We start from the raw sequence: 113,229 nt of genomic DNA on the forward strand, positions 1-113,229 counted from the left end.
GAGACGACACAGGGCATGCACAACCTGTTCCGCATCAGCTCGCGATCGAGCATGGAGGGCTACTACTTCAAGCCGCGCATGGACCGCGAGCTGCTGCAGACCTACGGCAAGGGGCTCATCGCCACCACCGGATGCCCGTCGGGCGAGGTGCAGACCAGACTCCGCCTCGGGCAGTACGACGCGGCTCGGGCCGCTGCGGCGGAGTTCCAGGACATCTTCGGCAAGGAGAACTTCTTCGCGGAGATCATGGACCACGGGCTCTCGATCGAGCGCCGCGTGATGACCGACCTGCTCCGGCTCGCCAAGGACCTGAACATCCCGCTGGTCGCGACCAACGACTCGCACTACACGCACCAGCACGAGGCCGATGCGCATGAGGCACTGCTGTGCGTGCAGTCCGGTTCGACCATGGACGACCCGAACCGGTTCAAGTTCGACGGCGACGGGTACTACATCAAGACCGCGCAGGAGATGCGCCAGCTGTTCCGCGACCACCCCGAGGCGTGTGACAACACGCTGCTGATCGCCGAGCGCTGCGAGGTCGAGTTCGACACCTCGGCGAACTACATGCCGAAGTTCCCGGTTCCCGACGGAGAGACCGAGGACAGCTGGCTGGTCAAGGAGGTCGAGGCGGGACTGCACTACCGATACCCGGGCGGCATCCCCGACAAGGTCCGCAAGCAGGCGGAGTACGAGCTCGGCGTCATCCTGCAGATGGGCTTCCCCGGCTACTTCCTCGTGGTCGCGGACTTCATCAACTGGGCCAAGGACAACGGCATCCGCGTCGGACCCGGCCGAGGCTCGGGAGCCGGCTCGATGGTCGCCTACGCGATGAGGATCACCGATCTCGACCCGCTCGAGCACGGCCTCATCTTCGAGCGCTTCCTCAACCCCGACCGCGTCTCGATGCCCGACTTCGACGTCGACTTCGACGACCGCCGTCGTGGCGAGGTCATCGAGTACGTGACCGAGAAGTACGGTTCCGAGCGCGTCTCGCAGATCGTCACCTACGGCACGATCAAGTCCAAGCAGGCGCTGAAGGACGCCGGCCGTGTGCTCGGCTTCCCGTTCAGCATGGGCGACCGTCTCACCAAGGCGATGCCTCCCGCCGTGATGGGCAAGGACATGCCGCTGAGCGGCATGTTCGACTCCGCGCACCCGCGCTACAAGGAGGCCAGCGAGTTCCGGGCCCTGATCGAGACCGATCCCGAGGCGAAGACGGTCTTCGATCGCGCGCTGGGCCTGGAAGGACTGAAGCGCCAGTGGGGTGTGCACGCGGCGGGCGTGATCATGTCCTCGCACCCGCTGCTCGACATCATCCCGATCATGAAGCGCGAGCAGGACGGCCAGATCGTCACGCAGTTCGACTACCCGTCGTGTGAATCGCTCGGCCTGATCAAGATGGACTTCCTGGGGCTGCGCAACCTCACGATCATCTCCGACGCGCTCGACAACATCCGCACGAACAGGGGAGAGGAGCTCGACCTCGAGCACCTCGCGCTGGAAGACCGCCCCGTGTACGACCTGCTGGCCCGCGGTGACACGCTCGGCGTGTTCCAGCTCGACAGCCCGCCGCTGCGCTCGCTCATGCGTCTGATGAAGCCCGACAACTTCGGCGACATCTCGGCATTGATCGCGCTCTACCGACCGGGCCCCATGGGTGCCAACTCGCACACCAACTATGCGCTGCGCAAGAACGGGCTGCAGGAGATCACGCCGATCCACCCGGAGCTGGAGGAACCGCTCAAGGACATCCTGCAGGAGTCCTACGGCCTGATCATCTATCAGGAGCAGGTCATGGCCATCGCGCAGAAGGTCGCCGGGTTCAGTCTCGGCCAGGCAGACATCCTGCGGCGCGCGATGGGCAAGAAGAAGAAGTCCGAGCTGGACAAGCAGTACGAGGGCTTCTCCGGCGGCATGAAGGAGCGCGGTTACGGCGAAGGCGCCATCAAGGCGCTGTGGGACATCCTGCTCCCCTTCTCGGACTACGCGTTCAACAAAGCCCACTCGGCCGCATACGGGCTCGTCTCGTACTGGACCGCGTACCTCAAGGCGCACTATCCGGCCGAGTACATGGCCGCGCTGTTGACCAGTGTCGGTGACTCGAAGGACAAGATGGCGCTGTACCTCAACGAGTGCCGCCGGATGGGCATCAAGGTGCTCCCGCCGGACGTGTCCGAGTCCATCAACTTCTTCGCCGCCGTCGGCGAGGACATCCGCTTCGGCCTGGGCGCCGTCCGCAACGTGGGCGGGAACGTCGTCGACGGGATCATCCAGGCCCGCAAGGACGAGAAGTTCACGTCCTTCCACGACTTCCTCGGCAAGGTGCCGCTGCACGTGGCGAACAAGCGCACCGTGGAATCGCTGATCAAGGCCGGTGCGTTCGACTCGATGGGGGACACCCGTCGTGCCCTGCTCGAGATCCACGAGGACGCCGTCGAGGCGGCCGTCGACCGCAAGCGCAACGAGGCACAGGGCGCGATCGGCTTCGACTTCGACAGCCTCTACGACGACATGGAGGAGGCGGCGCCCGCGAAGGTTCCGGAGCGGCCGGAGTGGACCAAGAAGGACAAGCTCGCGTTCGAGCGCGAGATGCTGGGCCTGTACGTCTCCGATCACCCGCTCGCCGGGCTCGAGATGCCGCTGGCCAAGCACGCGTCGATCTCCATCCACGACCTGCTCACGTCGGAGGATCTGCAGGACGGCGATCAGGTGACCGTCGCCGGTCTGGTCACGAGCGTGCAGCACCGCGTGGCCAAGGCCAGCGGCAACCCGTACGGCATGATCACCGTCGAGGACTTCAACGGTGAGGTGACGGTCATGTTCATGGGCAAGACCTACACCGAGTACCAGCACGTGCTGCAGCAGGATGCGATCCTCGCGGTGCGTGGACGGGTCTCGCGCCGTGACGACGGTCTGAATCTCCATGCCCAGTCGGCGTTCGCGCCCGATGTCGGCTCCTTCGACGCGGCCGGGCCGCTGTCGCTCCAGGTCGCCGAGCAACGCGCCACCGAGCGGACCATGATCGACCTCGCGGAGGTGCTCCGCCGCCACGCCGGCGAGACCGAGGTGCTCCTCCGCGTGCATCGCGGCGGATCCGCGAAGGTGTTCGAGGTCCCGATGCCGGTGACCGTCTCCGCCGACCTGTTCGGCGACCTGAAGTCGCTGCTCGGCCCGACCTGCCTGGGCTGACAGCGGTCATGCGATGACACCGCTCCCAGCTTCCCCCGGCAGGTCTGGGTAGGATCGTGACTCGCGTGGGGACGCGACCACGACGAAAGGATCGCTCGATGAGCACCGAACACATCGGCACCGGGCCCGAAGGCGTGGCCGGCGGGAGCCTCTCGGACTCCGACGGAGAGCAGCAGTGGCGCACGGACGCCCCGACCGCAGACCGGGATGCGACGGCGGACGAGGCCGCCTCCGAGGACGATGACGCGGTCTACTACGAGGAGCAGGTGGAGCCGGAGTACGGCATCCTCGGCTTCACGCTCCGCGAGCTGATCATCGTGGGCGCCTGGGTCGTGGTCTTCGTGGTGTCCTTCTTCCCGGTGTTCGGCGGCGGTGGATCGGTGTGGACCCGTGGCATCGACTGGATCCTCACGATCGGCCTGCCCACGGTCGCCGTGTTCCTGATCGCTCTTCGCCGTTTCTCGCCGGAGGGGATCCGGCGCGTGGGGTCGCTCGGCATCGACCAGTTCGCCTCCGTCGCATCCTCCGTCGCGGCCGTCGCCTGGGCCCAGCTGCTGTGGCTGCAGTCCGCGGCGAGCGTCGACTCCGGCGCGTTCCTGGTCGGCTGGGTGCCGATCGTGGCGCAGCTGGCCACGCTCGCCCTGGTCGCGGCCACCGTGGCGGCGCCCCTGATCCCGCGGCTGCGCGATGACTTCGAAGGCCGGATGGAGACGCTCGCACACCGCAACGCCAATCCTGTGCGCCCCGTGATCACACGGCCGCGTCCTGCCGCCGTCGTCGCGTCGGGCACGGATGCCGCGGAGCCGGCGGAGCCGATCATCGAGACGGATCTCGTCATCGAGGACGACGCCGATGCGACGCGCGTGATCGAGGTGCTGCCGCCCGCAGCGCCGTCCGTGACGGCGGAGCCCGCGGTCGTCCATGAGGACTCGGACGAGGTGTTCCCACCCGCCGCCGCCGGTGCCGAGCCGGCTCCCGTGGCGTATGCCGAGCCCGCGCCGGTGCCCCCGGTCGACCCGGAGGCGCGCGAGCACGACACCGCGTACACGGACCCGATCGGGGCGCTGCACGAGATCTTCGCCGCGAACGAGCCCGCAGAGGACACGACCGCCGACGACGCCGCCGACGACAGGAGTGCGGCCGGTGATCTCGCGGAGAACACGACCGCGGTGCTGCCCGTGGCGGGCGCATTCGCAGACGAACCGGTTGCCGAGACCGAGGCTCCGCTGCGGCGCACCCGCAACGAGCAGGCGAAGGCCGCAGATCACGAGACGCAGCCGTTCTGGATCCTCGCCCAGTCCGAGCGCGACGTGCTCGACGAGCACGGGCATCCGCTCTTCCGGATCGGACCCGCGGCGTGGACTCTCGTGATCGAGGACCGTGGCGGCGCCTACGTCGTTCGCCATGACGACGGCCGGATCGGATACCTCCACGACCTCGCAGACATCACGAAGGGCTGACATCGTGCGCACCATCGACCTCCGCGGGAAGAGCTTCTCTCCCGCGGAACTTCTCGCCGCCGTCCCGCGCGCCACTCAGGCGCGCGCGGAGGCTCTCGCCGCCGCCACGCAGATCGTCGAGGACGTGCGGTCCGGGGGAGAGGCGGCGCTGCGCGATCAGGCCGAGCGCTTCGATCGCGTGACGGGGCACGCCATCCGTGTTCCCGCCGAGCACCTCGCCGAGGCCCTGGCCTCCGTCGACTCCGAGGTGCGGGCCGCGCTGGAGACCGCGATCGAGCGAGTCCGCCGCGGATCGGCAGCCCAGGTTCCTGCGCCGCAGACCACCGACATCGGGCCGGGTGCGCGCATCACCCAGCGCTGGCAGCCGATCACCCGCGCCGGTGTCTACATCCCCGGCGGCAAGGCGCCTCTCGCCTCCAGCGTCGTCATGAACGTCGTGCCCGCCCAGGTCGCCGGCGTCACGAGCATCGCGCTGGCCTCGCCGCCGCAGGCGGGGCACGACGGCCGCGTGCACCCGACGATCCTGGCTGCCGCCGCGCTGCTGGAGGTCGACGAGGTCTACGCGATCGGCGGCGCCGGTGCGATCGGCGCGCTCGCCTACGGCGTCTCCGAGCTCGGTCTCGACCCCGTGGACGTCGTGACCGGCCCCGGCAACAACTACGTCGCCTCGGCCAAGCGCGCCGTCGCGGGAGTCGTCGGCACGGACTCCGAGGCGGGCGCCACGGAGATCCTCATCGTCGCGGACGAGGGCGCGGATGCCGATCTCGTCGCGGCCGACCTCATCAGCCAGGCCGAGCACGACGAGCAGGCCTCCGCCGTGCTCGTGACGGACTCCGCCGCACTCGCCGAGCGCGTCGCCGAGCGGGTCGCCGCACGTGCGGCGATCACACGCCACGCCGAGCGCGTGGCCGCGGCCCTGGGCGGACCGCAGTCCGCGATCGTCCTGGTCGACGATCGCCGCATGGCGGAGTCGTTCAGCAACGCCTACGCTCCGGAGCACCTCGAGCTGCACCTGGTCGACGCGGCCGAGGCGGCAGGCCGGTTCACCAGTGCCGGCGCCGTCTTCGTCGGGGCGCAGACGCCGGTCAGCCTCGGAGACTACATGGCCGGCAGCAACCACGTCCTGCCGACCGGGGGCCAGGCGCGGTACGCGTCGGGGCTGGGCGCCTACACCTTCCTCCGTCCGCAGCAGGTGATCGAGTACGACCACGATGCGCTCGCACGGGTCCGCTCCGGAGTCGTCGCGCTCGCGGACGCCGAGATCCTGCCCGCGCACGGCGAGGCCGTCGAGGCGCGATTCGCCGGGGCGCCCGGCGCGGAGCGCGCCGAGTAGGCTGGAACATCATGCACTGCCCCTTCTGCCGGCATCCGGATTCCCGCGTCATCGACTCGCGCACGAGCGATGACGGTCTGTCGATCCGTCGTCGGCGGCAGTGCCCGGAGTGCGGAGGCCGCTTCTCGACGACCGAGACCGCCAGCCTCGTGGTGATCAAGCGCTCCGGCGTCATGGAGGCGTTCAGCCGGGACAAGGTGATCTCCGGCGTGCGCAAGGCCTGCCAGGGCCGCCCTGTGACCGAGGCCGACCTCGCCGTTCTCGCGCAGAAGGTCGAGGAGGCCATCCGCCAGACCGGGGTGTCGCAGCTGGAGACGAACGAGATCGGCCTGTCGATCCTCGGGCCGCTGCGCGAGCTCGACGAGGTCGCCTACCTGCGATTCGCCAGCGTGTACCAGGAGTTCGACTCGCTGGAGGATTTCGAGCGCTCCATCAGCGAGCTGCGCGCCGACCACGCCAAGGCGGGGACGGACGCCGCGGACCGGTAATCTGGCAGGGATGTATCCGCTGCTCTTCCGCCACGTCCTGTCGCGCTTCGATCCGGAGTTCGCTCACCACGCCGCCATGGCGGTCATCCGCGTGCTCGGCGTCCCGCCGTTCTCCTGGGCGACCCGCGCGCTGACAGCGCCGTCGCCGGAGCAGAAGGTGCACGCGCTCGGCCTGACCTTCCCCTCGCCCTTCGGCGTGGCAGCAGGCTTCGACAAGAACGTCGTGGGCGTGCGCGGCCTGGACGCGCTGGGCTTCGGCCACATCGAGGTCGGCACGGTGACCGCGATCCCGCAGGAGGGGAACCCGAAGCCGCGGCTGTTCCGCCTCGTGCCGGACCGCGCGGTCGTCAACCGGATGGGCTTCAACAACAACGGCGCCGAGGCGGCGGAAGCGCGGCTGACGAGGCTTCGCCGTCGCGCCCCGCGTGCGGTGATCGGCGTGAACATCGGCAAGAGCCGCGTGGTCGCCGTCGAGGACGCGATCGCCGACTACGTGGCATCCGCCACACGCCTGGCACCGCTCGCCGACTACCTCGCCGTCAACGTCTCCTCTCCGAACACGCCTGGACTGCGCGGGCTGCAGGCCGTGGAGACACTCGCGCCATTGCTGCGCGCGGTCAAGGAGGCCGCGGGCTCGACGCCCCTGCTGGTGAAGATCGCGCCCGACCTGCCCGACGACGAGATCGCCGCCATCGCACGGCTCGCCGTCGACGAGGGACTCGCCGGCATCATCTCGCACAACACCACGATCTCCCGCGAAGGGCTGCGCACCGATCCGGCCGTCGTCGAGGCGGCCGGAGCCGGTGGCCTCTCCGGAGCGCCCCTGAAGGAGCGCTCGCTCGAGGTTCTCGCGGTCGTCAAGGCCGCCGTTCCCGCGGACTTCTGCGTGATCGCGGTCGGCGGCGTGGAGACGGCGGACGACGTGCAGAAGCGGCTGGACGCCGGTGCGACCCTCGTGCAGGGCTACACGGCGTTCCTGTACCGCGGTCCGTTCTGGGCGCGCCAGATCAACAGAGGCCTGCGCCGCTGAGCGGCACTCCGCTCATCGGTTCCTGAGCCCGTCGAAGGGCGCGTCAGGCGGGGTACTGACCGCGCTTGACCTGCGGCTTGGGCAGGCGCATGAAGCGCATCTGCAGGGCGCGCATCGCGGCGTACCAGCCCAGGCCCTTCTCCCGGCGCGCGGCGCCGAACTTGTCGGCCGCCTTCTTCTTCACGCGGATGCTGAGCAGCACCATGTCGCCGATGGCGAGGAGCATGTAGCCCCAGAGCGCGACCATGGCCCACAGCTGCACGTCGGCGATCGGAGTGAGGTTGAGCAGGATGACCACCAGCATGGCCGCCATCAGCCACTCGGAGATGTGCCACCCGGCGTCGACGTAATCGCGCACCCAGCGGCGCTGCGGGCCCTTGTCGCGAGCGGGGAGGTACTTGTCGTCGCCCTGTTCCATCCCGATGCGGGCCTTCTCGCGACGCGCCTGCAGGTCGGCCTTCGCAGCAGCCCTGGCCTCCTTGGTGTTCGCGACGAGGGGGCGGCGGTTGGCCGCCTCGCGCTCGGCGCGCGTCGGCGTGGCGCGGCCCTTGCCCACGGCGGGCGTCTCGGGTGCGTCGTCGTTGGCGGCGGGGGTGGCGTTGGGCACGTTCGACCTCAGTTCGGAATCGGGTTCACCTTAAGATTACTCGCATGACCTCGTCCTCATCGTCGGCTTCGCCGGCACCCGAATCCGCCGTCCTCGAGGCGGTAGCCCTCGGCATCCCCGCCGCACTCTCCGACCTCGGGAACCTCGTGCGCATCCCCGGCATCGCCTGGCCGGCCTTCGACCAGACCCAGCTGGAGCGCAGCGCGGCGGCGATCGCCGAGCTCGCACGCGAGACCGGCGTCTTCGATGAGGTGCGTGTGCTTCGCGCTCATGTCGACGACACCGAGGAGCTCGGCCAGCCCGCCGTGCTGGCCACCCGCGCCGCACGCAACGGCAAGCCCACCATCCTGCTCTACGCCCACCACGACGTGCAGCCCCCCGGAGCGGACGAGCTCTGGGAGACCCCTCCGTTCGAGCCGACCGTGCGCGACGGACGACTGTACGGGCGCGGCGCCGCCGACGACAAGGCCGGAATCATGGCGCACATCGCCTCGCTGCGCGCGGTGGCCGAGGTGCTCGGCGACGACCTGGAGCTGGGCGTCGCGCTGTTCATCGAGGGCGAGGAGGAGTACGGCTCCCGCTCCTTCGCGCGCTTCCTGCGTGACAACGCCGACGCCCTGCGTGCGGACGCCATCGTCGTGGCGGACTCCGGGAACCTGGACTCCGAGACGCCGGGCCTGACGGTCTCACTGCGTGGCAACGCGCGATTCACCCTGCGCGTGCGCACGCTCGAGCACGCCTCGCACTCCGGGATGTTCGGCGGGGCCGTGCCGGATGCCATGATGGCCACCGTCACGCTGCTGTCCACGCTGTGGGATGCCGACGGCGCCGTGGCTGTGGAGGGGATGACCGCCCGGGCGGGGGAGACCCCCGACTACAGCGAGGCGACGCTGCGCGATGAGACGGGCCTGCTCCCCGGCGTCTCGCCGGTCGGGCGCGACGACATCCTCGGGCGGATCTGGAACAAGCCCTCGATCACGATCACCGGCATCGACGCGACGAGCGTCGCTCAGGCGTCGAACACGCTGCTGCCCGAGGTGAGCGTGGTGATCAGCGCCCGCGTCGCCCCCGGACAGGACGCGAAGGACGCCTACGCGGCGATCGAGGCGCATCTGCGCGCGCACGCGCCCTTCGGCGCCGAACTGACCTTCACGGACATCGACCTGGGCGACGGCTTCCTGGTCGACACCTCGGGCTGGGCGGTCGAGCTCACCCGCGGCGCGATGGCCACCGGCTACGGAAAGGACGCCGTCGATCTGGGCGTCGGCGGCTCCATCCCGTTCATCGCCGATCTCGTCCGGGAGTTCCCGGGCGCGCAGATCCTCGTGACGGGCGTCGAGGACCCGCACGCCCGCGCGCACAGCCCGAACGAGTCGCTCCACCTGGAGACGTTCCGCAACGCGGTCCGCTCCGAGGCGCTGCTCCTGACCCGCATGAACGGCCGCTCCTCGGCATCCTGACGGCACCGGCGCGTGCGCGGGACAGGCCCTCCGCGCACGCGCCGGCGGTAGGATCGAGCGTGAGCAGCCGTCCGTGCTGCACGTCTGCAAGGAGTGACATGAGCGACATCACGCTGACCGAAGAGACCACCGCCGCCCACAGCGTCTCGCTGACGGACGCGGCCGCGCAGAAGGTCAAGAGCCTGCTCGAGCAGGAGGGCCGCGACGACCTGCGTCTGCGCGTCGCCGTCCAGCCCGGCGGATGCTCTGGCCTGATCTACCAGCTGTACTTCGACGAGCGGTTCCTCGAGGGCGACGAGACCGTCGACTTCGACGGCGTCGAGGTCATCGTCGACAACATGAGCGTCCCGTACCTCGAGGGCGCCTCGATCGACTTCAAGGACACCATCTCGGAGCAGGGGTTCACGATCGACAACCCCAACGCGGCGGGCTCCTGCGCCTGCGGCGACAGCTTCCACTGAACGGTCGCCAACCTGCGTGGTTGGCGTGAATCGCATGTGAGCTTGCTCTAGACTTGAGAGCGCTCCTGTCCGAGATCTGAAAGGTGCATCGTGCCCTCGAAACGCCGCCTTCGTTGGGCCGCACTCCCCCTGGGAGTAGCGGTTGCCGTGGCCCTGGCAGGATGTTCTGCCGCTGAAACCCACGGATTCCTTCCCGGCTTCGTGGACGGTGCTCCGTCAGCCACCAACCAGACCGATCGGGTCGGCGGACTCTGGGTGACCTCCTGGGTCATCCTGCTGATCGTCGGAATCGTCACGTGGGGCCTGATGGCCTGGGCGCTGGTCATGTACCGCCGCCGCGCAGGCCAGACCGGACTGCCGGTCCAGCTGCGCTACAACATGCCGATCGAGATCCTCTACACGGTGATCCCGCTGATCCTGATCCTGGGCATGTTCTTCTTCACCGCGAAGGACCAGGCCGAGATCGAGCGGCCCTGGGCCAAGCCCGACGTGGAGATCACCGCGATCGCCAAGCAGTGGGCGTGGGACTTCCAGTACGACGGTGAGGAGAAGGACAACTCCGACGCCGTCTGGACCATGGGTGTCCAGGCCGACGCCGACGCGAACGGCGACATCGATCGCTCCAAGCTGCCGACGCTGGTCCTGCCCGTCGACAAGAAGGTGACGATCGACCTCCAGTCGCGCGACGTCATCCACTCCTTCTGGATCATCGACTTCCTCTACAAGAAGGACATGTACATCGGGAAGGACAACAGCTGGTCGTTCATCCCGACGCGCATCGGCGAGTACGACGGAAAGTGCGCCGAGCTCTGCGGCGAGTACCACTCGATGATGCTGTTCAACGTCAAGGTCGTGTCGCAGGCCGACTACGACGCGTATCTGCAGACCCTTCGCGATGAGGGCAACACGGGCGACATCACGGACGCCTACGACCGCCTCGGCAATCTTCCGGGCACCGGTGCTCCGAGCACGGGCGAAGAGGAAGGGAAGTAAGTCATGACCACGACAGCTGAACCCAACATGCTGCAGGGCGTGCGCCCCACGACGATCCCGCCGCGCCAGGCCGCGCTGCTGTCCTCCACGCGCGTGGAGCAGAAGGGCAACATCGTCGTCAAGTGGATCACCTCCACCGACCACAAGACCATCGGGTACATGTACCTGATCGCCTCGGTGCTGTTCTTCCTCCTCGGCGGCGTGATGGCGCTGATCATCCGCGCCGAGCTGTTCGCGCCCGGCATGCAGATCGTGCCGACCAAGGAGCAGTACAACCAGCTGTTCACGATGCACGGCACGATCATGCTGCTGATGTTCGCGACGCCGCTGTTCGCCGGATTCGCCAACGCGGTCCTGCCGCTGCAGCTCGGTGCTCCCGATGTCGCCTTCCCGCGTCTGAACGCCTTCGCGTTCTGGCTCTTCCTGTTCGGCTCGACGATCGCGGTCGCCGGCTTCCTCACCCCGCAGGGTGCGGCCGCCTTCGGCTGGTTCGCCTACCAGCCGCTCGCCAGTGCCACGTTCTCGCCCGGCGCGGGTGGCAACCTGTGGATGCTCGGCCTCGGAATGTCCGGTTTCGGCACGATCCTCGGTGCGGTGAACTTCATCACGACCGTCATCACGATGCGCGCCCCGGGCATGACGATGTGGCGCATGCCGATCTTCTCGTGGAACACCCTGATCACGAGCCTGCTGATCCTGATGGCCTTCCCCGTGCTGGCCGCCGCGATCCTGGCCGCCGGCGCCGACCGCGTGCTGGGCTCCCACGTGTACGACCCCGCCAACGGCGGCGTCCTGCTCTGGCAGCACCTGTTCTGGTTCTTCGGCCACCCCGAGGTGTACATCATCGCGCTGCCGTTCTTCGGCATCGTCTCGGAGATCTTCCCGGTGTTCAGCCGCAAGCCGATCTTCGGATACAAGACCCTGGTCTACGCGACGATCTCGATCGCTGCCCTGTCCGTGGCCGTGTGGGCGCACCACATGTACGTCACCGGCGGCGTGCTCCTGCCGTTCTTCTCGCTGATGACGATGCTCATCGCGGTGCCGACGGGCGTGAAGATCTTCAACTGGATCGGCACGATGTGGCGAGGCTCGATCACCTTCGAGACGCCGATGGTGTTCTCGCTGGGCTTCCTCGTGTCCTTCGTCTTCGGTGGACTCACCGGCGTGATCCTGGCATCGCCGCCGCTGGACTTCCACCTCAGCGACTCGTACTTCGTCGTCGCGCACTTCCACTACGTGGTGTTCGGCACCGTCGTGTTCGCCATGTTCGCCGGTTTCTACTTCTGGTGGCCGAAGTGGACGGGCCGGATGCTGAACGAGCGCCTCGGCTACATCCACTTCTGGATGCTGTTCATCGGCTTCCACATGACCTTCCTCGTGCAGCACTGGCTGGGCGTCGACGGCATGCCGCGCCGTTACGCGGACTACTCCACGTACGACGGCTGGGAGTGGGGCAACCAGGTCTCCACCATCGGTGCGATCATCCTGGGCGCCTCGATGCTGCCGTTCTTCCTGAACGTCTGGATCACCGCGCGCAAGGCGCCGAAGGTCACGGTCGACGACCCCTGGGGCTACGGCGCATCGCTCGAGTGGGCGACGTCCTGCCCGCCGCCGCGCCACAACTTCACGTCGATCCCGCGCATCCGCAGCGAGCGTCCCGCCTTCGACCTGAACCACCCCGAGGCAGCCGAGCACCCGGTCGCCGCCGCAGCCGGAGAGGCGAAGTAACCCATGCGCAGCAACATCATCCTGTGGTGGATCATCGGAGTCTTCTTCCTGGTCGTCGCGGGCGTCTACACGGGCTGGAGCCTGCTCGACGAGTACCACGGCAAGGTGGAGTGGGTCGGAACCGTCGCGCTGCTGTTCACGGCTCTCATGAGCGCCATGATCGCCGTCTACCTTCGCAAGACGTACAAGGCCCAGGGCGGCGAGCTGCCCGAGGACGTCCTGACGGCGGACATCGACGACGGTGACCCCGAGCTCGGCGAGTTCAGCCCGTGGTCCTGGTGGCCGCTGGTGCTCGCAGGCTCCGCCGGGGTCTTCATCGTCGGTCTGGCGGTCGGTCAGTTCCTCCTCCCGATCGGTCTCGCGATCTTCGTCGTGGCCATCGTCGGCTGGGTGTACGAGTACTACCGCGGTCACTTCGCCCGCTGATCCTCCATCACACGCTGAGGGGCCTCCCGGACTTCCGGGAGGCCCCTCAGCGTTTCTGCTCGTGTGGTGCTCAGGCCTGTGTGCGGACACGGGGAACGCCGGTGAGCGGGTCGACCGGGCGGCGATGCACGCCGTCGCGGTCCTCGACGGGGTAGCCCTCCCGCACCCAGTACTCGAATCCGCCGATCATCTCGCGCACCGCGTAGCCGAGCTTCGCGAACTCGAGTGCGCCCTTGGCCCCGGCGTTGCATCCGGGGCTCCAGCAGTACACGACGACCTCCGACCCGGCGGGAATCTCCTGTGGTGCGCGCTCCGCGATCTCCCGGTAGTGCATGTGCACGGCACCGGAGACGCGTCCCTGCGCCCACGCCTCGTCGGAGCGCACGTCGACCACCGTCACCTGCTCTCCGGCCTTCAGCGCGGCGTACAGGTCGCTCGCATCGGTCTCGTGGGCGAGCTTGGCTTCGAAGTAGGCGGTGCGGTCCATGAGGCTCAGACTACGCGGACGTCTGCCTCGGCGATCTCAGATGACGGAGCCTGTGAGTGACGCCGTCATCTGCACGCGGCGGCCGTATTCGAGCAGACCCAGTTGCTCCTCCACAGCCACGAGACTGCGCAGCGCCTCACTGTCGGGCTCGGTCTCGCTGAAGCCGCAGGAGGCGTAGAACGGGGCGTTCCAGGGCACATCGGCGTAGGTGCGGAGCGTCATGTCGTCGTGCCCGCGCCGCGCCGCTTCCTCCATGGCCGCGCGCACCAGGATGCGTCCGATGCCGCGTCGCGCGTACCGGGGGAGGACCGACACCTGCTCCAGGTGGGCATGTCCGTCGAGGTCCAGGACGTGCACGAAGCCCGCCGGCGTGCCCTCGTATTCGGCGAGGAGCAGGTAGCCGGGCAGCGCGAGACGCTCGGCCGCGGCATCCGGTGCCGGCCAGTCCGTCGCCCGAAAGAGGGCGACGAGCAGCTGATCGGCGGCCTCCTCGATCTGCTCGATGCCGGCGGCATCCTCAGCGACAGCGGGACGGATGCGGAGGGACATGTCATCCAGCGTATCGAGGCGCCGACACGACTGAGGCCCCCGTCCATGGGACGAGGGCCTCAGCGGGGGAGTGGCGGTGTTACTCGCCGTTCTCCGACTTCTTCTTGCGCGGTGCGGGATCCTTGGCGATCACGGAGCTCGGCGTGTTCGGCGTCTCGCCGACCGTCTTGTCCGGGGCCTCGATCTGGCTCTCGTCGGTGACACCCGCACGGGTGTGCGCACCGGCGATCTCCTCGGCCTCGATCTCGGCGTCGTGCGCGAGAGCGTGCTGCTGATGCGCGTCGGCCTCCTCGATCTGAGCCTGGGTGAGCGGCTGCAGGCGGTCCTCGTAGAACCAGCGCGACAGGGAGGAGCGCAGGTTCTCGTGCCACGGGATGCGACCCTTGGCGTTGGGGCGCACGACCATCGGCTGGTAGGTCTCGTAGTCCACGAGCTTCCAGCGGTCGTACACGTCCACCGGCTGGTGCACCTCGATGAACTCGCCGCCGGGGAGACGGACGATACGGCCCGACTCGTAGCCGTGCAGGACGATCTCGCGGTCCTTCTTCTGCAGCGCGATGCAGATGCGCTTGGTGATGAAGTACCCGAGCACGGGGCCGACGAACAGCAGCGCCTGGAGCGTGTGGATCACGCCCTCCATGGTCAGCATGAAGTGCGTCGCCATGAGGTCGGACGAGGCCGCAGCCCACAGGACCGAGTAGAAGATCATGCCTGCGACGCCGATCGCGGTGCGGGTGGCGGCGTTGCGCGGGCGGTCGGCGATGTGGTGCTCGCGCTTGTCGCCGGTGACCCACATCTCGATGAAGGGGTAGATGGCGACGACCACGATGAACAGGCCCAGGACCGCGACCGGGATCAGGATGCCCAGCGACAGCGTGAAGTCGCCCAGCGGCACGTCCAGGTGCGGGGGAGCCAGACGCAGCGCACCGTCGGCGAAGCCGATGTACCAGTCGGGCTGGGTGCCGGCGGAGACCGGCGACGGGTCGTACGGGCCGTAGTTCCAGATCGGGTTGATCTGGAAGAACGTCGCGATCAGCACGATCGTGCCGAACACGATGAACAGGAAGCCGCCCATCTTCGACATGTACACCGGCATCATCGGGTAGCCCACGACGTTGTCGTTCGAGCGGCCGGGACCGGCGAACTGGGTGTGCTTGTTGATGACCATGAGCATCAGGTGCAGCGCCACGAAGGCGATGACCAGCAGCGGCAGCAGCAGGATGTGCAGCGTGTACAGGCGGCCGACGATGTCGCTGCCCGGGAACTCGCCGCCGAAGATCAGGAACGAGGTCCAGGTGCCGATCAGCGGGATGCCCTTGATCATGCCGTCGATGATGCGGAGACCGTTGCCCGAGAGCAGGTCGTCGGGGAGCGAGTAGCCCGTGAAGCCCTCGGCCATGGCCAGGACGAACAGCACGAAGCCGATCACCCAGTTGAGCTCGCGGGGCTTGCGGAACGCGCCCGTGAAGAAGACGCGCAGCATGTGGATGCCGATGCCGGCCACGAAGACCAGAGCGGCCCAGTGGTGGATCTGACGGACCAGCAGGCCGCCGCGCAGGTCGAACGAGATGTGCAGGGTCGACTCGAGGGCCGCCGACATCTCGATGCCGCGCATCGGCTCGTAGGCGCCCGTGTAGTGCGTGGGCACCATCGAGGCCTGGAAGAAGAACGTCAGGAACGTCCCCGAGAGGAAGACGACGACGAAGCTCCAGAGCGCGATCTCACCGAGCATGAACGACCAGTGGTCGGGGAAGATCTTGCGACCGAGCTCCTTGACGAAGCCCGACAGGCTGGTGCGCTCATCGAGGTAGTTGGCGGTGCCGGCGAGGAAGCGACCGCCAAGGGGCTTGTCCCGCGACTCGGCGGGCTTGGTGTCCTCGTGAAGAGTTGCGGTGCTCAATGACGCTCCCAGAAGCTCGGGCCGACAGGTTCGTGGAAATCGCTCTGCGCGATGAGGTAGCCCTCATCGTCGACGGCGATCGGCAGCTGAGGCAGCGGACGCGACGCCGGTCCGAAGATGACCTTGGCGTGGTCGGTGACGTCGAACTGCGACTGGTGGCAGGGGCACAGCAGGTGGTGCGTCTGCTGCTCGTACAGGGCCACCGGGCATCCGACGTGCGTGCAGACCTTGGAGTACGCGACGATGCCGTCGTAGGACCAGGTCTTGCGCTCCTCGGACTCGACGAGCTGCTCGGGGCGAAGACGCATGAGCAGGACGATGGCCTTGGCCTTCTCCTCGAGCAGGCCGCCCTCGTGACCCAGCTCGTTGAGTCCCTCGGGGATGACGTGCACGGCCGAGCCGATGGTGATGTCCGCAGCGCGGATCGGGGTGCCGGCGGGGTCGTGGACCAGGCGGGTGCCCTTCTTCCACATGGTGTGCTGCAGCAGCGCCACCGGGTCTCCGGCGATCGGGTCCTCTTCGGTGTTGAACGGCGCGAGCCCGCGGAACAGCGTGACACCGGGGACGATCGAGGCGACCACGGCGGCGATCAGGGAGTTGCGGATCATCACGCGGCGTCCGAAACCGGACTCCTCGTTGGCGTCGGCGAACGCCTGCACGGCCGCTTCGCGGGTCGAGTCACGACCGCGGGTGGGATGACGGTACTCGACGAACTCCTTGTCGCTCATCAGCGACTTGGACCAGTGGATCGCGCCGATGCCGATGCTCAGCAGCGCCAGGGCGATGCCGAGGCCGATGAACATGTTGTTGTAGCGCACGTCGATGAGCGCGCCGGACTCGATCGGGAACAGCATGTACGCGGCGACCGCCCAGATGCTGCCCGCCAGGGACAGGTAGAACAGCGTGTAGACGGTGCGAGCCGCAGTGCGCTCGATCTTCGGGTCCTTGTCCGTCATGCGCTGACGGTGCGGCGGCAGCCCCGGGTTCACTGCGGGGTCGCTGACTGCGACGCCCAGCCCCGGTGAGGGCTGGTAGGCCCTGTCCAGAGCCTGCGTGTCGTCGTCGTGTGCCATGGTGCTCCTCGTACGTGATTCGTCGATGAAAGTTCGTCAGTTGGACTTCGCCGTGATCCACACGGTGAGGGCGACGAGTGCGCCGATGCCGAAGATCCAGATGAACAGGCCCTCGGAGACGGGGCCGAGCGAGCCGAGCGTGAAGCCGCCGACCTGGACCTCGTTCTGCTGGAAGACGAGCGCGGCGATGATGTCGCGCTTGTCCTGGGTGCTCAGGTTCATGTCACCGAACACCGGCATGTTCTGCGGGCCCGTGACCATGGCGGCGTACATGTGCAGCGCGCTGGTCGAGGTCAGAGCCGGGGCGTACTTGCCCTCGGTGAGGGCACCGCCGGCCGCGGCGACGTTGTGGCACATCGCGCAGTTGACGCGGAAGAGCTCGGCGCCCTTGGCGAGGCTGACCTCGTCGGACGAGTCGTCGGGGTTGGGCTTGCCCTCGGTGACCCAGCTGTCCGGGTAGGTGGGCCCGGGGGCGACGGACTGCACGTAGGAGGCCACCGCGCGGATCTGCGCCTCGGTGAACTGCGGGTGCTTCTGGGGGGCCTGCGGGCCCTGCATCTGCAGCGGCATGCGGCCGGTGGACATCTGGAACTCGACGGCGAGCTCGCCCACGCCGACCAGGCTGGGGCCCTCCTTGGTGCCCTGCAGGTCCATGCCGTGGCAGGTCGCGCAGTTCGCCGTGAAGAGCTTCTGGCCGTCGGCCGCGGTCAGCTCCGTGGTGACGCTGGTCTGGGCATCCGTGGTCGACGCCATCGCGGCCGATGCGCCGGCGTACACGCCGCCCGTGAGCAGCAGACCGGCGCCGATGAGCGCGGCGGCTGCGAAGGGGCTGCGACGACCGCGCGAGCGGTGCTTCTTCTCTCGTGCCATTTCGAAAATCGCTCCGCTCTTACTTCAGGAAATAGATGACGAAGAACAGGACCACCCAGACGACGTCGACGAAGTGCCAGTAGTACGACACGACGATCGAGGAGGTCGCCTCCTTGTGGCGGAAGTTCTTCACCGCGTACGCGCGACCGATCACGAGCACGAAGGCGATGAGACCGCCGGTGACGTGCAGGGCGTGGAAACCGGTCGTGAGGTAGAACGCGGAGGCGTACGAGTCGGCCTGGATCGGCATGCCCTCGGCGACGAGGGTCGCGTACTCCCAGACCTGGCCGCTCACGAAGATCGCGCCGAGGATGAAGGTGAGCCAGAACCACTCGACCATGCCCCAGCCGAACAGGCGGCGGCGGCCGGCGGAGTTCACCTTGCCCTTGGCGACGTGGTAGGGCTGCAGGTCCTCCGCGGCGAACACGCCCATCTGGCAGGTGAACGACGAGATCACCAGGATGATCGTGTTCACGAGCGCGTAGGGGACGTTCAGTTCTTCGGTGCGATGAGCCCACAGCTCCGGGGAGGTGCTGCGCAGGGTGAAGTAGATCGCGAAGAGCCCCGCGAAGAACATCACCTCGCTGCCGAGCCAAACGATGGTGCCGACAGCGACCGGGTTGGGCCGCTTGATGGTTCTTGCCGCCGGGGCATGCGTCGCTGAGGTGGTCACAATCCCATTATGGCTGATTCGGCCCGACGATTCTTGCACCGACGGCGGTCGTTTCGCTGTCCCGAGACTTAGGGGAACCTAAGAAACATCTGCGAATGTGCCGGGACATAGATGAATCCCCCAGGTGACCGCGCATGTCCCGGGTCGTCATCTCGAATCGGCATCTCTTCGTGCCCGATTATGATCGCAGACATGCCTGACTCCCTCACCTGGCCCGATCTGCTCACCACGCTGCTCGAGAGGCGCGATCTGAGCGTCTGGGAGTCCACCTGGGCGATGCGTCAGGTCATGCAGGGCAAGGTCAGTCAGGCGCAGCTCGCCGGATTCCTGGTGGCGCTCCGCGCCAAGGGGGAGACGGTCGACGAGGTCGTGGGCTTCCGCGACGCGATCCTCGAGGCGGCCGTCCCGCTCCCGGTCTCCTCCGACGTGCTGGACATCGTCGGCACGGGCGGCGACAGGGTCGGCACCGTGAACGTGTCCACGACCGCCGCCGTGATCATCGGCGCGACCGGCGTCCCGGTCGTCAAGCACGGCAACCGTGCCGCCAGCTCGTCATCCGGCTCCTCCGACGTGCTCGCCGCGCTCGGACTGAACATCTCGCTCGACCCGGAGCAGGTCGCCTCCGTGCTCGACCGCACCGGCATCACCTTCGCGTGGGCCGCGGCGTTCCACCCCGGTTTCAAGCACGCCGGCGCGGTGCGTGCCGAGCTGGCCGTGCCGACCGTCTTCAACGTGCTCGGGCCGCTCTGCAACCCGGCTCGCGCCGAGGCCAACGCGGTGGGCGTCGCCAAGCTCAACCTCGTCCCGCTGATCACGGGGGTGTTCCGCACCCGTGGCGCCACCGCGCTCGTGTTCCGCGGCGATGACGGACTGGACGAGCTCACCACCACGGGCCACAGCAGGATCTGGGAGGTGGCGCGCGGAGACATCCACGAGCACGACCTGGACCCGCGCGATCTCGGCATCCCGCTGGCCGACCTGTCCGACCTGGTCGGCGGCGCTCCCGAGCACAACGCCCGCATCCTGCGGCGCACGCTCGAGGGCGAGAAGGGCGCGGTGCGCGACATCGTGCTCCTCAACGCGGCCGCGGGCATCGTCGCGTACGAGCTGTCCCATGACGCGGCGCTCACGCAGCAGCCGATCGTCGAGCGGCTGCGCGACGCGTTCGCCCGCGCCGCCGAGGCCGTCGACGACGGTCGTGCGGCAGCCAAGCTGGAGACCTGGATCCAGGCCACCCGCGAGACCACGCCCGCCTGACCGGGCGCAGCAGCATGGACGCCGTCGACGCTCTCCTCCAGATCGCCACGCTGCTGGAGCGCGAGCGCGCCTCGCGCTACCGGGCGAAGGCGTTCCGTCAGGCCGCGGCGGTGCTGGATTCGCTGCCGGACGACGTGGTGCACGATCCCGCCCGGCTGCGGGCGCAGAAGGGCATCGGCGATTCCACCTTCGAGGTGATCCGGCAGGCGCAGGAGGGACGCGTTCCCGACTACCTCTCGGAGCTCCGCGGCGAGGTCGAGCCCGAGCAGGTCTCCGCACTGCGATCCCGGCTGCGGGGCGACCTGCACAGTCACACCGACTGGTCGGACGGCACCACGCCCATCGAGACCATGGTCGCCGCCGCCCGGGCGCTCGGTCACGAGTACCTCGCGATCACCGACCACTCGCCGCGTCTGCGCGTGGCCAGGGGGCTGTCCGCCGAGCGGCTGCGTGAGCAGATCCCGCTGGTGCGCGCTCAGTCGGGCGAGGGGCTGACGGTGCTCGCGGGCATAGAGGTGGACATCCTCGAGGACGGCGGCCTGGATCAGTCACCGACGCTGCTGGACGAGCTGGACGTCGTCGTCGCGTCCGTGCACTCCAAGCTGAGGATGGATGCCGCGCCCATGACGCGGCGGATGATCGCCGCGGTGTCCGATCCGCGAGTGAACGTGCTCGGCCACTGCACGGGGCGCCTGGTGCAGGGCGAGCGCGGCACCAGGCCGGCATCCGACTTCGACGCACGGACCGTGTTCGCGGCGTGCGCGGAGAACGGCGTGGCGGTGGAGATCAACTCCCGCCCGGAACGGCAGGACCCGCCGGACGAGCTGATCGCGATCGCGCTGCAGGAGGGATGCCTGTTCTCGATCGACTCGGACGCGCACGCACCCGGTCAGCTCTCGCTGCTCGACCACGGCGCCGCGCGGGCGGAATCCGCGGGCGTTCCCGCCGAGCGCATCGTCACGACCTGGGGACTGGAGCGGCTGCGCGCCTGGACCGGTTGACGCCGGCTCAGCGCGCCAGTGCCGCCAGAGCGCGGGTCATCGAGGTCCCGAGGTTCCACTTCTCGGCCAGGGCGGTCGCGGCATCCGCCTGCGAAGGATCCAGCGCCCGCAGCGGTGTGCCGGGTGCGACCACGTCGAGATCGCGCACGACCTCCACGACGGTCGGCGCGACGTCGAGATAGTCGGATGCCGCGGCGAAGCGCGCCGACGCGGCCGCGCTGAGCAGGCCGCCCTCGGCGGCCTCGCGGATGCCGCGCAGATCGCCGTGCGCCTGAAGCAGCGTGGCGGCGGACTTCTCGCCCACGCCCTTCACGCCCGGCAGCCCGTCGGAGGCGTCGCCGCGCATCGTGGCGAAGTCCGCGTACTGCGAGGGGAGGACCCCGTACTTGGCGACGACGACGGCATCCGTCACGATCTCGAGGTTGCTCATCCCCCTGGCCGTGTAGATCACCCGCACGTCACGGGCGTCGTCGACGAGCTGGAACAGGTCGCGGTCGCCGGTGACGATGTCCACGGGGATGGCCGACCGGGTCGCGAGCGTCCCGATCACGTCGTCGGCCTCGTGCTCGGCCGCACCGATGATCGGGACGCCGATCGCCGCGAGCGTCTCGCGGATCAGCGGAACCTGCTGCAGCAGGGGATCGGGCACCTCCTCGACGTCGGGGCCGGCCGGCACCTCCTCGACCACGCGGTGCGCCTTGTAGCTCGGGATGAGGTCGACGCGCCACTGCGGCCGCCAGTCGTCGTCCCAGCACGCGATCACCTGAGCGGGCTCGTAGAGGGTCACCAGCTTGGCGACGATGTCGAGCAGGCCGCGCACGGCGTTCACCGATGTCCCGTCGGGCGCCTTCACCTTGTCGGGCACGCCGTAGAAGGCGCGGAAGTAGAGACTGGCGGTGTCGAGCAGCATGAGGCGATCGGTCACGGCATCAGCCTAGAGGCTGGCTCCGACAGGGGGAGCGGAAGAGGATCCGCATCTGATAACCTGGAGTGTCACTCGTGGCGAGCATCCGCGTGCCCTCGTGACATCGCAATCCCACATCCATTCGCTTCGGCACCCTTTAGGCATGTCGCCCGTGCCCGAGGCCTGACTCTCCATTCACAAGGACAACCCACTACATGACTAGCGCAACGACCGCCCCGGCCACCAAGCAGGTCGCGATCAACGACATCGGATCTGCCGAGGACTTCCTGGCCGCGGTCGAGAAGACCCTGAAGTTCTTCAACGACGGCGACATCATCGAGGGCACGATCGTCAAGATCGACCGCGATGAGGTTCTGCTCGACGTCGGCTACAAGACCGAGGGTGTCATCCCCTCGCGTGAGCTCTCCATCAAGCACGACGTCGACCCCAACGAGGTCGTCGCCGTCGGCGACAAGGTCGAGGCCCTCGTTCTCCAGAAGGAGGACAAGGAAGGCCGTCTGATCCTCTCCAAGAAGCGTGCGCAGTACGAGCGCGCCTGGGGCGATGTCGAGAAGATCAAGGAGAACGACGGCGTCGTCACCGGCACCGTCATCGAGGTCGTCAAGGGCGGCCTCATCGTCGACATCGGACTGCGCGGCTTCCTGCCGGCGTCGCTGATCGAGCTGCGTCGCGTCCGCGACCTCACCCCGTACCTCGGCCAGGAGCTCGAGGCGAAGATTCTCGAGCTCGACAAGAACCGCAACAACGTGGTTCTGAGCCGTCGCGCGCTGCTGGAGCAGACGCAGTCGGAGTCGCGCACCACGTTCCTGAACAACCTGCACAAGGGTCAGGTCCGCAAGGGTGTCGTGTCCTCGATCGTCAACTTCGGTGCGTTCGTCGACCTGGGCGGCGTGGACGGCCTCGTGCACGTCTCCGAGCTGTCCTGGAAGCACATCGAGCACGCCTCCGAGGTCGTCGAGGTGGGCCAGGAGGTCACCGTCGAGATCCTCGAGGTGGACCTGGACCGCGAGCGCGTCTCTCTGTCGCTGAAGGCGACCCAGGAGGACCCGTGGCAGGTCTTCGCCCGCACCCACGCGATCGGTCAGATCGCACCGGGCAAGGTCACCAAGCTCGTCCCGTTCGGCGCCTTCGTGCGCGTCGCGGACGGCATCGAGGGCCTCGTGCACATCTCCGAGCTCTCCAGCAAGCACGTCGAGCTGGCTGAGCAGGTCGTGTCGGTGGGCGAAGAGGTCTTCGTCAAGGTCATCGACATCGACCTCGAGCGTCGCCGCATCTCGCTGTCGCTGAAGCAGGCCAACGAGTCCGTCGACCCGCACGGCACCGAGTTCGACCCGGCGCTGTACGGCATGCTCGCCGAGTACGACGAGAACGGCGAGTACAAGTACCCGGAGGGCTTCGACGCCGAGACCGGTGCCTGGAAGGACGGCTTCGACGCTCAGCGCGAGGCTTGGGAGCAGGAGTACGCGGCTGCCCAGGCTCGCTGGGAGGCGCACAAGGCTCAGGTCCTCAAGGCCGCCGAGGCCGAGGCCGCCGCAGGCGACGACTTCGGTGCGGCTCAGTCGTTCTCGAGCGACTCCGCCGGTGCCGGCACCCTCGCCGACGACGAGGCTCTCGCGGCTCTGCGCGAGAAGCTCTCGGGCGGCAACGCGTAAGCATCGCCTCGACGACCATCTCGGTCAACGGCAACGGGCCGTCACCTCGCCTTCGGGCGGGTGGCGGCCCGTTCCGCGTCCGCGGTGCGGGTGCGAGGGCATGCCAGGATAAGAGGATGCCTCTCATCGCGCTCACCGGCGGAATCGCGTCGGGGAAGTCGACCATCGCAGCCCGGCTCGCCGAGCACGGCGCCGTCATCGTGGACGCCGATCGCATCGTCCGTGATGTGCAGGCGCCGGGATCGCCGGTGCTGGACGAGCTGGCGGCGGCATTCGGCGATGATGTGATCGCCGAGGACGGGTCCTTGAACCGCGTCGCACTGGGCGCGAAGGTCTTCGGCGATCGGACGCAGCTCGATCGGCTCAACGCCATCGTGCATCCCGCCGTGCGGGACGAGTCCGCGCGGCGGTTCGCGGCGGCCTTCGCGGCAGACGCCGACGCGGTGGTCGTCTACGACGTCCCGCTCCTGGTCGAGGCCCGTGCGGATGACCCCTGGGACCTGATCGTGGTCGCGGACGCTCCGGCAGACCTGCGCGCACGCAGACTGGTCGAGCTGCGAGGTCTGACCGAGGACGAGGCGCGGGCGCGTCTGGCATCCCAGGTCTCCGATGACGACCGACGGGCCCTCGCCGACGTCGTGATCGACACCTCGGTCTCGCTGGACCGCACCCGCGCGCAGACCGACGCGCTGTGGGAGCGGGTCCGGCCACGGTGACGTTCACGGGCCACGCCCCGGGCACGCGCGAGTACCGGCGGCTGATCGCCGGACTGTTCTTCGCGGGCGTCGCGACGTTCGCGCAGCTCTACGCGCCGCAGGCCGTGCTCCCGCAGCTGTCGCGTGCGCTCGACATCACGCCGGCGACCGCCGCGGTGACGGTGTCGGCCGGCACGCTGGGCATCGCCGTCGCGGTGATCCCCTGGTCGATCGTGGCGGACCGGATCGGCAGGGTCCCGGCGATGACCGTCGGTGTGGTCATCGCCACGGCGGTGGGCCTGATCGCGCCGCTCAGCGGTGACGTCTCCATGCTTCTGGCACTGCGCCTGGTCGAGGGGATCGCACTCGGCGCCGTGCCGGCTGTGGCGCTGGCCTACCTGAGCGAGGAGGTCCACGCGCGACACGTCGCGACCGCAGCGGGCAGTTACATCGCGGGCACGACCGTCGGCGGGCTCGCCGGGCGCATCGTGTCGGGGCTGGTGGGGGAGTCCCTGGCCTGGCGGAGCGGGGTGTGGGCCGCGGTCGGGATGTGCGCGGCCTCCGCCGTCCTGTTCGTGTGGCTGACGCCGCGCGCACGGGGCTTCATCGCGGGACGCGGTCGAGCCGGCCGCGGACCGGCGGCGGGGGAGCGCCTGCGCGCGGCGCTGACCTCGACGCCGCTGTGGGCGCTGTACGCCCAGGGGTTCCTGCTGATGGGCGCGTTCGTCGCGGTGTACAACTACCTCGGCTTCCATCTGTCGGCGCCGCCGTTCGCCCTGCCGGCGTGGCTGGTGACGCTGCTGTTCCTCGCGTATCTGGCGGGCACGGCCTCCTCGCCCTGGGCCGGGCTGCTGGCATCCCGCAACGGCAGGCTCCCGGTGCTGCTCTGCTCCATCGGGGTGATGGCGATCGGCACGGCGCTCATGGCGCTGCCGGCGACGGCCGGTGTGCTCGTCGGGCTGGTCCTGTTCACGGCCGGCTTCTTCGGCGCGCACGCCGTGGCTTCGGGCTGGACCCCGGTCGCGGCCGGCGCGGATGCCAGGGCGCAGGCCTCCTCGCTCTACTACTTCGCCTACTACGCCGGCTCGAGCCTGTTCGGCTGGGGGCTGGGGGTGCTGTTCGGAGGTGCGGGCTGGGAGGCGCTGATCATCGCGGTGCTGGCGATGTGCGCGCTGGCGGCCGCGGCGGCGGCGCTCGCCCTGCGCTCTGGGGCGTTCACCTCCGGTTCGTAAGCAGTGCTTACATACTGGTATCCTGGTGGTGGGGAAGTGACAACACACTGGGGATTCCGCTGTGCGGTATCAACTGCAGTTCTTTCCGGGTGCGCGAAGCAGCGCCCGTGACGCAGGTGCTGACACCGTGACGCGACGGGCGCTCGTGCGTGCCTTCATGCACATCACGAGAACAGGAAGACCACACATGGAGACCTCCACGTCGCAGATCTCGCGCCGGACCGTCGTCAAGGGGGCGGCCTGGTCCGTTCCCGTCATCGCAGCCGCGGTCGCGGCCCCGATGGCGGTGGCCAGCGGTGACGGGAACACCGTGACGAATTCGGATGCCAACTACTACTGGGCGTCGGAGTCGCAGAGCACCTGGTCCTCGCTCGATCCCGCGCAGGGGAATCTCGAGGTCCGTTACTCGACCCGGATCGCCTTCAAGCAGGAGCCGTGGACGTCGGGACCGCCCGTAGGCGGCGTACTGCAGGTCACCGTCGTGTTCTCGCAGGATGTGACGCTCAAGGCTCCCATCGGACAGAACTGGGTTCAGTCGTCGCCGGCGGGCCTCGGCCCGGCGAGGACCTTCGTCTTCCAGTTGAGTCCGTCGGGCTTCGGCGGTGACATCAGCATCAACCTCAACGGGACGACGCCCGGTGCCATCACCGCGAGCAGCACGATGAGCCTCATCAACGGCGGCACGACCACCTGGGCGAGCGAGTCCAGCGACGCCACCGCGGTCCTCGTGAGCTGAGTTCCGACTCAGCCGACAGCGGCGGCGCGCTTGCGAGCGCGTCGCCGCTTCGTCATCACCACGGCCGCGATGATCAGGCCGATCAGCAGAACCAGCGCCAGGATCGGCACCACGATCGCCGCCACCGCGAGCATGAAGGACGCGCCGTCCTCCGCCGTGCTGAGGGCGGGTGCGGCGAGGCCGCCGGTCACCGAGTTCGCGGCCACGCGGCCGACGGCCTTGACGACGTGCACGGCGAGGGCGATGCCCACTCCGATCACGATCGGCACCCAGGCGTTGTCCGTGAAGAACGCGGAGGGATCCTCGACCGCGACCGTCTGGGCGCTGGCGCCCGCCCCGAACGCGATGCCGCCGGATGCCGGTCGCAGCACGCTCTGCACGATGTCGTTGAGGGAGTCCAGCGCGGGGATCTTGTCGGCGACGATCTCCAGCACCAGCAGGGCGCCGATCACCCACAGCGCGATGTCGCCGCTGAGCCACGACCATCCGGCCGGCAGCTGTACAGCGGGGATCAGGCGGTCCGCGAGACCGAGCAGGAACAGCGGCATCCAGGCGTTGAGGCCGGCGGACGCCGCCAGGCTGGATCCGATCAGGAACTCGATCACGGCTCCACTCTAGGTGGCGGCGGGCGCGGGCGAGGAGCGCGCCCGGCCCGAGTGTCGGTGACCCCTCGTAGGCTGGAGGGCATGCAACCCACGCGCAGCGTCCGCCCCTTCGAGGTCGTCAGCGAGTACATGCCCGCAGGCGACCAGCCGCAGGCCATCGCCGAGCTCGCGGCGCGCATCAACGCGGGTGAGACCGACATCGTGCTGCTCGGCGCCACGGGCACCGGCAAGTCCGCGACCACGGCGTGGCTCATCGAGCAGGTGCAGCGGCCCACCCTGGTGATGGCGCACAACAAGACCCTGGCCGCGCAGCTGGCCAACGAGTTCCGCGAGCTCATGCCGAACAACGCCGTCGAGTACTTCGTCAGCTACTACGACTACTACCAGCCCGAGGCGTACGTGCCGCAGACGGACACCTTCATCGAGAAGGACTCCTCGGTGAACGCCGAGGTGGAGCGTCTCCGGCACTCCACCACCAACTCGCTGCTCAGTCGGCGCGACGTCGTCGTCGTCAGCACCGTCTCCTGCATCTACGGCCTCGGCGCCCCGGAGGAGTACCTCCGCGCCATGGTGGCCCTGCAGGTGGGAGAGCGCTACGACCGCGACGCCCTCATCCGGCAGTTCATCTCCATGCAGTACAACCGCAACGACGTGGACTTCTCGCGCGGCAACTTCCGCGTGCGCGGCGACACGATCGAGATCATCCCGGTGTACGAGGAGAGCGCGATCCGCATCGAGCTCTTCGGCGACGAGATCGAGGCGCTGTACTCACTGCATCCGCTCACCGGCGAGGTGATCGAGAAGCTCGACGCGGTGCCGATCTTCCCGGCATCGCACTACGTCGCCGGCACGGATGTCGTGCAGCGCGCGATCGGCACGATCGAGGCCGAGCTCGCCGATCGGCTGGCCGAGCTGGAGCGGCAGGGCAAGCTGCTCGAGGCGCAGCGGCTGCGCATGCGGACGACGTTCGACCTCGAGATGCTGCAGCAGCTGGGCTTCTGCTCGGGCATCGAGAACTACTCCCGTCATCTCGACGGGCGTGAGGCGGGCGAGCCGCCGCACACCCTGCTCGACTTCTTCCCCGACGACTTCCTGCTGGTGATCGACGAGTCGCACGTGACCGTGCCGCAGATCGGCGCGATGTACGAGGGCGACGCGTCGCGGAAGCGCACGCTGGTCGAGCACGGGTTCCGGCTGCCCAGCGCGATGGACAACCGCCCGCTGCGCTGGGACGAGTTCAAGAACCGCATCGGCCAGACCGTGTACCTCTCCGCGACGCCGGGCAAGTACGAGATGGGCATCGCTGACGGCGTCGTGGAGCAGATCATCCGCCCGACCGGTCTGATCGACCCGGAGATCATCGTCAAGCCCTCGAAGGGGCAGATCGACGACCTGCTCGAGGAGATCCGCATCCGGGTCGAGCGGGACGAGCGCGTGCTGGTGACCACGCTCACCAAGAAGATGGCCGAGGAGCTGACCGACTTCCTCGGCGAGCACGGCGTGCGCGTGCGGTACCTGCACTCCGACGTCGACACGCTGCGCCGTGTCGAGCTGCTCACCGAGCTGCGCGCCGGCGTGTACGACGTGCTCGTCGGCATCAACCTGCTCCGCGAGGGTCTCGACCTTCCCGAGGTGTCGCTGGTCGCGATCCTGGATGCCGACAAGGAGGGCTTCCTGCGCTCGGGGACCTCGCTGATCCAGACGATCGGCCGCGCGGCGCGAAACGTGTCGGGGCAGGTGCACATGTACGCCGACAACATGACCGACTCGATGGCGAAGGCGATCGAGGAGACCGAGCGGCGGCGCGAGAAGCAGATCGCCTACAACCAGGCCAACGGCATCGACCCGCAGCCCCTGCGCAAGCGCATCGCCGACATCACGGAGGTGCTGGCGCGCGAGGCCGCCGACACGGCCGACATGCGTGCGGGGCGGAACAAGTCCGGCAAGGGCAAGTCGCCCACGCCGAACCTGCGCCGCACGGGGATCGCCGCGGAGGGCGCCACTCAGCTCGAGGACACGATCACCGACCTGTCGGATCAGATGCTCGCTGCGGCCGCCGAACTGAAGTTCGAGCTCGCCGCGCGCCTGCGCGACGAGGTGCAGGATCTGAAGAAGGAGCTGCGGGCCATGGAGAAGGCCGGCCACGCCTGACCCCGATGGCGCTGCTCTCCGACGTCGATGGCGCCGCGCGCCTCAGGGGCAGTGCATGAGCGGCTTGGGCCCCGAGCGGTCGATCTCGTGCAGGTTCATCGGCTTCCCGCACAGCGGGCAGGCGCGTTCCGCGCGCTGGGCGGCGCTCGGCGGCGGCGTGCTCTCATAGGGTCCGACGGCCGCGGGACCGGCCAGGCGGATCAGCCGGGAGTTGAACCATGCGTAGAAGCCGCCGGCTTCGCGGATGCGGGTGCGAAGCGGAGGGCGGTCTCGTTCCTCGGTCATGATGATTAGTGTACTAACTATTCGCGTACGAGTAGCATCGAGGCGTGACCGATGACGACGACCTCCTGCGCCTCGAGAACCAGCTGTGCTTCGCGATGGTCACGGCAGCCCGGAACGTCCTTGCCGTGTATCGGCCGATTCTCGAACCCCTCGGCCTCACGCATCCTCAGTACCTCGTGATGCTCGCGCTCTGGGAGCGGTCTCCGCGCTCCCTCGGCGACATCGCCGACGCGCTCGCGCTCGAGCCGGCGAGCGCGTCCCCGCTCGTGAAGCGGCTCGAGAAGGAGGGACTGATCGAACGGGTGCGCAGCGAGCAGGACGAGCGGCGCCTCGACATCAGCCTGACGGATGCCGGCCGCGCGCTGCGCACGCAGGCGCTGGACGTGCCGCGGCAGGTGATGCAGCGCGTCGGGCTCGATCTGGAGGCCGTGACTGCGCTCCGCGAGGCGCTCGGTCCGTTCAACAGGTCGTTGCGCGGCTGAGCTCCTCGCGTCCGCGCCGGCTGCACCTGCCGACTCGCATAGGGTGAAGGTGTGACGGGGGCGATGCAGCACGACGCGCGGGGGCGGACGCAGCCCGTCGAGCGTGCGTCCGGTGCGGGGCGGGTCCTGTCCTGGCGGAGGATGCTGCTGATCTTCGGCGCGCTCGCGCTCTTCGCCGTCGCCATGCTCGCCTCGGCCATCGCCGGGCATCCCACGATCGACCTCACGCCGGAAGGGGCCGCCGCGTCGCCCCTTCCCGAACAGCGGCCGACGCCCACGATCACGCCTGGCGTGCCGCCCGCCCAGGAGGGCGGCGGATCGGATGCCGCTCTGGTCGGCATCGGCATCGCCCTCGCGCTGATCGTCTCGGCACTGGCCGTCCTCCTGCTGCTCTGGATCGTCCGCCGTGTCATCGACCTCTGGCGCAGTCGCCGGCTGCGGCGGCAACCGGGCGCGGACACGGACGTCGAGGTCGGAGTCGCCGACTCCCCGGCGGAGTCCGAGCCCGACGCACCCACCGTGCGCCGTGGTATCGCCGCCGCGCGGGACGCGATCGAGGCGCATCCTGCCCCGACCGACGCCATCATCGCGGCCTGGGTGGGGCTGGAGGAGACGGCGGCGGACTCCGGGGTCGGTCGCGGCGTCAGTGAGACGCCCGCGGAGTTCACCCTGCGGATCCTGCTGCGCAGGCCGGGCATCGAGCATCCGGCGCAGCAGCTCCTCGCCGTCTACGAGGGCGTGCGCTTCGGCGGACACCGGGGGAGCGAACAGGATCGTGCCCTCGCCTCCCGCGCGCTGGCGCTCATCGAGGAGGGCTGGCGATGAGGTGGCTGCATGCGCTGCTGATGGCCGCCGGGGTCGGCTTCCTCGCCGGCATCGGGCTCGCCGTGCTGCGCGTGCAGGTCGAGTTCGTCTGGGGCTGGTCGGTTCTCGTCGCCGCGGTCGTGCTGCTGATCGGGCTGCGGCTGCCGGACGATCCGCGCGTGGACGCACCGCGCCTCCCGGATCCGCCCGACTACATCGGCTCCGACGTCTCGCGTCTCGCCTGGGCCATCAACATGCACACCGACACCGCCAATGAAGCCGTCACACGTCGGCTCCGCGCCACGCTGCGCCGCCGGCTGCGGCAGCAGGGTGTGGACGTGGACGACCCGCGACAGGCATCCGCCGTCGACCGGATGCTGGGCGACGGACTCTGGGGACGCCTGAACGGGCGTCGCACCACGGTCGCCGATGTCCGTGCCGCGCTCGCGGCCGCGGAGCGGCTGGGCGGCGATCGCGGTGACGACGCGGCCCGGCGGGACGCAGCGCAGGATCCGGAAAGACCATCGCAGAGGGAGAGCACATCATGAACTTCGCGGACATCGCCGAACTCGGGCAGCGCATCCGCGCGTCCGTGGCCACCGCCGTCGTCGGCATGGACGACCCGCTCGAGGTCGCTCTGGCCACGATCCTCGCCGGAGGGCACGTGCTGTTCGAGGACGTCCCCGGCCTCGGCAAGACCCTGGCCGCGCGCAGCCTGGCATCCGCCCTCGGCCTGTCCTTCCGCCGCCTGCAGTGCACGCCGGACATGCTCCCCGGCGACGTGACGGGATCGTACGTGTACGCGCCCGACAGCGGCGAGTTCGTCTTCCGTCCGGGGCCCATCTTCACCGGGCTGCTGCTGGCCGACGAGATCAACCGCACGACCCCGAAGACGCAGTCCGCCATGCTCGAGGCGATGGCCGAGAGGCAGGTGACGGTCGAGGGCAACAGCTTTCCCCTCGAACCGCCCTTCCACGTCATCGCCACGGCCAACCCGATCGAGTACGAGGGCACGTACTCGCTGCCAGAGGCGCAGCTGGACCGGTTCATGGTGCGTCTCTCCGTGGGGTACCTCGACCAGCAGGGCGAGACCGAGATCCTGCTCGGACGTCTGCGGCGGCAGCAGGAGGCGACGCACGTGGACCCCGTCCTGGCACCAGGCCAGCTCGCGCAGCTGCAGCAGGCCGTCGAGCGGATCCATGTGGACCCCGACGTCGCGGCGTACTGCGTCGCGCTGGCCGCGGCGACACGGCAGGCTCAGCACGTCGCGGTCGGCGCATCCCCGCGTGGGTCGCAGTCTCTCGTGCTGCTCGGGCGTGCGCTGGCGGCGCTGGACGGACGCGACTACGTGCGCCCCGACGACATCAAGCGCATCGCCGTGCCGGTGCTCGCGCACCGCCTCACCCTCACTCCGCAGGCGTGGGCGCAGGGCGTCGACCCGACCGAGATCGTCCGCGGACTGGTCTCGTCCGTCGCCGTTCCGCCGAGCATCGCCGCCGTCCGCGGCTGAGTCATGGCCGACGCAGCAGCATCCGGGGGAGCACGGCGTGCCGGCCCGCCACTCTTCCTCGCGGTCTTCGCCGCGGCCGGCGCGCTGATCACGGGCGTCGTGTTCTCGCGGCCCGACGTGATCGCGATCGGAGTCCCCCTCGCCCTCTGGGCAGCCATCGCCGTGACGAACACCGGTCGCGGTGGCGTCGATGTCCGGATCGAGCGCACGCCGGATGCGGAGGAGGGAGTGCTCGCCGACGACATCGTGGTGGACTCGGATGCCGAGATGGTGGAGCTGGCAGTGGCGCAGGTCGGCCGCACCCGCCGACGGCTGTTCGTCCCCGGCCGCACCCGGGTGCGGGCCACCAGCCGGCCGAGGCACTCCGGCCCGGTGACGACGGTTCAGGTGGCTGCGCGCGCCCTCGACGTGGACGCCGCCCTGCTGGGAGTCCCGCGCACGGCGATCTCGCTGGTGCGGACGGTTCAGCCGGTGCTGCGTCGACTGCCGCTGCTGCCGCTGGCACCGCGCCTGACCGGCCTGCACGGCTCGCACGAGGGCGTGCGTCCAGGGCAGGGCGGGGACTTCCGGGACATCCATCCGTTCGCCCCCGGCGACGAGCTGCGACGCGTCGACTGGAAGGCGACGGCGCGCGCGGCGCGCCGACCGGGCGAGCTGCTGATCCGGCGCACGAACACGCTCAGCGATGCATCCGCCGTGATCGTCATGGACACCGCCGACGACCTCGGTGAGGTGGTGGCGACGTGGGGGACCCTCGACCTCGCACGCAGCGGGGTCACGTCACTCGACCATGCGCGCAGCGCGGCGCGGTCGATCGCTGCGGCGACCGTCGAGCAGGGCGATCGGGTCGCGTTCCACACGCTCGCCCACGGCGGACGCTCCGTCCGGTCGGGCAGCGGGCGCCGGCACCTCGCACGCATCGTCGCGGAGATCTCCTCGACCGGGCGCGGTGGTGACGACGCGAGATTCCGCCGGATGCCTCCGGTGCCGCACGGATCGATCATCTACGTGCTCTCCACCTTCTTCGACGGCGCCGCGGCCGAGATCGCCACGCGCTGGCGCGCCGCGGGGCACCGGGTCGTGGCGGCCGACATCCTGCCCGAGCTGGACGAGCACCGCCTCAGCACCGAGCGGACGCTCGCGCTGCGCGTGCTGCTCGCCGAGCGGGAGGACATGATGCACCAGCTGCGGGAGGCGGGAGTCGAGACCATGCGGTGGGCCGATGACCCCGGACCGCAGCTGACCGCACTGACCAGGAGCGGTCGCGTCCGCGCAGCAGGGAGGCCCCGATGAGACGCGATGATCGACTCGCCGTCGGCATCTCCGTGCCCGGGTGGTCTCTGCCGGTCGTGTCCACCGCCGTGGCGGTCGCCGCGGGGTCGATGATCCACGCCGCGGCGGGCTGGATCATCGTGATGGGGGTGCTCTGCCTGCTCAGCGGGGTGGCACGTGTGCTCGGCGGCCCCTGGGTGTCGGCGGTGGTCCTGGTGATCGTGCTGGTCGCGTCGGATGCCGCGCCGGGGCGCACTGCGGTCGTGATCGCGGCCGTGCACCTCCTGCACGTGCTGGGATCGCTGGCGATGGCGGTGCCCGTGGGTGCGCGTGTGGCGGTGCCCGCCCTGCGGTCCACGGCGATACGCTTCGCGATCATGCAGGCGGTAGGGCAGGCGGCCGGGGTCCTGGCGTTCCTGCTCCCGCAGGGACGGGTGCTTCCGGCCGCCGTCGTCCTCGGGGCGCTGGCCGTGCTGGGGTTCGTGCTCGGGGCGCTGCGGATGCTGCGCGCCCAGCGTGCGCACGGCTATGCGGCGTCCTCGGAGCCCAGTGTCGGTGGCCCCTCCTAGACTTGACGGGTGCCCATTGTTCCCGTCGCCTCCTCCGGAAAACTCAGTGTTCGCGGTGCCCGCGTGCACAATCTCAAGAACGTCGACATCGACATCCCGCGCGACTCGCTCGTCGTGTTCACGGGGCTGTCGGGGTCCGGCAAGTCGAGCCTCGCGTTCGACACGATCTTCGCCGAGGGGCAGCGCCGCTACGTCGAATCGCTGAGCGCGTACGCGCGCCAGTTCCTGGGCCAGGTGGACAGGCCCGATGTCGACTTCATCGAGGGCCTCAGCCCCGCGGTCTCGATCGACCAGAAGTCGACCAACCGCAACCCGCGCTCCACCGTCGGCACGATCACCGAGATCCACGACTACATGCGCCTGCTGTGGGCCCGCATCGGCATCCCGCACTGCCCCGAGTGCGGTGAGCGCATCCAGCGGCAGACCGTGCAGCAGATCGCCGATCAGCTCATGGAGCTCCCCGAGCGCACCCGCTACCAGATCGTCGCGCCCGTCGTCACGCAGAAGAAGGGCGAGTTCGTCGACCTCTTCAAGGAGCTCGGCGCCAAGGGCTACTCGCGCGCGATCGTCGACGGCGACCTCATCCAGCTCGCCGAGCCGCCCGCGCTGAAGAAGAGCTACAAGCACGACATCGCCGTCGTCGTCGACCGCCTGGTCGCCTCCGCCGACATCCTCGGACGCGTCACCGACTCCGTCGAGACCGCGCTGGGACTGGCCGGCGGCATCATGCAGGTCAACTTCGTCGACGAGGAGGGCGACGACGCCTGGCAGTCGTTCTCCGAGAAGCTCGCCTGCCCTAACGGGCATCCGATCACCCTCACCGAGATCGAGCCGCGCACGTTCTCGTTCAACGCGCCGTTCGGTGCCTGCCCGGCCTGCTCCGGGCTCGGGACCCGGATGTCCGTGGACGTCGATCTCATGCTCGGCGACGAGGAGCTGTCGATCCGCGAGGGCGTCATCCTGCCCTGGACCACGCAGGGCAAGGGGCTTTTCCAGTACTACGAGCGCCTGCTCGAGGGTCTCGCGCGCGATCTCGACTTCTCGCTGGACACGCCCTGGAACCAGCTGCACTCCGACGTGCGCGAGGCGGTGCTCCGCGGTGACAACTACAAGGTCAGCGTCAAGTGGAAGAACCGCTACGGACGTGAGATGCGGTACACCTCCGGATTCGAGGGCGTCGTGCCCTACATCGAGCGCCAGTACATGCAGGCGGAGTCCGACACGCAGCGCGGACGCTGGGGCGAGTACCTGCGCGAGGTCCCGTGCCCGGTCTGCGACGGCGCTCGCCTCAAGCCCGAGGTGCTGGCCGTCAAGGTGCACGGCCACTCGATCGCCGAGGTCTCGAGCCTGAGCCTGGCCGACGCCAGCCGCTTCATGCACACCCTCGAGCTCACCGAGCGCGAGGCGAAGATCGCAGCCCAGGTGCTGCGCGAGATCCGGCTGCGGCTGGAGTTCCTGCTGCAGGTGGGCCTGTCCTACCTGAACCTCGGCCGCTCCGCTGGCTCGCTGTCGGGCGGTGAGGCGCAGCGCATCCGCCTCGCGACGCAGATCGGCTCCGGGCTGACGGGCGTGCTCTACGTGCTCGACGAGCCGTCGATCGGCCTGCACCAGCGCGACAACCGCCGGCTGATCGAGACCCTCGTCCGCCTGCGCGATCTCGGCAACACCCTGATCGTCGTCGAGCACGACGAGGAGACGATCGAGGCAGCCGACTGGGTGGTCGACATCGGACCGGGCGCCGGCGTCAACGGGGGAGCGGTCGTGCACTCCGGCCCCTACTCGGCGCTGCTCTCCGAGACCGGATCGATGACGGGCGACTACCTCGCCGGCCGCCGCGAGATCGCCACGCCGAAGAAGCGCCGCAAGATCGACCGCAAGCGGATGCTGTCGGTCGTGGGCGCGCGCGCCAACAACCTGAAGAACGTCACCGCCGACTTCCCGCTCGGCGTGCTCACCGCCGTCACGGGCGTGAGCGGCTCCGGCAAGTCGTCGCTGGTGAACGACATCCTGTACCAGGTGCTCGCCGGGCGCCTCAACGGCGCCCGCACCGTGCCGGGCAAGCACACCCGCGTCACCGGACTCGACAACCTCGACAAGGTCGTGCACGTCGACCAGGCGCCGATCGGCCGCACACCGCGCTCGAACCCGGCCACGTACACGGGCGTCTTCGACCGCATCCGCACGCTGTTCAGCGAGACCCCGGAGGCCAAGGTGCGCGGGTACCAGCCCGGCCGGTTCAGCTTCAACGTCAAGGGCGGACGCTGCGACGCCTGCTCGGGCGACGGCACGATCAAGATCGAGATGAACTTCCTGCCCGACGTGTACGTGGACTGCGAGGTCTGCCACGGCAAGCGGTACAACCGCGACACCCTGGCCGTGCACTACAAGGGCAAGAACATCGCCGAGGTGCTCGAGATGCCCATCGCCGAGGCCGCGGAGTTCTTCGAGCCGATCCAGGCGATCCACCGGTACATGAAGACCCTGGTCGACGTCGGCCTGGGATACGTGCGGCTGGGCCAGGCGGCCACGACGCTCTCCGGCGGCGAGGCGCAGCGCGTCAAGCTCGCCACGGAACTGCAGCGGCGCAGCAACGGCCGCAGCATCTATGTGCTCGACGAGCCGACCACCGGTCTGCACTTCGAAGACGTCCGCAAGCTGCTCGAAGTGCTGAACGGGCTCGTCGACAAGGGCAACACGGTGATCGTGATCGAGCACAACCTCGACGTGATCAAGTCGTCGGACTGGGTGATCGACCTCGGCCCCGAGGGCGGTTCCGGCGGAGGGGAGATCCTCGCCACCGGCACGCCCGAGCAGATCGCGGACGTCGAGGAGAGCCACACCGGGCGCTTCCTCGCCGAGATCCTGGGCGAGGGCCGGGCCGCGCGCAAGGCGGGCTGATGGCCGACGTCCTTCCGTACAAGCCGCGGACGGGGGAGATCCCCACGGACCCCGGCGTGTACCGCTTCCGGGATGCCGATGGGCGGGTGCTGTACGTCGGCAAGGCGAAGAACCTCCGGCAGCGGCTGTCGAACTACTTCGCCCCGCTGCGCACCCTGCACGAGCGCACCCGGCGGATGGTCACGACCGCGGCTTCCGTGGAGTGGACGGTGGTCGCCACCGACGTGGACTCCCTGCAGCTGGAGTACATGTGGATCAAGGAGTTCGATCCGCCGTTCAACGTGCGCTACAAGGACGACAAGTCGTACCCGTTCATGGCCATCACGCTCGCCGACGAGGCGCCGCGGGTGATCGTCACGAGGAACAGGAAGATCCCCGGCGCACGCTACTTCGGGCCCTACCCGAAGGTGTGGGCCGTGCACGACACGATCGACCTGATGGTCAAGGCGTTCCCGATCCGCACCTGCAGCGACGCCAGTTACAAGCGCGCCATGCAGACCGGGCGGCCGTGCTTCCCCGGCCAGATCGGCAAGTGCGGCGGACCCTGTTCGATGACCTGCACGATCGAGGAGCACAGGGCCATGGTCGACGACTTCGTCGCCTTCATGGCCGGGGGTGACGAGCGGTTCACGAAGGACCTCACCCGGCGGATGCTCGCCGCGTCCGCCGCGATGGATTACGAGGCGGCGGCGAAGTACCGTGACAAGCTCGCCTCGATCGAGGCGGTGCTCGGCAAGAGCGCGCTCGTGCTCCCCGCCGACGAGGACGCCGATCTGTTCGGCCTGGCGGAGGACGAGCTCTCGGCGGCGGTGCACCACTTCGTGATCCGCGGAGGTCGCGTGCGCGGTGTGCGCTCGCTCGCCATCGACAAGGAGATCGACATCTCCGGAGCCGAGCTCGTCGACCAGGTGCTGCAGCGCGTGTACGGCGACGCCGTCGACATCCCGCGCCGCGTGCTCGTTCCCGTGCTCCCGGACGATGCGGCGGAGCTCGAGCAGTGGCTGCGCGAACGCCGTGGCAAGCGCGTGGAGATCGCGGTCGCGCACAGAGGCCAGCGCGCCGAGCTCATGCGCACCGCCACGCTGAACGCGCAGCAGGCGCTGCTGCGGCACAAGACCCGACGCACCAGCGACTACGTCGCGCGCACGCAGGCCCTCACCGATCTGCAGGAGGCGCTCGGCATGAGCGAGGCCCCGCTGCGGATCGAGTGCTACGACATCTCGCATCTGAGCGGCACGAACGTCGTCGCCTCGATGGTCGTGTTCGAGGACGGGCTGCCCCGCAAGGACCAGTACCGCTCGTTCAACATCGCCGAGACCACGGATGACACCGACTCGATGTACCAGGTGCTGATGCGGAGACTCGCGCGCGTCGACGACCCGGTGCCGACGGACGTCGCGGACGCACAGGCCGACGGCTCGGACGCCGGCGATCCGGAGGGCGACCTGGTGGACCCTTCGTCAGGCTCAGGGACCGGACCGAAGCGCCGGCGCTTCGCCTACAAGCCGCAGCTGCTCCTGGTCGACGGCGGGCAGCCTCAGGTGAACGCCGCAGCACGGGCCCTGCGCGACAGCGGAAGAACCGACATCGCCCTGGCGGGCATCGCGAAGCGCCTCGAGGAGCTGTGGCTCCCGGACGACGACTTCCCGGTGATCCTGCCCCGCACCAGTGAGGCCCTCTACCTCGTGCAGCGACTGCGCGACGAGGCCCACCGCTTCGCGATCACGCATCAGCGGCGCCGGCGGCGGCGCGACATCACCACGATCCTCAGCGAGATCCCCGGGCTCGGCGAGTCGCGCATCAAGGCGCTGCTCAAGCACTTCGGGTCGGTCACGGCGCTGCGCGCGGCGACGCCGGAGCAGATCCGCGAGGTGAACGGCATCGGACCCGCCCTCGCCGACGGCATCCACGAGCATCTCTCCGGTCGTCCGGCCGCCCCGAGTCGATAGGCTGGTCGCAGGGGAAGGGAGACGACGATGACGGCCGCAGATGAGGGCGAGTTCCTGATCGTCACGGGCATGTCGGGCGCAGGGCGCTCGACAGCCGCGAACGCGCTCGAGGATCTCGGCTGGTACGTCGTCGACAACCTGCCGCCGCAGATCCTTCGGCCGCTGCTGGAGCTCACCGACATGGGCGGTGCCAACCTGCCCAAGATCGCCGCGGTGGTGGACGTGCGCGGACGCAACCTGTTCGACGACTTCCCCGGGGTGGCCAGGGCGCTGCGCGATCGCGGCGGCGTCAAGGTGCTCTTCCTGGACGCCTCCGACGACGTGCTGGTGCGCCGGTTCGAGTCGGTCCGGCGGCCGCATCCGCTGCAGGGCGACGGCACGCTGCTGGACGGCATCCGCACCGAACGCAGCCGTCTGGCGCCGATCCGCGAGGCAGCCGACGTGCTCATCGACACCTCGAGCCTGAACATCCACCAGCTGGCCACGCAGGTCTCCGAGATGTTCTCCGAGGAAGGCGCAGCGCGCCACCGCCTGACCTTCCTGAGCTTCGGCTTCAAGTACGGCGTCCCGACGGATGTCGACCTCGTCGCGGACATGCGCTTCCTGCCCAATCCGTTCTGGAACGAGGAGCTGCGCGACCATACCGGTCAGGACGCCGAGGTCCGCGACTACGTGCTGTCCCGGCCCGGCGCAGAGGAGTTCCTCGCCGCCTACGTGCAGGCGCTGCGTCCGGTGCTGGAGGGCTATCAGCGCGAGAACAAGAGCCACTCCACCGTGGCCATCGGATGCACGGGCGGCAAGCACCGCTCGGTCGCCATGGCGGAGGAGCTGGCCCGTCGTATCGCGGATGCGCCCGGGGTGGCCGTCAACGTGCGGCACAGGGATCTCGGGCGCGAATGATGCGCTCCGAGTCGGTGGGAGCGCCCGCGGCCTTGTAGGCTAGTCCCTTGCGTCGCGATCCGACGCCAGGATCGTGAAGGAGTCCCGTGGCACTAACCACCGACGTCAAGGCCGAGCTCGTCAGCATCCGCAATGCGCCCCCGACGGTGCGCGTCGCAGAGGTGACGACGATCCTTCGGTTCGCCGGTGGACTGCACTCGATCGCCGGTCGGGTGGCCGTCGAGGCCGAGGTGGACGCCGAGCTGCTGGCGCGCCGCGTGAGCCGCGACCTCGCTGAGATCTACGGTGTCCGCCCCGAGATCGCCCAGGTGAAGGCCAGCACCGCGCAGAGCGGCGGCGACGGCGCCCGCTGGGCCGTGCGCGTGATCGGCCCGGGGGAGACCCTCGCCCGTCAGACCGGTCTGCTGGATGCCCGTCGTCGTCCCGTGCGCGGTCTTCCCAACCGTCTGACCACCGGATCCCCCGAGGAGCTCGCCGGCATCTGGCGCGGCGCCTTCCTCGCGGCCGGATCCCTCAGCGAGCCGGGCCGCTCCGCGATGCTCGAGGTCGCCTGCCCGACCGGTGAGGCAGCGATGGCACTGGTCGGCGCCGCGCACCGTCTCGGTGTCACGGCGAAGGCTCGCGAGGTGCGGGGTCTGCCGCGTGTCGTCGTCCGCGAGGGCGAGGCCATCCGTGCCATCCTCGCCGCGATGGGTGCGCGTCGCACCGCAGCGGCCTGGGAGGAGATGCGCCAGCGCCGTGAGGTGCGCGCCGGCGTGAACCGTCTCGTGAACTTCGACGACGCCAACCTGCGCCGTTCCGCTCAGGCGGCGGTCGCGGCGTGCGCGCGCGTCGAGCGCGCGCTCGAGATCCTCGGCGACGACGTCCCCGACCACCTGCGGACCGCCGGCAACCTGCGGCTCGCGCATCGCGACGCCAGCCTCGACGAGCTCGGGCACCACGCCGACCCGCCGCTCACCAAGGACGCAGTGGCCGGCCGCATCCGCCGTCTCCTGGCCATGGCCGACAAGCGCGCCCAGCAGGACGGCATCCCCGGCACCGAGGCGGCTGTCCCGGCCGGACTCGAGGACTAGCCGGAACTGACCATGCGGCCCCTGCCGACGCGTTCGACACGCGCGGGCAGGGGCCGTTCTCGTCATCCGGGGAAGGTTCCCTCCGCCATCACGGTTGCCCTCAGTAGGATGTGAAACGTCTGCTTCGCGGCGCACACGGCGCCGTGGAGAACGCAAGCGCCGCGGCGCGGCGCGGATTGGATGAAATCGACATGGCGACTTACACGCTGCCCGACCTTCCCTACGACTTCGCGGCTCTCGAGCCCCACATCAGCGGCAAGATCATGGAGCTCCACCATGACAAGCACCACGCCGCCTACGTCGCCGGCGCCAACGCCGCCCTCGACGCACTCGCCGAGGCTCGCGACTCCGGCAACCTGGCCAACGTGAACAAGCTCGAGAAGGACCTGGCGTTCAACCTCGGCGGTCACGTCAACCACTCCATCTTCTGGACGAACCTGTCGCCGAACGGTGGCGGTCAGCCCGAGGGCGAGCTGAAGGCCGCCATCGACGAGTTCTTCGGCTCGTTCGAGAAGTTCCAGGCCCACTTCGCGGCTGCGGCCGCCGGCATCCAGGGCTCCGGCTGGGCCGTGCTGAGCTGGGACCCGATCGGCGCGCGCCTGATCATCCAGCAGCTGTTCGACCAGCAGGCCAACACCGCTCAGGGCACGGTGCCGCTGTTCCAGCTCGACATGTGGGAGCACGCCTTCTACCTGGACTACCTGAACGTCAAGGCGGACTACATCAAGGCGGCGTGGAACATCGCCAACTGGGAGAACGTCGCGCAGCGGTTTGAAACAGCGCGTGAGAAGACCTCCGGTCTGCTGGTACTGTCGTAAAAGATGGGCGTCCTGATGGGCGATTTGCCCATCAGGACGCCGTTGTCCGCGCAATCCGCGAAAATTACGCAATTCCCTTGTTAAGAACCAGGAGACTTTCGTGTCTGTCAAGATCGGTATCAACGGCTTCGGTCGTATCGGAAGAAACTTCCTCCGCGCAGCTCTCGCGCAGAACGCTGACCTCGAGGTCGTCGCTGTCAACGACCTCACCGACAACGCGGCACTCGCCCATCTCCTGAAGTACGACTCGGTCGGCGGCCCCCTGGGCGTCGAGGTCTCGCACGAGGGCGATGTCATCACCGTCGGCGGCAAGGCCATCAAGGTCTTCGAAGAGCGCGACCCCGCCAACCTCCCGTGGGGCGAGCTGGGCGTGGACATCGTCATCGAGTCGACCGGACGCTTCACCAAGGCCGCTGACGCAGCCAAGCACATCGCCGGTGGCGCCAAAAAGGTCATCATCTCCGCGCCGGGCACCGACGTCGACGGCACCTTCGTCATGGGCGTGAACGAGGACACCTACGACGCGGCGAACCACAACATCATCTCCAACGCGTCCTGCACCACGAACTGCCTCGCGCCGCTCGCGAAGGTGTTCAACGACACCTTCGGCATCGAGCGCGGCTTCATGATGACCGCACACGCGTACACGGCCGACCAGAACCTGCAGGACGGCCCGCACAGCGACCTGCGTCGCGCCCGCGCCGCCGCTATCAACATCGTCCCGGCCTCGACCGGCGCCGCCAAGGCCATCGGCCTCGTGCTCCCGGAGCTGAACGGCAAGCTCAGCGGCTCCTCCTACCGCGTTCCGGTTCCCACCGGCTCGATCGTGGACCTGACGATCATCGCCGACCGCGACGACCTGACCGTCGACGAGATCAACGCCGCGTACCGCGAGGCCGCTGCGGAGGGTCGCCTGAACGGCATCCTGGAGTACACCTCGGACGAGATCGTGTCGAGCGACATCCAGCTCAACGCGCACTCCTCGATCTTCGACTCCGGGCTGACCAACGTCAGCGGCAACCTGGTCAAGGTCTCCGCCTGGTACGACAACGAGTGGGGCTACTCCAACCGCCTGGTCGACCTGACCGAGTACGTGGCAGAGCGCCTCTAAGCTCGTACACATGACTCTGCGCACCCTGGAATCTCTGGGTTCCCTCGAGGGCAGGCGCGTCATCGTCCGTTGTGACCTCAACGTCCCCCTGCGGGACGGGGTCATAACGGACGATGGTCGTGTTCGGGCCTCGTTGCCGACCCTCAACGCCCTCATCAACGCCGGCGCACGCGTCATCGTGTGCTCGCACCTGGGCCGTCCCGACGGGGCGCCCGACCCGCAGTACAGCCTGGAGCCGGTGGCCCAGCGGCTGTCGGAGCTGCTCGGCAAGCCCGTGGCCTTCGCCCGCGACACCGTGGGCGAGTCCGCACGTGAGGCGGTCTCCTCGCTGGAGGACGGCGGGGTCGTCGTCCTCGAGAACCTGCGTTTCAACGCGGGGGAGACGGCGAAGGACGACGCGACGCGTCAGGCCTTCGCCCGTGAGCTCGCGGAGCTCGGCGACGCACTCGTCTCGGACGGATTCGGCGTCGTGCACCGCAAGCAGGCCAGCGTGTACGACCTCGCGCAGATCCTGCCGTCGGCCGCCGGTCTGCTCATCGCGACCGAGCTCGATGTGCTCGACCGTCTGACCGAGAACCCTGAGCGCCCGTACACGGTGGTGCTCGGCGGCTCGAAGGTCAGCGACAAGCTGGGCGTCATCTCGCACCTGCTGCCGCGCGTGGACCGGCTGCTGGTCGGCGGTGGGATGCTGTTCACCTTCCTGGCGGCGGAGGGCCACGGCGTGGCATCCAGCCTTCTCGAGAAGGATCAGCTCGACACGGTCCGCGGGTACATCGCCGAGGCCAAGGAGCGCGGGGTGGAGCTGGTGCTCCCGACCGACGTGGTCGTCGCGTCCGGCTTCGCGGCGGATGCCGAGCACGAGACGGTCGCCGCGGACGCCATCGAGCAGAGCTCGTTCGGCGCATCCGGCATCGGCCTGGACATCGGCCCGGACACCGCGGCGCGCTTCGCCGACGCGATCCGCGACTCGAAGACGGTGTTCTGGAACGGCCCGATGGGCGTGTTCGAGTTCCCCGCCTTCGCCGCGGGTACGAAGGCGGTCGCCTCGGCGCTGACCGAGGTCGACGGTCTCGGCGTCGTCGGCGGCGGCGACTCCGCCGCGGCCGTCCGTCAGCTCGGGTTCTCCGACGATCAGTTCGGACACATCTCGACAGGCGGCGGTGCAAGCCTCGAGTTCCTCGAGGGCAAGAAGCTACCCGGACTGGAGGTCCTCGGATGGCAATGACGAGCCGGACCCCGCTGATCGCGGGGAACTGGAAGATGAACCTCGACCACCTGCAGGCGGTCGCCACCGTGCAGAAGCTGCACTGGACGCTGAAGGACGCCGGGCACGAGAACGGGTCCGTCGAGGTGGCGGTGTTCCCGCCGTTCACCGACATCCGATCGGTGCAGACCCTGATCGACGCGGACAAGATTCCGTTCGGTCTCGGCGCGCAGGACCTCTCCGCGCACGACTCGGGCGCATACACCGGCGAGATCTCGGGTGCTTTCCTGTCGAAGCTGGGTGTGGGCTCGGTGATCATCGGGCACTCCGAGCGTCGCGAGTACCACCAGGAGAGCGACGAGCTCGTGAACGCCAAGGTGAAGGCCGCGCTGAAGCACGGCCTGGTGCCGGTGATCTGCGTCGGCGAGACCGCCGAGGACCTGGAGAGGTTCGGCAGCAGCGCCGTCCCCGTCGGCCAGCTGGAGAAGGCGCTCGAGGGTGTGCAGGCATCCGCCGACATCGTCGTCGCCTACGAGCCGGTCTGGGCGATCGGCTCCGGGCAGGCGGCCACTCCCGCTCAGGCGCAGGAGGTCTGCGCGGCATTGCGTGCGGTCATCGCGCGCGTCCTGGACGATGAGGCGGCCGCGCGCACCCGCATCCTGTACGGCGGATCGGTCAAGTCCGGCAACATCGCCAGCTTCATGCGCGAGCCGGACGTGGACGGCGCGCTGGTGGGCGGTGCGAGCCTGGTCGTCGACGAGTTCGCGGCCATCGTGCGCTTCCAGAAGCACGTCGGAGTGTGAGTCGGTGGGGCGCCGGCGGCGCCCCACCGTATAATCGACAGCTAGGCGGGTCGTTTCCGACCCTGGCGAAAGGCTTCAATCTCGTGCTTGTTCTCGAGTTCGTGCTGCAGGTCCTGCTGGGTATCAGCAGCGTTCTGCTGACGCTCCTCATCCTCCTCCACAAGGGCCGCGGCGGCGGTCTGTCCGACATGTTCGGCGGCGGCATGTCCGCGGCCGTCGGCTCGTCCGGCCTCGCGGAGCGGAACCTCAACCGGTTCACCGTGATCCTCGCGCTGGTGTGGTTCGTCTCCATCGTCGCGCTCGGCCTCATCACGAAGTTCTCGGTGATCTGATGGCCACCGGAGGAAACGCGATCCGCGGCACGCGGGTCGGATCGGGCCCCATGGGGGAGCAGGACCACGGCTACCACGCGGACCGCATCGCGGTGTCGTACTGGGACGGCCTGGGCAACGAGACCGTCCGCTACTTCGCCGCGGGCCTGCCCGAGGAGGAGATCCCCGACACGATCGACCACCCGCACACGGGGCTTCCGGCCGGTCGCGACCGTCAGAACCCGCCGGCTCTGGCCAAGGCCGAGCCGTACAAGACGCACCTCGCCTACGTGAAGGAGCGTCGCACGGACGAAGAGGCCGAGCAGCTGCTCGAGGACGCGCTCACGCAGCTCCGCGAGCGTCGCGGCCAGCGCTGACGCGCACCACGCAGTTCGCACAGGACCCCCGGGACTCGGTTCCGGGGGTCCTCTGCGTTCGGAGCGGATCCCGCCGTCGACGGGATCGCGCGCTCAGCTGCAGGTGCTGCCGAGGCCGAGGAGGATCACGTTGAGCGTGAAGGTCCTGGGAGGCGCGTACCAGGTCGTGTTCGGGTAGCCGGTCTGGATGCTGATGCCGTACGTTCCGCCGAGAAGATCGGTGAGGTTCAGCAGCCCGAGCAGCTTCGCGGTGTCGTACGTGGCGGCGTAGGAGTACACGCCGCCCGTCTGACCCGTCAGGGTGATCTGGCTGGTGTCGCGCGCGGTGGCGGAGTTCTTGGTGATGTCCACGCGCTGATCAGCCAGCGGCAGCGTCGACGACCAGGCGAGGTCGACCTTCTGCAGTCCGACCACGAGGGCGCTCGTGGGTTTGCAGGTCGCCCCCGTCGCCGTGGTGGGGGTGGAGACCGCGGTGACGGTTGTGTTCGTCACCGCGCCGGCCGTCCAGGCGGCCTCCGTCGTGCGGAGACCGGGCAGCAGCACGCCCGTCAGGCAGAGAAGCCCGAGCCCGACCGCAGCGGCACGCGCACGCCGTGTCATCGCTCTCGCCTCCGCTGCCTGGCGATCAGTGCGACGCCCAGGCCGACGAGCACGGCCGCCGGTGCGGCGAACAGCGCGGGTGACGGACCCCCGGTCGCGGGCAGGACCGTCGTTCCGACGGTCTGCTCCACGCTGGTCTGCTCGGCCGCGGCGCGCAGGATGAGCGTCGCGGCGCCCGAGGGGTCACCGCCACCGGTGACGGAGATGCGCAGGTGCACGACGCTCGGGGTCGCCTGCCGGAGGAGCGGCTTCTCGGGGCTGTCGAGCGTCAGTTGCGCGGCGGCGCTGAGGGTCGTCGCCGTGCCGGGGCATCCGGACCGCTCCCACCGGGTCGTGCACGACTGCACGATCGTGGACAGCTGCACGCCGTGGCCCTCACCGCGCAGGGTGACGGTCAGCTCACCGTCCGCAGGTGCGGACGCGGCGTCGATGTCGAGGTCCCAGTCGTAAGGGCGCACCGCGTCGAGGACGTGGGTACCACCGCCGTTCGAGGTGATCGAGATCAGCTCCGCCGCGCCGGCGGGCGGGGCCGACGTGAGGGACGGCAGCGCGACGAGCATCCCGATCGCGACGCAGGAGGCGACGTGCTGACCCAGGCGACGCTCGCGACGCGACGCGAACTCGGGGGAGCGCAGGGCGTCGTCCTCGGCGCCGAGGGGGTCGTCCTCGGCATCCGCGGGCGCCGGTCTCCGCACGCGTGGCCAGAAGGCCCAGGTGACCAGCAGCGCGGCGCCGACGGTGATGGTCCCGAGCACCCAGGGGCTGCCGAACCAGACGATGACGTAGGCGAGTCCCGGCAGCGAGCCGCGCACGATCCTGGCCTCCGAGATCGTGTACGGCGCGGGGTCGGCGCTCTGGTTCGCGTCGCCTTTCATCGTGATCACGCGCTGCGTCGAGGTGGGACCGGGGGAGACGCCGGTGATCCGATGCGTGATCGGCAGCTCGCCTGCACGGTCGACGGTCGTCACGTCGCCGACGGCGAGATCGGATGCCGGGACCCTCTGCACGAGCGCGACCGAGCCGGCCGGGATGGTCGGTGACATCGATCCGGTCTTGAACATGATCAGCGAGTAGCCGCCGGTGAACGCGAGGATCGTCAGCACGACGCAGGCGACCCCGCCGACGGCGGCGAGCGTGAGCAGCGTCTCGCGGAGCGCGCGGCCCACGCGACCGGCGATCCGGACGGCTGCGTTCATCGGGTCACCCGGTCGTCCCGGTGAACGTCCACGTCGGCGCGACTGTCCCGCCCTGGGCTGCCGTCGTGGCTGTGGAGGGCAGGGTGAGCACGACGCAGTAGGTCACGGTGTTCGCGCCACCGCCCTGCAGAGCCGCAGGCGGCAGCTGAGTGCCGGTGGGCACCGTCGTCAGCGGCGAGGGCTGCATCGTCGCGCTGGTGGTCGTCGGCGTGCATGCCGACGGCTGGGCCACCTGCACGACGACGGCTGTGAGCGCGTTCATCAGGGCCTGATCGGCAGCACCCGGCGCGCTCGCGCTCACGTTCGTGAGCGTGACGGTGCCGCCCAGCGATCCGGACGTCTGGACCTGGATCCACGCCGCCCTGCTGACACCCGGGTACAGGCCGGTGGCGTTGAGCTGCAGCGTGGCCGGGTTCCCCGCGCCGTGCGACGCGAACGGGTCGGTCTGGACCGTCCTGGACGAGACCGAGAACGTCCCCGCCTGGACGGTCGACGAGGCGAGCTCCTGGTCCGTCCAGGCGGCGAGTGTCATCGTGAAGCCGACGCCCAGCACCAGCCCGCCGGCGAGAACGGCGCGGATGCGCCGCGATCGCAGATGTCGCGCCCGGGCACGGTTCTCACGGCGGGTGGCGCGGAGGGCGGCTACTGGGATACTGCTTCCCACTTCCATGTCACCGTTCCCGTGTGGCCCTGCACGAGGTCCTCGGTCGCAGAGACCTTCAGGCAGAGGTTCACCGTCTGGCCGGCGGTGATCGAGGCGGGGATCGCCGTGCCGGCGTTGAACGCCGTCGCGTCGCAGCCGAAGGCGGTGGTGGCCACGGCGTCGAAGACCAGGTCGGCGGCGACGAGCGTTCCGCCCGACGCGATCGCGACGGTCTGCGTGAGATCGGCGGCCGAGCTCCCGGTGAGCTTCACGGCGTACGGGGCGTACACCGTGTCGCCGGGGGACAGGTTGGTCGGATTCACGACGAAGGTCAGGTCGGCGGCGCCCGCCTCGGATGCATGGTCGGCGAACGCGGTGCCGTCCGTGGATCCCTGGAACACGAACGAGCCCGCGGTGAAGGTGCTCTTCGCGAACTCGGAGTCGTTCCAGGCGGCCAGGGTGACCGCCGTGCCCACGCCGAGCACGAGGCCACCGGCGAGCACGGCGTAGATCCTGCGCCGGCGCAGGCCCTTCGCGGCAGATGAAGTGTCCATGAGTTTCCCTTCTCATCAGGACCACGTGTGGGGGAGCACGCTTTCGCGTCAGCGTAGTGACATATCGGAATATCGGAAAGGGATTCCGCAACCGATGCAGAACGGTGACCATCGCCTGGGACAGAAGAAGGCCCTCGCCGATACGGCGAGGGCCTTGCTGGAGGGGATGACGGGAATCGAACCCGCGTCATTAGTTTGGAAGACTAAGGCTTTACCATTAAGCTACATCCCCGCTCGGCGGCCCGCTGAGCGGTGCGCCTCGTAAAGCATAGCGGACGTCGAGAGTGCTCTCGTCCGTTAGACTCGTCAAGGCCGTTCCCGTGCGCGCGGGTTCAAGCCGGGGCGTAGCTCAGCTTGGTAGAGCGCCCGCTTTGGGAGCGGGAGGTCGCAGGTTCAAATCCTGTCGCCCCGACCACGGCTACAGACTTCATGCCCGCGCCATCCCGCGCGGAAACCACAAGGAGAACACACCAGTATGGCCAACAGCACCGTCGAGAAGCTGTCCCCGACCCGGGTCAAGCTCACCATCACGGTCACCCCTGAGGACCTCAAGCCGAGCATCGAGCACGCCTACGAGCACATCGCCCAGGACGTGCAGATCCCCGGCTTCCGCAAGGGCAAGGTCCCGGCTCCGATCATCGACCAGCGCATCGGCCGCGGTGCGGTCATCGAGCACGCCGTCAACGAGGGCCTCGACAAGTTCTTCCGCGAGGCCGCCAGCGAGCACAACGTGCGCATCGTCGGCCGCCCGTCCGCCGACATCACCCAGTGGCCGAACGAGAAGGACTTCTCCGGCGACCTGCTGGTCGACGTCGAGGTCGACGTGCGTCCCGAGATCGAGATCCCGGCCTACGACGACATCACCCTCACGGTCGACGCCGTCGAGACCGACGACGCCGCCATCGACGCCGAGCTCGACGGCCTGCGCGCCCGTTTCGGCACGCTGATCCCCGTCGACCGTCCGGCCGCCAAGGGCGACTTCGTCGAGCTGGACCTGGTCGCCACCATCGACGAGAACGAGATCGACCGCGCCGACGGCGTGTCCTACGAGGTCGGCTCCGGCGAGCTGCTCGAGGGCATCGACGAGGCGATCGACTCGCTGACCGCCGGTGAGCAGACCACCTTCCGCTCCAAGCTCGTCGGCGGCGACCACGCCGGCGAGGAGGCCGAGGTCTCCGTGACCGTCAAGGCCGTCAAGGAGCGCGAGCTTCCCGAGGCCGACGACGACTTCGCTCAGATGGCATCCGAGTTCGACACGATCGCCGAGCTGCGCGACAGCCTCGCCGAGCGCGTCGGCCAGCAGGGTGTCTTCACGCAGGGCGCCGCCGCTCGCGACCAGCTCATCGACGCTCTGCTCGAGAAGGTCGAGATCCCGGTCCCCGCGCAGCTCATCGAGGACGAGGTGCACAACCACCTCGAGAACGAGAACCGTCTCGAGGACGACGTGCACCGCGCCGAGGTCGCCGAGGCCAGCGAGAAGCAGTTCCGCACGCAGGTGCTGCTGGACACGATCGCCGAGGGTGCGAACGTGCAGGTCTCGCAGGAGGAGCTGAGCCAGTACATCGTCCAGTCCGCTGCGCAGTACGGCATGGCTCCGCAGGAGTTCGTCGAGGCTCTTCAGGGCGCCGGCCAGCTTCCCGCCCTCGTCGGCGAGATCGCGCGCAACAAGGCGCTCGCCTCGGTGCTCGGCAAGGTCAAGGTCGTCGACAGCAACGGCAAGCCGGTCGACCTGTCCGAGTTCATCGGTGACGTCGACGAGGCAGAGGCCGAGGAGGCCCCCGCCGAGGAGAAGCCCGCCAAGAAGCCGGCTGCCAAGAAGGCTCCCGCGAAGAAGGCCGCCGACAAGGCCGATGACGCCGAGAAGAAGCCGGCTGCCAAGAAGGCTCCGGCCAAGAAGGCCGCCGCGAAGAAGGACGAGGCCGAGAAGGCCGAGTGATCGCGGATCGGCTCTGAGGGCCGATCAGATCTGAGAGAGGGCGGGTGCTGCGGCATCCGCCCTCTCCGTATCCGGAGGAATCATGACTGCAGTGAGCGACGACTGGCAGAGCCGGGTGGATGCCGTATGGCAGGACGCCGACCTCACCGACGACGCGCGCATCGACGCGATCGACGACCTGGCTCAGGAGCTCGGCCCCGATCACCCGGTCGCGCTGTTCGAGCGCGCCGGTGCCCGGGACAGCGCCGGCCGGGAGCTGGAGGCCGAGCCGCTCTACCGGGCCGCGCTCGAGGCCGGCCTCGACCCGGTGCGGCGCACCCGGACGGTGATCCAGCTCGCCAGCACGATCCGCAACCTCGGCAAGGTCGACGAGGCGCTCGCGATGCTCAGGGCGGAATACGACGCGACGCGCGGTGGCGCCATGGCAGACGAGGCCGCGGCGTTCTACGCACTGGCGCTGACCTCGTCGGGCGAACCCGTGCGTGCGGCATCCGTCGCGCTGACCGCGCTCGCGCCGCACCTGAGCCGGTACACGCGCTCGGTCACCGGATACGCCGCGGAGCTGCTGGACCCGCGCGGCGAGTGACACGCTCTGTGCTCAGGGCGAACACGGCCGGGCGCCTGCGTTGTCGCCGGTAGATTCGAATCACCGAAACACGGAAACAGGAGCTGACATGGCTGAACCCCTGATGGCGACGAGCGTCTTCGACAGACTGCTGAAGGATCGCATCATCTGGCTGGGCTCTGAGGTGCGCGATGAGAACGCGAACGAGATCTGCGCGAAGATCCTCCTTCTCGCCGCCGAGGATCCCGAGAAGGACATCTACCTCTACATCAACTCGCCCGGCGGCTCGATCACCGCGGGCATGGCCATCTACGACACCATGCAGTTCGTGCCGAACGACATCGTCACCGTCGGCATCGGCATGGCGGCGTCGATGGGCCAGCTGCTGCTGACCAGCGGCACCAAGGGCAAGCGCTACATCACGCCGAACGCGCGCGTGCTGCTGCACCAGCCGCACGGCGGTTTCGGAGGCACGGCCAGCGACATCCAGACGCAGGCGCAGCTGATCCTCTCGATGAAGCAGCGTCTCGCTGAGATCACCGCGGGTCAGACCGGCAAGACCGTCGAGCAGATCAACGAGGACGGTGACCGCGACCGCTGGTTCACCGCCGACGAGGCACTCGAGTACGGATTCGTCGACCACATCCGCGAGCACGCCAGTGACGTGCACGGCGGTGGCGGAACCGGCGCGGACAAGTAAGGCAGGACGACACACATGTACACCCCCACCTTCCGCGCCGCGGGCAACCTCCCGTCCAGCCGCTACGTGCTGCCCCAGTTCGAGGAGCGCACCGCCTACGGCTTCAAGCGCCAGGACCCGTACAACAAGCTGTTCGAGGACCGCGTGATCTTCCTCGGCGTGCAGGTCGATGACGCGTCGGCCGACGACGTGATGGCCCAGCTGCTGGTCCTGGAGAGCCAGGACTCCGAGCGGGACATCACGATGTACATCAACTCGCCCGGTGGCTCGTTCACGGCCATGACGGCGATCTACGACACCATGCAGTACGTGGCGCCGCAGATCCAGACCGTCGTGCTGGGTCAGGCGGCATCCGCGGCTTCCGTGCTGCTGGCCGCCGGCGCCCCCGGCAAGCGCCTCGCTCTGCCCAACGCCCGTGTGCTCATGCACCAGCCGGCGATGGGCGAGGCGGGTCAGGGTCAGGCCTCCGACATCGAGATCCAGGCCGCGGAGATCCTCCGCATGCGCACCTGGCTCGAGGAGACCATGGCCAAGCACACCGGCCAGGACGTCGCCAAGGTGAACCGCGACATCGATCGCGACAACATCCTCTCAGCCGAGCAGGCCAAGGAGTACGGCATCGTCGATCAGGTGCTCACCTCGCGCAAGCGCGCCTGAGCGCATTATCGCCGAAGGGCGGTCCGGCATCATGCCGGGCCGCCCTTCCTCGTATCCCCACGGATGCGCAGCTGCGCGGGGCGTGCGTGCTCATCTGAGCAGAGCGATGCGCGTGCGTCGGTCAGCTCCTAAGCTGGGACACGGAAGGAGGGCGCCGTGGACGAAGAACTGCTCATGGTGCGAGTCGCCGAGCTCTCGTACGACGAGAACAAGACGCAGGACGAGATCGGCGCCCTCCTGGGGATCTCGCGCTGGAAGGTCGGGCGGCTGCTCGTGCAGGCCCGCGAGCGGGGGATCGTGCGCATCGAGATCGTGCATCCGCGTGCCCGCAGGCTCGGTGCCGAGCGTGCCCTCGTCGAGCGGTTCGGGCTGAAGGATGCGGTGGTCGTGCCCGCGCCGGATGATCAGGGTGCCGTCCTCGAGCGCGTCGCCCGCGCCGCCGCCGACATGCTCACCGCTCTCCGTCCCGTTCCCCGGACACTCGCCGTCAGCTGGGGTCGCACTCTCACGGCGATCGCCGACGCGCTGCCCGAGGGATGGACGCGCGGAGTCACAGTCGTCCAGGCGAACGGCGGCGTGAGCTTGAACCGGCGCTCGGGAGGTGCGGCATCCGTCGCCGTCACCATCGCCCAGCGCGGCGCCGGACAGGCGGTGCTGCTGCCCAGCCCGGCGATCCTGGAGCGCGTCGAGACCAAGCAGGCCATCGAGGCCGACCGCACCGTCGCGGCGATCCTCGACCAGGCCGCTCACGCCAACACGTTCCTGTTCACCGCGGGGCCGTGCGATCCGGCATCCGCTCATGTCGAGAACGGCTACCTGTCGGCGGAGGACATCGCCGAGCTCGCCCGCCGCGGGGCGGTGGGCGATCTGCTCGGCCGCTACATCGACGCGGACGGCAACATCGTCGACCCGCAGCTCGACGCCCGCACCGTGGGCGTCGGCCTCGACCAGGTGCGAAACGCACCCCGATCCATCTTCGTCACTGCAGGCGCCGCCAAGCACGACATCGCGCGTACAGTCGTCAGCAACGGCCTCTGCAGCGTTCTGGTGACCGACGAATCCACTGCCCTTGCACTCTTGGAGGAGATATGACGACCACAGAGATCGCCCGCCGCACGGCGGTCGACGTACTGGGCGGTGAGCCCGACGACGCCACCCTGCGCCGGTTCCTGCACGGACTTCCCGGCGTGGATGCCGTGGGCCTGGAGCAGCGCGCCGCCGGCCTCGGCACCCGCTCGATCAAGACCACCTCGAAGGCGTGGGCGCTGGACAAGATCATCTCGCTGATCGACCTCACGACCCTCGAGGGCGCCGACACCGCGGGCAAGGTGCGCTCGCTGGTCGCGAAGGCGAAGACCCCGGATGCGTCCGACCCGACGACCCCGCGTGTGGCCGCCGTCTGCGTGTACGGCGACATGGTCGGTCACGCCGTCGAGGCGCTCGGATCCCTGCACGGCGACCCCGACGAGGGGCGCATCTCCGTCGCGGCCGTCGCGACCGCGTTCCCCTCCGGGCGCGCCTCCATCGAGGTCAAGCTGGCCGACACGGCGGATGCTGTGGCTGCGGGAGCCGACGAGATCGACATGGTGATCGATCGCGGCGCGTTCCTGGAGGGGCGCTACGGGCTCGTGTTCGACCAGATCGCCCGCGTGAAGGAGGCCTGCCGCCGCGAGGACGGCAGCTACGCCTCGCTCAAGGTCATCATGGAGACCGGCGAGCTGAACACCTATGACAACATCAAGCGCGCGTCGTGGCTGTCGATCCTCGCCGGAGGCGACTTCATCAAGACGTCCACGGGCAAGGTGCAGCCCGCGGCGACCCTGCCGACCACGCTGCTCATGCTCGAGACCGTCCGCGACTGGCATCGGGCGACGGGGGAGAAGATCGGCGTGAAGCCCGCCGGCGGCATCCGCTCGTCGAAGGACGCCATCAAGTACCTCGTCACGGTCGCCGAGACCGCGGGCGAGCAGTGGCTGCAGCCGCACCTGTTCCGCTTCGGCGCGTCGAGCCTGCTCAATGACGTGCTGCTGCAGCGTCAGAAGATCACCACCGGACACTACTCCGGTGCCGACTACGTCACCATCGACTGAGGAGCCTCATATGTCTTTCCTGGAATACGCTCCCGCCCCGGAGTCCAAGGCGATCCTGAAGCTCAAGGACAGCTACGGACTGTTCATCGACGGCGAGTTCGTCGACGGCTCGGGCCCGTCCTTCCACACCATCTCGCCCGCCGACGAGAGCCGCATCGCCGAGATCGCCTCGGCATCCGATGAGGATGTCGACCGCGCCGTCGTCGCCGCCCGCCGTGCGTACGACAGGGTGTGGTCGAAGATGAGCGGCCGCGACCGCGGCAAGTACCTGTTCCGCATCGCGCGCCTCGTCCAGGAGCGTGCTCGCGAGCTGGCCGTCGCGGAGAGCCTGGACAACGGCAAGCCGATCAAGGAGAGCCGTGACGTCGACGTGCCCCTCGTCGCCGCCTGGTTCTTCTACTACGCGGGCTGGGCGGACAAGCTCGACTACGCCGGCCTGGGCGCCGACCCCAAGGCGCTCGGCGTCGCCGGCCAGATCATCCCGTGGAACTTCCCGCTGCTCATGCTGGCGTGGAAGCTCGCACCGGCACTCGCAGCCGGCAACACGGTGGTGCTGAAGCCCGCCGAGACCACGCCGCTGACCGCGCTGATCTTCGCCGAGATCCTGCAGCAGGCCGACCTGCCCGCGGGCGTCGTGAACATCATCACGGGTGCGGGTGCTCCCGGCGCCACGCTCGTTCGCCACCCCGACGTGGACAAGGTCGCGTTCACCGGTTCGACCGGCGTCGGCCGCGACATCGCGAGGGCGATCGCCGGCACCGACAAGCGCGTCACGCTCGAGCTGGGCGGCAAGGCCGCCAACATCGTGTTCGACGACGCGCCCATCGACCAGGCCGTCGAGGGCATCGTGAACGGCATCTTCTTCAACCAGGGTCACGTGTGCTGCGCCGGGAGCCGGCTGCTGGTGCAGGAATCGATCCATGACGAGGTCGTCGACCGGCTGAAGCACCGCCTGTCGACGCTGCGCCTGGGCGATCCGCTCGACAAGAACACCGACATCGGCGCCATCAACTCGGCCGCCCAGCTGGCCCGCATCCGCGAGCTCAGCGACATCGGCGAGGCGGAGGGCGCGGAGCGCTGGACGGCGGACTGCGCCATTCCGGAGAAGGGTTTCTGGTTCGCGCCGACGATCTTCACCGGCGTCGAGGCGTCCAGCCGCATCGCCCGCGACGAGATCTTCGGGCCGGTGCTGTCGGTGCTCACCTTCCGCACGCCCGCCGAGGCGATCGCCAAGGCGAACAACACGCCTTACGGTCTGTCGGCCGGCATCTGGAGCGACAAGGGATCCCGCATCCTCGCCGTCGCCGACCGGTTGCGCGCCGGCGTGGTCTGGGCGAACACCTTCAACCGCTTCGACCCGTCGAGCCCGTTCGGCGGCTACAAGGAATCCGGCTACGGCCGCGAGGGCGGCCGTCACGGCCTGACCGCGTACCTGAAGTCCGCAGGGTCCGCCGAGACCCGCGCGGTCACCGGCGGCGCAACGAAGAAGGGAGCATCGGCATGAGCAAGCGACTGACCGTACCGAAGACCTACAAGCTCGCGATCGGCGGGGCGTTCCCGCGCTCCGAGTCGGGCCGCACCTACGAGGTGGTCTCCGCGAAGGGCGCCTTCCTCGCCAACGCCGCCAAGGCTTCGCGCAAGGATGCCAGGGATGCCGTCGTCGCCGCGCGCGGCGCGGTGAAGGGGTGGTCGGGTGCGACCGCGTACAACCGCGGGCAGGTGCTGTACCGGGTGGCCGAGATCCTGGAGGGGCGCCGCGCCCAGTTCGTCGACGAGATCGTCGATCAGGAGGGCATCTCCGCGGCTGCGGCGGGCGCCCAGGTGGATGCCGCCGTCGACCTGTGGGTCTGGTACGCCGGCTGGTGCGACAAGTACGCGCAGGTGGGCGGCAACGCCAACCCGGTCGCGGGCCCGTACTTCAACATCTCGGTGCCCGAGCCCACCGGCGTGGTCGCGATCGTCGCCCCGCAGGACTCCGCCCTGCTCGGGCTGGTGTCGGTCATCGCGCCGGCGCTGGTCACCGGCAACACGGTGGTCGCGATCGCGAGCGAGCGCTTCCCGCTCTCGGCGATCAGCCTGGCCGAGGTGCTCGCCACCAGCGACGTGCCCGGGGGAGTCGTCAACGTGCTGACCGGATCGCCGGCGGAGATCACGCCGTGGCTCGCCTCGCACGCCGATGTCAACGCCATCGATCTGGCGGGTGCGGGAGACCTGGACTGGGTCGACCTGGAGATCGCCGCCGCCGACACGCTCAAGCGCGCGCTGCGCCCCGGCGTGGTCGAGCAGAGCCTGGACCGCATCACGGCGTTCACCGAGACCAAGACGGTGTGGCACACCAAGAGCATGGTCTGACCTCCGATCGGATGCTCGAAGGGTCCGGTTCCGCTCACGGCGGACCGGGCCCTTCGCATGCGTGGCAATACGCCCTGGTGTCGGTGCGGGCGGTTAGGCTCGATTGACGGGATCAGAGCCCCCGCCTGATCCACAGCTTCGAGGAGGACGCGCATGGCACGCATCGGTGAGAGCGCCGACCTGTTCAAATGCTCATTCTGCGGAAAGAGCCAGAAGCAGGTGCAGCAGCTGATCGCCGGCCCCGGCGTGTACATCTGCGACGAGTGCGTCGAGCTGTGCAACGAGATCATCGAGGAGCGCATGGCCGAGGCCGGCAGCGGTCCGGTCGCCGACTTCGAGCTGCCCAAGCCCCGTGAGATCTTCGCCTTCCTCGAGGAGTACGTCGTCGGCCAGGAGCTCGCGAAGCGCTCCCTCGCCGTCGCCGTCTACAACCACTACAAGCGCGTGCGCGCCCGCGGCACGCTGCAGACCGCCGAGCAGAAGGCCGAGGAGGTCGAGGTCGCCAAGAGCAACATCCTCATGCTCGGCCCGACAGGCTGCGGCAAGACCTACCTCGCGCAGACCCTCGCCAAGCGGCTGAACGTGCCGTTCGCCGTCGCCGACGCCACCGCGCTCACCGAGGCGGGCTACGTCGGTGAGGACGTCGAGAACATCCTGCTCAAGCTGCTGCAGGCCGCCGACTACGACGTCAAGCGCGCCGAGACCGGCATCATCTACATCGACGAGATCGACAAGATCGCGCGCAAGGCCGAGAACCCGTCGATCACCCGTGACGTCTCGGGCGAGGGGGTGCAGCAGGCGCTGCTGAAGATCCTCGAGGGGACAGTCGCATCCGTGCCGCCGCAGGGCGGACGCAAGCACCCGCATCAGGAGTTCCTGCAGATCGACACGACGAACGTGCTGTTCATCGTCGCGGGCGCCTTCGCGGGGCTCGAGGACATCATCTCCGCGCGCGTCGGCAAGCACGGCGTCGGCTTCGGCGCCCCGCTGCACGACAAGGGCAAGGACCTCGACCTCTTCGGCGAGGTGCTCCCCGAGGACCTGCACAAGTTCGGGTTGATCCCGGAGTTCATCGGCCGCCTGCCGGTCGTCACCTCCGTGTCGCCGCTCGACCAGGATGCGCTGATCGACATCCTCACCGGCCCGCGCAACGCCCTGGTCAAGCAGTATCAGCGGATGTTCGAGATCGACGGCGTGCAGCTCGAGTTCGAAGAGGACGCGCTGCGCTCGATCGCCGATCTGGCCGTGCTGCGCAAGACCGGCGCCCGTGGTCTGCGGGCCATCCTCGAGGATGTGCTCGGCCCGATCATGTTCGAGATCCCCTCTGCTGAGGACGTCACCAAGGTGATCGTCACCAAGGCCGCCGTCGAGGAGGGCGCTGCTCCGACCGTGGTGCTCTCCCGCAAGCGCAAGAGCGCCTGACCTTCGCTGCGCAACCTCGCAGAAACGCACGACTCCGCAGATCCTGACCGGATTTCCTGCGGAGTCGTGCGTTTCTGCCGAGCTACACCCCGGCTGCGCCGTCAGCATCCAGGCCGCGTCGCTTCAGCAGCGGGGCGATCTCGGCATCCCGGCCGCGGAAGTCGCGGTAGGCCTCCAGCGGGTCCTTCGAGCCGCCCACGCCGAGCAGGCGCTGCCGGAACCTGTCGCCGTTGGCCCGGGTGAGCCCGCCGTTCGAGCGGAACCACTCGACCGTGTCCGCGTCGAGCACCTCGCTCCAGATGTACGAGTAGTAGCCGGCGCTGTAGCCGCCCGAGAACACGTGCGCGAAGTAGGTCGAGGAATACCGGGTCGGCACCAGCGGATTCAGCAGCCCGATGTCGGACAGGGCGGCCGCCTCGAAGGCGGCGACGTCATCGACCTCGGCGCCGGCGGCGATGCTGTGCCAGGCCTGGTCCAGCCAGGCCGCCGCCAGGTACTCGCTGGTCGCGTGACCCTGATCGAAGGCCTCGGTGGCGCGCAGACGCTCGACGATCGCGGCATCCAGCGGCTCGCCGGTCTCGAAGTGCCTGGCGTAGTTGTCCAGCACCTCGCTCCACAGGATCCACATCTCGTTGACCTGGCTGGGGAACTCCACGAAGTCGCGGAAGACGTTGGTGCCCGCGAAGTGCGGGTACGTCACGCGCGCGAACAGCCCATGCAGCGCGTGCCCGAACTCGTGGAACAGTGTTGTGACCTCGTCGAGCGTCAGCAGCGTCGGGTCGCCGTCGCCGGGCCGGGCGACGTTGAGGTTGTTGACCACCACGGGGAGCGTGCCGCGCAGGGCGGACTGGCTCACGATCGGGTTCATCCAGGCGCCGCCGCGCTTGGAGTCGCGCGTGTAGAGGTCGAGCACGTACAGGCCCACGGCAGACCCGTCGGCGTCGTGCACCTCGAACACCCGGGCACCGGGGTGGTAGGCGCCCAGGTCCTCGCGCTCGGTGAAGCCGACTCCGTACAGCTGCCCGGCAGCGAAGAACACGCCATCGCGCAGCACGCGCTCCGCCTCGAACCACGGACGCAGGGCCGCGGTGTCGATGTCATAGCGAGCCTGGCGCACCTTCTCGGTGTAGAACGCCCAGTCGTGGGCCTCCAGGGCGAACGGGTCGGGCTCGGTGGCGTCGATGATCTCCTGCAGCGCCTCGGCCTCTCGAGAGGCGTTGCGTGCCGCAGGCGCGGCCAGATCGCGCAGCATCCGCTCCACGGCGTCCGGTGAGCCGGCGGTCTCGTCGGCGGTGATGTAGGCGGCGTGCGAGGGGTACCCGAGCAGTGCGGCGCGTTCGGCGCGCAGTCGCACGATCTCGGTGAGCACTGCGCCGTTGTCGTTCGCGTTCCCGCGTGATCCGCGGGAGAGGGATGCCTCGAGGATGCGCCGTCGGCTCTCGCGCACGGTCAGGGATGACAGGTACGGGTGGCCGCTGAACAGCGGCAGGCCCACGAGGAACCTTCCGTCCTCGCCGCGATCGGATGCCGCCCGGGCGGTCGCGCTCAGTTCGCCGGAGGTCAGTCCGTCGAGCTCCGACGCGTCATCGAAGAGCACCGCGAGATCGTTGGTGTCGTTCAGCAGGTTCTTCTCGAAAGCCGTGCTGAGAGTGGACAGGCGCTTGTTGAGTTCTGTGAGCCGCGTCTTGGCCTCGTCATCGAGCGCGGCGCCGGCGTGCGTCATCTCGCGGAAGTGACGCTGCACGAGGTAGCGCTGCTCGGCATCCAGCTCCAGCTCGTCGAGCTGCGCGTGCACCTGCGAAACGCGCCAGTAGAGCTGCGAGTCCAGGCGGATGGCGTCCTCGTGCGCGGCCATCAGCGGAGCCAGTTCCTCGTCGATCGCCTGGATCTCGGGCGTCGCGTCGGCGGAGCTCACGGTGTAGAAGGCGTGCGCGACGCGGTCGAGCAGCTCGCCGGACCGCTCCAGCGCGACCAGCGTGTTCTCGAAGGTCGGCATCGAGCGCACCGCCGTGATCGCCCGGACCTCGCGCAGCTGCTCCTCGAACGCCCGACGGAACGCCGGCAGGTAGTGCTCCGGGCGGATGGCCGCGTAGTCGGGCAGTCCGTAGGGGAGCGCGGAGGGGGACAGCAGCGGGTTCGTGGCCTCGGTCATCCCTCGAGCCTAGGGGTTGGCCCGCGGGGTTTGACAGTCGGCGGTCGGGGCCTCACAATGATGAAAGCACTTTCGTAAGCGGTTATGAAAGTCGCTTAGAAAGTGTCTTTCAAAGGAGAAGAGTCCGCCGATGTCCGCGATCGACGTGAAGCTCATCGCGCAGTGCCTTGCCAGCCTGCGCGATCTGGAACTCGCCACCATCTCCGACCTCGCCGAGAGCACCGGCCTCTCCCGGCCGACCGTCACCGCGGCCCTCACCGCCATGACCGACTCCGGACTCGCGATCGAGCACGAGGCGCGTGCCGCCGCCGGGCGGCCCGCCCGGACGTTCTCGCCGGTCGCAGGGTCACCCGTCATCGTCGGGATCGACCTGACGCGCAGCGTCGTGCGCCTGATCGTCGCGGACCGCACCGGCCGTGTGCTGGGACGCCAGGAGGCGGAAGTCGCCTCGCCCACCACCGACCAGCCCTCGCTCGCCCCCGTGCGCGCGCTGCTGCAGCAGACCCTGGAGCGGATCGGGCGGCGGCAGTCGGACGTCGCGGCCATCGGCATCGCCGCTGCGGGGCTCATCGACGAGAACGGCATCCTGGTCTCCGCCCCCCAGGTCTCGAGCTGGAACGGACGCGACCTCGCGTCGATGTTCAGCGACCACTTCGGCGCCCCCGTCGTCGTCGACAACGACCTGTCCCTCGCTGCCGAGGCCGAGTCCCGCGGCGGCGCCCTGACCGACGCGGAGACCGGCGTGTACGCCCTGACCTGGCACCACGTGTCCGCTCGGGTCACCGCCTCGGGCCATGTGCTGCGTGGCCGGCGCGGCCGCGCCGGCGAGGTGGGCCTGCTCCGTGCGTTCAGCGACGTCGCCGTGCCCGAGGGGGCGCTCCTCGATGCGGTTCCGCGCGTGGCGGCCGAGCTGCGTCTGCTGCGCGACGATCCGGCCGACCTGCGCGGTCTGGCCGCGCTCGAGTCCCTCAGCGCCGCGATGACCCCGGCGATGGCAGCGCTGCTGCTCACGGCCGACCCCGACGTCATCGTGCTCGGCGGAGAGCTCGGTGAGTTCGCCGACCTCATCGCGGGTCCGCTCGCCGAGGGCATCCGTGCGGCGGTGACCGGCATCGACACCGGCACGCGCATCATCCGCGGTGGCGAGCTGGGAGCGGATGCCGCGGCGCTCGGAGCCCTCGGCCTCGCCTTCGAGAAGCACTCCTCCCGCATCTACGGGGTTCCGGACGTTCCGGCGCCCGTCATCGCAATCGAACCGGAGAACGAAAAGATGACCACCGACATCGCCTCGGAGCAGGCCCCCTTCCGTGCCGCAGCGATCGGAGTCGGCGCTCGCGTCGGCCTCGCGCTGCACGTGAAGGAGGTGGGCGGCACCGTCGTCGCCGCGGTGGATCCCGATCCCCGCACACATGAGCGCGCCGCGCGGCTGTTCGGGGACATCCCGGTGTTCTCCTCCGTCGCCGAGCTGCTGGCCTCCGGCATCGAGATCGACGGCGCGTTCATCACCACCCCGGACTTCACGCACGCCGAGGTCGCGATCGAACTGCTCGAGGCGGGCATCCCGTCGTACATCGAGAAGCCCCTCGCGATCTCGATCGAGGACGCCGACCGGATCCTCGAGACCGCGTACCGCACCGGCACCAAGGTCTACGTCGGTCACAACATGCGGCACATGCAGGTCGTGCGCATGATGAAGGACATCGTCGACCGCGGCGAGATCGGTGAGGTCAAGGCGATCTGGTGCCGGCACTTCGTCGGACACGGTGGCGACTACTACTTCAAGGACTGGCACGCCGAGCGCGACAAGGCCATGAGCCTGCTGCTGCAGAAGGGTGCGCACGACATCGACGTGATGCACTGGATCGCCGGCACCTCCACGCGCTCCGTCGTCGGCGTCGGCGACCTCGCGGTGTACGGAGACGTCACCTCCCGCCGCGACAACTCCGACCGCCGGATGGGCGACTGGTTCTCGATGCAGAACTGGCCACCGGCATCCCAGCAGGACCTCAACCCGGTCATCGACGTCGAGGACATCTCGATGATCATGATGCGCACCGATTCCGGTGTGCTCATGAGCTACCAGCAGTGCCACTTCACACCGGACTACTGGCGCAACTACACGGTGATCGGCACCGAGGGGCGCATCGAGAACTTCGATGACGACGCCGGCGGCGAGATCCGGCTCTGGAACGCCCGCAGCGACTACCTCGAGAAGGGGCACGTGCGCTACCCGATCGAGGACGGCGGCGACGGAGGTCACGGCGGCGCCGACCCGCTCACGGTCGCTGAGTTCGTCGAGTTCGTCCGCACCGGAGCGCCGACGGACACCAGCCCGGTGGCCGCGCGCGACGCGGTCGCTGCCGGCATCGGTGGCGCACTGTCGATCCGCTCCCACTCCGAGCCCTTCGAGATCCCGCGGCTGAGCGACGAGATGCTCGAGTACTACGCGGCGCACCAGCCGGCCCGCACACCGGTCGGGGACTGATGCTCCGGTACGCGCTGCGGCGCATCCTGATGATGGTGCCGACCCTGATCGGGTCGACGCTCCTCGTCTACCTGCTCGTCTTCCTCATCCCCGGTGATCCGGTCGCCAGGCTCGCCGGCGGCGAGAAGCGACTCTCGGACTCGACCATCGCGGCGATCCGCGCGCAGTACAACCTCGACGATCCGTTCTTCGTGCAGTACGCGAAGTACCTGTGGGGCGTGCTGCAGGGCGACTTCGGCCACGACTTCAACGGCAACTCGGTCTCGACCCTGATTGCGACCGCGCTGCCCTACACCGTGGTGCTCGCGCTGTCGGCCTTCGTGCTGAAGCTCGTCATCGGCGTGTGCCTGGGCGTCTGGGCGGGCCTCCGGCAGGGGAAGTTCCCGGACAGGTTCAACCTGTTCTTCACGATCTTCTTCCTGGCCGTGCCCGGATTCATCATCGCGTACTTCTCGCAGTACCTGTTCGGCATCAAGCTGCACTGGCTGCCGATATCCGGGGTGAGGGCCGGGTTCCCACTGGCGTTCATCATGCCGGCGATGGTGCTCGCACTGGAGACGGCCTCGCCCCTGGCGCGACTCAGCCGCACGAGCCTGGTCGACGTGCTGCGATCGGACTACATCGTCACCGCGACGGCGAAGGGGATCGGCCCGCAGCGCATCATGTGGGTACACGCCCTGCGCAACGCGTTCATGCCCGTCGTCACCTATCTCGGCTTGAGCATGGCCGCGCTGCTGGGCGGTTCGGTGCTCATCGAGACGATCTTCAACCTCCCCGGCCTCGGCGGCACGCTGGCGCGGGCCATCGACACGCAGAACGGCCCCGTGGTCGTGGGCGTCTCGGTGTTCCTGCTGCTGTTCTACCTGGTCGCCGCGCTGATCGTGGACCTGCTCTACCCGATCATCGACCCGAGGGTGCGCCATGTCTGAGTCCACCACCTCGCTCATCATCAGCCATCGTCGCCGCGGTCGTCCGCGCAGCGGGCTGCGCAGCCTGTGGAAGAGCCCGTTCTTCGACATCGCCGCGCTGATCATCATCGTCGTCACGCTGATGGCGCTGTTCCCGACGCTGTTCACGAACATCGATCCGCGGGACTGCGACCTGTCCATGTCGCGGGTGGGACCGGAAGCCGGACATCCGATGGGCTTCGACATCCAGGGCTGCGACTACTGGTCGAACATCGTCCACGGTGCGCGCACCTCCCTCGAGGTCGGCGTCTACACCGCCGCGATCTCGTTCATCATCGCCCTGATCGCCGGCTCGCTGGCGGGCTACTTCGGAGGGATCACGGATTCGATCATCTCCTGGACGTCGAACGTCATCCTCGGCATCCCCGTGGGCATCGCCAGCCTGGTCATCCTGTACCAGTTCCGGTCTCGCACGGTGTGGACCATCGTGTTCGTGCTGGTGCTGTTCAGCTGGGCGGCGACCATGCGATACATGCGCAGCTCCGTCATGCAGGTGCGCAATCTGGAGTACATCCAGGCCGCCCGTGGCCTGGGCGTCGGACCGTGGCGCATCCTGCGCTCGCATGTGATCCCGAACGCCGTCACCCCGCTGATCGTGATGACGACGCTCTCGGTCGGAGCCGGTATGGCCGCAGAGGCGGGATTCTCGATCCTCGGCGTCGGGCTGAAGCTGCCGGCGTTCTCCTGGGGCATCCAGATCGCCCTCGCGAGCCAGGACGGCAACTGGCAGATCGCACCGCTGCTGATGTTCTTCCCCACCCTGATGCTGGGTCTCACCACGCTCGCCTTCGTGGTGCTGGGTGAGAGCCTGCGCGACGCCCTCGACCCGAAGGCCCGCCGATGACCGCCCTGCTGGAAGTCCAGAACCTGTCCCTCGAGTTCCGCTCGCAAGGGGCGCCGCCGATCGCGGCGCTGCAGGATGTCAGCTTCACGCTGGACCGTGGCGAGACGCTCGCCGTGCTCGGCGAGTCGGGTTCCGGCAAGAGCATCACGGCCAAGGCCATCATGGGCATCCTGCCCAGGCCCGCCTCGCACGTCACCGGCGGACGCATCCTGTTCGACGGCGACGACCTGCTGACCCTGTCCGCCGCGAGGCTGCGCAAGGTGCAGGGGGCGCGCATCGCGATGGTGTTCCAGGACGCACTGAGCGCGTTGAACCCCGTGCAGACGGTGGCCACCCAGATCGCCGAGCTCTACCGCGTGCATCGCGGCATGCCGAAGAAGCAGGCACACGAAGCCGCGGTCGACATGATGCGCGCGGTGCGCATCCCGGATGCCGCGAACCGCGCGAACGACTATCCGTTCCAGTTCTCGGGCGGCATGCGCCAGCGCATCATGATCGCGATGGCACTGGCCCTGGACCCCGACATCCTCATCGCGGACGAGCCGACCACGGCGCTGGACGCCACGGTGCAGGCCCAGATCCTGGAGCTGCTCGGCGAGATCACGCAGGAGCGGCGGATGGCCCTGCTGATGATCACGCACGACCTGGGCGTCGCGGGGCAGCTCGCCGACCGCGCGCTGGTGATGTACGCCGGTCGTGTCGCCGAGTCGGGACCGATCGGCCCGATGTTCGACGATCCCGCGCATCCCTACACGAAGGGCCTGCTCGGCTCCATCCCGAGCGCCGCGCACCGGGGCGGCGACCTGCCCACCATCCAGGGTCTGCCGCCGGACATCGCGCAGCGCCCGCCCGGCTGCAGCTTCAACCCGCGCTGCGGGTACGCGACGGCCGAGTGCCGCACCGAGCTGCCGCTGCTCGACGTGTTCGCCCCGGAGCGGGCCGCGGCCTGCCACCACAAGCAGGAGGTGATCGCCGATGCCGCTCTTGGAGCTTGAATCGGTGCGACGCTTCTACAAGCAGAAGCACACGATGTTCTCCCGCGGTGCGCACGGCCAGGTGCGTGCGGTGGACGGCGTCGACTTCACCGTCGAGGAGGGTGAGACCGTCGGCCTGGTGGGGGAGTCCGGCTGCGGCAAGTCCACGCTCGCGCGCATCATCTGCGGGCTGGAGGCGCCCAGCGAGGGCACCGTGCGCTGGAACGGCGCCGACGTCTCGGCCATGTCGCACTCCGAGCGCAAGACGCTGCTGCACCGTCAGGTGCAGATGGTGTTCCAGGACCCGCACGCCTCGCTCGACCCGCGCCGCTCGGTCGGCCAGTCGATCGCGGAGGGGATCACCACGCACCGGCTGCTGCCGGCGTCGAAGGTGGAGGCGCGCGTGGGGGAGCTGCTCACGCAGGTGGGCCTGAACCCCGACCACGCGCACCGCTACCCGCACGAGTTCTCCGGCGGACAGCTCCAGCGCATCGGCATCGCCAGGGCACTGGCGGTCGAGCCGAAACTGCTGGTCTGCGACGAGCCGGTCTCGGCGCTGGACATCTCCGTGCGCGCGCAGGTGCTCAATCTGCTGAACCGGCTGAAGCGCGAACTCGGTCTGTCAATCATCTTCATCGCGCACGACCTCGACGTCGTGCAGCACATGTCCGACCGCATCGTCACGATGTACCTGGGCAAGGTCGTCGAGCAGGGCGACTGCGACGACGTGTACGGCGCCACCGCGCATCCCTACACCCGCGCGCTCCTGTCGGCCATTCCCCGCAAGCTGGCGCCGAACGAGCGCCTGGAGCGCGTCGTGCTCGAGGGCGACCCGCCCTCGCCGATCGACCCTCCGCCCGGATGCCCGTTCCACACGCGCTGCTACACGGCGATCGAACGGTGCGCCACCGACGTGCCCGCTCTCGACGCCGTCCCGGGCGGACGGCCGGAGCACCGGGCATCCTGCCATCTCGCCGCTCAGATCACCCTGTCCCGCGTCGGCATGGTCTCCACGATCTCCTCCTCACCCTCCCCATCCGAAAGGAACACCTGATGAAAAGCACCACCAGCCGCATCGCGGTCGGCATCGTCGCCGCCGCAGCGTGCGCGACGATGCTGACCGGATGTCTCGGTCAGACCGCCGACGCCGGCGATGGCAAGACGTCCTTCGTCGCCGTCAACAACGGCGAGATCGGCCGCATCACCGGAGCGCAGAACCCCGGAAGCCAGATCGCCATGGCGCTCTGCGAGCCGCTGACGGGCATCGAGGAGGACGGCAAGGTCTTCATGCGCGGAGCCGAGTCGCTCAAGAGCGAGGACCAGGTGCACTGGACCGTGAAGGTCGCGGACGGCCACACCTTCTCGGATGGCACGCCGATCACCGCGAAGACCTATGTCGACACCTTCAACTTCGTCGGCGCAGGCAAGAACGGGATGCCCTCGAACTACGCGTACGGTCCGATCAAGGGCTACGACGAGCTGAACCCCGCCGAGGGCGAGGCCACGGCCACGGAGTTCTCCGGCATCAAGCTCGAGGACGAGCACACGTTCACGATCGAGATGAAGACGCCGAACAACGACGTGCCGTACATCCTCTCGCAGCTGGCGTTCTGCCCGATGCCGGAGAGCGCGTTCGCGGATCCGGTGGCCTACGACAAGAAGCCGATCGGCAACGGCGTGTACACGCTGGAGAAGCTGGACCCGCAGGTCGAGGCCGTGCTGAAGAAGGATCCCAAGTACAAGGGCTGGGTTCCGAAGGGCGCCGCGGACCAGATCACCTTCCGCGTCTACACCGACACGAACACCGCGTATCAGGACGTGGTCGCGGGCAACGCCGACGTGCTGCGCAGCCTGCCGCCGGGGCTCATCGCCCAGGGCCGGAACTCCCTCGGCGAGAAGGGCCTGACCGCGATCGACCGCAACACGCTGGAGACGTACTTCACCTGGCCGACCTACCTCGACAAGACCTATCCGCTCGAGGTGCGCCAGGCGTTCTCGATGATCGTCGACCGCGAGAGCATCTCGAAGGACCTGTTCAAGGACGCCACCGTGCCGGCCGGCTCGCTCATGCCGAACTCCGTCTCCGCCTACCGTGAGGATGCGTGCGGGCAGTACTGCACGTTCGACCCGGCAGCCGCGAAGGCGCTCATCGCGAAGTCGGGCTTCACCGGCAGCATCCCCCTGAACTACTCGTCCGAGAACACGACGGATGCCGCGACCGCGCTCGCGGTCTCGAACTCCGCGAAGGAGATCGGGCTCGATGTCGAGCCGAAGCCGGTGCCTGCCGCCGCGCTCTCGGAGACGATCAACTCCTACAAGCTGGACGGCCCCGTCATCCAGCTCTGGGGCTCGTCCTTCCCGGCCGCGTCGGAGTGGATCGCCTCGGTGTACGTCGATGCGAACTACCGCCTGCAGTACACCGACCCGGAGGGCCAGGCCGCCGTGGACGGCGCACTCGCCGCGGCGACTCAGGAGGAGTCCGACGCCCTCTGGCAGAAGGCCGAGGACCGCATCCTCGCGGACCAGGTGATCCAGCCCCTGTACCAGCAGGTGATGTACATCGCCCACACCGAGTGCGTGACCCCCCACGCGGCCGGCGGTGACATGCAGATCTACCGCACGCAGGTCACCTGCGGCAAGTGACCCGCTGACGGCGGATCCGGCGAGGGCCGGGACGGAGCTCTTCCGTCCCGGCCCTCACGCTCGTTCAGGTGGCCAGCGCCGCCATCACCCGTTCGAGTGCCTCGGCGACCAGGCGCACCGATCGCCGGTGCAGGTTCTCGGGGCGGGCCAGCACGTCGATCATGCGGTTGGTGCTGACGCCGTCCAGCGGCAGGCGCACCACGCCGGTGACGCCCGCCGCGACCGAGGTGTAGCGCGGCAGCATCCCGATCACACCGCCCGCGGAGATCACCGCAGCGGCGATGCCGTAGTCGTTGATGCGGTGCACGATCTCGACGGGCCGGTTGGTGACGGCCGAGATGGTGCGCAGCACGTCGTCGGGGGAGTAGCCGGTGCGACTGGTGACCCAGCGCTCGCCGACCACCTGCTCGGGCGTCAGCGACTCCCGCCCGGCGAGAGGATGCGATGTGGCGAGCGCGACGTCGAGCGGTTCCGTCGCCAGGGGCACCGAGCGGATGCCGCTGCGCGGCCACGGTGCGCTGTGCTCCATGCGGTGGGCGAGCACCAGGTCGTAGCGCGCGGTGAGCGCGGGGAACTCGCTCTGCGCGACATCCTCGTCGGTGAACCGGATGGTGGGGGCATCCTCGCCGGTGCCGAGCTCGCGCACGAGGGGGCCGAACAGGGCCTGCGCCGCGCTGAGGAATCCGCTCACCGTCACCACACCGGACGGCGCCGCCTCGAAGCGGTCCACGGCGGTGCGCGCGGCGGCCATGGCATCGAGCGCCGTCGCACCGGCATCGGCGAGCACCTCACCCGCAGGCGTCAGCACCAGCGTCCGGCCCTGCTTCCGGGTGAGCGGGGTGGTGAAGCCGCGCTGCAGTGCGGCGAGCTGCTGTGAGACGGCGGACGGCGAGACGCGCAGCGCCTCGGCCACGGCGGTGACGCTGCCGAGCGCGCCGAGCTCACGCAGGATCTGGAGCTGCTGCAGGTTCATGGCCTCAGTCAATCATGAAGTGGATCTTCATCGATTATCCAGAGAGTGCCGATTGATCTTCATGTTCGGATGCGGTCTCATCGAAGTATGAAGGCCCTTTTCAAGCCGGCAGCCGCCGCCGGACTCGAGCTCGTCGATCGCCCGGACCCCACCGCAGGAGCAGACGAGGTCGTCATCCGGGTGCTGCGCACCGGCATCTGCGGCACGGATCTGCACATCCTCCGCTGGGACGAGTGGGCGGCGTCCGCCGTCAACGCTCCGCTCACCCCCGGCCACGAGTTCTACGGCGAGGTCGTGGAGATCGGCCCGCTGGTGCGCGACATCAAGGTCGGCGACCGGGTGTCCGGCGAGGGGCACATCGTCTGCGGCACCTGCCGCAACTGCCGTGCCGGCCGCCGGCACATGTGCATCCGCACGATCGGCCTGGGCGTGCAGCGCGACGGCGCGTTCGCCGAGTACGTGTCGCTGCCCGCGACCAACGTCTGGGTGCATCACGACGACGTGACGCCCGAGCTCGGGGCGATCTTCGACCCGCTCGGCAACGCCGTGCACACCGCGCTGACGTACCCGCTCGTCGGCGAGGACGTGCTCGTCACCGGCTGCGGTCCGATCGGCCTGATGTCGATCGCCGTCGCCCGCCACGCCGGAGCGCGCTTCATCACGGCGACCGACGTCAGCGGGCCGCGTCTGGAGATGGCGCTGACCATGGGCGCCGATCAGGCCATCGACGTCTCCCAGCACGACATCCGTGAGGCGCAGACCGCCCTCGGCATGCGCGAGGGCTTCGACATCGGCTTCGAGATGAGCGGCGCCCCGAGTGCGCTGCCCGCCATGATCGACAACATGAACCACGGCGGCCGGATCGCCATGCTCGGCCTGCCCAGCGCCGGATTCGACATCGACTGGGGCAAGCTGGTCACGCACATGCTCACCATCAAGGGCATCTACGGCCGCGAGATGTTCGAGACCTGGAACGCCATGGGGGCCATGCTGCAGACCAGCGCCGTGCTGCGCGACTCGATCAGCCGCGTCATCGCCGAGGTCATCCCGGCGCGCGACTGGGAGAAGGGCTTCGCCGCCGCGGCATCCGCCGGCACCGGCAAGATCATCCTCGACTGGACCGAGCTGTAAGGAACCGAGATGTACACGACTTTCAAGGACCACGTGGCCGCAGAGCTCGCCGGCATCGAGGAGGCAGGGCTCACCAAGCACGAGCGCGGCATCCGCGGCCCCCAGAGCGCCGAGATCACGGCCGACGGCACCGAGGTGCTGAACTTCTGCGCCAACAACTACCTGGGCCTCGCCGACGACCCCCGCATCGTCGACGCCGCCAAGAGCGCCCTCGACGAGTGGGGCTACGGCATGGCCAGCGTGCGCTTCATCTGCGGCACGCAGGAGCAGCACCTCGAGCTCGAGCGACGCCTGTCGGCGTTCCTCGGCACCGACGACGCCATCCTGTACTCCTCGTGCTTCGACGCGAACGGCGGCGTCTTCGAGACGCTGTTCGGTGCCGAGGACGCCATCATCTCGGACGAGCTGAACCACGCCTCGATCATCGACGGCATCCGGCTGTCCAAAGCCCGCCGCTTCCGTTACCGGAACAGCGACATGGCGGATCTCGAGCAGCAGCTGAAGGATGCCGCGGATGCCCGCTTCCGCGTGATCGTGACCGACGGCGTGTTCTCGATGGACGGCTACATCGCCAAGCTGCCGGAGATCTGCGACCTCGCGGAGAAGTACGACGCCCTGGTCTTCGTGGACGACTCGCACGCGGTGGGCTTCATCGGTGAGAACGGCCGTGGCACTCCCGAGCTGTGCGGGGTGTCGGACCGCGTGGACATCTACACAGGCACCTTCGGCAAGGCGCTGGGCGGGGCATCCGGCGGCTACGTCGCCTCGCACCGCGACATCGTGGCGCTGCTGCGGCAGCGCTCGCGTCCGTACCTGTTCTCGAACACCCTGGCTCCGGCGATCGTCGCGGGCACTCTCACCGCGCTGGACCTGGTGGAGGGCTCCGCCGATCTGCGTGCGCGCCTGCGCGAGAACGCCGAGCTGTTCCGCAGGCGGATGACGGAGGAGGGCTTCGACCTGCAGCCGGGGGAGCACCCCATCGTGCCCGTGATGTTCGGCGATGCCGCGCTGACCGCGCGCATCGCGAAGGCCATGCAGGCGCATGGCGTGTACGTCACGGCGTTCAGCTTCCCAGTGGTGCCGCGCGGGCTCGCCCGCATCCGCGTGCAGCTCTCCGCGGCGCACACGTCGGAGCAGGTGGAGCGCTGCGTAGCCGCCTTCGTCGCGGCGCGCGCAGCAGTGGACTGAGCCCGAGCGGGATGTCGGTGACCCCGTGCAGGATCGGCTCATGGATGCCGAGCTCACCGCGCGACGAGGACTGATCGACCAGCTGACCGAGCAGGGGAGCATCCGCTCCGCGCGCGTCCGGGATGCGTTCGAGCGGGTGAGGCGCACCGCGTTCATCCCGGACACGCCACTCGAGGAGGTCTACGCGGATCGCACCCACACCGTCGCGGAGGACGACGGCGTCAAGGTCAGCACGGTCTCGGCTCCATCGATGCAGGCGTTGATGCTCGAGATCGCCGCGCCTGTGCCGGGCGATGACGTGCTCGAGATCGGCTCCGGGGGTACGAACGCCGCGCTGCTGGCCGAGATGGTCGCACCGGGCGGATCCGTGTGGACGGTCGACATCGACGATCGGGTGGTCGAACGCGCACGGGCGTCCCTGGGGCGGCATCCCGCGCCCGTGCCGGTGCGGGTCGATCGCATCGACGCCTGGGAGGCGGGTACGCCGATCGCCGCAGGGTCATTCGACCTGGTCGAGTTCACCGTCGACACCTGGACCTTCCCCTCCTGGCTGCCGGCGGTGCTGCCGACGGGCGGTCGAGTGGTCGCACCGATGAGCATCTGCGGGGTCGGATGCGGCTGGGCGCTCGAGAAGGATGATGACCGGCTGATCGGAAGGGCCTCGTTCGGCGGGGGATTCGTCGGCGCGCGCGGTGCGGGTGCGGAGGGCGACGAGCCGGACGAGATCCGGAGCGACGATGTCGTGCTCGCTCCCGATCGCGACCTGGAGACAGGATGGCTGGCCTCGGTGCTGTCGCGGGAGGGCGACGCGACCGGGGTCGTGACGCATCGGGCCATCGGGTCGTTGTATCTACCGCTCTTCCTGCGACTGCTGTGCGGACCCGAGCGCGCCGGATCGATCCGCAGCGCGTCGCGGAGCAAGGCGAACGGATTTCCCGGGGCGTCGTGGATGAGGACGCCGGTCTGGCTCGCGGACGACGGGCTCGCGGTGATCGATCATCGCCTGGCCGGTGACGGCGTCGACGTCTTCGTGAGATCCTTCGGGTCCGACGGTCCCGTTCTCGCCGAACGCATGGCCGAGCGGTTGCGCACCTGGCAGGAGGACGAGGGAGGTCCGGTCTTCGAGGCGATCCCCGTCGACGCAGTGCGACAGGAGGTGCCGGAGGCCGTCCGCGTGCTGCGGCGCGGGCCGTGGGAGTTCCGGCTTTCCTGGCAGGGGTGACGCTCGGGATGCGCGGGCATCTGCGGCGGAGCGCTGTGCGACGCCGCGGCGCAGGAGAATCGCTGCAAAGAAACTCGTGCAAAGAAATGCTTGCAAAGAAAGTCTTGCATAGGTATCTTTGTATCTATGACGGAGCATGAAGAGGGACGGACGCTCGATGCCGGAGCGCTCAAGGCGCTCGCACATCCGCTGCGTGTGCGCATCTACGATCTGCTCAGTGAACGAGGCCCCCAGACCGCGAGCAGCCTCGCGGCGCTGATCGGCGAGACCTCCGGGGCGACGAGCTACCACCTGCGGGCGCTGGCCGCCAAGGACCTCATCCGAGAGGTCGAGGGACGGGGGACAGCGCGCGAGCGGTGGTGGGAGCGCCCGAAGGGGCGCATCAACCTTCCCGGACCCGACGACAGGATGTCGCCGGCCAACCGGGCAGCGGCGCAGATCGTCACCTCAGAGTTCTTCCGGCTGCGTCACCAGACCCTGATGGACTACCTCAACCGTCCGGACTCCGAGCAGCCGGAGGAATGGCGGGATGCCGGGCTCGTGATGACCACGACCCTCGATCTCACCCCCGAGCAGATGGCCGAGCTCAAGCAGGAGCTCTCCGACGCGGTCGACGCCGCCATCGAGCGCTACCGCGGGCAGGAGGGCGCCCCGGGCACCCGGCGCGTCTCGCTGCGTGCCGAGATCTTCGACCTTCCCGCGGCGATCAGCCGCGGCACGACCGACCAGGAGTGATCATGACCGCCGCAACGCTTCACCTCGCTTCACCCACGACCACCGAGCGCGCTCTGCTGAAGATCGCCGACGCCATCACCGCGTACACCGAGAACCGCCGCCTGCTGCGCGCGGAGCGTCGGGACATCGCACTCGACCTGCTGCGCGAGCAGCAGGCGCGCAAGCAGGACCCGCGGGCCCTCGAGTACGCGATGCTGTCGATCGGCTCGCGCCCGCGTCGTTGACCGCGGAGCAGACGAGGAGACCCCGGACCGCTGATCGCGTTCCGGGGTCTCCTGCGTGTCGGGTCGCGCTAGTCCTCGAACGGCCGCGCGATCACCTCACCGGATGCCGTGAGCAGGACCTCCCAGCCGGCATCCAGCTCGGCGAGGGGACGGCCCTCGAGCCAGGTCAGGGTCCAGTGGCCCGTCAGCCCCCGCTCCTCGACCTCAGCGATCGCGGGGCGAAGGTCGGCGGGGACGGAAGCCGGCGGCTCCGAACCCGTCGCCCAGCGTGTGCCGAGCTGCATGATCAGGCCTCCACCGGGGCGAGCTCGATCGCGGTCACCGCGAGCTCCTCTGCCTCGGCGAAGCTGAGCTCGGCGATCCGGCCCACGGCGCGCAGATCGTCGGCCGCCGCACGCAGCGCCTCGATCTTGGCCGCCGGTGCCGCGATTGTCGCGGTCGACACCGGGGTCTTCTGCGAGGCCTTCGCCTCGGTCTTCGCCCGGCGGATGCCGACCAGCGCCTCGCTCGCGGTGGCGAGCACGGCGGGGTCGCCCTCGATGTCCAGCGCCTCGGGCCAGGAGGCCGTGTGGATCGAGCCCTCCTCGAACCAGCTCCACGCCTCCTCGGTCGCGAACGACACGATCGGGGCGAGCAGGCGCAGCAGGGTCGACAGCGCGAGCCGCAGCGCGAGGGCGGCGGATGCCTGGCCCACGTCCGTCTGGTCGTAGGCGCGCTCCTTGACGAGCTCCAGGTAGTCGTCGCAGAAGGCCCAGAAGAACGCCTCGGTGACCTCGAGGGCCTTGGCCTGGTCGTAGTTCTCGTACGCCGCGGTGGCCTCGCGAACCACCCGGTCGAGGGTGGCGAGCATCGACGCGTCCAGGGCATGCGTGACCTGCGCGCCCTCCGGAACCGGGAACGAGAGCACGAACTTCGCGGCGTTGAGGATCTTGATCGCGAGGCGCCGGCCGATCTTGACCTGCGTCGGGTTCTGCGGGTCGAACGCGGCGTCCATGCCGAGGCGGCTCGAGGCCGACCAGTAGCGCACGGCATCCGAGCCGTGCTTGTCGAGGATGTCGGCGGGAGTCACCACGTTGCCCTTGGACTTCGACATCTTCTTGCGATCGGGGTCCACGATGAAGCCGGAGATCGCCGCGTTGCTCCACGGCGCGCGCTGGTCCTCGAGAGTCGAGCGCAGCATGGTGGAGAACAGCCAGGTGCGGATGATGTCCTGACCCTGCGGGCGCAGGTCGAACGGGGCGACCAGGTTCCACAGGTCCTCGTCGCGCTGCCAGCCGCCGGCCAGCTGGGGGGTGAGCGAGGAGGTCGCCCAGGTGTCGAAGATGTCCTGCTCGGCGTCGAAGCCGCCGGGCACTCCGCGCTGCTCGGCCGTGTAGCCGGCAGGCACATCGCTGGTCGGGTCGATCGGCAGCGAGTCGTGCGAGGGGGTGATCACGCGGTCGTAGTCGCGCTCCCCGTTCTCGTCGAGGCCGTACCAGAGCGGGATCGGCACGCCGAAGAAGCGCTGACGCGAGATCAGCCAGTCGCCGGTCAGGCCTCCGACCCAGTTCTCGTAGCGCACGCGCATGAAGTCGGGGTGCCAGGCCATCTGGCGGCCGTTCTCGAGCAGGTCGTCGCGCAGCTTCTCGTCGCGGGCGCCGTTGCGGATGTACCACTGGCGGGTCGAGACGATCTCGAGGGGACGGTCGCCCTTCTCGAAGAACTTCACGGCGTGGTTGAAGGGCTTCCCCACCTCGATGAGGTCGCCGGACGCCTGCAGCAGCTCCACCATCGACTTGCGGGCGCTGAACACCGTCTTGCCCGCGAGCTCCGCGTACGCGGCCCGGCCGGCATCCGACACGATCGCCTCGGGCGCGTCGGCCAGCACGCGGCCGTCCTTGCCGAGGATCGTGCGGTTGGGCAGGTCGAGCTCGCGCCACCAGATGATGTCGGTCACGTCACCGAAGGTGCAGATCATGGCGATGCCGGAGCCCTTGTCGGGCTGGGCGAGGTGATGCGCCAGCACGGGCACCTCGACGTCGAAGACCGGCGTGCGCACGGTGGAGCCGAAGTACGGCTGGTAGCGCTCGTCGTCGGGGTGCGCGACCAGGGCCACGCAGGCGGCGAGCAGCTCGGGCCTGGTGGTCTCGATCTGGATGTCACCCGATCCGTCGCTCCTGCGGAACGCGACGCGGTGGTACGCCGCCTGCTGCTCGCGGTCCTCGAGCTCGGCCTGTGCGATCGCGGAGCGGAAGTCGATGTCCCAGAGCGTCGGGGCGAGGGACTGGTACGCCTCGCCGCGCTCCAGCCCGCGCAGGAACGCCAGCTGGCTCTGCCGGATCGTGTCGTCCGAGATCGTGCGGTAGGTCTGGGTCCAGTCGACGCTGAGACCCAGCTGGCGGAACAGGGCCTCGAACTGCTTCTCGTCCTCGATGGTCAGCTTCTCGCACAGCTCGATGAAGTTGCGGCGGCTGATCGGCAGCTGGTCGGCGGCGCGGGAGGACTTGTTGTCGCCCCCCTCGAACGGCGGCGTGAAGTCGGGGTCGTAGGGGAGCGAGGGGTCGCAGCGCACGCCGTAGTAGTTCTGCACGCGGCGCTCGGTGGGCAGACCGTTGTCGTCCCAGCCCATCGGGTAGAACACGTTCTTGCCGCGCATCCGCTCGAAGCGGGCCTTGATGTCGGTGTGCGTGTACGAGAACACGTGACCGATGTGCAGGCTGCCGGAAGCCGTGGGAGGGGGCGTGTCGATCGAGTAGACGCCGGTGCGGCCGGCTTCTGCGGCACGCAGGCGGTCGAACAGGAACGTCCCCTGCTCGGACCAGCGCTCACCCCACTTCGCTTCGAGACCCTCGAGTGCGGGCTTGTCGGGAATGACGGACATAGGGGTCTCCTTGAGCGATGTGTGCGGCACTGTGTGAGCGTGCCTGAGTGTGGGTTGTGGGGCGAGTCTACCGGGCATCCGCCGGTGCGACGTAGATCGACCCGGTCCAAGAAACCGCGGATAGGATGGAACGTCACCCTTTCCGCACTCTCCCGAGGTTCCCGAATGCCTTCCTTCCCCGTGCGCCGGCTTCTTCCGCTGGCGGCTCTCGCCGCAGCATCCGCACTCATCCTCAGCGCCTGCGCCGGACCCGCCACCTCCGGCGGGACGGATGCCGGGGCGGATCCCGACGCCGAGCTCAGCTGGGCGATCGAGGGCGCCAACCTCTCGAACGGTCACATGGACCCGCAGACCAGCCAGCTCGACGTCTCAGCCATGGTGCAGCGTCAGGTGCTCGACTCCCTGGTGTTCCAGGAGGCCGACGGCTCGTTCTCTCCGTGGCTCGCGAAGAGCTGGAAGGTCTCCGACGACGGCAAGGCGTACACGTTCGAGCTGCGCGACGACGTGACCTTCACCGACGGCACCCCCTTCGATGCCGCGGCCGTCAAGGCGAACTTCGACCGCATCATCGACCCGAAGACCGAGTCGGCATCCGCGGCGGCCATGCTCGGCGGCGAGCTGTACGCGGGCACCGAGGTCGTCTCCGACCACACGGTCGAGGTGGACTTCACCTCTCCGTACGCGCCGTTCCTGCAGGCGGCCAGCACCGCCCAGCTCGGCTTCTGGTCGCCCAAGGTCCTCAAGAACTCGGCCGCGCAGCTCAAGGCGGGCGGCCCCGACGTGAACATCGGCACCGGCCCGTTCAAGCTCACCGAGTACACGGCCGACCAGGAGATCGTCTACACCCGCAACGACGACTACGCCTGGGGCCCCGACGGCGCCAAGGCGCCGAAGATCAAGACGCTGCGCGTGGAGATCCTGCCCGAGGCCTCCGTCCGCGCCGGGGTGCTCAGCTCCGGAGAGGCGCAGGTCGCCAGCCAGCTCCCGCCGAGCACCGTGAAGGAGCTCGGCAAGGACATCACCGTCAGCGCCAAGGAGTACCCGGGCCTGCCGTACTCGCTGTTCCTCAACGAGAAGCACGGCGTCTTCGCCGACCAGAAGGTGCGACAGGCGTTCGAGCTGTCGATCGATGTGGACGCCGCCGTGAAGCAGATCTTCTTCGGCGAGTTCCCGCGCGCGTGGAGCATCCTCGGCCCGACAACTCCGGGCTACGACAAGGCGCTGGAGGGCACCTGGAAGTTCGACCCCGAGAAGGCCGGCCGGCTGCTCGATGAGGCCGGCTGGACCGCCCGCGACGGCGAGGGCTACCGCACGAAGGACGGCAAGCGCCTGTCCGCGCGCTGGATCGCCTGGACTCCGGTCTCGGACGAGCACACCGCCATGGCCAACGCCATCCAGTCCGACCTGAAGAAGGCCGGCTTCGAGGTCGTGCGCGAGACCCTGGAGCCCGCCGCCTACAACGAGCAGTACGGCCCGAAGACATACGACCTCACCGACTGGGACTACTCCGGCGTCGACGCGGACCTGCTGCGCAACCATCTCGGCACGGACGGGTTCCAGAACGCGTCCCAGGTCAGCGACCCGGCCGTCGACAAGCTCCTGCAGGACGGCCTGTCGACCACCGACCCGGCCGCGCGCGCCAAGATCTACCAGCAGGTGCAGCAGTGGAACGCCGAGCACGTCGCGATCGTCCCGCTCTACGTCTCCTCGCTCATCACCGCGTCGGACAAGGGCGTCAAGGGCCTGACCTACGACCTGTACGGGCGTCCGCAGTTCTACACCGCGAGCCTGGCCGGCTGAGTCGCGTTCCGACGTGTCGCGCGCACTGATCCGGAGCGCCGGGATCCTGGCATCCGTCGTCATCGTCCTGTGGGGCGCGGCGACGCTCGCCTTCCTGGCGTTCCGGATCATCCCCGGCGACGCGGTCTCGGTCATGCTCGGCCCGCAGGCCCAGGTGAGCGAGGAGGTGAAGGACGGCATCCGCGCCGAGCTGGGGCTGGATCGTCCGCCGCTGGTGCAGTACCTGTCGTACCTCGGCGGGCTCCTGCACGGAGACCTCGGACGGTCCTACCAGCTGCGGATGCCGGTGACCGAGGTCATCGGGCGCCAGCTCGGTCCCACAGTGCAGCTGACCGCCCTGGCGCTGCTGATCGCGCTCGTTCTGGCTCTCGCCGCGGCCCTGTTCGCCCGACGCGGGTTCGCGCGGGGCGTGGTCGTGGCGGCCGAGCTCATCGTGCTGTCATCGCCCGTGTTCTGGATCGGCCTGCTGCTGCTGGCGGTGTTCGCGTTCACGCTCGGCTGGTTCCCCGTGGCGGGTTCGCGCACGCCCGCGACGCTCGTCCTGCCGGCGGTCACCCTGGCGCTTCCCGTCGCCGCTCTCATCGGGCAGGTCCTGCGCGACGGAATCGATGCGGCCGAGCGTCAGCCGTTCGCGGAGACCGTGCGGGCGCGGGGTGCGACCCCGGCACGGCTCGTGCTGCGGCACTCCCTCCGGCACGGAGCCGCGAGCGCCCTGACGCTGACCGCGTACCTGGTCGGCTCGCTGCTGGGCGGGGCTGTGCTCGTCGAGACCGTGTTCGCACGCCCCGGTCTCGGGCGCGTGACACTCGCAGCGATCGTCAACCGCGATCTGCCCGTTGTCGCCGGGATCATCATGCTCAGCGCGCTCGTGTTCGTGATCGTGAACGTGCTGGTGGAGCTGCTGCATCCGCTCATCGACCCGCGCCTGGGCGCGTCGGGACGCTTCGAGGCCCCTGCGATCGGGGAGCGACGATGAAGGCGGCGGGGCTCTGGATCGCCGGGCTGTATCTCGCGCTCGTCGCACTGGCCGCATTCGCGCCCGATCTTCTCGCGACGCACGACCCCCTGCAGACCGACGTCCGTGCAGCGCTGCAGCCGCCGAGCGGCGCGCATCTGTTCGGCACGGATCAGTCCGGCCGTGACGTGCTCGCGCGGGTCGTGCACGGAGCCGCGCGCTCCGCGGGCATAGGCCTGCTCGCCACCGCACTGGCGCTCGTGGCCGGCCTCGCCGTCGGTGCGCTCTCCGGGATCGCACCGCGGTGGGCGGATGCCGTGCTGATGCGCGTGACCGACGTCCTCCTGGCGTTCCCCGAGTTCCTGGTCGCCCTGATCGTCGTGGCCGTGCTCGGCCCGGGCGGGGCGAACGTCGCGATCGCGGTGACGATCGCCGCCGTCCCGGTGTACATCCGGCTGGCGCGCACGCAGACCCGCACGCTGCGGGTCGCCGAGCACGTCGAGGCCGCGCGGATCCTCGGGGTCGGGCGGATGCGGGCGTTCGTCCGGCACGTCGTGCCGGGCGTGCTGGGCTCCCTCAGCGTGCTCGCCACCATCGGCATCGGCTCGGCGATCCTCGCCGCCGCAGGCCTGAGCTTCCTGGGACTCGGTCCCGCCGAACCGCAGCCCGAATGGGGGCTCATGCTCGCCGGTGGCCGCAACGTGCTGGGCCAGGCCTGGTGGATCTCCGTGTTCCCGGGGCTTGCGATCACTCTCACCGTCATCAGCGCCACCGTGCTGGGCCGAGCGCTGCGCGCGCGGATGGAAGGGCGGGCCGCATGAGCGCTGTGGACGTGCAGGGGCTGCGCATCGCGTTCGGTGACCGCGCCGTGGTGGACGACGTGTCGTTCACCGTGGAGCCGGGGGAGTGCGTGGCGATCGTCGGGGAGTCCGGCGCGGGCAAATCGCTCACCGCCCGGGCGCTGCTCGGGCTGCTCCCCGGTGGGGCGTCGGCGACGACCGAGCGGCTGCACATCGCGGGCACGGATGCCGCGCGGCTGGGGGAATCCGGATGGCGGACGCTGCGCGGGCGCAGGATCGCCCTGGTCTCGCAGGACGCGCTGGCGGCGCTCGACCCGCTCCGCCGGATCGGGCGCGAGGTGGCCGAGCCGATGGAGATCCACGGCCTGCGTGCCGACGGCGGGCGCGTGCTCGAGCTGCTCGAGTCGGTGTCGATGCCCGACGCGGAGCGCCGGGTGCGCAGCCGGCCTCAGGAGCTCTCCGGGGGTCTCCGGCAGCGCGCGCTGATCGCGTCCGCGCTTGCGGCCGATCCCGAGGTGATCGTCGCCGACGAGGCGACGACGGCGCTGGATGCCACCGTGCAGGCTCGCATCCTGGAGCTCCTGCGCGGCATCGCGGACAGCGGCCGCGCCGTCGTGTTCATCAGCCATGACTTCGCGGCCGTTCGCAGGGTGGCCGACCGGGTGATCGTCATGCAGGCCGGCCGCATCGTCGAGCAGGGCTCGGTGGACGAGGTGATTCGGTCGCCCCGCAGCGACCACGCGCGCGAGCTCGTGGCGGCCAGCTCGCCGGCTCCGCGATCGAGCGCGCCCGCGTCGGGGACAGCGCTGCTGCGTGCCGCGGATGTCTCGAAGTCGTTCGATCGTCCCGCCGTCGTGGGGGCGAGCTTCGTCCTGCGGGCAGGGAGCACGCTGGGCGTGGTGGGGGAGTCCGGATCGGGCAAGACGACGCTCGCACGGATGATCGTCGGCGTGCAGCATCCGGATTCCGGCGCTCTCGAATGGGTCTCGCCGCAGCGGGTGCAGTTGGTGCACCAGAATCCGCTCGGTGCGTTCGATCCGCGATGGACGATCGGCCGCTCCCTGCGCGAGGCGCTGCAGGCCGCCGGCGTGCCACGTGCGTCCCGCGCTGCGCGGGCACTCGAGCTTCTCACGGAGGTCGGCCTGGACGGCGCGCTCGCACGCCGTCGCCCGCATGAGCTCTCCGGCGGTCAGCGTCAGCGCGCTGCGATCGCCCGCGCGCTCGCCGCCGACCCGCAGGTGCTGGTCCTCGACGAGCCCGTCTCGGCCCTGGACCCGACGGTGCGACAGCGTGTGCTCGACCTGCTCAGCCGCCTGCAGCGGGAGCGCGCGCTCACGATGGTGTTCGTCTCGCACGACCTCGCCGTCATCGCCGCGGTCAGCGACGACGTGCTGGTCATGCAGGACGGGGTGATCGTGGAGCAGGGCGCGGTGGCCGAGGTGTTCGCCGATCCCCGGCATCCGTTCACCCGGGAACTGCTCGCGGCAGGGCGCTGATCCCGCCGCACGCGATCGGGTCGCGTCAGTCCCGCACCGAGATCCCGGCGGATGCCGCGAACGCGGGCGCCAGCAGCTCCACCTGCCGGACGGTGAGAGTCGTGCCGCGCAGCGATGCGACGTCGAGGAACGAGAGCGCGTCCAGACCGCGGAGATCCACGTGCGAGGCCTGCAGTCCACGTGAGTCGACCTCGTCCGCGTGCGTGCCGTCGAACGCGACGCGGGTGAGGGTGGCGCCGGGCAGATCGAGGGCCGTGATCCGGCATCCGTCGATGCGCACGTCCACGGCCTTCGTGGCCGAGAGCGTCAGGTAGTCGATCCGGACGCCGCGCAGTTCGAGTTCGTGGATGCGGGTATCGGTCAGATCGAGGGTCCCGATCCGTCCGCCGGAGATGCGGACGCGGCGCAGGCTCGCCGTGCGCGCCGGAAGATCGGCGACGCGCAGGTCCCGCAGTTCGACATCCATGAGGGTGGCGCCGCGAAGGTCGAGGGAGTCGGCGACGCCGGTCAGCACGCACTGCTCCAGGGAGGAGTGCGCCAGGTCGGCGTCGCCCTCCAGCTCGATCAGCGCGGCGATCAGGTCCGCGCTCCGGCGGGGCGGCGCAGGGTCCAGGTGATCGGGCAGATCGGGTGCGGACACGAGGGGCGGACGGAGATCCTCACTGCGGCGGGCCATGCGCTCGACTCTAGGCGAAGGCACCGACGGCTTGCCGCGCCATGTGATCGTGGCTATATTGCTAGCATGCAGTCAAGCGACGCGAAGGTGCAGTTCAACGTCTACCTGCCGCCCGACGTGGTCCGCGCGGTCAAGCACCGCGCCATCGACGAGGAGTCCAGCCTCTCGGCCCTCGTCGAGCGTGCACTGCGGCAGTACCTGGAAGGGGTCGAATCGTGACCACGACCGTGCAGCAGATCGTCTACTCCCGGCATCCGGAGCGCTGGCACGCCCTCGCCGAGGCGCTGGGATTCGTCGCGCCCTCCCCGCCCGAGCCCGACTGGGCCGAATTCGACGGGGGAGGTGTGCTCGCCGTGCACGGCGAGACCGACGACCACCCGGACGGCACCGTGGACGTGCACCTGCTGGTCGACGACCTCGACGTCGCGCAGCAGGCGCTTGCGGGGCGCGACGTCGCGCGTACGACACTGGAGGGCGTCGGGGACATGCTTCTCGTGCGCCTCGCATCAGGTCTCGGCATCAGCGTGTCGGCAGGCGCCCGCGCGACCACCGGTCCGATGGCGGTGCAGCCGATCCTGTTCCAGGAGGACGTGGCCGAGGCCCGAGGCGTCCTCGAAGAGCTCGGACTGCGCGCCGACATCGTCGCCGACCGCGGTGGCTGGGTGGAGCTGCACGCGTCCGGCGGCGGGTCCGTCGGAGTCCACCGGGCATCCGAGCCCGCTGCCGGCCTGGGCTTCCTCGCCGACGGCGACCTCGACGCGCTCGCCGCGCGGCTGAGGGATGCCGGGTTCGAGGCGTCCGTCGTCGACGAGGCGTACGCCCGCACCGTCCGCATCGCGGAACCGGAGGCCTGGATCAACGGCGTCCAGACCGACCTGTACGGCCACCACCGCGAAGCCTGACCGTTCCTCGCCGTACGCTTCGCGCGGAGATGTGCGCTTCGTGCGGACGAATTTCCGGGATCTGTCCGCTCGAGGTGCACATTCCCGCGCGAAGCGCTCGCGCCGATGAGGGCCATTCCGCCTGCACACTCGGACCTCCAGGTCGATTCGTCCACATTCGCCGGATTCCGAGTGCGGGTCGCGCCAGGGTCGAGCACCATGTCGTCATGGCTCCCCGGATCTCGGCCCTCATCGACTTCGTGTCCGACTGCGGCGGCTACGTGCGCACAGCACGGGTGACCGAGCGCGGTTTCGGCCGTCGCACGGTGGATGCCGCAGTCGCAGGCGGTCTGCTCACTCGACCGCGCCGCGGCTGGATCGCGGTGAGGAGCACGCCCCGGATGCTGTACGACGCGATGACATTCGGCCTTGTCCTGACCTGCCGCACCGCCGCGCAGCACTACGACATCTGGCTCCATGATCCGGAGGGTGAACCGCATGTCGCGGTTCCGGTGGCCCGGGGCGGTCGCGTGCCGGTCCGAGCCAAGGTGCATTGGGGTGCGCCGCTGATCCCTCGCGATCCCGACGCTCTCATCGATCCGATCGAGAACGTGCTCGCATACATCGCTGAGTGCGAGCCATTCGAGCAGGCCCTCGCCACTTGGGATTCGGCGTTCAACAAAGGCCTGGTGGAGATGGCAGCCATGTCACGTCTTCTATTGCGCCCCGCGGCACGTCGGGTGCTGGCGGAGGCATCGCCGTTCGCGGATGCCGGACTCGAGACCTACCTGCGGACGAGATTGCGCTGGCTGCGTGTGCCGCTGCGCATCCAGACGTGGATCCACGGTCATCGGGTCGATGCCCTGATCGGCGCGCGGCTCGTCGTGCAGATCGACGGGAAGCATCACGTCGGCGCGCAGCGCTCAGAGGACATCAAGCACGATGCTGAGCTGAAGCTCCTCGGCTATCACGTCATCCGGGTGTCCTACACGCAGGTGATGTTCGACTGGCCGGCCGTTCAGGACCTCATCATGCGTGCCGTCGCGCAGGGACTTCACCTCGAGGCCTGACTTAGCCGTGCGCTTCGCGCGGAGATGTGCGCTTCGTGCGGACGAATTTCCGGGATCTGTCCGCGGGAGGTGCACATTCCCGCGCGAAGCGCACACGACGATGGGGGCGGAAGCCTGACCGGATGCGCGTAGAATGGCCGGACAAGCACTGATCCGGCCATCACCGGGGAGCTCTCGGAAGAACGTCCTGCGGGGCCACTAGAACCGAGCGGGGCAGGCCCGTCATCGCCGCAGTGAGAGTGGCTTCGCGAGAAGCACGTCGGGTGGTACCGCGGTCCGTCGCAGCACGGGTCGTCCCGGCAGCAGCATCCGCCCACGACCACTGCGAGACACGATGACCTATCCGCGCACCTCAGGCACGGCCTTCGGCCCGGCCGCTGTCACTCCGAGCCCGCGCTTCCCCGAGATCGAGACCGAGGTCCTCGACTTCTGGAAGACGGATGACACCTTCCGCGCCTCCATCGCGCAGCGCGAGGGCGCCGACGAGTGGGTCTTCTACGACGGACCTCCCTTCGCGAACGGCCTGCCGCACTACGGTCACCTGCTCACCGGGTACGCCAAGGACCTGTTCCCGCGCTTCCAGACCATGCTCGGCAAGAAGGTCGACCGCGTGTTCGGATGGGACACGCACGGCCTGCCCGCCGAGCTCGAGGCGATGAAGCAGCTCGGACTGACCGAGAAGAGCGAGATCGAGGACATGGGCATCGGCGTCTTCAACGGGAAGGCGCGCGACTCCGTGCTCGCGTACACGCGCGAATGGCAGGACTACGTGACCCGTCAGGCGCGGTGGGTCGACTTCGAGCGCGGCTACAAGACGCTCGATCTCGGGTACATGGAGAGCGTGCTGTGGGCGTTCAAGACCCTGTTCGACAAGGGGCTCGCCTACGAGGGCTACCGTGTGCTGCCCTACTGCTGGCGCGATGAGACGCCGCTGTCCAACCACGAGCTGCGCATGGACGACGACGTCTACCAGGACCGCCAGGACCCGTCCGTCACCGTGACGTTCCCGCTCACCGGGGCCAAGGCAGAGTCCCTCGGCCTCACCGCCGTGCGCGCCCTTGCCTGGACGACGACGCCGTGGACCCTTCCGACGAACCTCGCCCTCGTCGTGGGCCCCGACATCGAGTACGTGGTGCTGCCGGCCGGGCCGAACGGCGCCGCCGACGTCGTGACGGGGGACGACCCCGCCGAGACCGCCGCGCACCGCTACCTGCTGGCTCGCGACCTGCTGGGCGGCTATGCCAAGGATCTCGGATACGAGTCGGCCGAGGAGGCGCTCGCCGCAGTCGACCGCTCGGTGCTCGGCAAGGAGCTCGAGGATGTCACCTACGACCGGCTGTTCGACTACTACGCGGACGCCGAGACCTGGGGCACGGAGAAGGCGTGGCGCATCCTCGTCGACGACTACGTCACCACCACCGACGGCACCGGCATCGTGCACCAGGCGCCCGCCTACGGTGAGGACGACCAGCGCGTCTCCAACGCCGCGGGCATCCCGACCATCCTCTCGCTCGACGACGGCGGCAAGTTCCTGCCGAACGTCACCGACGTCGCCGGCGTGCTCTGGATGGAGGCCAACACGCCGCTGATCCGCCTGCTGCGCGCGGCGGGGCGGATGCTGCGCGAGCAGAGCTACGTGCACTCCTACCCGCACTGCTGGCGCTGCCGGAACCCCCTGATCTACAAGGCGGTCTCGAGCTGGTTCATCCGCGTGACCGACGTCAAGGATCGGATGCTCGCGAACAACGAGCAGATCACCTGGGTGCCGGAGAACGTCAAGCACGGCCAGTTCGGCAAGTGGCTCGAGGGTGCGCGCGACTGGTCGATCAGCCGCAACCGCTACTGGGGCTCGCCGATCCCGATCTGGAAGAGCGACGACCCGACCTACCCCCGAGTGGACGCCTACGGCTCGCTGGAGGAGCTGGAGCGCGACTTCGGCACGCTCCCGCACAACGAGAACGGCGAGGTCGACCTGCACCGGCCCTACATCGACGACCTCACCCGGCCGAACCCCGACGACCCGACCGGGAAGTCCACGATGCGCCGCATCGAGGACGTCTTCGACGTGTGGTTCGACTCCGGCTCGATGCCGTACGCGCAGGTGCACTACCCGTTCGAGAACCAGGAGTGGTTCGACTCGCACGCGCCGGCCGACTTCATCGTGGAGTACATCGGGCAGACCCGCGGCTGGTTCTACGTGATGCACGTGCTCTCCACCGCCCTGTTCGACCGCCCGGCGTTCACCGGGGTCAGCTGCCACGGCATCGTGCTCGGCTCCGACGGCTACAAGATGTCGAAGTCGCTGCGCAACTACCCCGACGTCAGCGAGGTGCTGGACCGCGACGGCTCGGACGCCATGCGCTGGTTCCTGATGTCCAGCTCGGTGCTGCGCGGCGGCAACCTCGCCGTCACGGAGGAGGGGATCCGCGCGGGCGTGCGGGAGTTCCTGCTGCCGCTGTGGAACTCGTGGTACTTCTTCGCCACCTACGCGAACGCCGCGACCCCGGAGGGCTACGAGGCGACCTGGCGCACCGATTCCACGGACGTCCTGGACCGGTACATCCTCGCCCGGCTCGGGGACCTCGTCCGCGACGTGCGCGCCGACCTGGAGGGGCTGGACTCGACCACGGCGTCCGCTCGCCTGCGCGACTTCGCCGAGGTGCTGACGAACTGGTACATCCGCCGCTCCCGCGACCGCTTCTGGGAGGGGACCGCCACCGAGGCGTTCGACACGCTGTACACGGTGCTCGAGACCCTCACCCGCGTCGCGGCGCCGCTGGTGCCGCTGATCAGCGAGCGCATCTGGCAGGGGCTGACCGGCGGGCGCAGCGTGCACCTGACGGACTGGCCGGACGGCGAGGCGTTCCCTGCAGCGGATGACGTGCGCGATGCCATGGACGCCGTGCGCGAGCTGTCCAGCGTCGGCAACGCCCTGCGTAAGAAGGAGAAGCTGCGCGTGCGGCTGCCGCTCGCCCGCCTCACTGTCGTGTCGCCGCTCGCCGACGATCTCGCGCAGTTCGAGGGCATCCTCCGCGAGGAGCTCAACGTCAAGACGGTGGAGCTGGTGAAGCTCGGTGAGGACACGGCGCGGGAGTACGGCATCAGCCATCGTCTCAGCGTCAACGCCCGCGCCGCGGGCCCCCGGCTCGGCAAGGACGTGCAGAAGGTCATCCGCGCCGCGAAGGAGGGCTTCTGGACCGAGGACGCCGGCGTCGTGACCGCTGACGGCATCGCGCTGGAGCCGCACGAGTACGAGCTGGTGCTGGAGACCACCGGACGCCCGGAGGGAGAGGCGCTCGCGGTGCTGCCCACGGGCGGGTTCGTACTGCTCGACACCGCGACCACGCCGGAGCTCGAGGCCGAGGGCCTGGCCCGCGACGTGATCCGCGCCGTGCAGGACACCCGCAAGAGGGCCGGCTTCGACGTGAGCGACCGGATCCGCCTGCAGCTGCGCTTCACGGATGCTGCTGATGCGGATGCCGTGGAGTCGGCGTTCGTCCTTGCGGATGTCGCCGGCGAGACCCTCGCGGTCGAGCACAGCCTGCTGCGTGCGGACGCCGAGCTCGGCGAGAGCGAGTTCGAGAACGTGATCGGCAAGGGCACCTACGCCAACCGCGGCGACTTCACGGTCGCCGTCGCCCGGACGGGAGCAGCGAAGTGAGCGACGTGCAGAGGGCGGACGCCGTCTACGAGAAGCTGCTGGAGCGTGCGGGGGAGCGGTGGGTGCAGCCCCGCAAGGAGCGGGTCGCCCGCATCCTCACCCTGCTCGACGATCCGCAGCGCACCTACCGCGTCGTGCACATCACCGGCACCAACGGGAAGACGTCGACCGCGCGGATGATCGAGAGCCTGCTGCGCGCCCACGGGCTGCGCACCGGTCTCTTCACCAGCCCGCACCTGAAGCGCTTCACGGAGCGCATCATGATCGACGGCGAGCCGATCGCGGATGCGGCGGTCGCCGACGCGTGGGATGAGATCGAGCCGTTCGTCGGCATCGTCGACGCCGAGCTCGAGGCCGCCGGGGATGCCCCGCTGACCTTCTTCGAGCTGCTCACGGTGCTCGCCTTCGTGGCGGCGGCGGATGCCCCGGTGGACGTGCTCGTGCTCGAGGTCGGCATGGGCGGTTCGTGGGACTCCACCAACACCGCCGACGGCGACGTGGCGGTGTTCGCCCCGATCGACATGGACCACGCCGACCGGCTGGGCGACACGATCGAGAAGATCGCCGAGGTCAAGGCCGGGATCATCAAGGACGGCGCGGCCGTCGTCTCCGCCCAGCAGAAGCCCGAGGCCGAGGCGGTGCTGCGCCGCGTCGCCGCCGAGAAGGGCGCGACCTACGCGAGCGAGGGCGAGGACTTCGGGCTGTCGGCGCAGAAGCTCGCCGTGGGCGGCCAGATGATCAGCATCCGCGGGCTCGCCGGCGAGTACGCCGACGAGTACCTGCCGCTGTACGGCGCGCACCAGGGCCACAACGCGGCCCTCGCCGTCGTCGCCGTGGAGTCGCTGATCGGCGGTGGCTCGCAGCGCATCGCCGGTGAGATCATCACCGACGGGCTGCAGAACGCCACATCTCCGGGCCGCCTGCAGCTGGTCGGCATCGCGCCGACCGTGGTCGTGGATGCCGCGCACAACCCGCATGGTGCGGCGTCGCTGGCTCGCGCTCTGGACGACAGCTTCGACTTCGACGAGTGGGGGCTCGTGCTGGGCGTCTTCGCCGACAAGGACACCGCCGGCATCGTCGACACTCTGCTCCCTGCGGTCACCGAGGTGTTCGCGACCTCGCCCGACTCCGAGCGAGCCGAGGAGGCGGATGCCATCGCCGACCTGGTCGAGGAACGCGGCCGCCGCGCGAGCGTGCACCCCACGCTCGCCGAGGCCGTGGACGCCGCGCGCGAATGGGCGTCGGCCTCCGAGCGGCGTGCAGTCGTGATCGCCGGGTCGATCGTGCTCGCAGGTGAGGCACTGCTGCTCTCCGAGGAAGAGGACTGGAAGAGCGGATGGCGCGGATGACGGCCTCGCGCGCGCCCCGCGCCAGGACTCCGCGCACCCTCGCGCAGAAGCTCGGCGCCATCGTGCTGGGCTTCGAGGCGATCGTCGTCTTCCTCGCCGGGCTGACGGTGTACGGGCTGAACGTGCTGCCGCAGGGGATCCCCGCGTGGTGGGGGATCGTCGGCGGCATCGTGCTCGCCGTCGCGATGATCGCCCTCTCCGGTGCGATCTCCCGCCCCGGCGCGATCGCGACCGGGTGGGTGCTGCAGGCGCTCGTCCTGGCATCCGCCCTGCTCGTCCCCGCCATCGCGCTCGTCGCGCTGATTTTCGGCGGCATGTGGGGATATGCGACGATCGTGGGGGCCCGGATGGACCGCAGACAGGCGGACACCCACGCACAGCCCGAGACTCACACAGAGAGCGAATGACATGGCCACTGAAGAAACCCTCGTCCTCGTCAAGCCTGACGGCGTCGCCCGCGGCCTGACCGGCACGATCCTCGCCCGCATCGAGGCGAAGGGCTACGCGCTCGTCGACATCCGCCTGGTCGAGCCCGACCGCGACCTGCTCGCGGCGCACTACGCCGAGCACGAGGGCAAGCCGTTCTACGAGCCGCTCCTCGAGTTCATGATGTCCGGTCCGTCCGTGGCGATCCGCCTGGCCGGCAACCGCGTCATCGAGGGCTTCCGCTCCCTTGCCGGCACCACCGACCCGACCACCGCCGCGCCCGGCACGATCCGCGGCGACTTCGGCCGGGACTGGGGCCTGAAGGTGCAGCAGAACCTCGTGCACGGCTCGGACAGCCCGGAGTCGGCGGCGCGCGAGCTCGGCATCTGGTTCAGCTGAACCCCGAGGACATGAAAGAGGGACGCCCCGACGGGGCGTCCCTCTTTTCGCATTCGGATCAGAAGAGGCGCAGGAGCTCGCCGATCAGATCCCCGCCTGCCATGTAGGCCATCACGACGATGACGGCGAAGCAGAGGATCGAGGCGAGCGGCGTCCAGGCCATCAGACGGCCGAAGGCCTCCTGCACGGACTTCTTCTTCGACAGCGTCCCGTTCCGGCCGAGATGCACCACCGTGGTGAGGAAGGTGGGAATCATCACGAGGTAGGTCAGACCGCACCAGGGGCACAGCGTGTGCAGCGAGAAGAACGTCTGCCAGATCAGCCAGGCGATGAACGCGAACGCTGCGGCGATGCCGACTCCGAAGAGGGCCCAGAACCAGCGCGGGAACCGCACGCCCGCGACGACGGCGACGCCCATGACGAGCACGGCCATCCAACCCGTGAGGCCGATGATCGGGTTCGGGAAGCCGAACACCGAGCCCTGCCAGGAGTCGAGATTCGCGCCGCACTGCACGAAGAAGCTCAGGTTGCAGCCCAGCTCCGCCTGGGGATTCTCCAGGCTGATGAACTTGTCCATCGTGAGCTGGAAGGCGGCCCACCAGCCCACCACGCTCGCGAGGATGAGCCAGATGCCGTACCCGATGTGCCGTGTGCGCTGTGCGGTCATGTCGGGATTATCTCAGCGTTCGCTATGCGGTTCGGGTGAGGACATGACGCGCGCCGCACGCTCGGATGACACCGTCGAACGATCGGGATGCGATAATGGACGCAGGTGTCGTCGTGAGAAGTCACGACCGCATCGACAAGACTTCGGGACCGGATGTCCCACGCGATCCAGCCACTGAGCGGATCGCATGCCGATTGAGTTCGCGGCTGCTGTTTCGCCGCACGAGTTTTCGCGGCGCACGCAGTGCCCGCGCAGGGAGCTAGCCAGAGATGGCCGATGAGAACGATGACAAGAACACCCCTACCCTCGACACGACGCCGGCGCAGCCGGTAGTCGAGGACGCGCCGGTCGCGGAGACGGACGAGTCCGTCGCCGTGGAGCCGGATGCTGCGCCTGAGACGGTGTCCGAGGCGGATGCCGCTCCCGCGGCGGACGTTCCGTCGACGGAGGCGACGTCCGACGGCGAATCCGAGCCCGGGGCGCGTGAGGTCGCCGACGCCGAGGCGCCGGCATCCGCGCAGTCGCCTGGGGCCGAGGCATCCGCGCCGGCTGCGGTCGACAGCGCCGCGGAGGCTGAGCTGCCCGCCGAGTCGGAGCAGCCTGCCGCAGAGGCTGAGACGTCCGCCGAGGTCGAGACGCCCGCGGGGGAGACGCCCTCCGACGCCGAGACGCCGGCGGAGGAGAAGCCCTCCGAGCCGGAGCGGCCGTCCGCGCCCGAGCCCGTCACCGCGGTGAGCCTGGGCCTGCTGCCCGAGGTCTTCGTCTCCAAGGTCTCCACGCAGCTGCACTTCTACGCTCCCGAGATCGTCCCGCTGCCGGCATCCGCCGCTCACGACGATGAGGACGACGAGCGCGGCTCGGCGTTCTCGCGCCGGGGCAGCAGCACACGTCGCCGCCGCGGCGGCGACGGAGACGAGGGTCGTGACGAGCCGCGTCAGCGTCAGCGCACGGTCGAGTACATCACCGAGCCGAAGGCCATCAAGGGCTCCACCCGCCTCGAGGCCAAGAAGCAGCGCCGCCGCGACGGTCGCGACGCCGGCCGCCGCCGTCCGGTGGTCACCGAGGCCGAGTTCCTCGCCCGCCGCGAGTCCGTCGACCGCATGATGGTCGTGCGCGCCAAGAACGGCCGCACCCAGATCGGCGTGCTCGAGGACAACGTGCTCGTCGAGCACTACGTCGCCAGAAACCAGGACGCCTCGCTGATCGGCAACGTCTACCTCGGACGCGTGCAGAACGTGCTGCCGAGCATGGAGGCCGCCTTCGTCGACATCGGCCGCGGCCGCAACGCCGTGCTCTACTCCGGCGAGGTGGACTGGGACGCCGTGGAGACGGGCAACCAGCCCCGTCGCATCGAGCTCGCCCTCAAGCCCGGCGACCGCGTGCTCGTCCAGGTCACCAAGGACCCGGTCGGACACAAGGGCGCCCGCCTCACCAGCCAGATCTCGCTGCCCGGCCGCTACCTGGTGTACGTGCCAGGCGGCTCCATGAACGGCATCTCGCGCAAGCTGCCCGACAACGAGCGCGCCCGCCTGAAGCGCATCCTCAAGGAGGTGCTGCCGGAGTCGTCCGGCGTGATCGTCCGCACCGCGGCCGAGGGCGCCACCGAGGAGCAGCTGACCCGCGACGTGCAGCGGCTCACCTCGCAGTGGGAGCACATCCAGAAGCTCGTGCAGACCCAGCAGGCGCCTGCGCTGCTGCACGCCGAGCCCGACCTGCTGGTCAAGATCGTCCGCGACGTCTTCAACGAGGACTTCACCCGGATGACCATCCAGGGCGATGACGCGCACCGCACCATCAGCGCCTACCTCGAGAGCGTGGCCCCCGACCTGCTGGAGCGGGTCGAGACCTACACCGACGATGTCGACCCCTTCGACGCGTACCGCATCACCGAGCAGATCGAGAAGGCCCTGGACCGCAAGGTCTGGCTGCCCTCGGGCGGTTCGCTGGTCATCGACCGCACCGAGGCCATGACGGTGGTCGACGTCAACACCGGCAAGTTCGTCGGCTCGGGCGGAAACCTCGAGGAGACCGTCACCAAGAACAACCTCGAGGCCGCCGAGGAGATCGTCCGCCAGCTGCGCCTGCGCGACATCGGCGGCATCATCGTCGTCGACTTCATCGACATGGTGCTCGAGTCCAACCGCGACCTCGTGCTTCGCCGCCTGGTGGAGTGCCTGAGCCGCGACCGCACGAAGCACCAGGTCGCCGAGGTCACCTCACTCGGTCTCGTGCAGATGACGAGGAAGAAGCTCGGCCTGGGCCTGCTGGAGACCTTCAGCGAGCCCTGCGAGGTGTGCGCCGGCCGCGGTGTCGTCGTGCACCACGACCCGGTCGTCAAGCACCGCGGCGGACCGGCGAGCAGCAGCCAGGGGCGTCGCTCGCGCGGCTCCTCCGCTCCGCAGCAGGCTCCGCAGGCCGCTCCCGCTCAGCCCGCTGCAGCGGCGAACGGCGGCACCCACAGCATCACGGAGGGCGCGAAGTCGGCTCTCGCCGCGATCGCGGCCTCCACGATCGTGCCGACCACCGGCGAGGTGCCCGTGGTCGCGCAGGAGCCGGTCGACGCTCCCGAGGCGCCCGAGCGGCCCAAGAAGAGCCGTCGCAAGCGCGGTGGTGAGCGACGCGGGCCGAAGACCGAGGCCGAGCAGCTGCTCGACTCCGTGCTCGACGCGCTGCCCGAGCCGAAGGCCCCCGGTCAGGGGCGCAACCGCCGCCGCGTGACCACGGCGATGCTCACCGCCGGCTCGGCGTCGGCCCAGGGGGCATCCGACTCAGCGTCGATCCCTGCCCCGGACGCGAAGTCCTGAGGCGATCAGCCGCCTTGTGAGCTCCTTGCCGCCGACGTGCACAGCGCCGGCGGCAAGAAGCCGCGGGAGGGCGTCCTCGGGGACGTCGTAGTGGTCCAGGTCGAAGGCGCGCCGGGGAAGCCCCTGCGCGGCCGCGAACGCATGCAGCTCGCCGAGGTCCGCGTCGCTGACCAGGTGCGCCCAGAGCCGTCCGTGCGCCGGCCAGATCGGGTCGTCGACGAGAACGGTCATGCCGCGATCCTAGGCCCGTGACACACCCCGCCGCTCACTTTGCGGCATGGCCTCGCTTCAGGTAAAGTAGTCCTTTGGTGCGAGACCCCTGTCTGCTCCCCGGGCGGCAGGAGAAGTCTTGCGTCCGCACCCTTCGCGAAGGCGTCGTACGCAAGCAGAAGTCTTCCCGTGAGATTCCCGGAGCAGTCCGCTCCCCAACGAAACAGGTATGAAGTGGTTTACGCAGTAGTGCGCGCCGGTGGCCGGCAGGAGAAGGTCGAGGTCGGTACGATCGTTCAGCTCGACCGTGTTCAGGCTGCCCAGGGCGAGAAGATCGAGCTTCCCGCCGTGCTTCTCGTCGACGGTGCCACGGTGACCACCGACGCGGACAAGCTGGCGAAGGTCAAGGTCACGGCTGAGGTCCTCGGCGACCTCCGCGGCCCGAAGATCATCATCCAGAAGTACAAGAACAAGACCGGCTACAAGAAGCGCCAGGGCCACCGTCAGGACCTGACCCGCGTCAAGATCACCGGCATCAAGTAAGCACGAAGAGGAGCTGAGAAATGGCACACAAGAAGGGTGCGAGCTCGACCCGCAACGGTCGTGACTCCAACGCACAGCGACTCGGCGTGAAGCGCTTCGGCGGCCAGGCCGTCAACGCCGGCGAGATCCTCGTCCGTCAGCGCGGCACGCACTTCCACCCCGGGGTGAACGTCGGCCGTGGCGGCGACGACACGCTGTTCGCCCTCGAGGCGGGCGCTGTGGAGTTCGGCACGAAGGGCGGCCGCAAGGTCGTCAACATCGTCGCTGCCGCTCAGTAAGCGCAGCACACACTCTCGGAACGGGGCGGGCTTCGGCTCGCCCCTTCCTGCGTATAGGCCCCTCTGCCAGGCTCAGGGACCATCTTCACAAGGAGCACCCATGGTCACGTTCGTGGACACCGTCACCCTGCACCTGCGTGCGGGCAAGGGCGGCAACGGCTGCGTCTCGGTGAAGCGCGAGAAGTTCAAGCCTCTCGGCGGACCGGACGGCGGCAACGGCGGGGACGGCGGCGACATCGTGCTGGTCGCCGACCCCCAGGTGACCACGCTCCTGTCGTACCACCACTCGCCGCACCGCAGCAGCGGCAACGGCGGCTTCGGCATGGGCGACCATCGCTCCGGCTACGACGGCGAGACCCTCGAGCTGCCCGTGCCGCTGGGCACCGTGGTGAAGTCGGTCGACGGCGAGGTCCTGCACGACATGGTCACGCCCGGCGAGCGCTACGTCGTCGCCGAAGGCGGACGCGGCGGCCTCGGCAACGCGTCGCTGGCCTCTCCCAAGCGCAAGGCGCCCGGCTTCGCCCTGCTCGGCACCCCCGGCTACGAGGGCGCCATCCAGTTGGAGCTGAAGACCGTCGCCGACGTCGCGCTGGTGGGCTATCCCTCAGCGGGCAAGTCCAGTCTGATCGCCGCGATGTCGGCCGCGCGTCCCAAGATCGCCGACTACCCGTTCACCACGCTGCACCCGAACCTCGGAGTGGTGCAGGCCGGCGACAGCCGGTACACCGTCGCCGACGTGCCCGGCCTCATCGAGGGCGCCAGCGAGGGGCGCGGGCTCGGCCTGGAGTTCCTCCGCCACGTCGAGCGCTGCAGCGCGCTGCTGCACGTGCTGGACTGCGCCACGCTGGAGCCCGGACGCGACCCGCTCTCCGATCTGGACGTGATCCTCGCCGAGCTCGCCGCCTACGAGGTGCCCGAGGGACAGGTCCCGCTCCTGGAGCGTCCTCAGCTCGTCGCCCTGAACAAGGTCGACGTGCCCGAGGCGCGCGAACTGGCCGACATGGTCCGCGCCGACATCGAGGCGCGCGGCTTCCGCGTGTTCGAGATCTCGACCGTTTCGCGTGAGGGACTGCGTCCGCTCAGCTTCGCCCTGGCCGAGCTCGTCGACGAGCACCGTGCGGCCACGGCCGTCGAGACCCCGCCCGAGCGCGTCGTGATCCGCCCGAAGGGCGCGAAGGAGGAGTTCACGATCCGCGTCGAGGGCGGCACGTACGGAAACGTCTACCGCGTGGTCGGCGAGAAGCCCGTGCGCTGGGTGCAGCAGACCGACTTCCAGAACGAGGAGGCCGTGGGCTACCTCGGCGACCGTCTCGAGCGCCTCGGCGTGGAGGATGCCCTGGTCAAGGCCGGTGCGGAGCCCGGCTCCACGGTCATGATCGGCACCGGCGACAACAGCGTCGTGTTCGACTGGGAGCCGTCCATCGCCTCCACGGCCGAGCTGATGACCTCGCCGCGCGGCACCGACATCCGCATCGGCGGCAGCAGCCGCCGCACCACCAGCGAGCGCCGCGAGAAGTACTACGAGCGGATGGATGCCAAGGCGGCCGCCCGCGCGGAGCTCGAGGAGCAGCGACTCGCATCCCGCGAGGGCGAGGAATGAGCGCGCAGAGCCGCGCAGACCTCGCCACCGCCGGGCGCATCGTCGTCAAGGTCGGTTCCTCGTCGATCAGCGGCGAGGCGTCCTGGCGCATCCCGATGATCGTCCAGGCCCTGGCGACCGCGCACCGCCGCGGCGTCGAGGTGATCCTGGTGTCCTCGGGTGCCATCGCCACGGGCATCCCGGTGCTCGACCTCGATTCGCGCCCCACCGACCTGGCGACCCAGCAGGCCGCTGCAGCGGTCGGGCAGAACCTGCTCGTGTTCCGGTACCAGGAGGCGCTGCGTCCCTTCCGGATCGTCGCGGGACAGGTGCTGCTGACGACCGGCGACCTGGAGAACGCGACCTCGCGCAGCAATGCCCGGCGTGCGATGGACCGGATGCTGGCGCTCGGCGTGCTGCCGATCGTCAACGAGAACGACACGGTCGCCACCCAGGAGATCCGCTTCGGCGACAACGACCGGCTCGCCGCTCTCGTCGCCCAGCTGCTGCACGCCGATGCGCTGGTGCTGCTCAGCGACGTGGACTCGCTGTACACCAAGCCGCCGACCGATCCGGACGCGCGGCCGATCGACACCGTCGCACCCGACGCCGACCTGGCCGGACTCGAATTCGGGGCATCCGTCGTGAACAGCGTCGGAACCGGGGGAGCGGCCACCAAGGTCTCCGCCGCGCGGATGGCAGCCGCGTCTGGCATCGGAGTGATGGTGACCAGCGCGGATCTGATCGGCAAGGCGCTCGAGGGCGCCGCGATCGGCACCTGGTTCGCGCCCGCCGTCACCGCCTGATCCCGTGGGTCACACGGCGCCGGCACCCGTGCCGCCGTCGATACACTGACCGGATGAGCACCCCCGCCGCAGGCGACCCCACCGCCGATTCCGCACAGCAGCGTCTCGCGCGCGCCAAGGAGGCGTCACGATCGATCGCCCGCCTCACCAGCGGTGAGAAGGGCGCGGCACTGGAGAGCATCGCGCGCGCGATCGAGTCCAACGTCGAGCGCATCGTCACGGCGAACGGGCTGGACATCGAGCACGGCCGGGAGAACGCCATCGGGGATGCCCTGATCGACCGGCTGCGTCTGGACGAGAAGCGGGTGACGGCGCTGGCATCCGCTGTGCGCGACGTGGCGGCGCTCCCCGACCCGATCGGGCAGGTGCTGGGCGGTCACCGGATGCCCAACGGCATCGCCCTCGAGCAGGTGCGCGTGCCGTTCGGTGTGGTGGGCGCGATCTACGAGGCGCGGCCCAACGTCACGGTCGACATCGCGGCGCTGGCGCTGCGCGCCGGCAACGCGGTGGTGCTGCGAGGAGGCAGCGCCGCGCGGATGTCGAACACCGTCCTGGTGGAGCTGATGCGCGAGGCCCTGGAGGCCGTGGGGGTGGACCGCGAGGCGATCCAGACCGTGGACGACTTCGGCCGGGACGGTGCGAAGGCGCTCATGCACGGCCGCGGATTCGTCGACGTCCTGGTGCCGCGGGGGAGTGCGTCCCTCATCGAGACGGTGGTCACGGAGTCGACCGTGCCCGTGATCGAGACCGGCGCCGGCGTGGTGCACATCGTGCTGGACGAATCCGCCCCGCTGGAGTGGGCGCGCGACATCGTCGTGAACGCGAAGGTGCAGCGTCCGAGCGTGTGCAACGCCGTCGAGACGGTCCTCGTGCTGCGTCAGGCGGCACCGCTGCTGGTCCCGGTCGTCGCCAGCGCGCTGCAGAGCGAGGGCGTGGCGGTGCACGGCGACGACGTCGTCGCCGGCTTGGTCTCCGGTGTCATCCCGGCGACCGAGGAGGACTGGGCCACCGAGTACCTGAGCCTGGACATCTCCATGAAGGTCGTGGACACGCTCGACGATGCGCTCGCGCACATCCGGAAGTACAGCACGGGGCACACGGAGTCGATCATCACCACCGACTCCCGCAACATCGAGCGCTTCCTGGCGGAGGTCGACTCCGCCGTCGTGATGGCGAACGCGTCGACGAGGTTCACCGACGGCGGGGAGTTCGGATTCGGCGCCGAGGTGGGCATCTCCACGCAGAAGCTGCACACCCGCGGGCCGATGGGAGTCTCCGAGCTGACCAGCACCAAATGGCTGGCGCGGGGGACGGGCCAGACCCGGGGCTGAGCGCTAGACTTGACAGGCGTTCGCCCGACCGCCCAGAAACGGAGCCAGAATGAACCTCGTCGCCCAGATCGCGATGACCGCCGCAGCGTCCGAGTCCCACAACGTCATGGGTCAGACCGTGATCTTCGGCATCATCGCGGCGATCATCTTCGCGGCGCTGGCCCTGGTCACGCTGTCGTACCGCAACGTCGCCAACCGTCACTCGGCCAAGGCCGACGCATACGCCGAGAAGCACGGCGAGGACGGCCACGGTCACTAAGGCGCACATGCAGCCATCCACTGCTCGAGCACCGCGCATCGGCGTGATGGGCGGTACTTTCGACCCCATCCACCATGGGCACCTGGTCGCGGCGAGCGAGGTGGCGCACTCGTTCGACCTCGATGAGGTCGTGTTCGTCCCCACCGGCGAGCCCTGGCAGAAGCAGAACGTCTCACCCAGTGAGCATCGCTATCTGATGACGGTCATCGCCACCGCATCCAATCCCCGATTCACCGTCAGCCGCGTCGACATCGACCGCGACGGGCCCACCTACACGATCGACACGCTCCGCGATCTGAAGGCCGAACGGCCCGACGCGGAGCTGTTCTTCATCACGGGAGCGGATGCCGTAGCGCAGATTCTCAGTTGGAGGGACCATGATGAACTGTGGGATCTCGCCCACTTCGTCGCGGTCTCCCGACCCGGACACGTGCTCAGCACCGACGGACTGCCCACGGACGACGTGAGTCAGCTGGAAGTGCCGGCACTGACCATTTCGTCGACGGCGTGTCGTGAGCGGGTCAATGAGGGGCAGCCCGTCTGGTATCTGGTTCCGGATGGGGTCGTCCAGTACATCGCAAAGCATCATCTGTATCGGAGCAAGGCATGAGCACATCGGAAGAGAACGGAAGGACCCTCACGCGCAAGCAGCTGCGTGAGATCCGTCTGACCGGCTCGACGCCGGTCATCACCGAGGAGGAAGCGGCGTCCGCTGCCGCGCAGCCGCCCACCACGGTGCTGCCGCGTGCCGCGCAGCCGATCGAGATCGCTCCGGCCCCGACCGCGGAACCGCCGACCCCGAACGCGCCGCTCACCCGGCGCCAGATGCGTGCCCTGGAGCACGCCCACCCCGCGGCTCCCGCCACGGAGAGCGCCGCGCCCGCACCGGTCGCCGAGCCCGCACCGGTCGCCGAGCCCGTCCGTGAGACGGTGCCCGCCGAGGCGACGCAGACCGCACCGCCTGCCGCCGTGCAGAGCGAGCAGCCGGGCCTGGTCTCCGGGCTCCCGTCGTTCGCCTCCGCGCCCGCACCTGCATCCGCTCCCCGCTTCGAGCCGACCCCCGTGGATCCCGCGCTCGACGACGAGCATCCGCTGTCCGTGGATCAGGAGCAGGTCGCCGCGATCTTCGAGCAGCCGATCGAGGAGCCGGCCCCCGCGCCTGTGCGCAGGGGCATCGTCCCGGAGATCATGGCCCGGGATCTCATGTTCCCCGGCGCCTCCGCACCGGAGTCCGACGAGCTGCCCATCATCGCTCCCACGCCCACGCCCACGCCCGCCCCCGCCCCTGCACCGGCGCCCGCTTCCGCCGCACCGGCCGAGCCCGAGGTCCCGGCGAAGGCGGAGCCCGAGCCCGCCCCTGCTCCCGCGCAGGAGGAGGCCCCGAAGGTGGGCGCCGCGTTCGGCATCGGCGTCAAGGCCGACCACCGCGACCCGGTGGCCACCGCGCCGTTCGACGCCCTGGTCGGCGGCACGTCGTCCAGCGCGCACCACGGCACCTCCACCGCGCTGATCTTCACCCCGTCGCCCGGCGTCGGCTCGCTCTCGGGGCCGATCGCCTCGACCGGCGAGATCCTCGTCACCGGCACCTACGCCCTGCCCGACGGGCTGGGATCGCAGGGACACGCGCACGGCACGACGGACGGCAAGGACATCGACGCCGTGCTCATCGACGGCGAGCTCGCGCCCGCCTCGTCGCCCACGCCGATCGCGGCCAGCGCCGCCGTCAGCACCTCCAAGCCCGCCGGTGAGGTCATCCGCCCGCCGGCACCCGACAAGGGCAACAAGCTCATGCTCACCCTGGCGATCGTCGCGGGAACCCTGGCCGTCGTGCTGGGTGCCACCCTCGTCATCGCCTTCACCACAGGAGTCTTCGGTTGATGCAGTCCCCCGACAACGCCCTCGAGATGCTTCAGATCGCCGCAGACGCGGCGGACTCGAAGGGCGGCGAGGATCTCGTCGCGCTCAACGTCTCCGGCCCGCTTCCGCTGGTCGACATCTTCCTGCTCGTCACCGGCAACAGCGAGCGCAACGTCGCCGCGATCGCCGATGAGATCGAGGACCAGCTGCACGAGGCCGGGCACAGGCGCGTGCGCCGGGAGGGACGCGCCGAGGCGCGCTGGGTGCTGCTGGACTTCGGCGACCTCATCGTGCACGTGTTCCACTCCGAGGAGCGCGTCTACTACGGCCTCGAGCGGCTCTGGAAGGACTGCCCGGTCGTTCCGATCGAGCTGACCATGAAGGTCGCCGGGGAGTAATCCCCGCGGTTCAGTCGGGACGACGCGTCCCGACACCCGGCTCGTCGTTGGTCTCGGAGATGTCCGGGATCTCGGCGTCGTCCTCCGGGTCCACCTGCACGGCATCGACCGCGCCGCTGTCAGCACCGGCGCCACCGGCCGGCACGTCACTGACATCGGCCGCGTCGTCGCCGCCGGCGGCCAGTCGGTCGGCCTCGGCGCTGTCGATCAGGTCGGGGTCGGCATCGGGGTCCAGGACCTCCTCGCCGTCGACGACCCGCGTGCCGGGCTGCGCGTCGTCATCGAGGTCGGGGTCCTCGGGCAGATAGCCGGGTGTCGGTTCGGACATGGCGTGCTCCTCTCAGAACGGATGCCGGTGACGCTATGTCCGAACGGCAGGCGCGACGAGTGGGTTGACGCGCGACCGCGGTCCGGCTAGCGCGCCGCAGGAGCCTCGCCGGCTGCCGAGCGCAGCTCGCGCAGCAGCTGCAGCTGCGTCCGGTTGATCTCCATCAGCTCCTCGATCTCCCGCTTCGCGGCGAGGTTGGTGTCGTAGTCGTGCTGCGCGAGCGCCGCGGCGATGGCATCCTGCCGCTTCGCTGCGATCAGCAGGATCGCGCCCTGGAGTCCCGCGAGCATGCTGAGGAACAGGTTCAGCAGGATGTACGGGTACGGATCCCAGGCGACGGCGGTCAGGTTGACGCCCGCCCAGGCGAGCATGAACAGCACGAACGCGGCGATGAACGTCCACGAGCCCATTCCGTTCCGCAGTCGGTCGGCGGCTCGCTGCCCGCGGGTCAGCTGCTCGGTGTGCGAGGTGTGCCAGTTCGTCAGGGGACGTCCCGCGTCGTCAGTGCTCATGTGAGAAATATAGGCGGGCACCGGTCGTCCCGATCGAGTCGACCGGGAACGTCCCGGGGGAGCGTGGCCCGCGGTTCAGTCGCCGGATGCCGGAGTGCTGTCGATCACGAACGCCTGCGGATGCCCGGGCAGGTAGCGCACAGTGACGGGGGCGTCTCCCCAGCCGACGCTCGCGTGCGCGTCCGGGTACACCGACGGCGTGAAGAAGTCGTTCGCAAGGGTGTACTCGGTGCCGTCCTCGGTGGTGAACGTCACCCAGTCGCCGGAGTCCATCGTGCCGGTGGTCTCGATGCCGTTCGCGTGGATGTACGCGTTCGTGACCGGCACCCCGATCAACGCCAGCAGGCCGACCGCTCCGCTGCCGAGCACGACGGCGAAGACGATGCGGAAGACGATCTGCCGCGCCCGCGCGAGCACCGCCGGACCCGCGGATGCCGTCGGGGTCGCCAGACCCTCCTGTTCGCGCAGCGCCTGAAGCCGCGACCGGCCGCCGCGTGCGCCGCCGAAGGCGAGCATCGCGAGGCCCGTGCTGCCGAACGCGGCGATGAAGACCATCGCATAGCCGTTGGATGCCGGGAAGTTCAGCAGCCAGAAGATCGTGTCGAGCATCTCAGGCCACCGTCTCCTTCTCGATCGTGATCGCGACGGTCTTCGGGTCCTCACGCCGGTACATCGCCCACACCGGTGAACCGACCTGCAGGCGTCCGATCGCCTGAGGGTAGGCGAACAGCGTCGTCTCCGCCTCCCACGGCGTCTGTCCCTCGGGGCTGATGAGCACCGTGAGGGCGAGTTCGCTCTGCCCCTCGAGGCGCTTGCCCGTGGGGCGGACCGAGAGGATGTCCGCGGGGGAGGTGATGCCGCTCGTCCTGGCCCGCACCTGCCGCGGGTCGATCAGGCCCTTCGCGATCCGCCAGTCCAGCAGCGACTGGCGCACCGCGGGATCCAGCGGATCGGCCAGGGCGACCGCGTCGGGCTTCATCGAGGAGAAGCGCACGGGCAGTGGCGCCCCGATCACGAGAGAGGACTGCTCGTCGGGCGTGATCAGCATCCGCAGCTGCCCGATGAAGTCCTCGCCGGAGTCCGGGGTCACGCGCACGAAGATGTCGTACTGCGGCACGTCGTTGATCGTGGTGCCGGTGGCGTCGACGGCGATCACCCTGGCGACGGCGATCCGATCGTCGGGGCGCGGACGCCTGCGACCGGGTCCTGCCGGGGAGAAGATCCCGAGCATCGGCAGGATGCCCCACGCCACTCCGATGAACAGGGCCGGACGGCTCGATCCGTCTCCCTGGAACGGAAGGACGGAATGACGCTGATCGATGCCGAACAACCCCTCGAGCACCCAGACGATCAACCAGGCGGAGAGCAGCAGCCAGACGAGGCGGAGGAGGTTGCGGACCACGCGCCCAGGCTATCGGCTGCGAGGCGACACACCCGGCGAATCGGCACGATTCGCGAGCGCTGCGGACTCCGTAGTATGCTGAACAGGTTGCCGGGGTTCCGGTCCTGGCAGCGAAGATGGGCCTGTGGCGCAGCTGGTAGCGCACCTGCATGGCATGCAGGGGGTCAGGGGTTCGAGTCCCCTCAGGTCCACCATCGAGAAGCCCGCGAGAGATCGCGGGCTTCTTCCGTTCCCGGCCGGCGAACGAGCCGTTGCGTCGCCGTCCCGTCCGCGCGAGGATGTTCTGCATTGCGTGGTGATGAGGAGCGATGGCGTTTGCACTGAGGCGGGCCCGACAGCACGCCGGTCGTCTGTCGTTGATCGCCCTGGTCGTCGCGCTGCTGGTGGCGGGGATCGGCGGCATCGATGCGGTCGCCGAGCGGATGCTGGCGGAAGGCGCCTCTCGCGTCTTCACGGATGCCGAGCCCGGCGCCCGCACGATCCGCGTGGTCGCCGACGAGGCGTCCGACGCCGCCGCGCAGGACGAGGCCGTGCGCAGGGAGATCTCCGCCGCGTTCGCCGGGGAGCGCACCGTCGTCTCGCGGCGGGCGTCCGCAGACGTGGAGCTCGCCGCGGCCGGCGGCAGCGGCCCGAGCCTCGGGATGCTGGACGATGACCGCGTACCCGATCTCGCGACCCTCGCCGCCGGGACGTGGCCGCGAACGAATAGCGAGATCGCTCTGTCGGTCGCCGCAGCGGAACGGCTGGAGCTCGGCGTCGGCGACACCGTCCCCCTCGCCGGCGACGCCGAGGGAACCGAGCTCACCCTGGTCGGCACCTGGACACCCGACGACCCCACCGATCCCGCCTGGCTCGGGGACCCGGCTGTCGTCTCGGGGGAGAGCGACGGGTCGATCGGCCCGGCGCTCGTCGCCGAAGGCGCGCTCAACGCGTACGCCGACACCGTCACGGTCATCTGGGAGATCGCGCTCTCGCGGGTCGAGCCCGCCGACATCCCAGCGCTGCAGAGCGCCCTCGTCACGCTGCGGAGCCTGCCCGAGGCGGTCGACCCGCGAAACGAGCACAGCACGGGAATCCAGGGTGACCTCGGCGACACCCTGCAGCGGCTGGGCGCCGCACTCGCAACCACGCGGGGCCTGCACGTCGCCCCCCTGCTGATCCTCGCGCTGCTCGGTGCGCTCGTGCTCGGGATCGTGCTGTCATCGCAGACGGACGCACGCGGTGAGGAGCTCGCTCTGCTGCGCGCCAGAGGCGCCTCCGTGCGCCGCCTCGCGCTGGCTGCGGCGGCCGAGACCGCGATCTGCGCGGCCGTGGGCGCTTCGCCTGCAGTGGCCGTGCTCGCCGCCACGACAGGGGTCACAGCCGCGATGGCGTGGACCGCTGCCGGTGCGATCGGATTCGCCGCCCTCGCAGCGGCGCTGTTCACGGTGCGGCACGTCGTCGGCGTGCGCCCGGCGGCGGAGCGCAGCGACGCCGGGGCGCGCACGCTCGCCGCGCTGCTGCTCCCGACGGGGATCGTCGTCGGCATCGCCGCGCTCTCGGCCTGGCAGCTGTTCGCGCTCGGTGCCGTCGTCCGTGACGACGGCACGCCCGAACCGCTCGCGGCCGCGGCTCCGGCGCTGCTGCTGGTCGCGGCGTGCGCCCTCATCCCCGTCGCCGCGGGTCCTCTGGCCGCCGGTGCCGAGCGACTGCTGCGGCGCACACGGGGGATCGCGCCGATCCTTCCTCTGCGCCAGGTCGCCCGGCGCATGGGCGGTGTCGCCGTGGCGATCCTGTGCCTCGCCCTGGCCGCAGCATCCGTCGCCCTGGCCGCGACAGCCCCGGTGGTCGCGGGCAGGGCGGAACAGCGCGCGCTGACCACGCTTCTGGGCGGCGACGTCCGGCTCATCTCCGAGAGTGCGATCGACGTGAGCGCGGACACCGCGTCGAGCTGGAGCGGCGTGACGACGGCTGCGGAGATCCTCGACACGCCCCTGACGGTGGGTGCCGACACCGGCGTGCTCGTCGCCGGGCCGGCGAGCGCCGTGGGCTTCGGCGGGCATCGCAAGGGGGACGGCGGTCCCGAGATCGACGCCGACGTCACACGACGTCTCGCCGATCGCCTCGACGCCGAGGTGGGCACCGCCTTCGCCGCGCAGATCCGCTTCGTGCCGCGTCCCGTCACCGTGCGGATCGCGCGCATCGTCGACATCATCCCTGGCGCGGGCAGCGGCCTGGCGATCGCGACCACCCCTGAGGAGCTGCGCGCCGCAGATGTGGATCTTCCCGCGAACGAGCTCTGGCTGCGCAGCGAGCATCCCACCAGCACCGCGGAGCAGCTGCGCGCCCATGCGACGCAGCCCGTGCAGATCCTCACCGCCGCACAGGTGAGCGCCGTCCCGGTCACCTCCGTGGCGACCCGCGTGCTCACGGCGGGCGCGCTGCTGGCCGCGCTGCTCGGCGTGATCGGGTTCATCGCCGCCACTTCGGCGATGAACCGCACGCGCCGTGGCGAGGAGCGCGTGCTTCTCGCCCTCGGGCTGGCACCGCCGCGCCGCCGGGCCCTGAGAACCGGCGAGGGTGCGGGCCTCGCGGTGTACGCCGTGGTGGCCGGTGGCGCGGTGGGCGCGGGCATCGCCGCGGCAGTCCTGCCGATCACGCTGGGGGCCGGCGCATGAACCGCATCCGCGTGCTGATGAGGGGCGCGTCGACGACGCCGCTGCTCTCTCTGCTCCTCGTCGTCGTGATCGCCGTGCTGTCGTGGGCGGGCATCGCGGCGCCGGGGATGCTGGAGGCCGGTCGCACTGCGACCGTGCAGCGCGCGGTGTCGTCGGTGCCAGCTCTGACGCGCTGGCCGTCGGCGACGGTACCCGGGATGCCCGCGTTCGGCGGAGCGGATGCGGATGCCGGCGTCTGGCGCACCGCCCTCACTGCGCTCGACCGGAGCCGTCAGGAGCAGCCCGAGCCGTTGCGCGGGCTGCTCGGGACGCCGAGGCTGTCGATGATGATCGACCCCGTGCCGACATCCGACGACGGTCCCGACCGCGTGGGGCCTGTGCCGTTCAACAAGGTGGGCCTCGTCTCCGACCCCGGATTCCTCTCTCGTTCGAAGCTCGTGGACGGCCGCCTGCCGACGCGCACCGACCCCGCGGACGGCGTGGAGATCGCACTCACGAACAGGATCGCCGCGCAGCTGGACTGGAAGGTCGGCACGGAGCGGCAGTGGGACGATCTGACGCTGACGCTCACCGGCACGGTGGAGCCGTCGGGCCGGGATGCGGGCGACTGGACGTTCATCAACGGATCGCTCACCCCGCTGATCGAGGTCGACGGGGGCGGCAACCGCATCCTCGTCGTCGCCGGGTTCATGCATGTCGATGAGATCACCGCGCTGACCGACCGGATCAGCGACATCAAGACCAGTGCGTGGATGCCGTTCGAGGGGACGGCGCTGGACGCGACGACGGCGGCGAAGGCCGCGGCGCAGCTGCGCCGGCTCGCCGCGGATCCCGCACGCATACCCATGCACGACTCGCCGTTCTACAACGGTGGCCTGCAGTTCCGGTCCTCGCTCCCGCAGTCGATCGATGCCGGCGTCGCGCGCGCCGATGCGATGACACCGGTCGTCACGGTCGCCGCCGTCGGTCCGATCGTCGTTGCGCTCGTCGTGCTGGCGCTGGTGAGCCGCCTGATCGCCGTGCGCCGGGTCACGGCCGCAGGCGTGCTGCGGGCGCGCGGCGCGTCCCTCGGCCGACTCGTCGCACTGCTCGGCGGGGAGGGCGCCTTCCTGGGCGTGCTCGGTGCGGCCCTGGGAGCGGTCGTGGCCGCGATCCGGCCGGGGTGGGCCTCGGGTGCAGTGGTCGTGATCCCCGTGGTGCTGGCGGCCGTGCCGATCGTCGTCCTGCCATGGAGCGTCCTGACGGATGCCGAGCGCCGTGGGAGGCACGATCTGGGCGATGCGGGCAGGTTCCGCAGGGTAAGGCTCGCGGCGGAGTCGGTGATCCTGATCGCGACCGGTGTGCTCGCCGTGCTCGTCATGATGCGCGGCGGAGGCGGGGGAGCGGACCCGCTGCTGCTCGCCCTGCTCGTGCTGCTGGGCGCCTCGGGCACGGTGCTCTCCCTGCGGCTGCTGCCGGCACTGCTCGGGCTCGCCGAGATCCGCGGGCGGAGTCGGGTGTCGCTCGCCGCGCTGCTGGGCCCCGCGCGCGCACGGCGCGATCCCGTGGTGCGCGCGGCGCCCGTGCTGGCGGTGATGGTCGGCGTGGGCGTCGCCGTGTTCTCGGTGGCGTTCGCCGCCACGGTCTCCGGCGGCATCGCCCGTGCTGCCTCGATCGGCGTGGGCGCGGACGTGCGCATCGACGCTGCGTACATCGCGGAATCCGGAGCAGCCCGTGTCGCCGAGCTCGACGGCGTGGCGGCGATGGCCGGCCGCGGCGGCGGTTCGACCGTGGAGGTCTCGTCGGGCGCCAGACACCAGCAGGCGCGCGTGTACACGGTCGATCGGGAGGCGTTCGTGAAGGTGCAGAGGGGCTCCGACGGTGCCCTGCCGCTTCCCCGGGCGCTGACCCGGGCATCCGGCGACGCCGTTCCCGTGGTCATCTCGGAGAAGCTGACCGCCCTGCTGGGCGCGGCCCAGGGCACGCGGCTCGAGATCGGCGGAGTGCCGGCGCGCATCGTCGGAACGGTGCCGTCGCAGGCGCCGTTCGGAACCGCCGAGCAATGGCTGATCGTCGATGATGCGAACACCGAGGCGCTCGACGTGCAGGACACCGGCCTCGCGCAGCTCTTCGTCTCCCTCAGACCGGGAGCGGATGCGGATGCCGTCGGCGCAGCCGCTGCCGCCGCGCTGGGCGGGGACGCGACGTCCACCACACCGGCCGCGGTGGCCGACGTCCGCGAGCAGGACCCCGGCTACAGGTTCGTGCAGGGCGCTCTGCTGGCGGCGAGCGCCCTCGTTGCCGTGCTCCTCGCTCTCGCTGTCGTCGCGACCCTCGTGCTCGGCGCGGGGTCGAGGGCGCGGATGCTGGCGATCCTCAGCACGCTGGGGCACCGGCGACGTGCGGCGGGAAGCCTGGTGCTGTGGGAGGTGGGGCCCGCCCTGCTCGTGGCTCTGCCGTTCGGTGCAGGTGTCGGAGTCGCCACGGCCTGGCTGGTGATCCCGCAGCTGGATCTGCATGGGTTCGTGGGCGGCGCGGACCAGCCGCCGGTCCTGCTCGGAGGCTGGTGGCCGGTGCTCGCCGTGATCGCGTTCTCCGGTCTGTCGGCGCTTGCCGTGCTGGTGGCCACGGGACTGGCCTCGCGTCTCGGTGCGGCGGACGCGATCTGCGCCGACGACGAGCGGGCGCAGTGATGCACGCGGGAGAGAGGATGGACCACATGTCGGACGACGGCTCGATCGTGTGCGAGGGACTGGTGCGCATCTTCACGGCGCAGGGCGTGGAGGTGCAGGCGCTGCAGGGGCTGGAGCTTCGGATGTCGCGCGGGGAGATGGTCGCGCTCATCGGGGCGTCCGGATCGGGAAAGAGCACGCTGCTGGGCATCCTGGCCGGCCTGGACCGGCCGACGGCGGGGTCCGCCCGGGTGGCGGGCCACGACCTCGTGACGATGAGGGGCGCGGAGCGGCTGCGCTACCGCCGGCAGAGCGTCGGCTTCGTGTGGCAGCAGTCGGCGCGCAATCTGCTGCCCTACCTGTCCGCACGGGAGAACATCGCGATGGTGCACGAGGTCGCCGGCGTCGTGCCGCGCATGCGGCGCGCCGCCGCCGGCGACGAGCTGCTGGAGCTGCTGGGCGCCGCCGACGTCGCCGATCGTCATCCCGCCGAGATGTCCGGCGGACAGCGGCAGCGGGTGGCGATCGCCGTCGCGCTCGCGAACGGGCCTCGCGTGCTGCTGGCGGATGAGCCGACGGGGGAGCTCGACGAGCAGACCAGCGGCGAGGTGCTGGCCGCCATGGAGACCGTGAACCGCGAGCGCGGTGTGACGACCCTCATCGTCACGCACGATGCGGCGGTGACCGAGCACGTCGAGCGCACGGTCCGGATCCGCGACGGGCGCACCTCGACGGAGACGCTGCGTCGCACGCATCTGGACGACGAGGGACGGTCGGTGCGGATGGCGCAGGAGTACGCCGTGCTCGATCGTGCCGGGCGCATGCAGCTGCCGGCCGACTTCGTCAGCGCGCTCGAGCTGCGTGAGCGGGTGAGGCTCACTCTCGAGCCCGATCACGTGCGGGTCGCGCCCGGGCACGGGCATCCCGCGGAGCACGCATCGGATGATGCGTCCGATGCGAGGGAGGACGGGGCGTGAGCGCCGTGCTGCGGGCGGAGGGTCTGTCGAGGACGTTCGCGAGTGCCGGCGGAGACGTCGTGGCGGTGCGCGAGGCCGAGCTCGCCGTCGAGCTGGGGGAGCTCGTGGTGATCGCCGGGCGCTCCGGAGCGGGGAAGACGACGCTGCTCACGATGCTGGGCGGACTCGACCGTCCGACAGCGGGCCGGGTGCTCGTGGACGGTGTCGACCTCGCCGACCCGAAGACGGACGTCGCCGCCCTGCGGGGATCGCGCATCGCGTCGATCTTCCAGACCGCGGGCCTCATCCCGGTGCTCTCGGCCGCCGAGAACGTGGAGGTGCCGCTGCGCATCCGCCGCACCGAGCCGGCCGAGCGGGATCGCCGGGTCGCGGATGCCCTGCGTGACGTCGGTCTCGAGGATCACGCCAGGCAGCGGCCGGGGGAGCTGTCGGGAGGGCAGCAGCAGCGGGTCGGCATCGCACGGGCGCTGGTCATTTCTCCGGGCATCCTGCTCGCCGACGAGCCCACCGCGCAGCTGGACAGCGAGACCGGCGGGCAGATCATGGAGCTCATCGCCCGGCTGGTGCACGATCGGGGAACCGCGGCGGTCGTGGCCACTCATGACGCGGCGATGTTCGCCCGGGCCGACCGCGTGCTGGAACTGCACGACGGAGTGCTGCGCCGACGCGAGGGCTGAACGCAGAGGCCGCACCGAGCGGTCGAGAGCAGCGATGCCGCTGATCCGGTCCCCTGTAACGAGGTGTTCACGCGCCGGGTCTGCGCCGAAACGCCCCGGAAACACCGCGCGCGTCGGCGCGAAACGCGCCGGTGGGAGTCTTTCCTCACCCGACGCTGCAGGAGCGTTCTCACTGAGAGAGGAGCGGACCCATGGATCAGGGGAACACCGCCTTCGTTTTGATATGCGCAGCCCTCGTGCTGCTGATGACGCCAGGTCTGGCGTTCTTCTACGGCGGCCTCGTCAAGGCCAAGAGCGTGATCAGCATGATGATGATGAGCTTCGGCGCGATCGGACTGATCGGCGTGCTGTGGGTCGTCTTCGGCTATGCGATCGCGTTCCCGAGCGGTACGGGGCTGATCGCCCCGTGGACGATCGACTGGTCGGCGATCGGGCTGAACAGCCTGCTCGAGGTTCCTAAGGGCGCCGCCTACCCGCCGCTCGCCTTCGTCGCGTTCCAGGCGACGTTCGCGATCATCACCGTCGCCCTCGTGTCGGGCGCGATCGCGGACCGGGCCCGGTTCGGCGCCTGGATGGTGTTCGCCGGCGTCTGGGCGACCGTCGTCTACTTCCCGGTCGCGAGCTGGGTCTTCAACTTCGGCCTGGCCGAGGACGGCAGCTTCGCCTACGGCGGCTGGGTCACCAAGGGCCTGCAGGACATGCTCGGCGTGGGGGCGATCGACTTCGCGGGAGGAACGGCGGTCCACATCAACGCGGGAGCGGCAGGACTCGCCCTCGCTCTGGTCCTCGGTCGTCGCATCGGCTTCCAGAAGGGCGCCGACGTGCCGCACAACCCGCCGTTCGTGCTTCTCGGCGCGGGCCTGCTGTGGTTCGGCTGGTTCGGGTTCAACGCGGGCTCCGAGCTCGGTGCCGACGGAACCGCCTCCCTCGCGTTCGTGAACACCCTCGCCGCCCCCGCCGCAGCGCTGCTCAGCTGGCTCGTGATGGAGAAGATCCGCAACGGCAAGCCGACGTCGGTCGGGGCCGCATCCGGTGCGGTCGCCGGTCTCGTCGCGATCACCCCGGCGTGCGCCGCCCTCTCGCCGATCTGGGCCGTCGTGCTCGGTCTGCTCGCCGGCGCGGTCTGCCAGCTCGCGATCGACCTCAAGTTCAAGCTCGGCTTCGACGACTCGCTCGACGTGGTGGGCATCCACCTCATCGGCGGCATCATCGGAACGCTGTACCTCGGCTTCTTCGCCAACGACACGGGACTCATCTACAGCGGCAGCTTCGCGCAGCTCGCGGCTCAGGCGCTCGCCGCCGGAGCGGTGCTGGTGTACTCGTTCGGACTCGCACTCGTGATCGGCTTCGTGGTCCAGAAGACCATGGGCTTCCGCGTCAAGGACGAGGACGAGATCGCCGGTCTCGACACGGTGGTCCACGGCGAAGAGGGCTACGTCCTCATCGGAGCGCGGGTCTGATCCGATGACGAGTGCAACCTTCGTTCCGGGGCCGGCCCCGACCAGGCTCATGCGCCTGCGGGACCTGCCCCGGCGAGGGCTCGTGGCCGGAGGGGGACACGTCCGTGAGATCTGCGGGCACTGGGGGGCGGGCGGGGAGCTGCACTGGATGCTGCAGCTGGTCGAGCTGCGGCGTCCGGAGGGGGTGCTCCATCTCCCGCCGGACGCCGCGCACACGCTCGCCGGCATCGGCGGGCCGCAGGTGGGCGTCGGGCCGGGAGCCGCGGTGGGGCTGCGCAAAGAGCGCGTGCTGCACTACGCGGGCGCGTTCCTCGAACTGCGGCGCCCGCAGCTGCGGGCCGCAGAGCTGAGCCGTGTGCTCGTGCTCTCCTCGGTGCCGGCGCGGGCGACGCCCTCGCTGGTCTTCTCGGATCTGCACGGCGTGCCGGCACTCCCCGCCGATGTGCGAGCGATCGTGGTGCGCTCGGGGCGGGTCAGCGCGGGAGGCAGCACCGCGACGGCGATGGAGGCGCTGGTCGTCCCCGACGAGGCACGGGACGAGGGCGCAGGGCTCGGGGTCGTCGCCGACGATGCCCGGGTGCTGATGGTCGTCGGCTGAGAGCCGAGCGGATCCGAGTCCAGCGGATCCGCTCGGTTCGCCCTCAGGCGGCGTCCTCCGCGAGGCCGATGACGATTCCGCCCGGTCCGCGGAAGTAGCACAGGCGGACGAGTCCGCGGTAGTCGACGACCTCGCCCAGCAGCTCGCCGCCGAGCGGGCCGAGGCGCGCGATCGTGTCGTCGAGATCGTCGACGGCGAACATCACCCGATGGAACCCGAGCGTGTGGGGGATCGCCTGCGCACCCCGGCCGAGCAGTTCCGGCGCGTGATAGGTCGCGAGCTCCAGCTTTCCCGGAGCGCCGGGGATGCGCATCATGGCGATCTCCGAGCGCATCCCGCTCAGCCCGACGACGCGTCCGGCCCATTCGCCCTCTATCAGCTGCCGTCCCTCGAGCTCCATCCCGAGCACGGTGAAGAACTCGACGGCGAGGTCGAGGTCGTCCACCACGATTCCCACATTGTCCATGCGCACGATCGCCATGCGGCCACCGTACTCCGGTGCGTGGGCTGGGCGATCAGCTGAACACGCTCATCCCGTACAGCACGAACACGAACAGGTGAGCTGCGCCGTGCAGCGCGGTGAGACGCCGGCCCAGGAACGTGGCCATGGTCAGCAGCAGCGTCATGCCGAGCAGCAGCAGGTTCACCGGCGACTCGGCCAGCAGCACGTGCTGACCGGTGAGCAGCCCGATCGTGAGCACGGCGGGAATGGTCAGCCCCGCCGTGGAGACGAGAGCGCCGTGGCACAGGTTGCTCATGCGCTGCATCTCGCCGCCGAGAGCGGCCCGGATCGTGGTGATCGTCTCGGGCAGGAACACGATCATCGCGATCAGGATGCCCGACAGCGCGACCGGTGCTCCCAGCCTGTCCAGCCCGTCATCCAACAGCGTCGCCATGTCGTGCGAGAGCAGCACGATCGGCAGCACCATCGCGATGAGCAGCAGGGTGCGTGCGGTCAGCTCGGCACGATGCTCGACGAGCACTGCGCCGATCGGAGCCCGCACCGCATCGGGGGAGGAAGCAGGGGAGGCCGTATCACCGGCATCCGGCACCTCCTGGAAGTCCGTCCGCTGCGCACCCATCTGACGCAGCAGGAAGAAGGCGTACAGCCCCACCGTCAGCAGGACGAGAGGGATCGCCTGAGCCGGGGCGTAGGCGCCCTCGCCCCCGATCAGCGCGGGCAGCGCGAACGCCACAGAGAGCAGCACGATCAGCATCCCGAGGTACAGCGAGACGCCGGTGGGGTTCGCGCGGAGAT

At 69.5% G+C, this 113,229-nt stretch carries 107 protein-coding genes and 3 tRNA genes (2 of these 110 only partly in view); 82 read left to right on the forward strand and 28 right to left on the reverse strand.

Annotated elements, in window-relative coordinates; all coding sequences use genetic code 11:
• The 5 genes from dnaE to MIAR_RS01130 all read left to right on the forward strand — a co-directional run.
• Positions 1-3,192, forward strand: the 3' portion of a protein-coding gene (gene dnaE, locus MIAR_RS01110; protein ID WP_285630137.1) for a DNA polymerase III subunit alpha. The gene continues 327 nt to the left of window position 1, outside the view; 3,192 of the gene's 3,519 nt are visible here — the last part of the coding sequence; its start codon lies beyond the left edge, outside the window; it ends in the stop codon at positions 3,190-3,192.
• 98 nt (positions 3,193-3,290) lie between these two features.
• A complete protein-coding gene (locus MIAR_RS01115) occupies positions 3,291-4,652 on the forward strand; it encodes a hypothetical protein (protein WP_285630139.1) in 1,362 nt (453 codons plus the stop codon).
• A gap of 1 nt (position 4,653) precedes the next feature.
• A complete protein-coding gene (hisD, locus tag MIAR_RS01120) occupies positions 4,654-5,985 on the forward strand; it encodes a histidinol dehydrogenase (protein WP_285630690.1) in 1,332 nt (443 codons plus the stop codon).
• An 11-nt stretch (positions 5,986-5,996) separates the two neighbouring features.
• Positions 5,997-6,473, forward strand: coding sequence for a transcriptional regulator NrdR (nrdR, locus tag MIAR_RS01125; RefSeq protein WP_285630141.1), 477 nt, complete (start codon positions 5,997-5,999; stop codon positions 6,471-6,473).
• A gap of 10 nt (positions 6,474-6,483) precedes the next feature.
• On the forward strand, positions 6,484-7,503 hold the full coding sequence (locus MIAR_RS01130) for a quinone-dependent dihydroorotate dehydrogenase (protein WP_285630143.1): 1,020 nt from the start codon (positions 6,484-6,486) through the stop codon (positions 7,501-7,503).
• Positions 7,504-7,546: 43 nt separating this feature from the next.
• Here MIAR_RS01130 and MIAR_RS01135 read toward each other — a convergent pair whose 3' ends face one another.
• Entirely contained in the window at positions 7,547-8,110 is a 564-nt protein-coding gene (locus tag MIAR_RS01135) for a DUF3043 domain-containing protein (RefSeq protein WP_285630146.1), read from the reverse strand.
• A gap of 44 nt (positions 8,111-8,154) precedes the next feature.
• Here MIAR_RS01135 and MIAR_RS01140 point away from each other — a divergent pair, with 44 nt between their 5' ends.
• The 5 genes from MIAR_RS01140 to MIAR_RS01160 all read left to right on the forward strand — a co-directional run bounded on the left by MIAR_RS01140 (position 8,155) and on the right by MIAR_RS01160 (position 13,178).
• Positions 8,155-9,570, forward strand: a complete 1,416-nt coding sequence (locus MIAR_RS01140; protein WP_285630148.1) for a dipeptidase — start codon at positions 8,155-8,157, stop codon at positions 9,568-9,570.
• 98 nt (positions 9,571-9,668) lie between these two features.
• A complete protein-coding gene (gene erpA / locus MIAR_RS01145; protein WP_285630150.1) occupies positions 9,669-10,031 on the forward strand; it encodes an iron-sulfur cluster insertion protein ErpA in 363 nt (120 codons plus the stop codon).
• A gap of 90 nt (positions 10,032-10,121) precedes the next feature.
• Entirely contained in the window at positions 10,122-11,024 is a 903-nt protein-coding gene (gene ctaC, locus MIAR_RS01150; protein ID WP_285630152.1) for an aa3-type cytochrome oxidase subunit II, read from the forward strand.
• A gap of 3 nt (positions 11,025-11,027) precedes the next feature.
• A complete protein-coding gene (gene ctaD / locus MIAR_RS01155) occupies positions 11,028-12,752 on the forward strand; it encodes an aa3-type cytochrome oxidase subunit I (protein WP_285630154.1) in 1,725 nt (574 codons plus the stop codon).
• Between the two features lie 3 nt (positions 12,753-12,755).
• Positions 12,756-13,178 carry a cytochrome c oxidase subunit 4 gene (locus tag MIAR_RS01160; protein ID WP_285630157.1) on the forward strand — a complete coding sequence of 141 codons (423 nt, stop codon included), beginning with the start codon at positions 12,756-12,758 and terminating at the stop codon, positions 13,176-13,178.
• Between the two features lie 70 nt (positions 13,179-13,248).
• Here MIAR_RS01160 and MIAR_RS01165 read toward each other — a convergent pair whose 3' ends face one another.
• The 6 genes from MIAR_RS01165 to ctaE form a co-directional block, all read right to left on the reverse strand.
• On the reverse strand, positions 13,249-13,665 hold the full coding sequence (locus tag MIAR_RS01165; RefSeq protein ID WP_285630159.1) for a rhodanese-like domain-containing protein: 417 nt from the start codon (positions 13,663-13,665) through the stop codon (positions 13,249-13,251).
• 36 nt (positions 13,666-13,701) lie between these two features.
• On the reverse strand, positions 13,702-14,214 hold the full coding sequence (locus MIAR_RS01170; protein WP_486341533.1) for a GNAT family N-acetyltransferase: 513 nt from the start codon (positions 14,212-14,214) through the stop codon (positions 13,702-13,704).
• A gap of 79 nt (positions 14,215-14,293) precedes the next feature.
• The gene (qcrB, locus tag MIAR_RS01175; protein WP_285630161.1) at positions 14,294-16,114 is read right to left on the reverse strand and encodes a cytochrome bc1 complex cytochrome b subunit; all 1,821 of its coding nucleotides are present in this window, start codon (positions 16,112-16,114) and stop codon (positions 14,294-14,296) included.
• Complete coding sequence (qcrA, locus tag MIAR_RS01180) at positions 16,111-17,187, reverse strand: cytochrome bc1 complex Rieske iron-sulfur subunit (RefSeq protein ID WP_285630163.1); 1,077 nt, start codon at positions 17,185-17,187, stop codon at positions 16,111-16,113. The genes qcrB and qcrA overlap by 4 nt, the downstream gene beginning before the upstream one ends.
• 36 nt (positions 17,188-17,223) lie before the next feature.
• Entirely contained in the window at positions 17,224-18,057 is an 834-nt protein-coding gene (gene qcrC / locus MIAR_RS01185) for a cytochrome bc1 complex diheme cytochrome c subunit (protein WP_285630165.1), read from the reverse strand.
• 19 nt (positions 18,058-18,076) lie between these two features.
• On the reverse strand, positions 18,077-18,733 hold the full coding sequence (ctaE, locus tag MIAR_RS01190; RefSeq protein WP_285630696.1) for an aa3-type cytochrome oxidase subunit III: 657 nt from the start codon (positions 18,731-18,733) through the stop codon (positions 18,077-18,079).
• Positions 18,734-18,922: 189 nt separating this feature from the next.
• Between ctaE and trpD the strand changes: the two genes are divergently transcribed.
• Both trpD and MIAR_RS01200 read left to right on the forward strand, forming a co-directional pair.
• On the forward strand, positions 18,923-19,987 hold the full coding sequence (gene trpD / locus MIAR_RS01195; protein WP_285630167.1) for an anthranilate phosphoribosyltransferase: 1,065 nt from the start codon (positions 18,923-18,925) through the stop codon (positions 19,985-19,987).
• Positions 19,988-20,001: 14 nt separating this feature from the next.
• A complete protein-coding gene (locus tag MIAR_RS01200) occupies positions 20,002-20,988 on the forward strand; it encodes a PHP domain-containing protein (protein WP_285630169.1) in 987 nt (328 codons plus the stop codon).
• Between the two features lie 7 nt (positions 20,989-20,995).
• Here the strand turns inward: MIAR_RS01200 and MIAR_RS01205 are convergent, their stop codons facing one another.
• Positions 20,996-21,913 (reverse strand): 5'-3' exonuclease, encoded by a 918-nt coding sequence (locus tag MIAR_RS01205; RefSeq protein WP_285630171.1) that lies wholly within the window; start codon positions 21,911-21,913, stop codon positions 20,996-20,998.
• A 194-nt stretch (positions 21,914-22,107) separates the two neighbouring features.
• Here MIAR_RS01205 and rpsA point away from each other — a divergent pair, with 194 nt between their 5' ends.
• The 4 genes from rpsA to MIAR_RS01225 all read left to right on the forward strand — a co-directional run bounded on the left by rpsA (position 22,108) and on the right by MIAR_RS01225 (position 26,228).
• A complete protein-coding gene (gene rpsA, locus MIAR_RS01210; RefSeq protein ID WP_285630173.1) occupies positions 22,108-23,565 on the forward strand; it encodes a 30S ribosomal protein S1 in 1,458 nt (485 codons plus the stop codon).
• Positions 23,566-23,681: 116 nt separating this feature from the next.
• Complete coding sequence (gene coaE / locus MIAR_RS01215) at positions 23,682-24,281, forward strand: dephospho-CoA kinase (RefSeq protein ID WP_285630175.1); 600 nt, start codon at positions 23,682-23,684, stop codon at positions 24,279-24,281.
• Entirely contained in the window at positions 24,257-25,492 is a 1,236-nt protein-coding gene (locus MIAR_RS01220; RefSeq protein ID WP_285630177.1) for an MFS transporter, read from the forward strand. The genes coaE and MIAR_RS01220 overlap by 25 nt, the downstream gene beginning before the upstream one ends.
• A gap of 187 nt (positions 25,493-25,679) precedes the next feature.
• Positions 25,680-26,228 carry a hypothetical protein gene (locus tag MIAR_RS01225; RefSeq protein WP_285630179.1) on the forward strand — a complete coding sequence of 183 codons (549 nt, stop codon included), beginning with the start codon at positions 25,680-25,682 and terminating at the stop codon, positions 26,226-26,228.
• A gap of 8 nt (positions 26,229-26,236) precedes the next feature.
• Here MIAR_RS01225 and MIAR_RS01230 read toward each other — a convergent pair whose 3' ends face one another.
• On the reverse strand, positions 26,237-26,833 hold the full coding sequence (locus tag MIAR_RS01230; RefSeq protein ID WP_285630181.1) for a DUF4126 domain-containing protein: 597 nt from the start codon (positions 26,831-26,833) through the stop codon (positions 26,237-26,239).
• Positions 26,834-26,914: 81 nt separating this feature from the next.
• Between MIAR_RS01230 and uvrB the strand changes: the two genes are divergently transcribed.
• Positions 26,915-28,984 (forward strand): excinuclease ABC subunit UvrB, encoded by a 2,070-nt coding sequence (gene uvrB, locus MIAR_RS01235; protein WP_285630183.1) that lies wholly within the window; start codon positions 26,915-26,917, stop codon positions 28,982-28,984.
• A gap of 42 nt (positions 28,985-29,026) precedes the next feature.
• Here the strand turns inward: uvrB and MIAR_RS01240 are convergent, their stop codons facing one another.
• A complete protein-coding gene (locus MIAR_RS01240; RefSeq protein WP_285630185.1) occupies positions 29,027-29,269 on the reverse strand; it encodes a hypothetical protein in 243 nt (80 codons plus the stop codon).
• A gap of 44 nt (positions 29,270-29,313) precedes the next feature.
• On the opposite strand from MIAR_RS01240, the gene MIAR_RS01245 reads away from it, so the two are divergent.
• From MIAR_RS01245 to MIAR_RS01320, 16 genes are all read left to right on the forward strand, one after another.
• Positions 29,314-29,751: a MarR family winged helix-turn-helix transcriptional regulator gene (locus tag MIAR_RS01245; RefSeq protein WP_285630187.1), complete on the forward strand. Its 438-nt coding sequence runs from the start codon at positions 29,314-29,316 to the stop codon at positions 29,749-29,751.
• A gap of 51 nt (positions 29,752-29,802) precedes the next feature.
• On the forward strand, positions 29,803-30,576 hold the full coding sequence (locus MIAR_RS01250) for a DUF4129 domain-containing protein (protein ID WP_285630189.1): 774 nt from the start codon (positions 29,803-29,805) through the stop codon (positions 30,574-30,576).
• Complete coding sequence (locus tag MIAR_RS01255; protein WP_285630191.1) at positions 30,573-31,103, forward strand: hypothetical protein; 531 nt, start codon at positions 30,573-30,575, stop codon at positions 31,101-31,103. Before MIAR_RS01250 ends, MIAR_RS01255 begins: the two co-directional genes overlap by 4 nt.
• Positions 31,100-32,065 carry an AAA family ATPase gene (locus tag MIAR_RS01260; protein WP_285630193.1) on the forward strand — a complete coding sequence of 322 codons (966 nt, stop codon included), beginning with the start codon at positions 31,100-31,102 and terminating at the stop codon, positions 32,063-32,065. Before MIAR_RS01255 ends, MIAR_RS01260 begins: the two co-directional genes overlap by 4 nt.
• Before the next feature lie 3 nt (positions 32,066-32,068).
• Entirely contained in the window at positions 32,069-33,358 is a 1,290-nt protein-coding gene (locus MIAR_RS01265; protein WP_285630194.1) for a DUF58 domain-containing protein, read from the forward strand.
• On the forward strand, positions 33,355-33,906 hold the full coding sequence (locus MIAR_RS01270; RefSeq protein ID WP_285630196.1) for a hypothetical protein: 552 nt from the start codon (positions 33,355-33,357) through the stop codon (positions 33,904-33,906). Before MIAR_RS01265 ends, MIAR_RS01270 begins: the two co-directional genes overlap by 4 nt.
• Before the next feature lie 9 nt (positions 33,907-33,915).
• On the forward strand, positions 33,916-36,804 hold the full coding sequence (uvrA, locus tag MIAR_RS01275) for an excinuclease ABC subunit UvrA (RefSeq protein WP_285630198.1): 2,889 nt from the start codon (positions 33,916-33,918) through the stop codon (positions 36,802-36,804).
• A complete protein-coding gene (gene uvrC / locus MIAR_RS01280) occupies positions 36,804-38,753 on the forward strand; it encodes an excinuclease ABC subunit UvrC (protein ID WP_285630199.1) in 1,950 nt (649 codons plus the stop codon). Before uvrA ends, uvrC begins: the two co-directional genes overlap by 1 nt.
• Before the next feature lie 27 nt (positions 38,754-38,780).
• A complete protein-coding gene (gene rapZ / locus MIAR_RS01285) occupies positions 38,781-39,653 on the forward strand; it encodes an RNase adapter RapZ (RefSeq protein ID WP_285630201.1) in 873 nt (290 codons plus the stop codon).
• Positions 39,654-39,739: 86 nt separating this feature from the next.
• Positions 39,740-40,726, forward strand: a complete 987-nt coding sequence (whiA, locus tag MIAR_RS01290; RefSeq protein WP_285630203.1) for a DNA-binding protein WhiA — start codon at positions 39,740-39,742, stop codon at positions 40,724-40,726.
• A gap of 191 nt (positions 40,727-40,917) precedes the next feature.
• On the forward strand, positions 40,918-41,544 hold the full coding sequence (locus tag MIAR_RS01295) for a superoxide dismutase (protein ID WP_285630205.1): 627 nt from the start codon (positions 40,918-40,920) through the stop codon (positions 41,542-41,544).
• 100 nt (positions 41,545-41,644) lie between these two features.
• Positions 41,645-42,655, forward strand: coding sequence for a type I glyceraldehyde-3-phosphate dehydrogenase (gap, locus tag MIAR_RS01300; RefSeq protein WP_285630207.1), 1,011 nt, complete (start codon positions 41,645-41,647; stop codon positions 42,653-42,655).
• Positions 42,656-42,665: 10 nt separating this feature from the next.
• Entirely contained in the window at positions 42,666-43,880 is a 1,215-nt protein-coding gene (locus MIAR_RS01305; protein ID WP_285630209.1) for a phosphoglycerate kinase, read from the forward strand.
• Complete coding sequence (tpiA, locus tag MIAR_RS01310) at positions 43,871-44,662, forward strand: triose-phosphate isomerase (RefSeq protein WP_285630211.1); 792 nt, start codon at positions 43,871-43,873, stop codon at positions 44,660-44,662. The genes MIAR_RS01305 and tpiA overlap by 10 nt, the downstream gene beginning before the upstream one ends.
• An 83-nt stretch (positions 44,663-44,745) precedes the next feature.
• Entirely contained in the window at positions 44,746-44,994 is a 249-nt protein-coding gene (gene secG / locus MIAR_RS01315; RefSeq protein WP_285630212.1) for a preprotein translocase subunit SecG, read from the forward strand.
• Positions 44,994-45,350, forward strand: a complete 357-nt coding sequence (locus tag MIAR_RS01320; RefSeq protein ID WP_285630213.1) for an RNA polymerase-binding protein RbpA — start codon at positions 44,994-44,996, stop codon at positions 45,348-45,350. Before secG ends, MIAR_RS01320 begins: the two co-directional genes overlap by 1 nt.
• A gap of 93 nt (positions 45,351-45,443) precedes the next feature.
• Here the strand turns inward: MIAR_RS01320 and MIAR_RS01325 are convergent, their stop codons facing one another.
• The 5 genes from MIAR_RS01325 to MIAR_RS01345 all read right to left on the reverse strand — a co-directional run bounded on the left by MIAR_RS01325 (position 45,444) and on the right by MIAR_RS01345 (position 48,575).
• Positions 45,444-45,950 (reverse strand): hypothetical protein, encoded by a 507-nt coding sequence (locus MIAR_RS01325; protein ID WP_285630214.1) that lies wholly within the window; start codon positions 45,948-45,950, stop codon positions 45,444-45,446.
• Positions 45,947-47,146 carry a S24/S26 family peptidase gene (locus MIAR_RS01330; protein WP_285630216.1) on the reverse strand — a complete coding sequence of 400 codons (1,200 nt, stop codon included), beginning with the start codon at positions 47,144-47,146 and terminating at the stop codon, positions 45,947-45,949. The genes MIAR_RS01325 and MIAR_RS01330 overlap by 4 nt, the downstream gene beginning before the upstream one ends.
• A 4-nt stretch (positions 47,147-47,150) precedes the next feature.
• A complete protein-coding gene (locus MIAR_RS01335) occupies positions 47,151-47,810 on the reverse strand; it encodes a SipW-dependent-type signal peptide-containing protein (RefSeq protein WP_285630218.1) in 660 nt (219 codons plus the stop codon).
• Positions 47,789-48,343, reverse strand: a complete 555-nt coding sequence (locus tag MIAR_RS01340; protein ID WP_285630220.1) for a SipW-dependent-type signal peptide-containing protein — start codon at positions 48,341-48,343, stop codon at positions 47,789-47,791. Before MIAR_RS01340 ends, MIAR_RS01335 begins: the two co-directional genes overlap by 22 nt.
• A 158-nt stretch (positions 48,344-48,501) precedes the next feature.
• Positions 48,502-48,575 (reverse strand) — tRNA-Gly (locus MIAR_RS01345).
• A gap of 106 nt (positions 48,576-48,681) precedes the next feature.
• On the opposite strand from MIAR_RS01345, the gene MIAR_RS01350 reads away from it, so the two are divergent.
• The 10 genes from MIAR_RS01350 to clpX all read left to right on the forward strand — a co-directional run bounded on the left by MIAR_RS01350 (position 48,682) and on the right by clpX (position 58,065).
• Positions 48,682-48,758, forward strand: a tRNA-Pro gene (locus MIAR_RS01350).
• Positions 48,759-48,818: 60 nt separating this feature from the next.
• Entirely contained in the window at positions 48,819-50,279 is a 1,461-nt protein-coding gene (gene tig, locus MIAR_RS01355; protein ID WP_285630222.1) for a trigger factor, read from the forward strand.
• 82 nt (positions 50,280-50,361) lie between these two features.
• The gene (locus MIAR_RS01360) at positions 50,362-50,865 is read left to right on the forward strand and encodes a tetratricopeptide repeat protein (protein WP_285630224.1); all 504 of its coding nucleotides are present in this window, start codon (positions 50,362-50,364) and stop codon (positions 50,863-50,865) included.
• Between the two features lie 40 nt (positions 50,866-50,905).
• The gene (locus MIAR_RS01365; protein WP_285630226.1) at positions 50,906-51,544 is read left to right on the forward strand and encodes an ATP-dependent Clp protease proteolytic subunit; all 639 of its coding nucleotides are present in this window, start codon (positions 50,906-50,908) and stop codon (positions 51,542-51,544) included.
• Positions 51,545-51,559: 15 nt separating this feature from the next.
• Complete coding sequence (locus MIAR_RS01370; protein ID WP_285630228.1) at positions 51,560-52,201, forward strand: ATP-dependent Clp protease proteolytic subunit; 642 nt, start codon at positions 51,560-51,562, stop codon at positions 52,199-52,201.
• A 156-nt stretch (positions 52,202-52,357) separates the two neighbouring features.
• Positions 52,358-53,293, forward strand: a complete 936-nt coding sequence (locus MIAR_RS01375) for a sugar-binding transcriptional regulator (RefSeq protein ID WP_285630230.1) — start codon at positions 52,358-52,360, stop codon at positions 53,291-53,293.
• A complete protein-coding gene (deoC, locus tag MIAR_RS01380; protein ID WP_285630232.1) occupies positions 53,290-54,291 on the forward strand; it encodes a deoxyribose-phosphate aldolase in 1,002 nt (333 codons plus the stop codon). The genes MIAR_RS01375 and deoC overlap by 4 nt, the downstream gene beginning before the upstream one ends.
• Before the next feature lie 10 nt (positions 54,292-54,301).
• Positions 54,302-55,795, forward strand: coding sequence for an aldehyde dehydrogenase family protein (locus tag MIAR_RS01385; RefSeq protein WP_285630234.1), 1,494 nt, complete (start codon positions 54,302-54,304; stop codon positions 55,793-55,795).
• Positions 55,792-56,643: an aldehyde dehydrogenase family protein gene (locus MIAR_RS01390; RefSeq protein WP_285630236.1), complete on the forward strand. Its 852-nt coding sequence runs from the start codon at positions 55,792-55,794 to the stop codon at positions 56,641-56,643. Before MIAR_RS01385 ends, MIAR_RS01390 begins: the two co-directional genes overlap by 4 nt.
• A gap of 153 nt (positions 56,644-56,796) precedes the next feature.
• Positions 56,797-58,065, forward strand: a complete 1,269-nt coding sequence (gene clpX / locus MIAR_RS01395; protein ID WP_285630238.1) for an ATP-dependent Clp protease ATP-binding subunit ClpX — start codon at positions 56,797-56,799, stop codon at positions 58,063-58,065.
• An 82-nt stretch (positions 58,066-58,147) separates the two neighbouring features.
• Here clpX and MIAR_RS01400 read toward each other — a convergent pair whose 3' ends face one another.
• Positions 58,148-60,217 (reverse strand): M3 family metallopeptidase, encoded by a 2,070-nt coding sequence (locus tag MIAR_RS01400; RefSeq protein WP_285630240.1) that lies wholly within the window; start codon positions 60,215-60,217, stop codon positions 58,148-58,150.
• A 130-nt stretch (positions 60,218-60,347) separates the two neighbouring features.
• Here MIAR_RS01400 and MIAR_RS01405 point away from each other — a divergent pair, with 130 nt between their 5' ends.
• Genes MIAR_RS01405 through MIAR_RS01430 form a run of 6 tightly spaced genes read left to right on the forward strand, consistent with a single transcriptional unit; the run spans position 60,348 to position 68,131 of the window.
• Positions 60,348-62,702: an ROK family protein gene (locus MIAR_RS01405; RefSeq protein ID WP_285630242.1), complete on the forward strand. Its 2,355-nt coding sequence runs from the start codon at positions 60,348-60,350 to the stop codon at positions 62,700-62,702.
• Positions 62,702-63,631 (forward strand): ABC transporter permease, encoded by a 930-nt coding sequence (locus tag MIAR_RS01410; protein ID WP_285630244.1) that lies wholly within the window; start codon positions 62,702-62,704, stop codon positions 63,629-63,631. The genes MIAR_RS01405 and MIAR_RS01410 overlap by 1 nt, the downstream gene beginning before the upstream one ends.
• Positions 63,624-64,514, forward strand: a complete 891-nt coding sequence (locus MIAR_RS01415; RefSeq protein WP_285630245.1) for an ABC transporter permease — start codon at positions 63,624-63,626, stop codon at positions 64,512-64,514. Before MIAR_RS01410 ends, MIAR_RS01415 begins: the two co-directional genes overlap by 8 nt.
• The gene (locus MIAR_RS01420) at positions 64,511-65,509 is read left to right on the forward strand and encodes an ABC transporter ATP-binding protein (RefSeq protein WP_285630247.1); all 999 of its coding nucleotides are present in this window, start codon (positions 64,511-64,513) and stop codon (positions 65,507-65,509) included. Before MIAR_RS01415 ends, MIAR_RS01420 begins: the two co-directional genes overlap by 4 nt.
• A complete protein-coding gene (locus MIAR_RS01425) occupies positions 65,490-66,542 on the forward strand; it encodes an ABC transporter ATP-binding protein (RefSeq protein WP_285630249.1) in 1,053 nt (350 codons plus the stop codon). Before MIAR_RS01420 ends, MIAR_RS01425 begins: the two co-directional genes overlap by 20 nt.
• Positions 66,542-68,131, forward strand: a complete 1,590-nt coding sequence (locus MIAR_RS01430; protein WP_285630252.1) for an ABC transporter substrate-binding protein — start codon at positions 66,542-66,544, stop codon at positions 68,129-68,131. The genes MIAR_RS01425 and MIAR_RS01430 overlap by 1 nt, the downstream gene beginning before the upstream one ends.
• Before the next feature lie 64 nt (positions 68,132-68,195).
• Here MIAR_RS01430 and MIAR_RS01435 read toward each other — a convergent pair whose 3' ends face one another.
• Complete coding sequence (locus MIAR_RS01435) at positions 68,196-69,104, reverse strand: LysR family transcriptional regulator (RefSeq protein WP_285630254.1); 909 nt, start codon at positions 69,102-69,104, stop codon at positions 68,196-68,198.
• Between the two features lie 87 nt (positions 69,105-69,191).
• Here MIAR_RS01435 and tdh point away from each other — a divergent pair, with 87 nt between their 5' ends.
• The 5 genes from tdh to MIAR_RS01460 all read left to right on the forward strand — a co-directional run bounded on the left by tdh (position 69,192) and on the right by MIAR_RS01460 (position 73,604).
• Positions 69,192-70,235: an L-threonine 3-dehydrogenase gene (gene tdh / locus MIAR_RS01440; protein ID WP_285630255.1), complete on the forward strand. Its 1,044-nt coding sequence runs from the start codon at positions 69,192-69,194 to the stop codon at positions 70,233-70,235.
• Positions 70,236-70,244: 9 nt separating this feature from the next.
• Positions 70,245-71,423: a glycine C-acetyltransferase gene (locus MIAR_RS01445; RefSeq protein WP_285630257.1), complete on the forward strand. Its 1,179-nt coding sequence runs from the start codon at positions 70,245-70,247 to the stop codon at positions 71,421-71,423.
• A gap of 40 nt (positions 71,424-71,463) precedes the next feature.
• Complete coding sequence (locus MIAR_RS01450; RefSeq protein ID WP_285630259.1) at positions 71,464-72,645, forward strand: class I SAM-dependent methyltransferase; 1,182 nt, start codon at positions 71,464-71,466, stop codon at positions 72,643-72,645.
• Between the two features lie 126 nt (positions 72,646-72,771).
• The gene (locus MIAR_RS01455) at positions 72,772-73,380 is read left to right on the forward strand and encodes an ArsR/SmtB family transcription factor (protein ID WP_285630261.1); all 609 of its coding nucleotides are present in this window, start codon (positions 72,772-72,774) and stop codon (positions 73,378-73,380) included.
• A gap of 2 nt (positions 73,381-73,382) precedes the next feature.
• On the forward strand, positions 73,383-73,604 hold the full coding sequence (locus tag MIAR_RS01460) for a hypothetical protein (RefSeq protein ID WP_285630263.1): 222 nt from the start codon (positions 73,383-73,385) through the stop codon (positions 73,602-73,604).
• A 68-nt stretch (positions 73,605-73,672) separates the two neighbouring features.
• On the opposite strand, the gene MIAR_RS01465 is transcribed toward MIAR_RS01460, so the two are convergent.
• Both MIAR_RS01465 and valS read right to left on the reverse strand, forming a co-directional pair.
• The gene (locus MIAR_RS01465) at positions 73,673-73,888 is read right to left on the reverse strand and encodes a hypothetical protein (RefSeq protein WP_285630265.1); all 216 of its coding nucleotides are present in this window, start codon (positions 73,886-73,888) and stop codon (positions 73,673-73,675) included.
• A gap of 2 nt (positions 73,889-73,890) precedes the next feature.
• Positions 73,891-76,464 (reverse strand): valine--tRNA ligase, encoded by a 2,574-nt coding sequence (gene valS, locus MIAR_RS01470; protein WP_285630267.1) that lies wholly within the window; start codon positions 76,462-76,464, stop codon positions 73,891-73,893.
• A gap of 165 nt (positions 76,465-76,629) precedes the next feature.
• Here valS and MIAR_RS01475 point away from each other — a divergent pair, with 165 nt between their 5' ends.
• From MIAR_RS01475 to MIAR_RS01490, 4 genes are read left to right on the forward strand one after another with little or no spacing between them, the layout of a single operon-like run.
• Positions 76,630-78,264 carry an ABC transporter substrate-binding protein gene (locus tag MIAR_RS01475; RefSeq protein WP_285630269.1) on the forward strand — a complete coding sequence of 545 codons (1,635 nt, stop codon included), beginning with the start codon at positions 76,630-76,632 and terminating at the stop codon, positions 78,262-78,264.
• A gap of 13 nt (positions 78,265-78,277) precedes the next feature.
• Complete coding sequence (locus MIAR_RS01480; protein WP_285630271.1) at positions 78,278-79,240, forward strand: ABC transporter permease; 963 nt, start codon at positions 78,278-78,280, stop codon at positions 79,238-79,240.
• On the forward strand, positions 79,237-80,040 hold the full coding sequence (locus MIAR_RS01485) for an ABC transporter permease (protein WP_285630273.1): 804 nt from the start codon (positions 79,237-79,239) through the stop codon (positions 80,038-80,040). The genes MIAR_RS01480 and MIAR_RS01485 overlap by 4 nt, the downstream gene beginning before the upstream one ends.
• Entirely contained in the window at positions 80,037-81,515 is a 1,479-nt protein-coding gene (locus tag MIAR_RS01490) for an ATP-binding cassette domain-containing protein (protein WP_285630274.1), read from the forward strand. Before MIAR_RS01485 ends, MIAR_RS01490 begins: the two co-directional genes overlap by 4 nt.
• A gap of 25 nt (positions 81,516-81,540) precedes the next feature.
• Here MIAR_RS01490 and MIAR_RS01495 read toward each other — a convergent pair whose 3' ends face one another.
• Positions 81,541-82,191: a pentapeptide repeat-containing protein gene (locus tag MIAR_RS01495; protein ID WP_285630275.1), complete on the reverse strand. Its 651-nt coding sequence runs from the start codon at positions 82,189-82,191 to the stop codon at positions 81,541-81,543.
• Positions 82,192-82,257: 66 nt separating this feature from the next.
• Here MIAR_RS01495 and MIAR_RS01500 point away from each other — a divergent pair, with 66 nt between their 5' ends.
• The 7 genes from MIAR_RS01500 (at position 82,258) to ndk (ending at position 89,977) form a co-directional block, all read left to right on the forward strand.
• Positions 82,258-82,410, forward strand: a complete 153-nt coding sequence (locus MIAR_RS01500) for a ribbon-helix-helix domain-containing protein (protein ID WP_285630276.1) — start codon at positions 82,258-82,260, stop codon at positions 82,408-82,410.
• Positions 82,407-83,093: a VOC family protein gene (locus MIAR_RS01505; RefSeq protein ID WP_285630277.1), complete on the forward strand. Its 687-nt coding sequence runs from the start codon at positions 82,407-82,409 to the stop codon at positions 83,091-83,093. The genes MIAR_RS01500 and MIAR_RS01505 overlap by 4 nt, the downstream gene beginning before the upstream one ends.
• 206 nt (positions 83,094-83,299) lie before the next feature.
• Entirely contained in the window at positions 83,300-84,142 is an 843-nt protein-coding gene (locus MIAR_RS01510; RefSeq protein ID WP_285630279.1) for an endonuclease domain-containing protein, read from the forward strand.
• Between the two features lie 334 nt (positions 84,143-84,476).
• Entirely contained in the window at positions 84,477-87,803 is a 3,327-nt protein-coding gene (gene ileS, locus MIAR_RS01515) for an isoleucine--tRNA ligase (protein WP_285630280.1), read from the forward strand.
• Positions 87,800-89,152, forward strand: coding sequence for a bifunctional folylpolyglutamate synthase/dihydrofolate synthase (locus tag MIAR_RS01520; RefSeq protein ID WP_285630282.1), 1,353 nt, complete (start codon positions 87,800-87,802; stop codon positions 89,150-89,152). Before ileS ends, MIAR_RS01520 begins: the two co-directional genes overlap by 4 nt.
• Positions 89,149-89,559, forward strand: coding sequence for a DUF4233 domain-containing protein (locus MIAR_RS01525; protein WP_285630284.1), 411 nt, complete (start codon positions 89,149-89,151; stop codon positions 89,557-89,559). Before MIAR_RS01520 ends, MIAR_RS01525 begins: the two co-directional genes overlap by 4 nt.
• Before the next feature lies 1 nt (position 89,560).
• Positions 89,561-89,977 carry a nucleoside-diphosphate kinase gene (gene ndk / locus MIAR_RS01530; protein WP_285630287.1) on the forward strand — a complete coding sequence of 139 codons (417 nt, stop codon included), beginning with the start codon at positions 89,561-89,563 and terminating at the stop codon, positions 89,975-89,977.
• A gap of 58 nt (positions 89,978-90,035) precedes the next feature.
• Here ndk and MIAR_RS01535 read toward each other — a convergent pair whose 3' ends face one another.
• Positions 90,036-90,644: a vitamin K epoxide reductase family protein gene (locus MIAR_RS01535; RefSeq protein ID WP_285630288.1), complete on the reverse strand. Its 609-nt coding sequence runs from the start codon at positions 90,642-90,644 to the stop codon at positions 90,036-90,038.
• A gap of 269 nt (positions 90,645-90,913) precedes the next feature.
• Between MIAR_RS01535 and MIAR_RS01540 the strand changes: the two genes are divergently transcribed.
• Positions 90,914-93,448, forward strand: coding sequence for an Rne/Rng family ribonuclease (locus tag MIAR_RS01540; RefSeq protein ID WP_285630290.1), 2,535 nt, complete (start codon positions 90,914-90,916; stop codon positions 93,446-93,448).
• On the opposite strand, the gene MIAR_RS01545 is transcribed toward MIAR_RS01540, so the two are convergent.
• Complete coding sequence (locus MIAR_RS01545; RefSeq protein ID WP_285630292.1) at positions 93,413-93,679, reverse strand: DUF4031 domain-containing protein; 267 nt, start codon at positions 93,677-93,679, stop codon at positions 93,413-93,415. The genes MIAR_RS01540 and MIAR_RS01545 overlap by 36 nt on opposite strands.
• A gap of 213 nt (positions 93,680-93,892) precedes the next feature.
• Between MIAR_RS01545 and rplU the strand changes: the two genes are divergently transcribed.
• The 9 genes from rplU to rsfS all read left to right on the forward strand — a co-directional run bounded on the left by rplU (position 93,893) and on the right by rsfS (position 100,709).
• The gene (rplU, locus tag MIAR_RS01550; RefSeq protein WP_285630294.1) at positions 93,893-94,201 is read left to right on the forward strand and encodes a 50S ribosomal protein L21; all 309 of its coding nucleotides are present in this window, start codon (positions 93,893-93,895) and stop codon (positions 94,199-94,201) included.
• A gap of 20 nt (positions 94,202-94,221) precedes the next feature.
• Positions 94,222-94,479, forward strand: a complete 258-nt coding sequence (gene rpmA, locus MIAR_RS01555; protein WP_285630296.1) for a 50S ribosomal protein L27 — start codon at positions 94,222-94,224, stop codon at positions 94,477-94,479.
• Positions 94,480-94,579: 100 nt separating this feature from the next.
• Positions 94,580-96,079, forward strand: coding sequence for a GTPase ObgE (gene obgE, locus MIAR_RS01560; protein ID WP_285630298.1), 1,500 nt, complete (start codon positions 94,580-94,582; stop codon positions 96,077-96,079).
• On the forward strand, positions 96,076-96,864 hold the full coding sequence (gene proB, locus MIAR_RS01565) for a glutamate 5-kinase (RefSeq protein WP_285630301.1): 789 nt from the start codon (positions 96,076-96,078) through the stop codon (positions 96,862-96,864). Before obgE ends, proB begins: the two co-directional genes overlap by 4 nt.
• A gap of 53 nt (positions 96,865-96,917) precedes the next feature.
• Positions 96,918-98,195: a glutamate-5-semialdehyde dehydrogenase gene (locus MIAR_RS01570; protein ID WP_285630303.1), complete on the forward strand. Its 1,278-nt coding sequence runs from the start codon at positions 96,918-96,920 to the stop codon at positions 98,193-98,195.
• 49 nt (positions 98,196-98,244) lie between these two features.
• Positions 98,245-98,454: a hypothetical protein gene (locus MIAR_RS01575; RefSeq protein WP_285630305.1), complete on the forward strand. Its 210-nt coding sequence runs from the start codon at positions 98,245-98,247 to the stop codon at positions 98,452-98,454.
• A gap of 7 nt (positions 98,455-98,461) precedes the next feature.
• On the forward strand, positions 98,462-99,064 hold the full coding sequence (gene nadD / locus MIAR_RS01580) for a nicotinate-nucleotide adenylyltransferase (RefSeq protein WP_285630307.1): 603 nt from the start codon (positions 98,462-98,464) through the stop codon (positions 99,062-99,064).
• Positions 99,061-100,332 (forward strand): hypothetical protein, encoded by a 1,272-nt coding sequence (locus MIAR_RS01585; RefSeq protein WP_285630309.1) that lies wholly within the window; start codon positions 99,061-99,063, stop codon positions 100,330-100,332. Before nadD ends, MIAR_RS01585 begins: the two co-directional genes overlap by 4 nt.
• Positions 100,332-100,709, forward strand: coding sequence for a ribosome silencing factor (rsfS, locus tag MIAR_RS01590; protein ID WP_285630311.1), 378 nt, complete (start codon positions 100,332-100,334; stop codon positions 100,707-100,709). Before MIAR_RS01585 ends, rsfS begins: the two co-directional genes overlap by 1 nt.
• A 10-nt stretch (positions 100,710-100,719) precedes the next feature.
• On the opposite strand, the gene MIAR_RS01595 is transcribed toward rsfS, so the two are convergent.
• From MIAR_RS01595 to MIAR_RS01610, 4 genes are all read right to left on the reverse strand, one after another.
• On the reverse strand, positions 100,720-101,037 hold the full coding sequence (locus MIAR_RS01595; RefSeq protein ID WP_285630313.1) for a hypothetical protein: 318 nt from the start codon (positions 101,035-101,037) through the stop codon (positions 100,720-100,722).
• A gap of 86 nt (positions 101,038-101,123) precedes the next feature.
• Positions 101,124-101,549: a DUF1003 domain-containing protein gene (locus tag MIAR_RS01600; RefSeq protein WP_285630315.1), complete on the reverse strand. Its 426-nt coding sequence runs from the start codon at positions 101,547-101,549 to the stop codon at positions 101,124-101,126.
• Between the two features lie 75 nt (positions 101,550-101,624).
• A complete protein-coding gene (locus MIAR_RS01605; protein WP_285630317.1) occupies positions 101,625-102,158 on the reverse strand; it encodes a hypothetical protein in 534 nt (177 codons plus the stop codon).
• 1 nt (position 102,159) lies between these two features.
• A complete protein-coding gene (locus MIAR_RS01610) occupies positions 102,160-102,951 on the reverse strand; it encodes a methyl-CpG-binding domain-containing protein (RefSeq protein WP_285630319.1) in 792 nt (263 codons plus the stop codon).
• A 118-nt stretch (positions 102,952-103,069) separates the two neighbouring features.
• Between MIAR_RS01610 and MIAR_RS01615 the strand changes: the two genes are divergently transcribed.
• The 7 genes from MIAR_RS01615 (at position 103,070) to MIAR_RS01645 (ending at position 111,971) form a co-directional block, all read left to right on the forward strand.
• A tRNA-Ala gene (locus tag MIAR_RS01615) sits at positions 103,070-103,145 on the forward strand.
• A gap of 114 nt (positions 103,146-103,259) precedes the next feature.
• Complete coding sequence (locus tag MIAR_RS01620) at positions 103,260-105,608, forward strand: hypothetical protein (RefSeq protein WP_285630321.1); 2,349 nt, start codon at positions 103,260-103,262, stop codon at positions 105,606-105,608.
• Complete coding sequence (locus MIAR_RS01625; protein WP_285630323.1) at positions 105,605-108,280, forward strand: ABC transporter permease; 2,676 nt, start codon at positions 105,605-105,607, stop codon at positions 108,278-108,280. The genes MIAR_RS01620 and MIAR_RS01625 overlap by 4 nt, the downstream gene beginning before the upstream one ends.
• A 26-nt stretch (positions 108,281-108,306) precedes the next feature.
• Positions 108,307-109,236: an ABC transporter ATP-binding protein gene (locus tag MIAR_RS01630; RefSeq protein ID WP_285630325.1), complete on the forward strand. Its 930-nt coding sequence runs from the start codon at positions 108,307-108,309 to the stop codon at positions 109,234-109,236.
• Positions 109,233-109,913 (forward strand): ABC transporter ATP-binding protein, encoded by a 681-nt coding sequence (locus tag MIAR_RS01635; protein ID WP_285630327.1) that lies wholly within the window; start codon positions 109,233-109,235, stop codon positions 109,911-109,913. Before MIAR_RS01630 ends, MIAR_RS01635 begins: the two co-directional genes overlap by 4 nt.
• Before the next feature lie 191 nt (positions 109,914-110,104).
• Positions 110,105-111,373 carry an ammonium transporter gene (locus MIAR_RS01640; RefSeq protein ID WP_285630329.1) on the forward strand — a complete coding sequence of 423 codons (1,269 nt, stop codon included), beginning with the start codon at positions 110,105-110,107 and terminating at the stop codon, positions 111,371-111,373.
• 4 nt (positions 111,374-111,377) lie between these two features.
• On the forward strand, positions 111,378-111,971 hold the full coding sequence (locus MIAR_RS01645; RefSeq protein ID WP_285630331.1) for a hypothetical protein: 594 nt from the start codon (positions 111,378-111,380) through the stop codon (positions 111,969-111,971).
• A 43-nt stretch (positions 111,972-112,014) separates the two neighbouring features.
• Here the strand turns inward: MIAR_RS01645 and MIAR_RS01650 are convergent, their stop codons facing one another.
• Both MIAR_RS01650 and MIAR_RS01655 read right to left on the reverse strand, forming a co-directional pair.
• Entirely contained in the window at positions 112,015-112,452 is a 438-nt protein-coding gene (locus tag MIAR_RS01650) for a VOC family protein (protein WP_285630333.1), read from the reverse strand.
• A gap of 34 nt (positions 112,453-112,486) precedes the next feature.
• Positions 112,487-113,229 carry the 3' portion of a calcium:cation antiporter gene (locus MIAR_RS01655; protein ID WP_285630335.1) on the reverse strand. Its footprint extends 406 nt past the window's final position, so the window shows 743 of its 1,149 coding nt (coding positions 407-1,149); its start codon lies off the right edge, out of view; its stop codon occupies positions 112,487-112,489.

The sequence above is a fragment of the Microbacterium arabinogalactanolyticum genome, assembly GCF_030268005.1.
Classification (GTDB): domain Bacteria; phylum Actinomycetota; class Actinomycetes; order Actinomycetales; family Microbacteriaceae; genus Microbacterium; species Microbacterium arabinogalactanolyticum.

Bases quoted from the DNA above. Each gene is read 5' to 3' on its own strand.
- MIAR_RS01115 (WP_285630139.1), top strand. From the start codon at position 3,291: ATGAGCACCGAACACATCGGCACCGGGCCCGAAGGCGTGGCCGGCGGG.
- nrdR (WP_285630141.1), top strand. From the start codon at position 5,997: ATGCACTGCCCCTTCTGCCGGCATCCGGATTCCCGCGTCATCGACTCG.
- MIAR_RS01130 (WP_285630143.1), top strand. From the start codon at position 6,484: ATGTATCCGCTGCTCTTCCGCCACGTCCTGTCGCGCTTCGATCCGGAG.
- MIAR_RS01140 (WP_285630148.1), top strand. From the start codon at position 8,155: ATGACCTCGTCCTCATCGTCGGCTTCGCCGGCACCCGAATCCGCCGTC.
- erpA (WP_285630150.1), top strand. From the start codon at position 9,669: ATGAGCGACATCACGCTGACCGAAGAGACCACCGCCGCCCACAGCGTC.
- ctaD (WP_285630154.1), top strand. From the start codon at position 11,028: ATGACCACGACAGCTGAACCCAACATGCTGCAGGGCGTGCGCCCCACG.
- MIAR_RS01160 (WP_285630157.1), top strand. From the start codon at position 12,756: ATGCGCAGCAACATCATCCTGTGGTGGATCATCGGAGTCTTCTTCCTG.
- MIAR_RS01165 (WP_285630159.1), bottom strand. From the start codon at position 13,665: ATGGACCGCACCGCCTACTTCGAAGCCAAGCTCGCCCACGAGACCGAT.
- MIAR_RS01170 (WP_486341533.1), bottom strand. From the start codon at position 14,214: ATGTCCCTCCGCATCCGTCCCGCTGTCGCTGAGGATGCCGCCGGCATC.
- qcrA (WP_285630163.1), bottom strand. From the start codon at position 17,187: ATGGCACACGACGACGACACGCAGGCTCTGGACAGGGCCTACCAGCCC.
- qcrC (WP_285630165.1), bottom strand. From the start codon at position 18,057: ATGGCACGAGAGAAGAAGCACCGCTCGCGCGGTCGTCGCAGCCCCTTC.
- trpD (WP_285630167.1), top strand. From the start codon at position 18,923: ATGCCTGACTCCCTCACCTGGCCCGATCTGCTCACCACGCTGCTCGAG.
- MIAR_RS01200 (WP_285630169.1), top strand. From the start codon at position 20,002: ATGGACGCCGTCGACGCTCTCCTCCAGATCGCCACGCTGCTGGAGCGC.
- rpsA (WP_285630173.1), top strand. From the start codon at position 22,108: ATGACTAGCGCAACGACCGCCCCGGCCACCAAGCAGGTCGCGATCAAC.
- coaE (WP_285630175.1), top strand. From the start codon at position 23,682: ATGCCTCTCATCGCGCTCACCGGCGGAATCGCGTCGGGGAAGTCGACC.
- MIAR_RS01225 (WP_285630179.1), top strand. From the start codon at position 25,680: ATGGAGACCTCCACGTCGCAGATCTCGCGCCGGACCGTCGTCAAGGGG.
- uvrB (WP_285630183.1), top strand. From the start codon at position 26,915: ATGCAACCCACGCGCAGCGTCCGCCCCTTCGAGGTCGTCAGCGAGTAC.
- MIAR_RS01240 (WP_285630185.1), bottom strand. From the start codon at position 29,269: ATGACCGAGGAACGAGACCGCCCTCCGCTTCGCACCCGCATCCGCGAA.
- MIAR_RS01255 (WP_285630191.1), top strand. From the start codon at position 30,573: ATGAGGTGGCTGCATGCGCTGCTGATGGCCGCCGGGGTCGGCTTCCTC.
- MIAR_RS01260 (WP_285630193.1), top strand. From the start codon at position 31,100: ATGAACTTCGCGGACATCGCCGAACTCGGGCAGCGCATCCGCGCGTCC.
- MIAR_RS01265 (WP_285630194.1), top strand. From the start codon at position 32,069: ATGGCCGACGCAGCAGCATCCGGGGGAGCACGGCGTGCCGGCCCGCCA.
- MIAR_RS01270 (WP_285630196.1), top strand. From the start codon at position 33,355: ATGAGACGCGATGATCGACTCGCCGTCGGCATCTCCGTGCCCGGGTGG.
- uvrC (WP_285630199.1), top strand. From the start codon at position 36,804: ATGGCCGACGTCCTTCCGTACAAGCCGCGGACGGGGGAGATCCCCACG.
- rapZ (WP_285630201.1), top strand. From the start codon at position 38,781: ATGACGGCCGCAGATGAGGGCGAGTTCCTGATCGTCACGGGCATGTCG.
- MIAR_RS01295 (WP_285630205.1), top strand. From the start codon at position 40,918: ATGGCGACTTACACGCTGCCCGACCTTCCCTACGACTTCGCGGCTCTC.
- MIAR_RS01305 (WP_285630209.1), top strand. From the start codon at position 42,666: ATGACTCTGCGCACCCTGGAATCTCTGGGTTCCCTCGAGGGCAGGCGC.
- tpiA (WP_285630211.1), top strand. From the start codon at position 43,871: ATGGCAATGACGAGCCGGACCCCGCTGATCGCGGGGAACTGGAAGATG.
- MIAR_RS01320 (WP_285630213.1), top strand. From the start codon at position 44,994: ATGGCCACCGGAGGAAACGCGATCCGCGGCACGCGGGTCGGATCGGGC.
- MIAR_RS01325 (WP_285630214.1), bottom strand. From the start codon at position 45,950: ATGACACGGCGTGCGCGTGCCGCTGCGGTCGGGCTCGGGCTTCTCTGC.
- MIAR_RS01330 (WP_285630216.1), bottom strand. From the start codon at position 47,146: ATGAACGCAGCCGTCCGGATCGCCGGTCGCGTGGGCCGCGCGCTCCGC.
- MIAR_RS01340 (WP_285630220.1), bottom strand. From the start codon at position 48,343: ATGGACACTTCATCTGCCGCGAAGGGCCTGCGCCGGCGCAGGATCTAC.
- tig (WP_285630222.1), top strand. From the start codon at position 48,819: ATGGCCAACAGCACCGTCGAGAAGCTGTCCCCGACCCGGGTCAAGCTC.
- MIAR_RS01360 (WP_285630224.1), top strand. From the start codon at position 50,362: ATGACTGCAGTGAGCGACGACTGGCAGAGCCGGGTGGATGCCGTATGG.
- MIAR_RS01370 (WP_285630228.1), top strand. From the start codon at position 51,560: ATGTACACCCCCACCTTCCGCGCCGCGGGCAACCTCCCGTCCAGCCGC.
- deoC (WP_285630232.1), top strand. From the start codon at position 53,290: ATGACGACCACAGAGATCGCCCGCCGCACGGCGGTCGACGTACTGGGC.
- MIAR_RS01385 (WP_285630234.1), top strand. From the start codon at position 54,302: ATGTCTTTCCTGGAATACGCTCCCGCCCCGGAGTCCAAGGCGATCCTG.
- MIAR_RS01390 (WP_285630236.1), top strand. From the start codon at position 55,792: ATGAGCAAGCGACTGACCGTACCGAAGACCTACAAGCTCGCGATCGGC.
- clpX (WP_285630238.1), top strand. From the start codon at position 56,797: ATGGCACGCATCGGTGAGAGCGCCGACCTGTTCAAATGCTCATTCTGC.
- MIAR_RS01400 (WP_285630240.1), bottom strand. From the start codon at position 60,217: ATGACCGAGGCCACGAACCCGCTGCTGTCCCCCTCCGCGCTCCCCTAC.
- MIAR_RS01405 (WP_285630242.1), top strand. From the start codon at position 60,348: ATGTCCGCGATCGACGTGAAGCTCATCGCGCAGTGCCTTGCCAGCCTG.
- MIAR_RS01410 (WP_285630244.1), top strand. From the start codon at position 62,702: ATGCTCCGGTACGCGCTGCGGCGCATCCTGATGATGGTGCCGACCCTG.
- MIAR_RS01415 (WP_285630245.1), top strand. From the start codon at position 63,624: ATGTCTGAGTCCACCACCTCGCTCATCATCAGCCATCGTCGCCGCGGT.
- MIAR_RS01420 (WP_285630247.1), top strand. From the start codon at position 64,511: ATGACCGCCCTGCTGGAAGTCCAGAACCTGTCCCTCGAGTTCCGCTCG.
- MIAR_RS01425 (WP_285630249.1), top strand. From the start codon at position 65,490: ATGCCGCTCTTGGAGCTTGAATCGGTGCGACGCTTCTACAAGCAGAAG.
- MIAR_RS01430 (WP_285630252.1), top strand. From the start codon at position 66,542: ATGAAAAGCACCACCAGCCGCATCGCGGTCGGCATCGTCGCCGCCGCA.
- MIAR_RS01435 (WP_285630254.1), bottom strand. From the start codon at position 69,104: ATGAACCTGCAGCAGCTCCAGATCCTGCGTGAGCTCGGCGCGCTCGGC.
- tdh (WP_285630255.1), top strand. From the start codon at position 69,192: ATGAAGGCCCTTTTCAAGCCGGCAGCCGCCGCCGGACTCGAGCTCGTC.
- MIAR_RS01445 (WP_285630257.1), top strand. From the start codon at position 70,245: ATGTACACGACTTTCAAGGACCACGTGGCCGCAGAGCTCGCCGGCATC.
- MIAR_RS01450 (WP_285630259.1), top strand. From the start codon at position 71,464: ATGGATGCCGAGCTCACCGCGCGACGAGGACTGATCGACCAGCTGACC.
- MIAR_RS01455 (WP_285630261.1), top strand. From the start codon at position 72,772: ATGACGGAGCATGAAGAGGGACGGACGCTCGATGCCGGAGCGCTCAAG.
- MIAR_RS01460 (WP_285630263.1), top strand. From the start codon at position 73,383: ATGACCGCCGCAACGCTTCACCTCGCTTCACCCACGACCACCGAGCGC.
- MIAR_RS01465 (WP_285630265.1), bottom strand. From the start codon at position 73,888: ATGCAGCTCGGCACACGCTGGGCGACGGGTTCGGAGCCGCCGGCTTCC.
- valS (WP_285630267.1), bottom strand. From the start codon at position 76,464: ATGTCCGTCATTCCCGACAAGCCCGCACTCGAGGGTCTCGAAGCGAAG.
- MIAR_RS01475 (WP_285630269.1), top strand. From the start codon at position 76,630: ATGCCTTCCTTCCCCGTGCGCCGGCTTCTTCCGCTGGCGGCTCTCGCC.
- MIAR_RS01485 (WP_285630273.1), top strand. From the start codon at position 79,237: ATGAAGGCGGCGGGGCTCTGGATCGCCGGGCTGTATCTCGCGCTCGTC.
- MIAR_RS01490 (WP_285630274.1), top strand. From the start codon at position 80,037: ATGAGCGCTGTGGACGTGCAGGGGCTGCGCATCGCGTTCGGTGACCGC.
- MIAR_RS01495 (WP_285630275.1), bottom strand. From the start codon at position 82,191: ATGGCCCGCCGCAGTGAGGATCTCCGTCCGCCCCTCGTGTCCGCACCC.
- MIAR_RS01500 (WP_285630276.1), top strand. From the start codon at position 82,258: ATGCAGTCAAGCGACGCGAAGGTGCAGTTCAACGTCTACCTGCCGCCC.
- MIAR_RS01510 (WP_285630279.1), top strand. From the start codon at position 83,300: ATGGCTCCCCGGATCTCGGCCCTCATCGACTTCGTGTCCGACTGCGGC.
- ileS (WP_285630280.1), top strand. From the start codon at position 84,477: ATGACCTATCCGCGCACCTCAGGCACGGCCTTCGGCCCGGCCGCTGTC.
- MIAR_RS01525 (WP_285630284.1), top strand. From the start codon at position 89,149: ATGACGGCCTCGCGCGCGCCCCGCGCCAGGACTCCGCGCACCCTCGCG.
- ndk (WP_285630287.1), top strand. From the start codon at position 89,561: ATGGCCACTGAAGAAACCCTCGTCCTCGTCAAGCCTGACGGCGTCGCC.
- MIAR_RS01535 (WP_285630288.1), bottom strand. From the start codon at position 90,644: ATGACCGCACAGCGCACACGGCACATCGGGTACGGCATCTGGCTCATC.
- MIAR_RS01540 (WP_285630290.1), top strand. From the start codon at position 90,914: ATGGCCGATGAGAACGATGACAAGAACACCCCTACCCTCGACACGACG.
- MIAR_RS01545 (WP_285630292.1), bottom strand. From the start codon at position 93,679: ATGACCGTTCTCGTCGACGACCCGATCTGGCCGGCGCACGGACGGCTC.
- rpmA (WP_285630296.1), top strand. From the start codon at position 94,222: ATGGCACACAAGAAGGGTGCGAGCTCGACCCGCAACGGTCGTGACTCC.
- obgE (WP_285630298.1), top strand. From the start codon at position 94,580: ATGGTCACGTTCGTGGACACCGTCACCCTGCACCTGCGTGCGGGCAAG.
- proB (WP_285630301.1), top strand. From the start codon at position 96,076: ATGAGCGCGCAGAGCCGCGCAGACCTCGCCACCGCCGGGCGCATCGTC.
- MIAR_RS01570 (WP_285630303.1), top strand. From the start codon at position 96,918: ATGAGCACCCCCGCCGCAGGCGACCCCACCGCCGATTCCGCACAGCAG.
- MIAR_RS01575 (WP_285630305.1), top strand. From the start codon at position 98,245: ATGAACCTCGTCGCCCAGATCGCGATGACCGCCGCAGCGTCCGAGTCC.
- nadD (WP_285630307.1), top strand. From the start codon at position 98,462: ATGCAGCCATCCACTGCTCGAGCACCGCGCATCGGCGTGATGGGCGGT.
- MIAR_RS01585 (WP_285630309.1), top strand. From the start codon at position 99,061: ATGAGCACATCGGAAGAGAACGGAAGGACCCTCACGCGCAAGCAGCTG.
- rsfS (WP_285630311.1), top strand. From the start codon at position 100,332: ATGCAGTCCCCCGACAACGCCCTCGAGATGCTTCAGATCGCCGCAGAC.
- MIAR_RS01595 (WP_285630313.1), bottom strand. From the start codon at position 101,037: ATGTCCGAACCGACACCCGGCTATCTGCCCGAGGACCCCGACCTCGAT.
- MIAR_RS01600 (WP_285630315.1), bottom strand. From the start codon at position 101,549: ATGAGCACTGACGACGCGGGACGTCCCCTGACGAACTGGCACACCTCG.
- MIAR_RS01605 (WP_285630317.1), bottom strand. From the start codon at position 102,158: ATGCTCGACACGATCTTCTGGCTGCTGAACTTCCCGGCATCCAACGGC.
- MIAR_RS01620 (WP_285630321.1), top strand. From the start codon at position 103,260: ATGGCGTTTGCACTGAGGCGGGCCCGACAGCACGCCGGTCGTCTGTCG.
- MIAR_RS01625 (WP_285630323.1), top strand. From the start codon at position 105,605: ATGAACCGCATCCGCGTGCTGATGAGGGGCGCGTCGACGACGCCGCTG.
- MIAR_RS01630 (WP_285630325.1), top strand. From the start codon at position 108,307: ATGTCGGACGACGGCTCGATCGTGTGCGAGGGACTGGTGCGCATCTTC.
- MIAR_RS01640 (WP_285630329.1), top strand. From the start codon at position 110,105: ATGGATCAGGGGAACACCGCCTTCGTTTTGATATGCGCAGCCCTCGTG.
- MIAR_RS01645 (WP_285630331.1), top strand. From the start codon at position 111,378: ATGACGAGTGCAACCTTCGTTCCGGGGCCGGCCCCGACCAGGCTCATG.
- MIAR_RS01650 (WP_285630333.1), bottom strand. From the start codon at position 112,452: ATGGCGATCGTGCGCATGGACAATGTGGGAATCGTGGTGGACGACCTC.